We start from the raw sequence: 115,343 nt of genomic DNA on the forward strand, positions 1-115,343 counted from the left end.
TTTGAATCCTTACAATATACTTCCGTAGCAAGTTCTACAGTTATCGTAACGTTACAACCTTTATTTTCAATGATTGGTGGTTACTTTTTATTTAAAGAGAGATTTACGAAAGGAGCGGTTATCGGTTGCCTCATTGCCATTTCAGGAAGTATCGTCATTGGTTGGCAAGATTTCCAAATTAGTGGCGACGCTTTATACGGAGATATTTTAGCATTTATGGCGGCCGGAATTATTACAGCTTACTTTTTCATTAGTCAACACATTCGTAAAGATTTATCTCTTATACCATATTCGGTAATTAGTTATGGAAGTAGCTCATGCTTTCTCGGTATATTTGCTTATACGCAGCAACAATCTTTCATTCATTACGCTACACAAACTTGGTTGTCCTTTATTGGATTAGCTTTCATTGCAACGATTTTAGGACAAACGATATTCAATTGGTTATTAAAATGGATGAGCGCTACTGTTATTTCAATGAGTATTTTAGGTGAAACAATTGGTACTTGTGTTCTAGCCTATTTTATTTTGAGTGAAACCATTACTTTACAACAAGCACTAGGAATTTCAATTATTTTCATTGGATTAGCATTATTTTTATTACAACCGAAACTACCGAATCGCAAATAACAATAAAAAAAGCATGACATTGATGTGTCATGCTTTTACATATTAATTATGTACAATTAAACCACCAGGTCTAAAACGACTCATCATAATTTCATTTATAAACTTTCCGTGAGCCTTTAAATTCCCTACCTTTATCCCTTCTACTACAAACCCGAATTTTTCATATAGATCTTTTGCTTTCGGATTCGTTTCTAAAACGCCAAGTTCTACTCTCTCTAACATTAACCAATTATCAGCTAAATCAAGCATTTTTGTAAGAAGTGCTTTGCCAATACCTTTATTATGATATTCACTGTCTACCCCAATAAATAAATCGCCTGAATGAGATCTTCGTCCCGGACTTTGTGTTAAGCCAATAAAACCTACTACTTCCCCGTCATACTCTGCAACAAATTCAAATTGATTTGGTGCTAAGTTTCGAATTCTATTTTCCATAGCGTCTACACGCATGCTAGGTAAGAAAACCATATAAGGTAAAACCTCATCCTGTATACATATACGATGAATTGCTCTAGCATCTTGTATTTCTACTGCTCGTATGTTGATTCCCATATTCCTCCCCCTCCATATAAATAACAATATTATCATTCTAGAACCCTACATTAAATCCTTTCTTACCTGTATTTCTTTATGTTATTTTTACATAACTATTTCGGTATAACACTTAATTTCCAAACATCTTATCCTAACAACCCATATACCTTAAATCTTCACCTTATTATATAACTCAAGCAAATTCTCTATTGGAATACCATTTATCTTCATACCATTTACATCACAATTTACTATTTCAATATTTTTCAGGTTACTATTATGTATTGTACTACCTTCCAAATCACAGTTTTCAAATGAAAGAGGTTCCTTCTCATCTCCAAGACTTGTATTTTTGAATTGCACTCCACCTAATGTCACCAAATTAAATGTACTACTAGAAAGATTTAAATCTGCATATGAAGACCTTCTAAAGTTTATATTCCTAAACTTTGATTGACTTACATTACAATTACTCATATTCATATGCATTATATTACTACCAACAAATGCACTATTTTTTAAGTTCACTTGATAATATTCTGTATGAACCAAATTACAGTTTTCGTATTGACCATTTTTCATATCTTTATTTTTAATTAGGTTCTCTCCACCTGCATCTACTTTTTTTCTTTTTACATAGCAATACTCATCTTCAGATTTAAAAATGATTTCATAGCCCATTTTTTTATAAAAATAATGATTATTAATTTGTCTACTAGATGTTTCAAGATCCCAAATCCTTATGTTCGGAAATTTTTCTTCTATTAACTTCATAACCCGCGATCCAATTCCTTTTCCTTGAAGAAAAGGCTCTACAAAAATACGATCGATTCTTCCGTACGATTTACCAGAGATTGTAACTATAATTCCCCCGATTACTTTTTCATCCATTATCACTTTGTAAGTATCCAATTCTTCAATTGAATATTTCATCATTTCAACTGAAGAATATCCTGGCGGTTGAATGTTATAATCAATTACATCACCTTGGGCGTATAACCATCGCTTTGCTTCTTCATCAAATGTTCTTTTCATTATTTCTGTTAACTTTTCAGCATCTAAAATTGTAGCTTTTTCTATAGATATTATTGTCATTTTTGTTTTCCCCTCCATTGTTATAAACTGATAACTTTTGTGAACGATATAGTTTTTAATTTACTTTTGTCTTTAATATTTTTCCCATTATTACATATGGAGCATCACTTTTACTTGGGTGAAATGGCTCTAATACATCCACCCAATCCAATCTTTTATATAAAGAACGCGCTTTTTCATTGTTTATTTGTGTTGTTAAAATACTCGTTCTATTTGAAATCCCTTCTAATAATTCATTATGTAATTTCATTCCAAGACCTTCATTTCGATATTGTGGGTGAACTGCTAACTCTACAAATTCAAAACAATCTTGTAACCATTCGTCTGCTTGTTCTAGATTTAACGCTTCTCTCATTAATTGATTATAGTACTGTCCTTCTAATGAGCGATAACCATAAGTAAAACCAACTACCTCATTTTCATCATTTATTGCTACTATACCTTTAAAATCTGCATATTCTATATGTCTTTTCATTCTTTCAATCATTTCAGTAAAATTTGTTTTCTCAAATGCTTTACAATACAATTTTGCCATATTATTAATTAGGATTTCATCTTTTTCAATACGTATAAATTTCACTTTACCTTCCCCCTATTAAAACATTTGAATCCTTAAATAATTATAAAATAAAGAAAATTAAAACCACTCACTCTCTTTACTATTAAACTACAAATCAACCTATATTTTCCACTATTACTTAGTATGAATGAATAAAAAGAAAAGAACATGTAATATATGGAGTGACCCCTGTCAAGTAGACAGTATTCAAAAAACACAATTAAGCAACCTGAGTTCTATATTTATATGGACTCAGGTTATTTAGTTTCTTTTGGAACCTGTGGTGATTATAAAAGTATATATATTTGCGCACAGCAAACTTAACCTCATCAGCTGTGCGGAAAGAGTATAGGTGAAAACACTCTGACTTAAAGTGACTGAAGAAGCTTTCTATACAAGCATTGTCCCAACAGTTCCCCTTTCTGGACATACTAGCCTTCATCTGATATTTTTTGAGTAGTTGAGTATATTGACGAGATGTGTACTGGAACCCCTGATCACTATGCAGGAGAATCCCTTTCACGTTTCGTTTTTTTCTTGCCTTTTTAAGTGTGTCTAGTACTAGTTTCAGGTCATTTCTACGGCTAATTTCATAGGCAACAATTTCATTGTTGTATAGGTCTTTAATAGCGGATAAGTACAATCTCTGTCCATTGAAAATCAAATAGGTAATATCTGTTACCCATTTTTCGTTTGGTTTGGAAGCTTGAAAATCCCTGTTCAGATGGTTATCTGAAATCACGTAAGCCTCTTTCTTCCCGTAATAAGGTCGTTTTCTCCTAATAATGGCTTTGATACCTAGTTCACCCATCAACCTTTGTATACGTTTGTGATTAAAATGAAGGTTATAAGTAGCTTTCAGCCAAACTTGTACTCTCCTGTATCCATAAATCCCTTTAAGTTTTTTATGACACTCCAATACCTTCTTTTTTATTTCGGTATCCTCCAATTGTTTTTCAGAAGGCATCAACTGTCGCTTTATCCATTTGTAGTACCCACCTCTAGTTACTCCAGCGATATCACATAGAATGGTAACTGCATAACCTTTTTCTGATAGCCCTTTGATGGCTTCAAACTTCTTCGTTTTTGGTACAGATTCCACTCCTCCTTTTACATCCCTAAGAGCTTTTTTAACATTTCATTCTCCGCTTCTAATCGTTTCATTTTAGCTTCTGGATCTTCTGGATTGGTTTTTGGTCTACCTATACCTGGACCTTTCGTTTTACCACGTTTTTCTTCTAGTCCTTTGATACCTTCAGCTTCAAAGTGTTTCACCCAACGTCTTACTACCGAGTGATCAATTCCTAATTCTTTAGCAACCGTTTTGTATCCCATTCCTTCTTTCAAGTATAAATCTACTGCTTTTTTCTTAAATTCTATATCATAAGTTACTCTAATTTTGCCCATAGAAAAATCCCCTCCATAGTAAACAGATTAATGTGCTTTCTTTTTACTGTCTACTATAAGGGGATCATATCAATACATATGTTCTCTTCTTTTTATTTTAACGCTTATTCATTTTCAATTTTATATAATTAATAATTAGATATTACTTAAGGTTACAAGTATTAGCTAGCTCCTGTAAATCCTCTATAAATCGACTCGCATGATATCCATCACAAACCGCATGATGTACTTGCAATGAAACAGGTAGCATAACCCTGCTTCGATCATTGAAATATTTCCCACAAGTAATAATTGGTAATAAAAAATCACCATCATTATTAATATTTAAATTAAATCCTGTAAAACTAGTCCAAGGTATACTAGAAATCGGAAAAACATTTGGCGGAATATTTTCTTTCGTAAATAAACCATGAACATTAGCATAACATCTCATATCCTCTTCATAGTTTTTATAGAAAATGTGGAAATCGCTAGAATAATCCGTCCATATACTTGAAAAAGATTTATCATCTTTATGAAAGATTGTATAACTAGGTATCATTTCCTCCCAATACCCTAAAACTCCTTCATCATTAAAACATGTTCGAAATTCTTTATGTTTATTTATCACTCTAGAAATTATATAAATAAAAGTCGGATAAAATTTAATTTCCTTTTGATGTATTTCCTCTAGCATCATCGTAATATCAACATTCGCTGTCATACTAAACGAACACTTTAATTTTAAATAATGTTCAAAATACTGCTCTCTATTCCAATTTTCTCTGTCAATTACATGAAACTTCATTTTAATAGCCTCCTAAAATTTTATTTTTATTTTAGAAGGCTAACTTTCTTGCTTTCACCACACTTGTTCACTCCTTACAGCTTAAATTTAATACTAAACTTTTTATTTAACTATATAATATCTGCAGAAATCCGTTCACATATTTCTGGAAATCCATCCACATACTATTAATAATGTGAAACTTTGATCAGTGGGGCTTTTACGGGCAGCCCGACCCCCACCTAACTTCTTTGTTTTCGCCGAATTTTGAGGTGGAGGTCTTACTGCCCGTTAATGTGGGATAAATCAAATGACGTTTGGAGGATTCAAACATGAATGACAAAAATGTAAATAAAAAAGAAAATGTTATCGAAAACACTACATCTATTCAAAATAATAATACTGCAAATCTTAATATCGAAGAACAAGCAATGAACGGTTTATATGGAATGCCAGAAACCGCTATTGAAAATGCTGATCACGCTGCAACTGATGATTTAACTTCAAAAAATTAATTAACTACATGGAAAAAGCCAAGGAAAATATCCTTGGCTCTTCTATATTATATATCCAATTTTTGTACTTCTTCTCTCTTTTTAGAAAGTTTCCCTGGCCAAAAAGCAAAGCGGCCTAAAACAACTGTGATTGCTGGTACAAGTAATGGTCTTACAATAAATGTATCCAGTAATACACCAATTGCAGTTACAATACCAAATTGGACAAGAACTTGAATTGGAAGTGTGCCTAACACTGCAAAAGTCCCTGCTAAAATTAAACCTGCTGATGTAATGACACTTCCTGTTTGCATAACGCCATTTTTCACAGCTTCTACATGACTTTGATTCTTTCTATTTTTCCATATTTCTGAAACCATAAAGATATTATAATCTTCACCTAAAGCAACTAAAAATACGAATGCGTATAACGGTATCGCACCTTGTATTGCTGGAGCTCCCATACCAAAATGAAGTAATATCCATCCAGCTCCTAATGCAGAGAAGAATGATAAAACAACTGTTACTATTAAATAAATCATCGCTACAATTGATCGTAAGTAGACAAGTAATAGTAAAGCTATAATACTGATCATTACTGGAATAATAACTGCTTCATCACGTTCCGTAATTTGTTTTGTGTCATATAGTGACGCTGTTTCTTCACCAATCCACAATTGATCTTCAACATTATTAATCCCCGCATCTTTTAATACTTTTTCTACACTATTTTTCAATTTAGGGATTTGATCTAGCGCTGCAATAGAGTACGGATTTTCCGCTAAAGAAACTTCATACATTTGTATTTGTTTATTGTCTTTTCCCTCTTTTGGCTCTTTCACTGTATTTACAAAAGAAAATTTCTCAATTTCTTGTTTAATAGGAAGCTCTTTTCCTTTCGTATCAACAACAATTTTTACAGGTGCTAGTTCACCAGCCGAAAAATGATCACTAATCAACGTAAACCCTTCACGTGAAGGCATATCTTTTGGAAATGATTCTAATAGGTCATAAGTGTATTGAATGCGCGGTACGAATGAAGCTAATCCACCTAATACAAATACGGTTAACATTATAATTGTCCACGGTCTTCGTACTACAATATCTCCAAGTTTTTTACTAAATAGGCCTTTTGATTTTTTGATTTTTACTACTTTCTTTTTCCTTCTTGCAAACTCTTCATTCATCGAAGTTGTTCTCGGTATAAACGGGAAAAATGCAACTCTGCCAAAAATTAATAAAAATGCCGGAAGAATTGTTAAAGCAGCAATCCCCATTATGAATACAGCAACACTAAATGGTACTGCAAATCGATGAAAGGCACCATACTGAGCAAGTAATAATGTTCCTAATCCAAGTACAACAGTTAAGGCACTCATTATAATTGCCCCGCCAGATGCTTTAATCGCAAGTTGCAGCGCTTTATATTTACTTTCTTCTTCTAACAAGTACTCTCTATATCTCGAAATTAAAAATAAACAATAGTCCGTTCCAGCACCAAACAATAATACTGTCATGATTGATATCGCTTGGGCATCTACTTTAATCCATCCGTGATCGGCTAAAAAACCAAGTGTAGGACTAATAATACCGTATGCAAATCCCACAACAAGTAAAGGTAAAATTGCTAAAATTGGTGAACGATACAATAAAATTAATAAACCTAATACGAGTAATACGGTAGCAACTAATAATTTCACATCTGCTTGACTAAATAAACTAACTGCATCTGTTTGAATACCTACAGGTCCAGATAATCGAGCATGTAAACCAGAATCACTTATCTTTTGTTTGAATGGATCTTCGTCCACTTTACTATTCACTATTTTTCGTAACTCTTCTAAATTACCTTTTAATATATCCGTTCCAGCAGATTTATTAAAGAATACCGGTGTAACAAATGATGTACCATCCTTTGATGCGCTTTTTGATAATACTTGCTCTGGAATTGTATCAAATGGTGGTAATGTTGATTGTTCTTTTAAAGGACTGGCCTTTAATTCCTTATAAACGTCTTGTATGAGTTTATAATCCTTTGACTGTAATCCACCATCTCTATGCCATACTACTAACAATGGATTTCCTGCATTATTAGGAAATTCTTTTTTCATAAGTGCTTCAGCTTGCTGTGACATAGCTGTTTCAGGTAAATTTTTCGGATTCGGCTCTTTCTTACTATTTACTTGTGGTAACGTAAATGAAAGTACTAATGTAATAAGAATCCATACCGATAATGTTATCCATTGCGTATTCTTCCCTGCTACAAGCTTCCCTAACATATGTAACGGGTGCTTTTTCATAAAAACCCACCTTCCTTTTTTCCTCCAATATTAATTATATATACTGGTCGGTTAATTAATCAAGAATGATTAAAAATTATGTTATAATTATCTCAATCATAAATGTCAGGAGCGAATGTATTTGGAACAAAAACAACGTCCTCTCGGAAGGCCTCGTCAAAATAAAAATACAAAATCTACAAAAGAAATCATTTTAGAAGTTGCAACTAGGCTATTTCTCACTCAAAATTATCAAGTTGTTTCGATGGATGAGGTCGCGAAAGAATGTGGTGTTACAAAAGCAACCGTCTATTATTACTATTCAACAAAAGCGGATTTATTTACGGCTACTATGATTCAAATGATGGTACGAATAAGAGAAAATATGGATCAAATCCTCTCTACAAATAAGAATTTGGAAGAAAGATTATTGGACTTTGCTACAGTATACTTACACGCAACGATGGATATTGATATGAAGAACTTTATGAAAGATGCAAAACTATCGTTATCTGCAGAGCAATTAAAGGAACTGAAAAATGCCGAAGATAACATGTATGAAGTATTGGAAAAATCAATTGCTAATGCGATGCATATTGGAGAAATACCTAAAGGGAATCCAAAATTTGCTGCCCATGCTTTCGTAACTTTATTATCAATGGGGAATTTTACAGATGAGAATCGTAATTCTATTCTTGCTAGTATAGATGAATTAGCACAAGAAATTGTTTCTTTTTATTGGAACGGGTTAGGTCATTCATATTAAATAAATTTCCTTTAATAAAAGAGCATGTTTGAATTTTTCTCAAACATGCTCTTTTATTATTTATTAAGAGTTCTATTTATAAAATAGTAATTAAATTATTTTTTAACATCGTTTAATGTGTTTTGTCATCCCAATCGAGAATGCTTCAAATCCTTTAGATTCATAGTAAGATTGCAATTTTTCTACACACATAAGTTGGGGAATAACCTTGTTGTGTTCACAATGCTGGATTAATCGTTTCACTATTTCTTTCCCGATGCCACTAGACTGATATTTTGGCAATACACCAACTCCACAAATAATGCCTGTTATTACTCCATCTGATATGACACGCCCCATCCCTACTAACCTCTTATCATCAAACACATAAATTGCATACCAACTTTGTTTACACATTCGTTCTAAATCGTTAACCGTTAATTTAAGAGCATTCCATCCTAAAGATTCATATAACGCTAATAATCCATTGAAGTCTGTTGGGTGTTCAATTGTGTAGCTTATACTATTATTCATGTGAATACTCCTTATTCTCTCGTTTGTTTATATTTCGTAAAATTACCCTTAATATGAAGTTAACTTAAACAAACTTCCATAAGAACAATATAATTCCTTCTCAACATAAAATAAAAAGAAGTTAACCTCATCACAGTTAACTTCCTCTGTATAAAACTATCATTATATTATCAACCAAAAATCATACAGCTACATACGATAAGAACGAACAAAACTAATAAACTATTTGAGAAATAACCCATAGAATACTACCGATACGATAAACTTAACTAAACCTATACAATTCAATCAAATTTACACAAGTTAGTGCTTCATCGTGTTCTCGCAGCCCCAAAGGGACGAGGGGTATAACACTCCACACGAGGCAGTATCGTTACCTCCTATTATCAAGCATTTATTTTACCCATCTTGATAAATTTATCGCAGCATTTACATCCCTATCGTGATGACTATTGCATGGAACACAACACCACTCACGTATTTTTAAACTCCACTGTCCTTCTGGTTGAACTGAATGGTCGTATTTTACGCCGCAACATGAACAAATCTTGCTTGAGGCGAACCATTTATCAGCTTGTACATACTCAATGCCATGCTTCTCGCACTTGTATGATAAACATTGAAAGAAGAAGTTTAATTTTTGAAATGAAGATGCTTTCGATAGTTTTTTGTTTTTTAACAGGTTTGAGATAGATAAGTCTTCCACAACAATCCTCATTGGTTTGGTTTTCACCAATTTAGCTGTTGCTTGATGGATATGGTTATTTCGGATATTCATAATTTTCCTAGATAACCGCAGGTGCTCAGTTTTAGCTTTTTCATATCCGGCAGATTGAATTTTTACACCTTTTCTAAATCTCCTAGACATATCTCTTTGTGCTAACTTTTTCCTTTTCAAAAGTTTTTTAACCTTGGCATCTTTGTTTATATTTCGTTCTTTCATACCATTAGAAGCTACAAAAAGCTCTTTTAAACCAACATCCACACCAATCGACTCATTGGTTAGTTCTTGTGATTCAAAGTTTTCTTTGAATCCTACACTAATCCACCAGTGACGACCGTCAAATGTAACTCTTGGATTTGATGTTTTTTTGTTTCTTGGTAGTTGTTGGCTTGTTTTCACTTCTCCAATAGACTGAATATGAACTACTTTCTTTCCTATAATCAGTCTTTCATAATTGGCATAAAATCCTTGAATTAAATCTTTTTTGGATTTATAAGAAGTGTGATAACCATTTTTGTACTTTTCGAACGAATGTTTCCTCGCCTTGTCAAAATCTTTTGAAGCCTGTTTTGGAACTTGTGCATTGATGTCATTTAACCACTTATATCTCTTTCGCTTCTTGATCTTTGTAAATCTTTTCTGTAAAGCTAACTGTGAAACAGATTTTCCAAATAGCTTATAATATCTATCACTCATTCTTTTACAATAGTTATAAGCGAATCTTGCAGCTCCAGCATGGTTTCTAAGCACTTTTTCTTGTTCAGGCGTTGGAATCAGTCTGACTTTCTTCGCCAATATCATCAGAATTTAACTCCTTTAATGAAAGATTTGTTCTTCTGAATAGTAGCGTGTTCCACCAGCATTCTCCTAAGACTACTCGGATGCAAACCTGTTAATTCTGATACTTGACTAACTCGTGAAAATTTCATTATTATTCTCACCTCATTGAACCTAACATAGCACGTATGTTCGATATTTTCAATAAAGTTTGATAGATTCAATAAAATTTATCTTGTTCAACTAAGGGCGCAATTCCTTAGCCAGTTCTCTTATGAACTTCTCATATTTTCATATGAGCGCAGACTATATGTTTATCTCTTTAGAGACAGAGGATTTTTCCACCACCATAGGCTTGTGATGTACTCTCGTCAGTTATACGAGATAGTCGTTGAACGTTCATCTTATCCATTTTGACTTAGATGATTCGAGGCGGAAGACCCATTGTTCTAGTGTTTAGGATTTAACCTTGCACCATCTGATTGATTTTTTCTGCTTTCGCAACATTCACGCTCACCATTTCTAGCCACGTTGTAGTTCAATCAGCTTTAGGGATTGCCCGCAGTTAACCCTCACTACTAGCCAATCACTTGACTAGCAGGGCTTACTGATATATTTAATTAACTTTCGTTATAATTGGTTAAATAAATCGTAACAGTTAGTTACCCCTTTATTAAATTATGTAATAGATTTTATCATAAAATGATTTACAACATAATAACTGAAAAAGACATTATATTCATTAGTTATATACGTTTAGTAATATTTTATTTTCGATCATATTCTCCTTTCCTAAAACAACTACTCAAACACATCCACTTCAGTCCACATAAATTCAAAAACGACAAATTAGTAAATAAAAATTTACCATATTAAATTCAATTAATTGATTTATAGTTAAATTAGTAATAAAATAATGACTAAATTCATAAAGAAAGAAAAATACGCTAAACAAAAAAATATAATAAGCCGCCCACATGGACAGCTTATTATATTTTTTTGTTATCGAAAGTTAATCTCCTTAATCTGAGAATTCCTTAAATAATACTTCTAATTCTTTATCATTATGATATTTACCATCACTAATAAACTTTTCTATTTCAACTGTACAATCTTTCTTACATTCTATTTACCATCTTTGACCTGGAACATTTACTTCCACCATGATGCTGCCTCTTCTAATTTTGCTTATACGATAAAATATATTTCGTTCCTCTTGTTCATTTAGAAAATGATTTAATTCTTTAATACTAGCCAATTTTCTACCTCGCTTTTTGCTTATTTACATAAAATTCGAAAGCGGAAGTTAATCAACGAGGGTTTAATCTCAATATTTTCTTGATTTAATGATAATAGAAGATGGTCTCCGTTTTTCATTTATTAATTCTGGCATTTTTTCTAATCCTGTTGGAGTTGACTCTGGCTCAATAATTTTCTCAATTACAAAACCGTTGTCTATAAGAGTATTAATTAATGTTGAAATTGTTCTGTGATATTTAACAACACCATCTATCCACCAATGTTCCTCCCTTTTTCCTTCTTCCTGGTAATTATCTAATGCCCAATGCAATCTGTTTCCATTATTATCCTTAAACCAATTATTCATTTCCTTTCGAGCTGTTACTATTGGATGTTCTGTTGAAAAGATAAATTCACCATCATTTTTTAACAGATCTCTTATTTTCTTAATTAGATGTGAGTAATCTTCTATGTAATGTATAACTAAAGAACTTGTTATTAAGTCGAATTTTTGATTTGGCAAATTAAGTTCTTCTATTGGTACACACATATAATCTATTTTTTCGTTTTTGTTATACATTTCAGCTTGTTCAATCATATTTCTTGAGATGTCCACTCCTATAACTTTCGAGGCACCATTTTCTACACAGTACATAGAAAAATGACCAGTTCCACATCCCAAATCTAATACAGACTTATCTGTAAGATTAGCAATTATAGATTTAATTGCTGGCTGTTCAACAAAATCATTAAAGGTAAATCCATTTTCACGTAATGACTTATAATTTTTAAAGAAAAACGGATTATCATAAATGTTTTGTTTCATTATATACCTCCTATAATACAATCTATATTTTTTATATTCTAGGGGGCATCCAAAAATTCCTATATTAACCAAAATACACTTCAACTAACCTGCTATTTAGTTGAATAAGGAACAGTGTATATCCTATACTTGTTAGGTTGACATAACGTCTCATTATCGGTAGCAAGAGAAAGGAGACACCCTACACTCACCAGCGAAGCACCTTTTTTGTTCTATGGATCTATGCGTTTTTTATACATTCCTATACTGATGCCGTTTTAATGTTATTTTTTGTTATTGGATTCATCAAAAAACTGTATAAAATTTCGTATGCTCTTAGCGTGAGGATTTTCCGAAATGCTAGCGATTCCCCTATCGTTCCAAAAACTCAATAATCGTTTCACATACTTTATCCGTCTCCTCTATATCTGGGAAATGCGCACTATTTTCAAATATAACAAGTTTACTATTTTTCAATTGTCTCGTTATTCTATTACTCATTCCTACACCCGTGTTATAGTCATGCCCCCCGACTAAGACACACGTATCAATTTCTAAATCTTTAATGCGCTCAATAAGCGGTAAAGGTGATTTTGTTTCAAAAATAACTTTACTCATCTTTCCTGTATTACTTAACTTACTTTCCTCCCAAAGACTGCGATTTAACTTTGCAAATTCTTCATTTTTAAACAATAGACGATCTATAGTTGCTGTATCAACTATATTCCAAACTTGATTATATTTTTCTTTTAACGCAATTTCCGACTTACTTATTTTCGATATTTGTTCTTTCATTTCCCCTTTCGTTATTTGTAGAAAACCTTCTATCTGCACAGTATACATATCATTAAAATCATCTAACAATGGTGCTTGTAATACCATTGTTGCAACCTTTTTCGGATATTTCAAAGCATACTCTAAACAGAGTTGTCCACCAAAAGAGTAGCCTAACAAATTTACCTTCTCTACATTTAATTTCTTTCTTAATTCCTCTAAATCTTCCACTAGAGTATTGATTGAGTACTCACCGTCATCTTGTGGTGCCTCACTTCGTCCACATCCTCTTTGTTCGTAATAAACTACAGAGATATTTCCTTCTAACCTCAACCCAAGTGTTCTTTCGAATACATAATGATTACCACCTGGACCACCATGTACAATAATAAGAGGAACTGTATTATGAGCTGTCCCTGCAACTTTACACCAATGCAAAATCCCATTGATTTTCAAATAATGTACACCATCTTGCAACATTAACTGAATCATTTATCTCTCTCCTTATCGCTCACTTATTACTATCTAAATGTATAAGTTCTGACCATTAACACTTTTTCCCTTTATATTCTTTAAACACTATCCTTATTTATATGAATATCTTTTTTATTCGAAAATAGATTTTTAAAAATTCCTACCCCGACAATTAATAGGCCTATGCCAACTAATTTATTTATTTGTAATGGAATGCTCTCCATTCCAAATAATCCGAATGAATCAATACACAAAGCAACGACCAATTGGGTAATAAGGCTAATTAACACCGTATACGCTGGACCTAAACTCTTTATTGCGCCCATTATACAAATAATTAGTCCAATGCCAAACAATCCACTTATATAAAATAAATAATTTGCAGTATAAAAATTAATGATAATACTTTTCTCTGTAATGATATAAAATATAACAGAACTTATGAGACCTATTCCAAGAACACATGTAGTTGTTAACCACTGTCCTACATTTTCATTCACTTTCGTGTTAAAAACAGATTGTAAGCTAATTAATATTCCAGCTAATATGGCTAAACTAAATCCAATCAAAATCTTCCTCTCCCTTTCATTACTCATATATATTATCTTTAGCAACTTCCTTCATTCCAAAAAAATCTTTAATTACAATAACTCCATTTTTCTTTTCAATTAATTTTTCTTTATAAAATTTTTGTAACACCCGAATTACGTGCCTATAACTTACTCCTATAAAATCCGCAATACTTGATACCGATGTTGCATCCAAATCCTCTTTATACATATTCCCGTTACTATCTGTTGAAATTGAAAGTAAATAACTAGCTACACGTACTTCTACAGGATAAAGTAAATTAAGAGCTGTAAAACGGGTCGATATTTTTAACGTGTTCGCAATATTTTCAAGTAGGAAGTTCATAAATATAGGATCATGTAATAACTTGTTTCTAATAACCGTATTAGAAATGGAGATAGCTACAACATCTGAACAAGCTTCAACGACATTATGCGTCTTACTTTTTTGTATTAATTCAATATCGCCAACAACTGCCAATGGATTAATAAAACGAAGGATGAGTTTCTTTCCTTCTGGTGTAATCGTGTAAACTTTTACTTTACCTTTAACAACGAAATACAAACGATCCATTTCATCATCTATATTGCAAATAAGCTTGCTTTTTCAAAATGATTTACTTGAAAATAATCAGTACTTATTCCTGAAAAAATTTCAAGCATATTATAAGCTTTCAAATATTGAATAATTAATTCTGATCTATTCTCCACTTTCATTTCCTCCTTTCATTTACATATTAAATACAGCAATACCTATAATCATTACTATTGTTCCCACAATGTGATATCTCTCCATTTGTATCTTTTTTATATGAAATAATCCTTTCATTTCAATAAAGGTTGCTGTTAACAATTGAGCAACCATAAGTGTTCCAGCTGTTAATGTAACTCCCATTGAATATATCGCCATAGTTTCTGCACAAATAATCAAACCACCGAATGCACCGGCTGCTAAATATACTTTTTTCACACCCTTTAAATCCGTTACTTTCTCTTCTTTCTTTACCAAAAATACAGTAGTTGCAATAAGAAACCCAATTAAATGCGTTATAATACTCGTTGACCATATGCCGATATGTGAACTAAGTTTCGCATTAAAGGTTCCTTGAAGTGTTATAAATAGACCAGCAAAAATAGCAAATACAATGCCCTTCAAAAAATCATCTCCTAATTTTCTATTTCTGACTTAATTAAAAGCTATAATCCTACAAAGGCAAAAGGACAAATGTCACATTACTATGAAAATAACTGGGAATGAATAAGAAAAAACACACCTCAAAATATTTGAGATGTGTTTTTATAATTTTATCGATATATAATGTTTTATAAATAATAACTACGCTATATTAACAGGTTTATTCTTCATAACAAACTTTGCAAATAAGAAACGTACTAACGGTCCCATAATGATTATTTGTAGTGGATACGCCATCATGAAGTTTTTAATAAAAATTGAAAAGTAAATAGAAATAAATGAGTCACCATGTAGCCCGTTATGTAAATACATCATAGCCATACCAAAAAATGACATAAAGAACACCATTCCAATTACCATTGCTGTCGCCATCGCAAGTATAATATTTATTTTCTTCGATTTATCAAATGGTTACGCGAATACAATTTTTTTCGCACAAGGTCCAACGATACATATTTCAATTAATAGTGCAATCATAAATCCAATTAGTAATTCTAATGCGATCTCCTTAATATGAATTGGCCCTCCTGCTCCATTCATTAATACATTGTAAAACGTCATTGCGATAACCATCCCGAGGCACATCATCATACCAAATTGGAGGTTTTCCTTTCTTGTTGTTGGCAATTTTCATCATCCCTTCTCTTTGAGTCTTTGTCATTATATCGATATTGAAAACCTCTTCGTAAGTGAACAATTTGTGAACGTTTTTAAAGCGGTTACGTGTATTCCTTCCGCTTTATAACTTTTTACTGACAAAGGTTTTATATATTGTGATGTTGAATTACTAAATTTAACATTACTATATTCGATAATTACTACTAGGAGGATACCCATGAATGAATCAGAATTTTACGCATATCACATCGTTACAAGGAAAGAAATGAAAATTGGACAAATCATTCAATTTGATAAAAATCAAACTAATACTCTATATCGCTTCTTTTTTGAAAGAGACCAATTAAATTCTAACGGTGAAGATGGCATAAAAATTTTAATCAATCATTATAATAATGACGGATTACATATAAATAATGAAAATGCTAAATTAGTTATGAATTATATAGATCAAACAATTAGAGCGGTTAGAGAAACGATTGTAGAAATGGTTAGGTTGCAAGAATATACTGCATACCCGTCAAGATTATCTTGCTTATATGCTGCCAAAAGCTATGAAGATGCTTTGAAATGGAAAACGCTATTTGATTCTTACAATCGAGAAGTTTTGCAGATTGTTAAACTACGAGTGATTGGATGTTTTTTTGAAGGTGACGGGAATCTTTTACCGAAAGAAGATGGTATTCCTTTCTCTCAAAAAATTGAACAAGCTAGAGAATATTGGAAAGGAAACGTTAGAAATGAACTTCCTGAGCTATTGATTAATGGGAAAATTGAGGTAGTTGAAATTATTGATGATTTTTCCTCACTTCATAATTAATTCCTTACTAAACCATATAGGATGGAGGTTACAATGAAGAAAAAAGTATACTTCAATCATGATGGTGGTGTAGATGATCTAATTTCACTATTTTTATTACTCCAGATGGATAATGTCGAACTTACAGGTGTTTCAGTTATCCCTGCAGATTGTTATTTAGAACCCGCAATGTCTGCAAGTCGTAAAATTATTGATCGCTTCGGCAAAGGTAATATTGGAGTAGCAGCGTCAAACTCTCGTGGGAAAAATCCATTTCCGAAAGACTGGCGGATGCATGCATTTTATGTAGATGCTTTACCAATTTTAAATGAGTCTGGAAAAGTTGTAACACCCATGGCGGCAAAGCCTGCACATCACCATTTAATAGAAACGCTTCTACAAACGGAAGGAAAAACAACTTTATTATTTACCGGGCCACTAACTGACCTTGCCCGTGCATTATATGAGGCTCCCATAATTGAAGATAAAATTGAACGTCTCGTTTGGATGGGCGGTACATTTCGTACTGCAGGCAATGTACATGAGCCGGAACATGACGGAACAGCCGAATGGAATTCATTTTGGGATCCCGAAGCAGTAGCTCGTGTTTGGAATGCTAATATAATCATTGATTTAGTAACTCTAGAAAGTACAAACCAAGTTCCGTTAACAATAGACATACGTGAACAGTGGGCAAAAGAGCGTAAATATATTGGTGTTGATTTCCTTGGTCAATGCTATGCGATGGTCCCTCCTCTCGTTCACTTCTCAACTAACTCTACTTACTATTTGTGGGATGTATTAACTGCTGCTTTTGTTGGGAAAGCTGATCTTGCAAAGATACAAACGATTAAAAGTATTGTTCATACATACGGACCTAGCCAAGGGCGTACAGTGGAAACTGATGATGGGCGACCTGTAAATGTCGTTTACGATGTAAAACGTGACGTATTCTTTGAATATATTACTAAATTAGCTAAAAAAGCTGCTACTTGAAACCTCAATTACACGAAAAAATTTATTAAGAATGATATACTTTAATTAATATAGCATGGGGTGATAATGTGGATTATGAGTTACTAAAAGAAAGAATAGAAATTATTACTTCTAGAATTAAAGAACTAGGCGGTGAGGTTCAGGAAGTTTGTATAGATGAACCATCTACTCTTGAACAAGTAATTCTAGTAGAAGAAACACTAGGTATTAAATTACCTAATAGCTTCAAAAAAGTACTTTTAGAGTTCTCTGGGAATTTTAGTTTACGCTGGTTTTTATCTGACGATATGCAGATACCAAATGAATTTAGTGAAATTTTTTGTGGAACACCCCACTGGAGTTTAGAAAACCTTTTTGAGTTTGAAAAAGAACGAAAAGATTGGATTGACACAGCTTTTCCAAATCCTGAAGATGAATATGATGTAGTTTGGCATAACAAATTAGCATTTTGTGAAGTGGGAAATGGAGATTATTTAGCATTTGATATGAAAGATGATATAGATGCTCCAATAATTTATCTAAGTCACGACGATGGAGAAGGTCATGGATATAAGATTGCGAATAATTTCATTGAATTTATTGATAATTGGTCAAGAGTAGCTTTTGTAGGATGTGAGGATTGGCAGTGGTTACCTTTCACTACCAGTTTTGAAAGTGGTATAACTCCAGATGATGAGCCAGCCAAAAAATTTAGAAATTGGTTGGAACTTAATATTTAATTTTAAAAAGAGTATTGAATTAAATTTCAATACTCTTTTTGTGCAGTTTAATGCTATTTGATTAGAGTTGTGTTTTACAAATTATCCATCTCGTAACCATTGACAAAATACGTTATTGTTTCTAGCTCATCTTCATTTAATTCTCTATCTAGGTCTTGTTTATACGCTGCCTTTATCTTCTCTTCATCACCTTTATGGGCTTCTGTATAAGTTCCTACTGTTTTTAGCAAATGAATTTCTTGTAAAAATTCAACCCGATCTATAGCTGCTCCATGAGAAAGAATATAAGTTTCAGCATCAAATTCCTCTAACTCTTCTATTAATTTAAACGTTCGTTTCGTCGTATAGTTCCACTTCGAAGAAAAAATATCTGCATATATACAGTCTCCTAAAAATAAAATCTTTTCTTCTTTAACGTACATAACAATGGAATCATGTGAATGATCTCCGCCCACATGCTTTAACACACATGTCACTTCACCAAGGTCTAATTCAAGTTGATCCTGGAACGTTAAGGTCGGAGGAATAATTTTAATATTTCTTGGTTTTTCACTGAACTCTTTTTTGATACATTCCGCACAAAATTCAATTTCTGTACCTTCTTTTACTCTTACGTCCAACGCGTCATCTGTCCATTCATATGAAACTAGTGTCTGCATCTCTTTTTTCGTTTCAGAATGTGCAATAGATACTGCATTTTGTAATACAGGCAATCCAAAAATATGATCCCAATGCCAATGCGTTAATGCTATGAAATCAGGATTTGATACATTCTGTTCTTTTAGCATTTCTAAAAACAATTGTGCATGTTCTTCTGAATTTCCTGCATCAATCATTAAAGTTTTTTCTTTTCCAACGACCATTCCTAATATTGGTCTATCTGTTTCAGAAACAGGTGTCATATACCAAAATGAGTTTCCTACTTTTTTAATTTGCTGCATAATTAGTTCCTCCATTTACTACTATTTGTACAAAATTCTTTTCAGTTAGAATACTGATTACTTTACTCTGTGATATTGTTCTATAAGTCTATTAATACAGGATAAACAAGCAGTTGAATCTGTTATGGGATGTTCTTCATGACAGATCGAACACCACAACCATGCGTCCCCTTCTGTTTCACCATTACGATTTATTGTGCGCCCTTCTTTACTTGCTCTTTCTTGGTTTCTTGCAGTTCGAATTAGACGGTGTACAATCCGCTCTGGTTTTATGTAATCTATTGGCTGCAAATCTTTACTTAAATATAAAGGGTGTTTCGGAAATCCATCCCTTGTTTTATCAAGACAGTGTAAATGATAACCTTTAAACAATTCATGAATATCTTTGTGCCGATTATGATATTTACAGTTTTCACCCCATGCAGCAATCACCATATCTGCACGGTTCAATGCACGAATCACATGATTTTCGTTTTCAGGACCAATTGCATCTTCTTTACTTACTTGAAGCAATTCTTCACGATTTGTTGCAATATAGGCAAATAAATTTACAATTTCCAAGGAACCAAAACCAAGGCTCTTCGCAAAATTGAAGCAACGTCTGGAAGTCGCATCTTCGCTATCTTGACTCGCTTAACTTGGATTTAACATAATAAACAGTACCCGTTCTTTATGCGAGTCCCAAATACGTTCTAAAGAATAACGATACGTCTTAGAATCATTAAACAACGCCCTACTTTCCATTACATCTCCCCCTTTGAACCTATCATACTATAGCTTTGCGATTTAAAACATGCAGAAGTAAAATGTAAAAGTGAGCTCTACTCCATTCCTGAAACGTTTGGACAAGATTCGGATTTAGGCCCCCTCCCTGTCCAAAGTAAATCACACATTAGTTGAAAAAGCAGCTATTTACTACTCAATTATATTGAGTCATTGGCCATCAAAACCTATGGTTATAAATGGAACCTTGTTTAATCGAAACATTTTGTAAATGTCCAAATTCTTTTTGCTTAATTTACTAAATTTTTCCGATACATCAGTCTCAGAAAAAAACAGATAATTCATTGTAGTTGAACTTATATAAAATTTGATGAAGCACTTATTAAAATATCAAATACCAACTAAAAATAAGACGGTTTCTTCATTCTGAAGGAACCGTCTGTTTGTCGTAATTGTGAATTATATCTTTATGTCATTTTTCACCTCATATCCACTAACACTATCTTTTCTTCCGGCAAACTACTACCATAGAATAACAATCCTCTCCTAACTCATTCCCTTCCCAATCATTATATATATTTAGCAACTCGAACCCGTTCAACTCTAACAATCTTTCTAATTCTTGCGGATACGTATAACGAAGATCAATCGTTGTTTTCAGTTCCTCTACTAGCGCATTATCTTCATAAAACCTTCTTGTTGTTATGTAGTACTGTATTTGCTGAATTGAATCATAATTCATCTCAGTATATAAATCACATCTTCTTCTCTTTTCATCCGTAATAGTTGTCCAATATTCTTCTGTAGATGGTTGTATTAATTCTTCTTTTGAAGGGAAACGTGTATCGAATATAAATATACCATTGTCAGCTAACACATGATGAATAGATGTTAATAACTGATTTTGATGTATATTCGTAAGAAAATGCTGGAATCCGTGCCCTACCATAAATGCTAACGGAATAGTTTCTTCCATGTTCAATTGTAAACAGTCTTGCTGTAACCATTTCACTTTCGTATAACTTGTTGATTTTTTCTTCGCTTCAGTAAGCATTCCTTCATGTATATCTACACCAATCATTTGATATCCGTTTTCTATGAATGGAATTGTAACTCGCCCTGTTCCACAGGCTATATCTAGAATCCATTCATTTTGTATATTTAGTTTTTGTGCCCATGATAGTAAAAACGGAAAATCTGACAAACTTTTATTTTCTATATCATATTGTTTTGGATTTTCATATTCGGATAAGTTCCATTTTGTTTGCACTTATATTCCCCATTTCATTTTAATATATAAATTATAATGAATTTACAGTTTTTTCTCTATAATTAGTAAAAATAATTTGGACTAATACAACTTAACTTTTCGTAAGCTAAATACAAGGGTATAGAATCGGAGTGTGATACTATGGAACGTTTATGGATCCCAATGATCGTTACTTTTTTTTCATTCGGTGGATTATTATTAGGTGGTGCTGTTGGAGTAGCAACACGCCAACTAATTGAAGAAAAGATGCATCGTTTATACGCATTATGTGGTGGGATTTTACTTGGATTATTATCACTTGAAATTATTCCTGAAACATTTTCAAGCTATGAAATGATTGGTCCTATACTTGGTATAGCTATCGGTATTTTAGTTATGAGCTTATTAGATAACTATTGCCATCATCCGAATATACATAAGAAAGATCAACAAGCATGGCAAACTTTCCTATTTCTCTCTTTCGCTATATTTATTCATAATATACCGAGTGGATTTGCGCTAGGTACAGCTTTTATAAATCATAATGACTCTGCCATTCCCTTTTTAATAGCAATCGTCGTTCACCATATTCCAGAAGGATTAGCTTTAATTATCCCCTTCCTCTTTACAAAGCATAAATATATTTCATTTCTATTAACAACTTTATTACTTTCTCTTATTCTCGGTACCGGTACGGTTTTTGGAATTTTGATGGAAGGAAAAGCTCTTCATTTACAAGGACTCATTATGGGAAGCGCTATCGGTTCACTTGGTTATGTCACAATTCACGAAATGCTTTGGAAAGCTAAGAAACAGCTCTCTTTCCTTACATTTCTAACGTGGGCAATTAGTGGATTTTTACTAATAACAGTCTTCACTCTTTTCACTGGACATCATTAAAACAAATAAGTTATATCATTTGTATATTTTTCCTTTTTCTCCAAAACATAATGTTATCTACCTATTATAAGGAGGAACAATTATGTTTGGAAAAACAGCCGGTGAAGCATTAGTTGATTTATTAATTGACTGGGGAGTAGAACACATATATGGTATGCCTGGAGATTCCATCAATTCAATAATTGAGGCTTTAAGAAAAAAACAAGATAAAATTAAATTTATTCAAGTTCGCCATGAAGAAGCTGGTGCGTTAGCAGCGGCAGCCTATGCGAAATTAACAGGAAAACTTGGTGTTTGTATGGCTATTGCAGGACCTGGGGCTATTCATTTATTAAATGGTTTATACGATGCAAAACTCGATCAAGCTCCTGTACTAGCAATTTCAGGACAAGTAGAAACCGATTTACTCGGAACGGATTTTTTCCAGGAAGTAAACTTAGAAAGAATGTTTGATGATGTTGCGGTTTATAACCAACGTATAATGTCAGCTGAACAACTACCTGCTGTAGTCAATCAAGCGATTCGTATGGCATATACGAAAAAAGGTGTATCCGTTCTTACTATTCCGGATGATGTTCCGAAATTTGAAGTAAAAAATGGTGCTCGTGTTACAAACACTTCTTTTACATTGCCTGAGCTATTTCCGCAAAAAGAAGATTTAGATGCAGCGAGACTCGCAATAAATGAAGCGACAAAACCTGTTATTTTAGCCGGGAAAGGAGCTAAACATGCGAGAGAATCTTTACTTGCATTTGCAGAACATATCGGTGCTCCAATCGTACTTACATTACCAGCTAAAGGAATTGTTCCTGATGAACACCCTCTTTGTATCGGTGGATTAGGATTAATCGGGACGAAACCTTCTTATGAAGCAATGAAGCATGCAGATACTTTAATTATGGTAGGTACTTCTTATCCGTTCACTGGTTTCTTACCCGAAAAAGCAAAAACACTTCATATTGATACAGACCCCGCACAAATCGGGAAACGTTATACGACAGATATCGGCTTAGCTGGTGATGCTGATAAAACATTAAAATGGTTAATTGAAAATGTAGAAAAACACGAGGATCATTCCTTCTTAGAGCATCATCAAGAAATGATGAAAAAGTGGGAAGAAAAATTACACAATCAAGAAGAAGATTCTTCGATTCCAATTAAACCACAGCGAGTTATGCATGCACTGCAGAAAGTAGCAGAAGATGACGCAATTCTTTCAGTCGATGTCGGAAATGTAACAGTATGGACTGCAAGGCACTTCCGTATGACAAACCAGAAATTTATCATTTCTAGTTGGCTTGCAACACTTGGCTGCGGTTTACCTGGCGCACTTGCTGGACAAATTGCTTTCCCGGATAAACAAGTGTTTGCAGTTTGTGGTGACGGCGGATTCGGAATGACAATGAATGATTTCGTAACAGCTGTTAAATATAAACTACCAATCGTTGTTGTTGTATTAAACAATAATAAAATTGCTATGATTAAATTCGAACAAGAAGTTATGGGGAATATTGAATTTGGTACAGACTTAACGAATCCTGATTTCGCAAAATACGCAGAGGCGTGCGGTGGTATTGGATACCGCGTCGAACAGTTAGATGACTTACTTCCTGCCTTTGAAAATGCGGTAAAACAAAGTAAACCATGCATTATTGATGTAGTTGTAGATGTAAATGAAGCACCAATGCCAGCAAAAATCACATTTGGTCAAGCAGCCGGTTATACGAAACATATGATAAAAGAGTTATTTGAAGAAGGTAAGATTGATTTACCTCCACTCTAAACGAAAAAAGATAGCTGAAAACAATTTGTCTTCAGCTATCTTTCTTTATTTTTTTACCTCTTTATAGAAAGAAAAATCATTCATAGTAGGTTGTACTTGCTTCTCTACTTTCACTTCTTTATCCTTCCTCTTCGGCATTCTTACATTTCCTAGCTTAATCGCATCTTGCATACTATTACTAATAAGATTTCCTGACAAAATTGTCATACTATAGAAAGCGATTGGTATAAGTACAATCCATGTATGTGTAGTTAAGTGACGGAAATTTTGTCCGATTAAACCTGTCCACTCTTTTGTTACACTATCTGCTTCTATACCAAAAATTATTGTTCCGCCAAAAAATAATTCTAACAAACCAAGATGCAAGAGGAGTAATAAAGTACTTACAAATTGCTGGGCTATTAATAAAAGAAATGATGGTAGCATATGCGGCCATACATGGCGTTTCAACCTCTGCCACTTACTCCCGCCGAGCACAGTGGCCGCCAACATAAATTCTTCATTCTTAATACGTTTTACTTCTTGCGCTACATACAACATAACAGTTGGTACAGCAAGACACGCAAGAACTATAATTTGAAACGCAACCCGCAAATGTAACGGAGCAGCCTCCTCTCCACTTTCAAACATTAAAACTTCATTTAACATAAAATAGGAAATCATAATCATCGGTACAATACTAAACGGATCAAAAAAAGATGAGATAGCTGGAAATGAACGTTTACTGTACATACCAAGTAATAAACCAATAGTTCCGCCAATTACTACACGTAAAATTGCGATAACGATACTTGCACCAACTGTCCATTTCGCTCCTTCTATTATTAACTGAAAAAGGTCGCGTCCTTTTTCATCGCTTCCGAACCAAAATTTACTCGATGGTGAAAACGGAGCAGCCTCTAATTCTCCTTTTTCGTTATACATCATCGTTAATTCGCGAATATTCCCGTCAAAAAACACCGTATTTCCAATACTAACAAGCATTAATACACTCAAAAAAGTAACACCTAGCCAAAATCTCACATCTCTTTTTACAACTTGCCACATGTTACACACGCTCCTTTATAACATTTTTTAAAAGCGTATGTAATATACGAAATAGTATAAAAAGCGGTACGTATAATATAACTAAACTCACTGTAAATATTTCTAATTTGGAATTTTCTTTTACAAAAACAAACATGCCGTACGTATTAAATAGCCATTCAATAATATATAAATTTGATAACATAAATAAAATATTTGTTTTTGCATAATAGACTGTTGTTAACAAGACGTTTCTTGAAATATGGTGTGTCAAAATATGTCTTAAACTCAGTCCTTTGCTCTTTGCAAATATGCTATAATCTTTCTCTAATTCTTCTCTAAAACGTAATAATAGTAGCTTCATAAATAATAACGTTGTAGGTATAGCAAGGCATATTATTGGTAACATGCGAGCTCTATCCTCACCAAATCCCGCATGTTTCACTGGCATAAATCCTGTTTTTTGAAAGATAATTACTACTAGAAGTTGAGATAGTAAAATTAATAAAATGTCCGGGATACTTTCAAGTGCGACGAAAACTCCATTCCATATACGTTGCTTTGACTGAGAGCGCTGCAATACCCACACAACGATAACATACGCAATGAGCAAAGAAAGGATAAATGCCGAAATAAATACAAACATTGTCTCTACATAATGAATCCATATTTGTGGAAATAACTTTCTTGAGTTCCGAAATCCATAAGTAATTTCACCTGGTTGAAGTAACTTCTCTCCAAGAAACAGAACTGTGTTCCAAAAACCGATTAAATCAATTTGCAATCCCTTAAATAAACGCGGTAACGCACCTAGGCAGATTATACATAAGATTGCAGCTAATAGTTGTAAACAAGTAATCCCACACCATTTAGCAACTCGTATCACCATCACTCTATCCCCTTTACGATTCGATAGAATATTCAGAAATAAAAAACCTACATATGTTACATCTCTTCAGCTATACCCTGCACTTGCTTCTTCCCACTAGGTAAAATAGCTTGATATAAACACGTAACCAAAAATAATAAAGCAAATAAAATAATAAACAATGTATCTGCACTAATCCATTTCGGGAACAACATTGCTATCGCACCGAGAGATAAAAGCTGGAATCCTGTCGTTAATGGACTAAGTAAACTTTGTACACGTCCCATGAATGACTCTTCTACAATTTCATACATCCAGCCCATTATTGCAACATTAATAAATGGTAAAAAGAAAGTCGCAAAAGCGATACATACATAAAAAGACCATACGTGATTTACAAAGTAACACATACCGAAGAAGACTCCTGAGCCTGCCATACCAAAAACAATAATAGATTTTGGTGCATATTTCTTACCTATACTTGTTGCTACTATACTTCCAATTAGTAATGAAATCCCTCCAACTACACCGCCCACCATTGCTAAATTTTCATACGTTGCTGGTGCTAATTTGTATTTTAATATGTAAGTAGTGGATACGCTTAAAATACCGTTTAATAGTCCAAATACGATAAATCCTAAAAGTAATTTTTTTAAAGTTTCATTTTGGTATATATACTTGATCCCTTCTTGAAACTCTGTTATTAACATCTTAAAATTAACTTCTTTCCATTTTGTTCTACCATTTGGTAAACGAACTTTTTCTGGAATGGAGATGGTTTGAATCAAAATACCACTCATAATAAAGGTGAGCGTATTTACTAAAATGCTTCCGTAAATTCCAAAAGTCCAATACACCATCGTTGCAATTCCTACACCAAACAAAGCATACAAACTATTTACCATTTGATTCATACCCGCTGCTACACCATATTGGTCTGATTCAACTACCCCCTGTATCATCGACTGTTCTGATGGAGAGAAAAATTGTATACATGCATTTTCCAAAAATAAAAATATGAAGACGAGTATAATCATCCCGTAATAAAGCGAAATTAGAATTCCGATATTACAAAGCGAACAACATATATTACTTACCGTACAAATACGCTGTCTATCAAAACGATCCACTACTGTCCCTACTAATAGAAAAAAGATTAATGCAGGTAATGCAATCATAATTTGCGTCATCGTTGCGTAAACTGGTTGTTTCCCGTATTGATCTAACAAGTAAAACATTAAAGAAATTCCAGCAATCATAGAACCAAGGCGTTCTAAAATATTCGCTAGAAAAAAGCGTGCATAAACTTTGTTTCGAAATAACTGTAGCATTTCTTTCATACTTAATATCCTTTCTCTCGACAAAATAGTATTATTTCAGTCATTTCTTGGAAGTTATATTATATTTTTCGACCATTATCCAATCTTTTCCTTCTATATAGAAAACAATATAAAAAAGACTCTTGTTCTATATACAAGAGTCTCAGATTGAAAACAAACACATTGTTCAATTAAATAATGTGTTTGTTTTTTTATCTATTTCTCTATTTTTGAATTAAAACATAGAAATAGGCAAAAAAATAGGGTCCTTTTGGTCTCTTAATTTCAGGATTTTCGCTAATTTTTTATATTTAGACAAGCAAAAGTAAGCCCAATTTTCATGTGCATTTTTTCTTTACCAATCATATTCGTATAGCGAAGACCATGAAATTCTTTAGCTGTTCCAAATAATCGTTCTATTGTTTGTTTTCTAATTCCATAAAGTTGTTTCATTCCAAGGGAATGACGGATATCCTCACATCGTTCCATTTCATCTTCCCTTAAATGTCTCATAATTAACTTAGTTTTTTATCAATATCTCTTAACAAATGTTCCTGTGGAACTAGATCATCTAAAGAATAAAAACCAATTTGATTTCGTTTACTCATATCTTATTTTTTCAACATCTAAATCAGATACTTTGTCTACAGTCTGAGATTGAGAAATTATTTTCTCAACCTTTTTATTCGGTGTTTTTTTATTTTCACTCAATATTTTCTACATTTAAACACTTAGTTTCACAGTAATAGCCTTTGCCGCCAACATAAACTTTTTCTATTTCATTCTTGCTATTGGTTGCTAATTTAACTAATATTTCGGAAGGCGAGTGTAAAGAATAACCTTGTTCAAATACATAGACTTCTTTTTGCAAGTAGTGCCGTTCATAAAGGTAGCAAGCTAATGCACCGTTTGAAGTTCCAGTCGCTGCTTCTTCATTGATGTCGTATAGTGGAGCAAAATTTCTACATATAATTCGATTGTCATTAAAAGTAAATAGATGCATCCCGACAACATTATAATACTTGCTGATTTCTTTAATTTTTTCAAAATTAGGTTGCAGTGTATGTAATCGTGTTTCGCTTTTTATAGGAATTAAAATATCTTTTAAGCCCGTGGAGACAATTTGAATTGGGTATTTATTGTCTATAGCTTTAATGTCAAAACAGTCAATGAACTCGTTTAGAGATACAACATCATAGAATATCGGTTTGTTTTGTTCCATGAATATGATGTCATCTTTTATGGTAATAGTAAGAACACCGCTGTTCGTTTCAATCGTATAGCGATTCCTGAAAAGTTTATTTAAATGCATCAGTATCACGAAAGAGCCAATTGTGGCATGACCACATAAATCAACTTCTTCTTTTGGTGTAAAATACTCAAATTTATAATCAGCAATTTCAGATTCTGATATAAATGCGGTTTCCGCATAGCCCAGTTGTTTGGCTATCGCCATTTTTTGAGTAGTGGTCAATGTATTCTCAATAAATACCACTCCTGCTTTATTTCCACCTTTATGATCCTTGCTAAATGCACTTGCAATATAAACGGATATTTGCATAAGACACCTTCTTTCCTTACTTATAGTAAATTGTAGCATAGAAAACACTACCTATAAATGTTGTGGGATAAATTCGCCATAAAGCAAGAGACAAACTATTTTTTAGCAGCTGAACTCTTCAAAAATAGTTTGTCTACAGTCTGAGACTCTTGTTCTATATACAAGAGTCCTTTTTATTTAACTTCGCTTCATGTAATGATATATATGTCGCTAACTTTTTTAATTCCCTAAAGTTCGGATACCCTTTATTTATTTTACGAATGTATCACAAATCCACTTATAAAACTTTTCTTTCTCTTCAAATTGCGGATAATGAGCAGATTTCTCAAAAGCAATAAATTCTTTTTTATCCCCCTCAATCCTATCAAAATACTGTTTGGCTGCATGGGATGAAGTATTATAGTCGTATTTACCCATAAGAAAATAAAACGGTAACTTCAGTTTAGTTACTTTTATAGGTAATGGATTCTTTAGATCTTTTTCTAATAAGACAGTTTGAGAGTATGATAATCCAACGTTATAACGAATTACATCAAACAAGTTATATTCATTACTAAGTAGCATCCCGATGTTATCACCATCTAGATTTTCAATGAGTCTTGATGTTCCACCATATTTCGCAACATAATTTCGCGGAGTGTATGTATCGCCATTTTTAATTTTTTCGGTTAACCCTTTTAAATAGGAAACCTCATCTGTATTCCCCGCATTTTGTGCCTGTTCAATAACATAGTTTAAACTATCCATTTCACTTTCTACTGTATCACTCATCTGCCCTATACCAACATACGCTTCATATTTTTCAGGAGCTTTATTAGCAGCTTGCATTCCAATATATGTACCGTAAGAATGGCCAATTAATATTACCTTTTCTTTGCCAAGACGTTTTGAAACATAATCTGTCATAGCTAATAAATCCTCTACAAGTAGATCTGATGTAAGATTCGAATAATCTTCTAAGAAATGATACGATTTCCCGCTTCCTCTTTGATCGTAATTAACAACTGTGAATTTCTCTTCCAATAAGTCTTGGTATTTTTGAGCATATGGTATTTCTGAAGAACCTGGTCCACCATGTACAAAAATAATAACCGGATTGTTCTTATCTTTGCCGCGTATCATAATTTCATGACCACTTCCATTTATCTCTACTTGCTCTAATGTACTTATACTGTTTTTTCCCTTTATTTGTGAGGTCCATGTAGGAAATACTAGTGCTATGATTATTAGTAGTATAGCACTGACTCCAATACGTTTTATTACTTTATTTATCTTCTTCATAAGACGATTCCTTTCTGTTAAATTAATAAAAATATCAATTTAATTCTGCAAAACTACCGTAAAAAAATAAGAGCGTAAAACAATTTAACGTTGCAATTTCATCTTAATTTTTTGTACATTCTTAATATCCCATACACTTCTTAACTTTCCACTACATAAAACCTTAACGATTTCTTAATCTTCTATATATTCACTACAAAAAGACTTGATAACATCTCGCATACACGTATCCCATGCATAGAAAAAAGCCCTTATTTTCATGAAGTGACCCCTAAAAGTTAGACATGGTTATTTCATTAGGCAGCGTTTTGGGCGTGGGTCCGGTATTGTATCGGACTCATACCCTTTAATTTTGCCTTAATTCTCTTATGATTATAGTAAGATATATATTTTGCTAGTTCTTGTTCAAAATGTTCCATATTCTTAAAGTCTTTTCGATATAAAAATTCAGATTTCATAATACCAAAGAAATTTTCGATAACTGCGTTATCGTAACAGTTCCCTTTCCGAGACATACTTTGTGTAATACCACGTTTATGAAGAGAATCACGGTATTTTTTCATTTGATAGTGCCAACCTTGATCGGAATGAATAAGGAGGGCATCCTCATCTGTTAAGCGTTCAAAGGATTGGTCTAACATATTAGAAACAAGGGCGTAGGTTGGCCTTGAACCAATTGTATACGTGATAATTTCACCATTAAACAAGTCCAACATTGGCGATACATATAATTTCTCTCCAAATAATTTAAACTCCGTAATATCCGTGACCCATTTTTCGTTTGGCCTTTCTGCTTTGAAATTACGTTCTAAAATATTAGGGGCAATCTTTCCAACAGTTCCTTTATAAGAGCGATATTTCTTCATACGGACCAAACACTTTAATCCTAATTCTTTCATAATGCGTTGTATCTTTTTGTGATTTATTTTATGTCCACGATTAGTAAGTTCATCACGAATACGGCGATAACCATAACGGCCTTCATGTTCATGATAAACAGCTTGAATTAATACTTTCAAATCTGCATCTGGATCCGGACGTTTGGCATTTTTTAACCAATAATAATATGTGCTACGTGGAATATTGGCAAGCACTAAAAGTGATTGTACCGGAAATTGATGCCTTAATTCATAAACTACTTGCGCTTTGTCTTTTTTTGTGACTTCTGTTTGTTTTGAACTAAGGCATTCAACTTTTTTAAATACGCATTCTCCATACGTAACCTTTCTAACTCCTCTTGGAGTTCTTCAATGGAGCCTTCGACTGGTAATTGCTTTTTCACTATTTTGTGATTTTTATTATTCATAGACGGATGCCTCTTTTCTTTAAGTTGTAGGGCATCCAATCCTTCTGTTTCATAAGCTACTTTCCATTTACGAACCGTTTCATAAGATGGAATATTAAAAATTGCCGCTGTTTCCCTGATAGACGTCCTATTTTCAATCATATAGTTAAGTACGTCTAGTTTAAATTGCGTAGAGTAAGATGTATAGCGTTTTTCAAAAGCTTTTTCACCGGAATATTCATATCGGCTAATCCAGTGATAAAATACCCGCTGATCCACGCCTATAGATTTAGCAATGCTTGTCCCGCCTTCTGGGCCTTCTAAATATCGTTTTACTGCTTGTATTTTTTCTTTTGAAGAAAATTTAGCCATAAAAAAACTGCACCTCCAATTGTTAGTCGTGTCTAACAATTGGGGTGCAGTTCATCAAAACAAGGACTCTTTTCTTAAACTATTTCGCTACTTCTTCTTTCGGCATTACCATACCTTTATACAATTGAACAGTTATCCAGTAATAGATGAAATAAATGACTAAGAAGATTCCTATTGGCACCCATACTTTCACAAACGGATCAACTAATATAAAGCTGAATAAGTTAAGCCCTACTAACACGTGAGAGATTCCAATAATCGCTGGGAAGATAAATAAATATGAAATTTCTTTATATATACTTTTTGTTAACATACTACGTCTCACACCGATTTTTCTTAACATTTCATAACGGCGTACGTCACGAGAAGCACCCGTTAATATTTTGAACATAAGAGAACTTGCCATCATTGCTAAAAAGGCAATTCCGAGGAAAAATCCCATAAACATTGTCCCACTCATGAAACTGTTCATAAATTGATAAATTGTCATTTTCGTAAATAAGTCTACTTTTGTACCTGTTGTTCTTTCAATTTGTTCTTTTTGTCTCTTATCTATTTCGATTAACAACGGTTTATATTTTTTCATATCATCTACTTTTGCTAATGTTACAGTGTGTTCTGTTCCTTGAATTCCTTTATAGTGTTCTTCATCTGCAATTCTTACAGGTTTTCCATTAAATTGATTATGTGTAATTTGTATTTCTCTTACAACTGCATCTTCCCAATCTTTTGGCATACGAGGAAGCTTATTCGCTACTTCAGGATCTTCCAAAGCAGAGTATACAGGTTCAGTTAAAGGTTCAGCTACACGTTTACGCGCAGGTTCTTTTAAAGTTTTTGTATCAAAGTGGTCGGAAACAAGTGGTGGTTTCGCAGTTAAATCGTTACGTAAGTAATAAACCGCTTCTCCATCTACTTTATACTTGTACTTGCTTTCTTCAACAATTTCCATTTCTTTTAATGCTGCTGTATCTTGTTCATTTGGATCGTGAATTACAACGTCATATACACGTGAGAAATCTGTCATAATGCCGACATTTTTTTGGAACGCCATACCTGCTGTCATCGCACCTGCCCCTAATGCAATTAACATCGCTACCGTACCTAGTACTCTCGATAAACTATTTACTCGGAAACGTAGCTGTGCATATGTAAAACTATTTAAACCAGTTTCATTACGTTTTTTATTCCCCTTAATTTTCATCACAAAAAACGGGAGTAATGAACTAAAAATAAAATACGTTCCAAGCGTGGTAACAACCGTCGCTATTATAAAACCGATCTCAGCATATGTTTTTATATTTACCATAAAATAATACCCTGTACTTACTAGCAATACACCAAGTACAGTCATTATAATAATACGAGTTTTACTTTTCTTCACTTCATCTAGTGTTTCATCTTCACGAATTAATTCTAGTTCTGTTTTACGTAATAATCGGATACTGTTCATTAAACCAGTAATAAAAAATAGTATTAAGAAGAAAATAGCTGTAACTAAGATTGCTGGTGTATATACAGATGAGTAACTACCTTTTGCTGAAATTTCCATTCCATTCATTAACAAATTTCCTGCTACACTGGCAAGTAACATCCCTACTAAAATACCGATAATAATACTGACAATACCCATACCGAATGTTTCAATAAATAATAACTGTGCTACTTTTTTCTTTTTCGCCCCAAGCATCATGTACATACCGAGTTCTTTCCTTCTTAATGTAAGTAGAAAAGAATTGGCATAAATAATGTAAAAGACAGTAATGAACGATAGTAATATGGCACCAACCCAGAAGACAAGTCTAATACTACTAATGAGACTATTATCTTTTGTAAATTCACTATTCATCGCCATCGTTTGGAACATGTAGAAAATACTAATACTAATGACTAGACCAATAAGTAATACCATATAATCCTTTAACATTTTTTTCATACTATGACGTGATAATTTGAATAACATAGTCTCGCCCCCTACTTAGACTCAGCAGCTGAGCCCATATGAGCAAGCACACCTAAAATGTCTTGATAGAAATTTTCTCGCGTACCTTGACGCATTAACTCTTTATAAAGAAGACCGTCTTGAATAAATAAAATACGCTCACAGTAACTCGCACTAAATGCATCGTGTGTCACCATTAAAATACTTACATTATGATTTTCATGTAAATCTTGCATCGCTTCTAATAAGCTTTTTGCGTTTTTACTATCAAGTGCCCCTGTCGGCTCATCTGCTAATACGATTGCTGGATTATGTACTAAAGCTCGTGCTGCCGCTGTTCTTTGCTTTTGTCCACCAGAAACAGCAGTTGGATATTTTGTTAAAATTTCAGTAATACCTAATTTCTTCGCAACCTCATTTACTTTTCCAGTAATCTCACTTGAAGGTACACCTTGCAAAGAAAGTGGCAAAGCGATATTTTCATAAATTGATAAGTTTTCAAGTAAGTTAAAATCTTGAAAGATAAAACCTAATTTTTGAGAACGAAAATCTGATAATGCATTCCCCTTCATAGAAGTAATATTTGTGCCAGCTATTGTCACACTACCACCTGTCGCTTGGTCAAGTGTACTTATCACATTAAGTAAAGTCGTTTTTCCAGATCCAGAAGGACCCATAATCCCGACAAATTCCCCTTCTTTAATACTTAATGATACACCCCTTAATGCTTTTGATTGATTCTCATTTCTTTTCCCATACGTTTTTTCTACGCTTTCTACAGTAACTACATTTGTTGACATCTCTTTCACTCCATCCCTTTTGTATATTATTAATTTCTCATATATTTCTTATCTTTTTGCCATATAAATCCTTAAGAGTTTTTTAACTTTTCAATCTCAAAAGAAATATGAATCATATCACTTCTTAATATTCTCATTTTTCTAAAATCCATTCATTCGATTTCCCTTACATTTACCTTACAATTTTGTAAGGTAAAAAAGAAAACACACCACTTTGAAGTGAACCCCGAAAACGGGACACATATCAAAACACCTAAACCATCTGCTCAATTCGCTTAGCTCTTTTGGCCCATTTCCAAAAGGATATTGTTTTCCTGCAGGTTGTTGAAAACGATAAGTTTGATCTGTACCTTTCCTTTTTGTATTTATCTTTTCTAAATTTCTTCAATACATAGATGTGATCTCAAGTCGGAGGAAGGCACCTTGATATGATCCCCTTATAGTAGACAGTAAAAAGAAAGCACATTAATCTGTTTACTATGGAGGGGATTTTTCTATGGGCAAAATTAGAGTAACTTATGATATAGAATTTAAGAAAAAAGCAGTAGATTTATACTTGAAAGAAGGAATGGGATACAAAACGGTTGCTAAAGAATTAGGAATTGATCACTCGGTAGTAAGACGTTGGGTGAAACACTTTGAAGCTGAAGGTATCAAAGGACTAGAAGAAAAACGTGGTAAAACGAAAGGTCCAGGTATAGGTAGACCAAAAACCAATCCAGAAGATCCAGAAGCTAAAATGAAACGATTAGAAGCGGAGAATGAAATGTTAAAAAAGCTCTTAGGGATGTAAAAGGAGGAGTGGAATCTGTACCAAAAACGAAGAAGTTTGAAGCCATCAAAGGGCTATCAGAAAAAGGTTATGCAGTTACCATTCTATGTGATATCGCTGGAGTAACTAGAGGTGGGTACTACAAATGGATAAAGCGACAGTTGATGCCTTCTGAAAAACAATTGGAGGATACCGAAATAAAAAAGAAGGTATTGGAGTGTCATAAAAAACTTAAAGGGATTTATGGATACAGGAGAGTACAAGTTTGGCTGAAAGCTACTTATAACCTTCATTTTAATCACAAACGTATACAAAGGTTGATGGGTGAACTAGGTATCAAAGCCATTATTAGGAGAAAACGACCTTATTACGGGAAGAAAGAGGCTTACGTGATTTCAGATAACCATCTGAACAGGGATTTTCAAGCTTCCAAACCAAACGAAAAATGGGTAACAGATATTACCTATTTGATTTTCAATGGACAGAGATTGTACTTATCCGCTATTAAAGACCTATACAACAATGAAATTGTTGCCTATGAAATTAGCCGTAGAAATGACCTGAAACTAGTACTAGACACACTTAAAAAGGCAAGAAAAAAACGAAACGTGAAAGGGATTCTCCTGCATAGTGATCAGGGGTTCCAGTACACATCTCGTCAATATACTCAACTACTCAAAAAATATCAGATGAAGGCTAGTATGTCCAGAAAGGGGAACTGTTGGGACAATGCTTGTATAGAAAGCTTCTTCAGTCACTTTAAGTCAGAGTGTTTTCACCTATACTCTTTCCGCACAGCTGATGAGGTTAAGTTTGCTGTGCGCAAATATATATACTTTTATAATCACCACAGGTTCCAAAAGAAACTAAATAACCTGAGTCCATATAAATATAGAACTCAGGTTGCTTAATTGTGTTTTTTGAATACTGTCTACTTGACAGGGGTCACTCCACCTTAGGGTGTCTTTTCTTTATAGGCTAGCACCAAATCCTGTATCCATTATTTTTTACTTTGAATACATACGGTTTAAGTTTATTATCAAGTTACTGGTTTTCATCGACCCGAGAACTCAGTAGCTACATCCACAGGCTCAACTCTCACCCTTTTGAGAGTTGAGCTTTTATTTATACGATTATCCCCACACTCTCTGCATATTTGTACAAAATTCAAATTTTATCTTACTTCACGCCTGTAGGTCCAAACCCACCAACGCGTCATGGATGACGTCATTCTTTTCAGCGACTTCATAACCTGCTTTTTCTAGCCATCTATTTATCGTCATAACGGTATGCCTCCTAATCTAAATTCATTATTTCCTCTAAGGTTTTATCCGAAATATAAGTGGTAATAATTTGTATCTGTCCATATTCTTTTTTAGCCATTTCGATAGATTCGCCCTCTGACTTCACCTCAAACCAACAAAGCTTCCACTTCTCGTCTTTGTCGTAAAACTCTATTGAGTACGTCATAACGTTATTACACTTCAAGAATTTTTCTGCTGTACTTGTTGCGGTATAATCGAAACTTCCTACTACATCCTCAAGTGTGAGTTGTTTCATGCTCTTAATCCCATTGTGCGAGATTTATTCTTGTTCTTATCCGCCTGATCCATGATTAAGGCTGCAATTTCTAACTGATGTCTTCCCAACTCTACTGCAATTTCAATGCAGCTTTTATCTTCTTCCCACATTTCTTGGAATCGAATCACTTCAAGAAACACCTAAACCATCTGTAAATGCTGATAAAGTTATATACGAAAATGAGATCAAGCCTACTATTGATGCTATGATAAAAGAATACGATGAATTATCCAAGAAAAATACAGCATTTAAAGATGGTGCGAAGCTAAGTGGTCCTGTATTAAAAGAAAAAATCGAGAAATTTAGAGTAGAGTTTGAACTAGCAACTAACTATAGAAGTAATGCTGGGAGGACTGTAACTCAAGGAATAAACGGTATAGCTCCATTGAAAGAAAGAATGGAGGAAGCTCAAAAATCCATTAAACTTTCCGATTAAAAACTAAGTAACGCCGTAGCTAACTTAACTGAAGTTGAATCATAATTAGGAGTTAGTCGTAATTATGCACTCGAAAGAGTGCTTTTTTCTTTTTTCTCAATGAACGATATAACTTAACGTGGTTCAAGTCGGAGGAATACACCTTATGGTATCTTTTCTTTATTTTCAAAAGGACCTGCTCAATTAATCCCTAAAAATATAAAGTAATGTGAACCTGTTAAAACACATGTGTGACCTTGAATTCCCCCTCTTACTCAAAGGAGAGATTAATATGGGATTCTTTGGCGGCGGATTCGCCTTAGTCCTTGTGCTCTTTATATTATTAATCATAGTTGGAGCTTCTTGCTTCTGCTAAAAAACTATTAGAAAAGACCCTCTTATGGAGTGACCCCTGTCAAGTAGACAGTATTCAAAAAACACAATTAAGCAACCTGAGTTCTATATTTATATGGACTCAGGTTATTTAGTTTCTTTTGGAACCTGTGGTGATTATAAAAGTATATATATTTGCGCACAGCAAACTTAACCTCATCAGCTGTGCGGAAAGAGTATAGGTGAAAACACTCTGACTTAAAGTGACTGAAGAAGCTTTCTATACAAGCATTGTCCCAACAGTTCCCCTTTCTGGACATACTAGCCTTCATCTGATATTTTTTGAGTAGTTGAGTATATTGACGAGATGTGTACTGGAACCCCTGATCACTATGCAGGAGAATCCCTTTCACGTTTCGTTTTTTTCTTGCCTTTTTAAGTGTGTCTAGTACTAGTTTCAGGTCATTTCTACGGCTAATTTCATAGGCAACAATTTCATTGTTGTATAGGTCTTTAATAGCGGATAAGTACAATCTCTGTCCATTGAAAATCAAATAGGTAATATCTGTTACCCATTTTTCGTTTGGTTTGGAAGCTTGAAAATCCCTGTTCAGATGGTTATCTGAAATCACGTAAGCCTCTTTCTTCCCGTAATAAGGTCGTTTTCTCCTAATAATGGCTTTGATACCTAGTTCACCCATCAACCTTTGTATACGTTTGTGATTAAAATGAAGGTTATAAGTAGCTTTCAGCCAAACTTGTACTCTCCTGTATCCATAAATCCCTTTAAGTTTTTTATGACACTCCAATACCTTCTTTTTTATTTCGGTATCCTCCAATTGTTTTTCAGAAGGCATCAACTGTCGCTTTATCCATTTGTAGTACCCACCTCTAGTTACTCCAGCGATATCACATAGAATGGTAACTGCATAACCTTTTTCTGATAGCCCTTTGATGGCTTCAAACTTCTTCGTTTTTGGTACAGATTCCACTCCTCCTTTTACATCCCTAAGAGCTTTTTTAACATTTCATTCTCCGCTTCTAATCGTTTCATTTTAGCTTCTGGATCTTCTGGATTGGTTTTTGGTCTACCTATACCTGGACCTTTCGTTTTACCACGTTTTTCTTCTAGTCCTTTGATACCTTCAGCTTCAAAGTGTTTCACCCAACGTCTTACTACCGAGTGATCAATTCCTAATTCTTTAGCAACCGTTTTGTATCCCATTCCTTCTTTCAAGTATAAATCTACTGCTTTTTTCTTAAATTCTATATCATAAGTTACTCTAATTTTGCCCATAGAAAAATCCCCTCCATAGTAAACAGATTAATGTGCTTTCTTTTTACTGTCTACTATAAGGGGATCATATCATTATATGGGTGTCTTTTCTTTATGGAAATTTCTTAAATTACTTATATAAAAGCTAATGGACGAGTATTAATATTTATGAAGTAACTTTTATCTGCTAAGAAAGGGGCATCAGATTTATGAACAACCTTAATTTCCTTTGTGAGCAATTTGCTAAAATTTTTAATGGAAAGAGCAACATAAATCAGGGTGTTTGTTCTGTCTCCTTGCGTCGTAATATTAAAGTGTTTGTTCAAGGACGACCAAGCACCTCTGTGATACCGGTTGGGATATCTTTTGAATCGTTAGATCAAAATGGCAATGCGTTGAACTTAGGGGAAATCGCTATTTTACAAGAAGAAATTCCTTTATTTATACAATCAATTGTTCAACAAGGAATTATTGTTAGCGCCTTACATAATCATTGGTTATATATGAAACCATTGATTATGTATATTCATATCCAATCTGTTGAACCACCATTAAGTTTTGCAAAAAAATTGGCAAATTCCTTTTCTGTTTTAAGTAGTTATCCAATTACTGATAACGGAGGCTAATGTTAAGTAGATCATATTTATTCATTTCTAGATACATTGAATTCCGATAATGAGAATTATGTAAATGAGCTGTCCATATGGGCGGCTTATTATATTTTTTGCTTAGCTTGTTTTTTTCAAAAATGCTGGCTGTACCCCTTCAATAAAGACTCAGACACAAAAATAGGCCGTGGAGAAGACTTTCTCCACAGCCTGAGAAAAGACTTCTCTTAAGATAGAGAAGTCCTTTCCCTTCATTATTGATTAGAACTAGAAGATTGTGATTTTTTTGCCTCAGCTTGTGCATTCGCTTGTTTCACTGCATGCACATCCGTTTCAGTTGCAAATTCTGTACCATAACTAGCATTCGCACTTTGTGCACCTGAAGCTTGTGCTTTCTTTGCCTCAGCCTGTGCATTCGCTTGTTTTACTGCTTGTACATTTGTTTCAGTTGCGAATTCTGTACCATAGCTAGCATTTGTACTTTGGATGCTAGCGCCAGAAGTTGCCTTATTGTAACCTTGTTGTTTTTTGTTCACCTTTCTCACCTCCACAATCAATATTGTAGCCAATCCATTTAAAAGCTATCCTTAATTTTATTTTTAAACTTCCGTATATACGTCACTTTCAATAAGACCTTCTGGACCTTTAGGCATATATTTAAATGTTTTGCCTACGCGATTTAAATATTCAATATTTCGACAAAATTTTCATCGACTTACTAAAATAGTAGTCTATTTACACGTCTATCAAATAAAAAAGTTGGCAATTACTAAAGTGAAAAAAGCTCTTTCTTTTTGCTCATTCATTTTCGGGTTCAGTTCATTATATTTTCTACTTTGTCTTTATATACAACATATTCTTTTCCATCCACTACTGCTACCACCGCAAATTCATCTTTTGGATTAAATGAAAGCCAGTCAGCCCACATGCTTGTATTTGGTCCTCCACCCCACATATTATGAACCGTGTTTTTAGTTAAATTCATAACTTTATAAGACGCATTTGGTGCATTTGATCCAGTCTTTATTTCAAATGTATATGCGTTATGAATTTTTTTATAAAAGTAGGAAACGCTTGATGGACGAAGCTGATTCATAAAATCTTGTTCTTTTTTCTCTGCAATTTTTATCCCTTCTTGTAATGTGACAACATCTGTTCTTATTGTTTTCCAACTATCTTTTGCTGCATTCAAGTTAGGTGCTAAGAATTTATATCTATTTTGATCAGCTTTTTGATTAGCTGTATCAATATGTCCCAGTACGCCCGAATATTGAGAGTCTAAATCATCCCATTGCGTGGACATAAAAGTAAGAGCAGTAATAGCACTATCAATCGCACTATGCATATCACTAATATTATGAAACGCAACTCCTACTACACGATTTAATGTTATCTTATAATCTACATTCTGACGTAATTTTGCTAATTCCGGCTCTAGCCAGCCTAACTTACCTCTTGCATCACCTATCATTATCCCACCAGCAATCAATGTTGGGAGAAAGGGGATCTTTACCATGTCTAAGCCCTTAGATTCTATGTCTTTCTGATAGTTTATTTGCCCTAAAAGGTCCTCTAAACGCTTTTGATCATCCTCAACCGCAGCTCCTTGGTTTTTTAAAATAGACTGCAAGGTCTCTTTATGGCTTCCAAATACTCTAACATCTTCTCCAATAGCATTTTTAAATTTAGTTAATTCTTCTATTAATACTTTTGCAGACTTTTGATTTTGTTGAATTCCCCCCCGTAAATCTGTAATCCCTTTTTTTAAAGTATCTCCATTCCCAGTATTGATCGCCTCTACTAATGTTTCATAATGATTTTCAAATTTTGTATCGTATTCAATGATACCTGTCAATGTATCTAAAAGCTGTTTTTTTACTTTCGTATTCCATGAAACTGCATGTGCTCTTGCGTTGTTTTGATCTTGTACAATTTTACTAGGTAAATCTGCATACCCATTAATAGTAATTCCTTCAAAACTCACATCCGGATTATTCATTAACAAATAAGAATATTCATTCATAGATTTTACAAATACCCCAGCATCTTGCACAGTTTTTATCATCTGTTCTTCATTTGCTGAAAGAGACATATTTCCATTGTTAGTTTGTTCAATTTCACTTGCAAAAGCTGCTGCTGGTGTAACTGCATAAGTTGTTGTCATAGTTAAAAATGTCGATACAGCGAGTATTTTATAAGGGATTTTTTTCATCATTTTATACTTCTCCTATATAGGTTTTGATTTTTAATTCTATTCTTCTTTAAAAGCGACGTCTTTCAAATTTTTTGAAAATCTGTAATACAGTACGGTTATCTTGGTATCTGGGTACAAATTTTATAAAGACAAAAGGCGAAGTCATTAATGAGACTCCGCCTTTCTGGTGTATAAGGATTTATTAATTGTCGCATTACTATTTAACAACGTAATCATAGATTCTCTATGTTTTAGGTGACTTTGCAACAGAATTAATATTTCCTTATTTTTGCGGAGTAACAGGCTCCACTTTTAATTCTTTGATTCCTTCTTTTAAAGTGACCGCATCTGTGTGTAATGTTTTCCAACTGTCTTTCGCTGCATTCAAGTTAGGTTTTAAGAATTTAAATTTATTTTGATCCACTTTTTGAGATGCAGTTTCAATATGTCCAAGTACTCCCGAATATTGAGAATCTAAATCATGCCACTGCGTGGACATATAAGTAAGAGAATTAATAGCATCATCAAGCGCCTTATGCATTTCACTAATATTATTGTAAGCAACTCCAACTACACGATTTAATGTTACTTTATAATCTACAGTCTGACGTAATTGTGCTAATAAAGGCTCTAACTTGCCTAAATTATCTCTTGCTATACCCACTATAATACCGCCAATTAACGGTAGGCCCAAAATGGCACCCTTCATTACATCAAACCCATCAGATTCTAATTGTTTATAATAGTTTACTGATCCTAAAACTTCATCTAGACGCTTTTGATCAGCCTCAACATCTACACCTTGGTTTTTTAAAATCGACTGTAAGAGATCTTTATTGCTTCCAAATGCTCTAACATCTTGTCCAATAGAGTCTCTTAATTTAGTTAATTCTTCTATTAATTGTTGTGCATACTTTTGATTTTGTTGAATTTCACCTCGTAAATCTGTAATCCCTTCTTTTAAAGTATCTCCATCTCCTGTATTAATCGCATCTACCATTGTGTCATAATAATTGTCAAATGTTGTATCGTATTCAATAATACCCGTCAATGTATCTAAAAGCTGTTTTTTCACCTTCGTATCCCATGTAACAGCATGTGCCCTTGCATTCTTTTGATCTTGTACAATTCTACCAGGTAAATCTACATATCCATTAATAGTAATCCCTTCAAAGTTCACATCTGGATTTTTAATTAACATATAAGAATAAGCATTCATAGATTTTGCAAATAACCCAGCCTTTTGCAAAGTTTCTTTCATCTTCGCTTCATTTGCTGAAAGAGCCGTATCTGCATTGTTAGTTTGTTCAATTTCACTTGCAAAAGCTGCTACTGGTGAGACTATAGAAGTTGTTGTCATAGTTAAAAGAGCTGATGCAACGATTAGTTTGTACGGGATTTTTTTAATCATTTTATATTCCTCCAATATAGGCTATGATTTTTAGATTCTATTCTTGTTTAAAAGCAATATCTTTCGAAATGAATTCTGCATCTTTATGAATATCATTCCAACTTTGTTTAGCAGCCTTTAAATCATCAGGTATCAACGAGAGTTTATGCTCTTGCATTTGGTCGATATTATCATACAAATCTGTATAATCAGCCCCCATTTTATTCCATTGTTGTTGAATATTCGTTAGAGACAGTATCGCTTGATCCACTGTCTGATACAGATATGCCAAAGTGTCTTTCGCGTTAGTAAGCGAAATAACAGCTTGGCTAGCGAGATCAGCTTTTGTACTTAATTGTCCGATTTTGTTAGAAATTTCGTTATAGGAGTCCATATGCTTAGATGCCGTGACACCAGCTGCTGTTCCTAAACCAATTCCAGCTGCACCAAGAGCTGTAAGGCCACCAACAACAGCCGGTGTTGCTGTACCGCCAGTCACAACAATCACTACCGCTCCTGCAATAGCGCCAATAACTAAAATGACCGCTCCTAATCCACCGCCAATTGACCATGCTAATACATTGTCAAAATGTTCTTTCTGAGTAGAATGTAGCTTCTCAATTTCAGCTTGAAGTTGTGGAATTAGCGCTTGTTGACCCGCTAATAGTGCCGTTAATCCACCTTTTCCATCTGGGCCGCCTACATTATTTTTAAAATCTGTAGAATTTGTATATAGTTTTACTTTGAAGTCCTGTAACATCTTAATTACTTCTGTAACCTCTTTTGAATTTGTATTAATTGTAGTTATTAAATCATTTATACCCTCTTTTAAGCCTGCCTTATCTTTCTTTTGTACAGTATCTACTAATGTGTCGTAATAATTTTGAAATTGTTCATCGTAATTTACAATATTACGTGCTGTTTTTTGAATCTTTGGTTTCGCTGTATCTAACCAATAATTAGCATTGATTCGCGACAGTTCCTGATTAAGGTGAATGTTTTTGATTAATTCTCCTCCTTCTGAACCTAAATCAATATTGGATAGATTTACATTCGGTTGTTTAATCATTGTTTTTGCGTATAAATCCATTACAAGAATATGAGATCCTGTTTCAGCCAATGCTTTCTTCAGTCCCTCAGGCCCTAATGTATAATTCTCTACTTTTTGTTCTTGAGCGGTCTTTTCTTGTGCAAATGCATGAATAGTGTTACCGGTAGTAGCAGTTATAACCGTTGCCAGAGTAGCTAAAGTTAACACTTTAAATGGAAATTTTTTCATAACTATTCTCCTTCTCATTCTTTCGCTAGATTCTTATAATCTTTTTATATTTTCAAAAAACATAATATTAAAATTTATAGACCTGTTCTTCAAGGTAACTTATTACATTTTTTAATTGTCTTAATGTATCTTTTTGAGACTGCTGGTTAGTTGTATCAACATTAGTAGATAATTTTGTAATGCTATTTTTTATTAGACCCAAATCTTCCTTATAACGTTTTAGTAGGTCAAGTTCTACATCTACTTGATATGCAAAGGTATGTAAATCATTTTGCATAATAAGAAGCATTGATTTTTGTAAATCTGCTATTTTTAGGTTCTTAGTTAAATCATAAAATTTTTGGTTTTGTGTCTCTAAATCTGCTAAATGTGTTCGCTGTTCTGCTGTTAATTTATTTACTTCAGCGAAAGCACTATATGTTTTCTTAATTTTTTCAGGGTCAATAGCTTTCGTAAGGTCATACTCTTTTGTTTTTGCAACTGCAGCTGCAGCTATTTCAGCTTGTTTGCTTTTCTCAATTGCTTCACGGGCTTCTTTTTTGGCAGCTTCAATCTCTAGAGCAGATTTACCCTTTTCTTTCGCTTCTTGCTCTGCTTTTTTCTCTGCTTCTATAATAGAGTTGTTAATTTCTTTGCCTTTGTTATACGCTGCTACTGCAGTTTGAGCAGCAGGTTCAATGATATCTTTTGAAAGGTTATAGACTTCTTTGAATATAACAAACCCTTGTTCATTTAAAGCTCCTGGTAATAATGCTATTTGTTGTAAATCATTTTGAATTGATTTTTGGGTATTTTGTAATTCATTTTTTAGCTGATCTATTTTCCCTGTTCCGTCTGAACTTAGTACACCCTGTGCTTTTGCTACATCCATATCGAGATCTTGAAGTTTTTTATCCAGCTGTAATTTAAGATCTGTTAATTCATTAATCTGTCTTTGTACGTTTTCTTGATTCGTCATAGTCATATCTTGAAGAACCTCAAGTCTATCCAAAAACCCTTCTTTATCTTCTTTATTGTCTACAAACTCTTTTAATGCTGGGTAATAGTTATTAAATTTATATAAGTTGAATTAAAAGATTACAATCGAATGCATAATCGATCGATCACTTTTTCAGGTGTGCGATTTAATTCCTGAATAAAAGCCTGTACATTTTTTTGAATTTCATAAATCGATGAATAAAAAACATTATGAATGATGTCTGATTTGAGCCATTTCCATACCCCTTCAATTAAATTTAAATCGGGACTGTAGGGAGGTAAAAACACTAATTCTAAGCGATGACAGTGTTTCCTTAAAAGTGGTTGGATGAGCTTCGCATGATGAATACGCGCATTATCTAGAATAAGAGCTATTTTCCCGTTGGGATACAGTTCAAGTACATGCTGAAGAAAACGAAGAAATGCTTCGGCATCATACCGCTCCTCTTCTACACAAACTAACTCACCTGTTTCATAATTAAGTGTACCAATAAGTTTAACACCTTGGTGTTTCCCATAAGTAGGAATACTGCGTTGTTTTCCTTTTAAAAACCATGTATGCTGCAGTGCTTGGTAATCGCGGATCATGGACTCATCTTGAAACAGAAGATGGTCAATCTCCTCGTTTAAAAGTTTTTTTTTTATAGGCGGGGAAGGTAACTTCCCTAAACTCTTGTTGTTTCACCGGGTCTGCTTTCGCTAATGTATACGTCGGTTTTGTGTAACTAAGCCCTAAATCATGTAAAAGTCGAGACACCCCGCGAAGTGTGTAACTTACGTTCCATTCTCTTTTAATGAAAGAAGCGATAATGGATAAAGTCCAATTATGTTTAGCTGGAAATCCAACATCAACGGGTAGATGAGATGCAATCACTTGAACTAACTCCTGTTCTTGTTCAGGGGCTAATTTACGTGGTGCTCCTGTTGATTGTCCCATGAGTAAGCCATGCAATCCTTTTTCTTTGTAAGCATTCACATAATTATAGATTGTTTTTTCAGAACGACCAATCATGTTCATTATTTCTTTTATAGAAAAGCCTTGTACATAGAAATAGATCGTTTGATAACGTTCATACATTCGTTTCGTTTTAGTCGTTTTCATTGCTACAAGTAGGCTTTCTTTTTCGTTTTGGTGTACATGTGTCATTTTGCTCCGCTCCATTTGTCAATATATGTTACTTATTATATTTCGACAAACAGTAGCTGTAACCTTTTAATTCAACTTATATAGTTACAAACCCTTTACTTTTTGAATTTACTAGAATTAAATGTGGATAAAGTTCTGATGACCATTCCTTCATATCTTGCTTGATTAGAGATTGATTTGTATTTAAAGCTGGGACTTCTGCTAGCTGTACATTAGGGCTCATTAAACCTTGATCAATATATGTTTGGATTAATTTAGATTGTGCACCTAATTTTCGTAATGATGAGGAAATATCCATGCTTTCCTGTTGAGTTTCTGCATGAACGATTGGTGTTGCGAGAGTATTGATAGGAATAGTCGCCCCAGTTACAATTGATGTTATAAAAAATCCTGAAATTATTTTCTTTTTCATTCCGTACGCCCCTTTACTATTGTCTATTTACAATCTTACACATACATCTTGAACGACCTAGCGCTAGGCTCTTTTTGTCACATGCTCTAGGAAGGAGAAATCTTTCGAATAGAGTTTTAAACCTCGTTATTATTTACTTCTCATAGAAAGTAAGGATATTGTTTTCTTTTAATTCGAATATTAAATTTTTCGGAAGTAAATAGTAAAATTTCATCACCTATATTTGAATTAACTGCCCAATGATAAGTATAATATTCATTTTTCTCTTGAGTTGCTGCTACTGCTAACCCTGCCATGACCTTTTTGATAATAATTTCATAATATCTCTCCTAGTTTTGTCAACAGGGCCCTACAAGATTACAAAAGATGAATTTATACTGTACATTGCTTATACTTTTATTACGGAATAAAATCATTTTTGCTATGTAGAAACTTAAAACACTTTTTTCAAATGTTATACTTTCAAGATTCTAGCCCTTTTAAAAAGTGACATAATATTAAGACAATTAATTTCAACATAATATTACTTGCAACTTTACTGCACATTTATTAGTGCAATCTTCTCCCCCCTTGAGTGGTCATACCATTTACACCTTTATTAAAACATTAAATTTTTAATACGTAAATAGTAGAATTTTGTCGATTACATTCAATAATTTAACTATTAAGTATTAATACGAATGAAAATGTTATACTTATAAAATGATTTTTTAATTTTATTTAAGTAATTATAGCAGTTACAACTTGATATACTTAGTTAAAGGGAGTCGTTTTTAATATATATAAAATAACTCATATAATTTGAATTTTGTTTAATATAATTTAATCACACTCTGCATATCGATCCCCTTTATTTAGATATGCATCATTACATATTTCTCCATAGATAAAAACAACAAATAAACAATAAATACAAGACGGATAAATAACAAATAACAACAAATAGAAGACAAATAAGCAACAAATAACAACATTTCTAAAAAAAAACGTGTCGTTATTTGTTATTTTCCGTTATAAGAGGTATAACGTAATGTTAAGATTTAATAAATAATTGATTTGTTATTTAAGTCCCTACATTACAGTACATGTAAATCGATTTGGAAAGTAGCATATTGATTCAAATCGAAAACCACCCGAACTAGCATTGGATCTTTCATTCTCTTCAAAAAAAGTAGCTTTCACTTAAATAATGCATAATAAAAGCCGTAGGAGTATAACCTACGACTTTGTAAAGGAATCTCGATTTACTATAAAATATCCTCTAAAGGTTTATTCTTACGATTTAAACCTCCTGTAAAGCTTTCTGTTCACTTTGTAAGAATGAATCTAGTTTATCTATCAGTCGTCTAATATTTTCATTTTTGGTATACTTACTTGAATCATAGCCTTCATCCGGTTCTAAATAATAAATAAACCCTTTCATATCCTCTGGATAATTAAAATCACTATACAGGTTAGCTACATTCTCTAATAAAGTATCATAATCATTATTTTTTTCTCTCATAGACATTAAAATAGAGTACTTCCATTTTCGTTGCTCAATTTCACTATTCCAATGTATTGCTAAATCCATGACTATGCTTACTATTAATTCAATAGCTTTTTCTTTATCATATTTTCCCCATGTAAGTAAAATGTCCCTCGATTAATATTAGCCCTAGCTGTAATATCCTTAACCGTAATGGAATCAAACCCTTTGTTATTTATTAATTCAGTTAGTGCATTGCATCACGTATCGCCTCTTTAGTACGAGCTACGCGTAAATCAGCATATACACATTCCACTTTTTACCTCTTTAATTTTTTTAGACATATTTTTATATAATGTTCAGAATACAACAGATCAGCTATTTCTGTTTATTGAACACATAAGATACCCATACTATAATACCTCCTATTTTTTAACCAACACCATGTTGGTTAAAAAATAGGAGGTATAGAAATGAAAAACCAAGTATCACTAGTAGTTGAACATAAATTGAATGACGTAACACCAGAAATGATTGACTGGTGGTGGGATAATATTGATAACCCTGAACGATATAAACTATGGCACCCAGAAGAACATGTTGATTTTAAGTGGTTAGTTGACCCTAAAGTACATGGACACGTAGGAGCCATATCAGCTTCAATCGAATCTGCGGGGGATGGACTGGAATTCCCGCTAAGAATTAGATGGGAAGATCCTAAAGATTGCCCTATCAATATCCATTACAGCCATGTTTTAATGGGTTCATGTTTAGATGATGATGACGATGTCATTTCACAAGTAATACATCAATACGAACAATCTGATAACGGTACAGTAATGACTTCTACATTCATTTTCCCAAAAGGATTACCACCATTTATTAATCTAAGTGGTTTATATAAACACAATGTAGAAGAAATGAGCGAGTTCAGCAAATTTTTACCGAAACTTTTTGAAGAAAATTTGTAAGGCAAGTTAACAGCTTTACTTTTAATAAGTGAATAACTAGAAAACAAATCGGCCCCCAACATTTTAGATATGTCTACAATGTTGGGAGCCTTTCAATATCAAATCAATCACTTTCCACTTTACTTCATTCGGGTAATGTACTCTTCCCTTCAAATGAAAAACACCTCCGTTGAATTGACATACTTAGTATGCGAATTCAGGAGGTGTTTTTTTCATGTGCCATTATTCGAGTTCACTTCATTATAATGGCGTATTTTCTAATCAATTATTATTTTCTATTCTTTATTTCCTCTTCAATACTTGCCGCAAATACATCTAGCAAAACAACATCCGACTTCTCTTCCCCATATTTCCGTACATTTACTGCTGTGTTTTCCATTTCTTTATCCCCTATTACAAGAACATAAGGAACTTTTTGCATTTGTGCCTCTCTTATTTTATATCCTAACTTTTCATCTCGTACATCTCTTTCTACACGAACGCCAGCTTGTGCCAATTTATCTGCAACCTCTTCTACATATTGCACGTGCACTGCATTCGAAACTGGAATGACCTTCACTTGAACTGGTGCTACCCATGCCGGGAATGCGCCTCCAAAATGCTCAATTAATATCGCTAAGAAGCGATCTAAAGATCCTAAAACTGCCCTGTGAATGACAACCGGTCTTCTCTTTTCATTCTTCTCATCTATATAATTTAAATCGAATTTCTCTGGCATTTGGAAATCGAGCTGGATTGTTCCGCACTGGTGACTTCTATTTAAAGCATCTTTAATATGGAAATCAATTTTCGGTCCGTAAAATGCACCGTCACCTTCATTTAGTCGATATTTATAATTTAATGAATGTAACACATTTTCTAATGCTGCTTCTGCTTGCTCCCATAACTTATCATCACCCATTGAATCTTCTGGACGAGTAGAAAGTTCTACTTCATATTCGAATCCAAAAGTTTTATATACGTAATCAATTTGCGCCATTACTGATTTGATTTCATCTTCAATTTGTTCTGGAGTTACAAATAAATGAGCATCATCTTGGCAGAAAGTACGTACTCTTAATAATCCGTTTAACGCGCCACTAAATTCATGGCGATGTACTTGACCAAATTCACACATACGAATCGGTAATTCGCGATAAGAATGTAATTTGTTTTTAAACATAAGCATATGTCCTGGACAGTTCATCGGTTTTAATGCAAAACTTTTATTATCCACTTCTGAGAAATACATATTATCTTTATAATGTCCCCAGTGCCCTGACTTCTCCCATAATTCTTGGTTCATCATAAACGGAGTGCGTACTTCTTGATAATTGTACTCTTTTTGAATTTCTCTTAAAAACGCCTCTAATTCATTGCGAATAATTTGTCCTTTTGGTAAATAAAATGGCATTCCCGGAGCCTCTTCCGAAAACATAAATAATTCAAGTTCACTGCCTAATTTTCGATGATTTCTTTTTGCTGCTTCTTCAACGAAATGTAAATACTCTTCTAGTTCTTTTTGAGAAGAGAACGCAACACCATATATACGCTGAAGCACTTGGTTATTACTATCACCTCGCCAATATGCACCTGAAACGTGAGTTAATTGGAATGCTTTCAAATAGCCAGTTGACGGTAAATGTGGTCCTCTACATAAATCTACAAATTCACCTTGTTTATATAGTGTTACACTTTCCCCATTAGGGATTGCTTCTAAAAGTTCTAATTTCAAGTGATCGTTCATTTCTTTAAACAGTTTTTTTGCCTCTTCTCGTGAGACCTCTACTCGTTCTATCTTTACATTTTCATTTATAATCTTTTTCATTTCTTTTTCGATTTTCGGTAAGTCTTCTACGTTTATGCTACTTGGAAGATCCATATCATAATAAAATCCATTTTCAATAACAGGCCCTACACCCAGGTTTATGTCACCATACATTCTTTTTACAGCTTGCGCTAAAATATGTGCAGCGGAGTGTCTTGCAATTTCTACACCTTCATTGGAATCTATAGTAATGATTTCTACTTCCACATTTTCTTCAATGTTTCGGCGTAAATCAAAAAGTTGATTATTTACTTTTCCTGCAACTGCTTTCTTTTTTAAACTACTGCTAATAGATCCAGCAATTTCTTCTAAAGTAATACCTGTCACAAATTCTTTAACGCTACCATCTGGAAATTTAATTTCAATCATCTGTTCTTTCATTTTTCATCTCTCCATTTCATAATAAAAAGCACACTCATCCCTAAAATAGGGACGAGCGTACTTATACCCGTGGTTCCACCCAGATTCCCATCACAAAATGCAATGGCTTCTTTTACGGTAACGTCGTTTACACGGCACTAGATACTTAATTTCCCCAGTGCAGCTCTAAGGTGGTAAGTTATTTTTCTGCGTTAGGAAGTTCTCAGCTTTCCTTCCTTCTCTGTATAACCGGTTAAAATAACTCGTGTCCTTTTCTTCGCTTATTATAAAATTGAATGCAAAAAAGCATATTCATCCCTAAAAATTAGGGACGAATATGCTTATATTCGTGGTTCCACCCAGATTCCCATCACAAAATGCAATGGCTTCTTTTACGGTAACGTCGTTTACACGGCACTAGATACTTAATTTCCCCAGTGCAGCTCTAAGGTGGTAAGTTATTTTTCTGCGTTAGGAAGTTCTCAGCTTTCCTTCCTTCTCTGTATAACCGTTTAAAATAACTCGTGTCCTTTTCTTTGCTTTTATAAAACATCCATTTATTGTTATTTAATATATCTTATTCATTTTATTTTTGCAAGTGTTAAATAATATTATTTATTTAATTTAAAAAAGTGAAACCAAAAAATATGGATTCACTTCTCAATTTTACCAATCTTGTGGTTCGTAATTTAAATCTGAAAATAGACGTCTTTTCTCTTTCTTCGATAAATCTCTCCACTGTCCAACCGGTAAATTATTCAATTCAATATTCATAATTCTCGTACGTTTTAACGTATATACTTGATAACCTAAAGCTTCACACATGCGGCGAATTTGACGATTTAGCCCCTGTGTTAAAATAATTTTGAACTCATATTTTGATAACTGTGTAATCTCACAAGGAAGCGTTTTTGTATCTAAAATTTTAACACCTGCTGCCATTTTCTCTAAAAACTCCGGTGTAATCGGCTTATCTACTGAAACGATATATTCTTTCTCATGCTTGTTTTCAGCACGTAAAATCTCATTAACAATATCGCCATCATTCGTTAACAAAATTAAACCGTCTGAGTCTTTATCGAGACGCCCGATGTGATTAATTCGTAAAGGATGATTCACTAAATCGATAATATTACCTTTTACTGCTTTTTCACTTGTACATGTAATACCTACTGGTTTATTTAAAGCGATATACACATGGTCTCGAGCAATACGAAGTTGCTCTCCATTTACTCGTACGTCATCACCTGGATTTACTTGGTCACCAATTTTTGCAACCTTACCGTTAATAATTACTCTTCTCTCATTAATTAACTTATCTGCTCCACGTCGAGACGCTTTTCCAGCTTCACTAATAAATTTATTGATACGCAAGTTAGGCACATCCTTTTCATAAAAAATTTCAAGCTCACACTGCTTCTACCGAACAATACAAAAGGGTAAGCCTCCTATTATAACTTAAATATATTAACATGAAAGGGTATATGACGTCTTCACTTAATTACATGTTTATTAGAAAATAATTGGTCTTCTTTTCCTTTTCATCTCAAACTGTTTAGCAGTCAATAGATTAACCCTTAAATATATCATCATTTATTTACTTTTTTCATAGATAATATACAGATGTAAGTTTGAATAATAACGCCTGAATAACTCAGAATATGTGAAAAACAAAAAAAGAATCCTTTTGGAAATAATCAAAATGGATCCTTCTTCAGCTAAAATAATACTAGTTTTTATATACAATTGTTCAATAATTATAATCTTTGATAGAAAACATCGTTCAACAAACAAAATAATTTCGAAATCCTCTAATTTTTTATGCTTCAATATTTTCTTCACATACTCCAAAAAGAAGCCCTTGATTATCTATACAATAAGCAAAGTAACCCATATTAGGAATAGCAGTTTTAGGTACAACTACTTGTCCACCATTTTCAATGACTTTATTTATGTACTCATCAACTGAAGGTACTTCAATCGAATTAGTCGTCCTAGTAGCACCATCAGGTGATTTCATTAATCCACCATCAATACCAGGTCGATCGCTTTCCCCCGTTATAATGAACCAATAGTCATGTGATCCAGGCATTTTTTCAAACTTCCATCCAAAACTATTTGTATAAAATTGAATAGCTTCTTCAGGGTTTGGGACTTGCAATTCAAATCTTAAAACTCTACTCATTTAAATATCTCCCCCTCTTATTCTTGTACAAAGTAATCATACAAGAACAAACGTTCTATATCAATTTTTTCAAAACTAGCTACTTAAATATGTTCTAACTTAATTTAGAAGCGGCAACAGACCATTCTTCCTTCCGAATAACTCTCTTCCCATTTATATTTTCAACATACTCATTTACATTTGCTAACTGGTATAACGCAGGAAAAATTTCTTTCATATAACTTTCATGTGCTATTTCATCTTGCCAATACGTTAATACTATGTAACGATTTTCAGTCTTTAAAGACTTTCCTACAACTCCACCTAATATCCCTTTTGCATTTTCCATTCCTTTATTCCAAATTGTTTCTTGCGCATGTAAAAAGTATTTTTCTTTCCCTTCCCCCACATCGCAAATTGCAACTCTTACAAATGAACCTTGTGCAATTACGTCTTTCAAAGAAATTTCTGTTATATCATACAACGTTTGAAACATTTCAATATTGCAGGAAGTATATGTGCCTTCTTGATTACTATTAAAAAAAATTGTATCATGGGCGTCATTCATGAATGATTGATATGCATTTCTATCTTTCCATAAAGTATACACACATGCTTCATCTTCATTCCACCCACCAAATTGTCCATAGAATCCGTCTAAATACTGTAAATCACGCCATTTTTCTTGCGCATCAGAAAACAATTCCCTTTTCTCTTCTTCCACCTTGCAAAATATTGTTTTTAATAGCATTTCTATTCCCCCTTATGATATGATACGATCCATTTCCCACTTGCAATACTTTCTACTTTTCCGCCTACACTAACATTAATTTTACTCGCTACTTTTTCAGCTTGTATATGTATTAAAGAAGGCCTGTTTATTTCATATCCTTGTTCAACACGCATATCTACCTTTTCTGTTCCAAAATAACGATATTTTAGAAGATACGCTGCTAAACATTCGTTTGAGCTTCCTGTTGCCGTATCCTCTGGGATTCCATAGTAATCTGCAAAATTCATTTCTTTTGCTACTGTCTGCATTTCCTCACTGGAAACTTCCTAATTTTCCATAAACACTGCAAGTTGATTCCTGTATACTTACCTCGTGAGAAGACATATACAATATAAAAATCCAAATCCCTCACTCCTCTATTTTACTTCAATACCTATTGTTTACATAACAAAATTATGATGAATTAAAAACGGATATTCTTCAAATAATCCCCCGCTCTTTCTATCAACCAATTACCAAAGGTATCTAAAAACGATAAAATTTCTTCTATATCTTTTATAGGCTCAATTACATATTGTAATGCCTTCCTCATATTCTTTTTTTGCTCGGAAAAATGCTTACTAAATAGTGCATACGCTGGGTATAAGTCCCTGGAATAAAGCCCTTCTCTATCAATTGTTAATGCTAGACCGGCTCTGATTATTATTTTCATAATCCACCGACAGCAATCCTCTATATCATCCACGTCTTGATTATGAATTAACTCTTTGTGTGCTTGTTCAATTTGTTTCCGCAAATGAATGAGATGTTCATACGCTATCTCCTGACTTACTTTATATTTAGGTAAAAATAATTTTACGTCTTCACCCAATATACACACACTATGTGTTTGAATCATAAATCCTATAAAAGAAAAATCCTCTGAGTTTATTACTTCTTTTTCACTATAAAAACTTAACTCCACTCCTGATATACAAGTAAACTGCTGTGTAATTTGGACTTCTAGCTTCTTTCTCCAGCTTAAGTTTATTGCCTTAGGGTCCTTTTGAACTAAAATAATCATATCTACGTCTGCAATACCTTCTATTCCAATCCCTCTTGGAATAGAACCTCTTATATAAACACTATGCAAATCATCCCGTAACAATTGACAACAAGTATCCTTTATTTCTTGTATTACCTCCCAAAACACAGGCTGAATTTTATTCAAATGTGCATCATTTATAATAAATCCTTGATCATCCACAGGACAAAAACGCCCTATTTTTTTTATTCTTGGCAATTTATCAACTCATTCCCCTTCAAAATATTGTTTTACTCCCCATATTACATATATTATAATTCGAATAATTCAGAATTAAAAACAAAAAAATAGGACGTAAACACTCCTATAGGGTCGTTTACGTTCTATCTCTTTTATCATCATTCATTTTTCAAATACATAATAACTATTCTGTTCGGAATCATGTGATACAGTTATAACTTCATTATCCTGGTAAATATGTATTTCTGACATTGATATCAGAAATCCTTAAGCTACAGTAACTACAATAAAACTTACTAAAATAACTAATAGATATGTTAGTATTCGTAGGAGTGCACCACTTCAAGTTTAGATAAGTAACAGATAGTTCAAGATACTACGTTTAAATTGATAATCTACATAAAATCAGCATCCTTCAAATTATTCCGCATATCTTTCCATATGCTGTCTATATAACTTCCACCCATCCATTTCTTTCTTAAAAACTTCCATCGCTAAAACAGATGCTATTTTTTTATCCTGCAAATAAAACTCTACAATAGCAGATAATATCAGTTCGTTCTCCATTCTTAAACTATGTGTTAAGTCTTTATATTTCCAATAAGGATTTTGTCCTTCATAACTTTTTAATGTTTCAATATTATCTTCTTTATATGTATCGCCTCGGTATACCTCATAGTCTCTATCACTGTAATACCCAAAGTAACCTATAAAATCATTTGATACCCAACTATTTATTTTTTCAATATTACCAGCATTTAAATCTTTACGATATTCCTCTACCGCATGTAAAGCTTCGTTCCTCATAGAATATATCTCCTTATATTTTCTTATATCATTTTTATATTCTCTTCTATATAAAATTCCCCTTCATAATATCGTTCAAACTTCAATTTTTAATATATAAAAAGCCATAAACAAATTAGGAAAGCCTCATTGTTTATGACTCATTCTATTTACTTTTCAAATAAATAATAAGTAATCTCTCCCGGATAATGTAATACAGTTACTTTCCGATCCCCTTTTTTAAAACTAACAGTATGTCCGTTTTCCCCTAAGTTCTCCCATCCGGTTGCCTCCGTAATAGGCATAACACTTATATATTGATAATTCCCTTCATTATCATCATTAACATGTATTGCTGACATTGGTATTGGAAAATCTTCAATTTTGGATTCTTTGTTCATATATATGAGTGCAAGTAAACCAACTAATAACATAGCCGTTGCAATACTTGAAGCTCGTTTTTTTCTTTTCGTTCCCACTAAAAATCCCCTTTTCTTACATAATATCTTCATTATTTTAATAGTTTTAATTATTCATGTATAGAATAAACATAATTCGAATTATTTCTGTACTATACTCTTTGCCTTCGATAACATTATTGTTATATATTTTAATTATAAGTTTTTAGAATTTGGAGGATTTATATATTGAAGAAATTACTTTTAAACAAATGGCTGCTTTTGGTTTCTATTCTTAGTATTGCCAGCACTATTTTCTACACAACTAAAGCTCAAAAAAATGCTGAAAAAGCAACTGTAGAAACCGTTGATACCACAACTTTCCGAACTCAATTGCAACCTAAATTGAATGAATTAACTACTAATTATAATGACATAATTGAGAAAGATTGGTTGCCTGCCTGGGAAGAGATTAACACAAACGGAGATTCAGTAGATAAAAACAAACTATTAGTTACAATGAATACTGTTTCTAAACAATATGAAACAATTATTAAAGAAATAGACAATATGAAAAACGAAGAAAATATAACGGAACCACATATACAAAAGCAACTAGTCTATTTCACAACTGAATTTAAGGCCGCTTCTAATTTCATGAAAAATGCAGCAGATTTGATTATAGACGGATACAACAATTCTACTCCAACCAATGAAACAATTGAAAATACAAAGCATGCTTTAGGGCTTGCAGATCAACATATTGTAATCGCTTTGTCTACTTTAAATGAAATAAAAGATAAATTAGGAATATCAAAAAAATAAGTTTATTTACTATTTTAAAATAAAAAATGATTGCAATTCACTTATAGTGTATCTATAATGTGTTTATTGATTATAGATACTTATGATCAATGCATTTCGTTATTAATTTTATAATTCGGATGAACCATTCAGGAGAAGGTCTATTGATCTACCGACGGGGCAAAAAGTTGCTGAACCAACTTTGAAACTCTCAGGTCTTGTTTACAAGTAGAACTGCATGGGGACGAATCTCTGGAGAGACTCCCTCTCGCTTTTATATAGCGCGGAGGAAAACGAGCACCGAAGGAGCAAATCCGCTAATCTAGCGGATAATCTCTCAGGTAAAAGGACAGAGACAAGCGAAAGAAAATGCCGATTTGTATCGGTTTATTTTTCTATCCCTTGTTTCTCCAGAGACCATTTCATTTCCTTGAAGTGGTTTTTATTTTTTCTAAAAAAGGAGAATACAGATGGAGACAGTAAGTACAGTATTAGAACAAATTAATCAGTATGTGTGGGGGTTGCCAACTTTGTTGCTACTCGTTGGGACTGGTATTATTCTCACAGTGCGCTTAAAAGGTTTACAGTTTAGTAAACTAATATACGCTCACAAACTAGCTTTTAAAAAATCAGAGGATTCATCATCTTCTGGGGATATTAGTCACTTCCAAGCACTGATGACAGCTATGGCTGCAACGATTGGTATGGGAAATATAGCTGGTGTCGCAACTGCCGTGACAATCGGTGGACCCGGCGCAATCTTTTGGATGTGGATTACTGCTTTATTCGGAATGGCAACAAAGTATGCCGAAGCAATCCTTGCAGTGAAATACCGTGTTAGTAATGAAAATGGTGAATACTCCGGTGGACCAATGTATTATTTAGAACATGGTTTAGGGAAGAAGTGGCTAGCTGTTTTATTCGCCATATTTGGAACAACTGCTTCTTTCGGTATCGGTAATATGGTTCAATCTAATTCAGTTGCAGAGGCAATGCGAATCAACTTCTCTTTCCCTCCTGCATTAACTGGTATATTCATGTCATTCTTAATCGCTATTGTTATTTTAGGCGGTGTAAAAAAAATCGGGAAAGTGACGGGATATATCGTTCCTATTAAAGCTTTCTTTTATATAATTGCTGGCCTTATTATTATTTTCTATCACTTTGATCAAATTCCAGAGGCATTTTCACTTATTTTTTCTGGTGCATTTAATGGTACTGCAGCGGCTGGTGGTTTTATTGGCGCAACGGTTGCATCAGCTATTCAAATCGGAATGGCGCGCGGTGTATTTGCGAACGAAGCTGGTTTAGGTAGTGCTCCTATCGCAGCGGCTGCTGCCAAAACAGATTCACCTGCAAAACAAGCTTTAGTTTCTATGACTGGTACTTTTCTTGATACATTTATCGTATGTACAATTACAGGACTTGTATTAATTACAACAGGTGCATGGAAGTCAGGTAAAACTGGAGTTGAAGCTACAACACTTGCATTCCAATCTGTATTCGGCACCGCTGGTAGTATGATCTTTGGTATTGCCATTATTTTATTCGCCTACTCTACTATTTTAGGCTGGTCTTATTACGGTGAGAAATGCGTCGCTTATTTATTTGGAGAAGGTGCTGTTCGATATTATAAAGCAATTTTTATCGTTATGATTGCTATTGGGGCTAATTTAAAATTAGGTGTTGTATGGACATTTGCCGATATCGCGAATGGGCTTATGGCGATTCCGAACTTAATTGGTCTTATTGGGTTAAGTAGTGTCGTTGTCGCTGAAACAAATCGGTTTTTACAAGCAGAAAAATTGAAAGTATTAAATAAAAAACGTGCCAGTTAATTTATTTCTAAAAGGAATGACTCATAAAGTGAGATCATTCCTTTTTCTTTTTATGCCTCATCTTTATTGTATAAAACATACCATTTGCTTCTGAACTTCCGACTCTCTATCAGCTTTTGCAATTCCTTTTTCTTCAATAACATGTTTATTTATAGTTTTATATTTTACATACGTATAAAATTCCGTTTTAAATGGAAATGGTGTAACCCGAATCCTTTCTTCGTCCACCCATTCAGCTTGTATAAGTTTCCGCTCCTTGTTATTAAACATTTCTGTTCCTTCAAAACCATCTTTAAATAAATCAATTTCATCTTTCTTTTTTACACCAGGTTTATTCATACATACATATAATGAAAGCTCATCACAAAACTTTAATAGCCTATACTGTTTATCAAACATAGCATACTGTTCTTTTGTTAACGTTTTCAAAATTCTTTTTTGTCGATCCAATTCTCGTTTATAAAAAGACATCATCTCTTCATCTTCTTCATTTAGCGGAAATGATAAAAAGTGTTTACTACAAAGCAATGCCCCGTATGGATTTGAAACTTCAATTTCATTCAAACCGATTGTATAGAATACAAAGCGTAGTGAGCTTGGACAATCCATAAATGTATATGGAACATTTTTAGCATCGTTCAAAATCGGGATTTTATCTAACCCTATCCAGCCTCTATCATGCTCATATATAGCATCAATTGTCTCTTTTAAGTATGTTTTATCTTCAAAAAAATCTTCTTTTATATACCTTGCAATCTCTCCAGCTAAAAAACCATGATCATGTTGACGAATTAATATACTTTTTTTCTCATTCTTTTCACGAAAAATCATCCGTATACTCCCCCTCACCTTCATAATATAGCTTTTGGTATACATCAATTCTTAATAAATCCCTTTTAATTAGCAGGGATTCAGCTTCTTTCAACGAAATTAACATAACTATACAGCATTCTTTCTAATCACAAAGATAGCTTTATCTGTACTAACCATTATACTAAAACATTCATTCTAAAAATTTTTTTATGAGGTGAAAACATGAACAAAACAGAACTAATTAAAAACGTAGCACAGTCAGCTGATATTTCTCAAAAGGAAGCTTCTGCAGCTGTACAATCCGTATTTGACACAATTGCTACTGCATTACAATCTGGCGATAAAGTTCAATTGATCGGTTTTGGAACTTTTGAAGTACGTGAAAGATCTGCTCGTACAGGGCGTAATCCGCAAACTGGAGAAGAAATTCAGATTGCTGCTGGTAAAGTTCCAGCATTTAAAGCAGGAAAAGAATTAAAAGAAGCTGTTAAATAAACAAGAAACCAGCCATTTTATAGGCTGGTTTCTTGTCTATTTCTTATTTAAGCAGTTTCTTTATATTTTCTGCATGATACACTTCACAAATATAAAATACACATTTGCAGTTACTTACAATTTGATATTTTCTAGTTGGATAAACATTCGCCGCAACAGAACATCCATCAAACAACTCGATAATATTTCCGGATGGCTGATATCCTTCGTATAATACATTTCTTCTTACTTCCATCTTTTCTATAAGCTTTTCAACTGGAATATTCCCATTCTCTAATTCTTGCTTTATAGTATGTGGTAAAAATGAAGTGTCCGCAAAAATTAGATTTTCAGATAACACCTTACCTTTATAACTAACATTAGATACGCGGTACAGAAATGTTCCGTTTTTATCAAAGAAATTCTTCGCTTCTTTCGGAATGTACTGTCTATCAAGTACCTCTTGTTCGAGAACATCAAACTGAACTGTATCATTCAAAAGCTTTTCTAAAGCATGAATAGATGATGTATCTCCAGAAAATAAAACATTTTTAATTGCTTGTACATTATAAGTAAATTCGTTTTTTCTATTTTCCGCCACTAACATGAGGAACACCTCTTCTATAAAATATTTTATTAAACTTATTTATAATTTAAAAGCGATACCGCGTCTAACTGCGTAATTTCAGTTACTTCTTTACTAAATATTGCAATTGCAGCCATATAACCCACACTTGGCCTTACATCTTCCATCATTGTATTTTCTGATAACTCTTGTCTATCCTTAAAAATTAATAATTTTGGAAGATCATTTGGAGCTGATACTGTAATATCTACTGGTGGAATCAATAGTCCTTCACCTGTCGCTTTCAGTACTGCTTCTTTTCGAGTCCAATATGTTAAAAAACCTTCTATTTTTTGTTCATTAGGTAATTTCATAATTTGTGCTATTTCAATGTCTGTTAATACACCCTCTGCCATTTTCATAACATCTACATTTGGATTCATTTGTTCAACATCAACACCGACAGATGCAGATTTTGTAAATGCAACGACAACCCACTCACCCGAATGTGAAACGGATAATTGTGGCATCCCTTCTGGTAATTGCGGTCTACCATGTTGTAACTTACATACCGGGCACATTCGATCAATCGGCACTTGAACTGGCGACATAGAAAGTATCTTTCCAAGAACTAACCTACTAATTACACAACCTACTATAAAACGTGCACGATCTGCCGAATGATAATATGAATTTGCTTTCTCTCTCTCTACATCATTTAGCAAATTGTAATGCCATGATTGCAAATCTGAAATTCTTGCCCACCATATTTGACAATCATTCTCATTCAAAGTTGGTACAGAATCTACAACTTCACTCTCTATCATGTAAACTCTCTCCTTTTAAATGCCAATATCACTTTATTTCAAAAGAGTATTAGCATGCCGCAACTCATTCATTTACAACTTCTTTCTCTTTTTGTAATACAGATAACGGCTTTTTATTCTTCTTTGGCATTACCTCTTTATCAGAAATACGTAAAGCAAATAGTAATGCTATGAGTAAAAATATCGCTGATCCAATTAATGCTGCTTGATATGGCATGTAATCGGCCGGGGCATTATTTTGTACACTATTATTTCCAAAACCAGCTAGTATACTAGCTAAAACAGCAACTCCTATTGCAGATCCTAATCGGTTTTGCACATTAAATATAGTAGTTGCTCTCCCCATAGAAGGTGGCGTGATATTGTTAAAAGCAGAAAATTGAACTGCACCGACAGATTGGCCTAAGAAAATACCTATGCCAAACAATAATGCCCGTATTTGCCATGGATTCGTATCATAATTTACAAAACTTAATAATACAAATATAACCGCGGTACTTATTAATCCAATAGAGATTACCTTTCGAGCACCTAATTTCTTATACGTCCATGGTACAATTTGTGAAGAAATCATTAATCCAATCGCTTCTGGGAATGTCGTAAGACCTGATTCCAGCGCGGAAACTCCGATTACATTTTGATACATAAGCGGAAAAATAAATAGCATTCCTAGTAAACCAGCAGATGAAAACAAGGATATGAGACTCATTTTTCTAAAAACGGGTTCTTTTAATAAGCGTAAATCTAACATCGGTTGCTTTACTTTCAGTTCTACAATTATAAACAGTGAAATGAATATAATCCCAGCTATCCCAGTACTTATTATTTCTGGAGAAATCCATCCTTTTGACGGACCTTGACTGAGTGCATAGATGAGCATCGCAAAACCTGGTGCTGAAAGAACAAAACCGAGAGAATCAAAACGACCAGCTGATTTTTCAATATGCTCTGCTAAAAATAGAAGTCCAAATAGCAACGCAATGATACCAAACGGCAGATTAATATAAAATGCCCAGCGCCAAGACATTTGATCTACAAAGAAACCACCAATAATTGGTCCAATCGCTGGTGCAACAGCAATTGGAAGTACAATAAATCGAGAAATTTTGGGTCTTTCCTCTGGTGAAAATGTTCGGAATAACATCGCCATCCCCACTGGTGTTAAAAGCCCCCCACCAGCACCTTGCATGATACGAAAAATATTCAATGAAGTAATATCGTTCGCTACACCGCATAATGCAGACGCAGTTGTAAATACGAAAAGAGCGGTTAGAAATACTCTTTTCGTACCGAAGCGATCTCCTAACCAACCAGAAATAGGAAGAAAAACAGCTAAGCTAACTAAATACCCAACATTCACTGTCCCCATTGCAGATGGGGGCACTTGCAGTTCTTTACTTATCGTTTGCAGTGCTACATTCACAATCGTTGCATCCATCGCAGCCATAAACATCGCTGTTATATATACGATACTTACAACTACTTTCGGATTTATTTTTTCCTTCATTATCGTTTTCCTACTAATATTTTTTCGCCAACTTGATTACTTTTTGGATTCAAATCTTTCCACTTATTTTCAACATATTGTAAACAATCATTCCTACTAGCCTCTTCATGTACGACATTCCAACCAATAGGTACTTCGAGAAAGACAGGCCAGAGAGAATACTGACCCTCCTCATTTTTTAATACTTTATATGTGTAATTATCATTTTCGAATGGATTCGTCATACTGTACTTACCCCTTTCTTTTCCTGCAAATATTTCGCCAGTACTTGTCCGATTTCTGTAAGCGGACCTGGCTGACATAAATCTTTATGTCTACAATCAATATCGTGCTGCACAATTCCTCCGTCTAAATAATTTAGCCACGTATTTGGAGAAATTGGATCAAACCAGTCTGGTATAACAGTAGATCTAAAGAATAAAATATCTCCGTTATAAACTTTCGGTACATATTTCCCTAACAATCCTACTGAATTCACATATGTTTCTTTCAAATTCAAAATTGTCTCTTCTTCAAGACTTGCTAATGCACTTCCATCTTTGCGAAGTATTGCAACAGCGCTTTCCATAGTAAGTGGTTTACCATCCATATTATCTGGATCATATCCACCTAAAGCAAGTAATGCGATTAATGCTTCTTCTTCAGTAGGTGCTTCCGTATTCGGTAAGAAGTGACCAGGATAAGAATCCAGCATAACGAGTAATTCTACTTCTTCTCCTTCATTTTGTAGTTGCGCCGCCATTGCATGAACAACATTTCCTCCAAGCGACCACCCTAGTAAACGATATGGTCCGTGAGGCTGTACTTCACGAACGTGTTTCAAATAATCCGCCGCCATCTCCTCTAAGCTTTTTGGAAGCTCCTCATTTTCAGCGATACCACGTGCTTGTACACCATAGATTGGATAATCTGTTCCTAAAGATTTCATAAGTCCTGCATAGCACCAACTTAATCCACCTGCTGGATGTACACAAAATAGTGGTAATTGATCTCCGCTTGCTCGTAATGGAAGTAACACATCAAGTGCACTTTGACCATTCCCCATTTCAAGTCTTTCAGCAAGCCCTGCAACAGTAGGTGCTGCAAATAAAGTTCCGATATTTAGTTCCACTCCAAGTGCCTCTTTTATGCGACTCATAAGCTGCACTGCAAGAAGTGAATGACCACCCAGATCAAAGAATCCGTCATCAATTCCAATTTGAGGCACACTTAAAACTTCTGTAAACAAGTCACATAGCATTTCTTCTTGCGGTGTTCTCGGTCCGCGACTAGAAGATGATGCAGTAAATTCTGGAGCTGGCAATGCCTTTCTATCTAATTTACCGTTTGGTGTTAAAGGCAACTCATTTACTACTACAAAAGCGTATGGAACCATACAATCTGGCAAACTACCTCCAGCATGCTGGCGCATTTCATTCGTATCGATCGTTTCATTATTTGATGCGACGATATAAGAAACTAATCGTTTATCCCCTGGTTGATCTTCCCGTACAATAACGGCTACTTGTTCAACTTTATCGTGTTTCATTATTACCGCTTCTATTTCTCCTAATTCAATTCGGAATCCACGAATTTTAATTTGATGATCTGCACGCCCTATATAATCTAGCGTCCCATCTTGACGCCAGCGCGCTAAATCTCCGGTACGATACATTCTTGTACCTAGCTTACCAAATGGATCTGCGATAAAACGTTCAGCCGTTAATCCTGCTCTTCCTAAATATCCACGAGCGAGTCCTGCACCTGCAACATACATTTCTCCAACTACTCCTGGTGGCACTGGTTGTAAATAGTTATCTAATACGTATACTTTAAGATCTGGTATACTGCACCCGATTAAACTATTTGCTCGTAAAGAAACGATACTCTCATCTAACTCAATATAACTAACATGTACCGTCGTCTCCGTTATACCGTACATATTAATAAGTTTCGGTGCGTTATGAGGATGACGACTATACCAATCTTCTAATCGACTTAGTTCAAGTGCTTCTCCACCAAAAACAACATATCGTAAAGATAATTTTTGACCAACCTCTTCATTTTCACGATCTGCTTGCATCAATTGATAGAACGCTGATGGAGTTTGGTTTAAAACAGTAACCTTTTCCTTAACAAGAAGCTGTAAAAATTCTTTCGGCGAGCGACTTACAGTATGTGGTACTACAACTAAACGCCCTCCATATAATAAAGGTCCCCAAATTTCCCAAACCGAGAAATCAAAAGCATATGAATGGAACATCGTCCACACATCGTATGCGTCAAATTGGAACCAATGATCGGTTGCTCCTAAAAGTCTTACTACATTTTGATGAGGTATCATAACCCCTTTCGGTCTACCTGTTGAGCCTGACGTATAAATAACGTAAGCAATATGTGAAGGAGATAACGGCTTCATGCGCTCCATTTCATCAATATTGTCTTCACTATATTTCTCAATTTCTTCTATTACGTTCACATCATCAACTAAAATCTTTAGTGCCTCATCACATTCAATTTCTACACTTGCATTTGTTAACACACATGATGGTTTCGCATCGTGTAGCATAAATGAAATACGATCTGACGGATAATCCGGATCTAACGGAAGATATCCGGCACCTGCTTTAAGAACAGCAAGTAAGCTTACAACCATATTTAAAGATCTCGGCATCGCTAAAGCAACGAGTTGATCCGGACCGATTCCTTTTGCTATTAACGAACGAGCTATTTTATTCGCTTTTCTATTTAACTCTTCATACGTTAGCTTTTCATCTTCAAAGACGACAGCAATAGAATTTGGATTTACATGAGCCTGCTTTTCAAATAATTGTGGCAATGTCATCTCGGGCACAATTTGAAAACCACCATTCCACTTTTCTAAAACTGTATTTCGCTCTGCTAAAGTTAATATTTCTAATCTACCAATTGATTGATCCGGATGTTTCGCTGCATCATCTAATAATAGAATGAATCGTTCTATTATTTTTTGAATCGTTTCACGTTTATATAAATCGGTACTAAACTCTAACAATCCGTGTAAGCCATTTGGAGTACCATCAACTCCATTACTCTCGCTAATTTCAAATGTTAAATCAAATTTTGCAGAACCAACACTTTGAATTTCAAGGCTCGCTTCTAAATCTGGGACATCAAACGTCGCTTCAGGCGTATTTTGGAAAGCTAACATAACTTGAAACAGCGGATGACTATTTCGGGTACGTACTGGGTTTAACACTTCAACGAGTCGTTCAAATGGAACATCTTGATTTTCATAAGCTGCCAGATTTACCTGCTTTACTCTATTTAATAATTCTTTAAAACTTGGATCTCCTGATGTATTTGTACGTAACACTAATGTATTCACAAATAAACCAACTATATTTGATAGCGCATCGTCATTTCTTCCGGCAATCGGACTTCCAATTGGTATATCAGTCCCAGCACCTAGTCTTGTAAATAGCGCGCTTAGTCCTGCTTGCAACACCATAAACAAACTAACCCCATTATTACGACCAAGCTCTACTAACCTACTATGCATACCTTCATCTATATGAAAATGAATTGTTTCCCCGCGATAACTCGTTTCCATTGGACGTTGATAATCTGTAGGCAACTCCATTTGATCTGGTAAACCTTTTAGTTCCTCTTTCCAAAAATCTAATTGTGTTGAAATAAGACTTTCTGGTGTCGTTTCGTCACCTAGTAATTGCTGTTGCCAAAGTGAATAATCTGCGTATTGCACTGGAAGTGCCTCCAGTTGAACTTTGTCACCTTGACATCTTGCTTTATAAGCCGCTGTAAAGTCTCTCGTTAACGGTTGTAATGACCATCCATCTCCTACAATATGATGTAAAAGAATTAGTAAAACATGTTCGTTGTCACTCACTTTAAAAAGTTGTAAACGAACTGCTGGCTCAACATCAAGATTAAAGCTATGTCTTACCGCCTCTGCAAGCACACTTTCTAATTCATCTTTACATGTTTTTGTTATCATCATCTCTAGATTTAAGTCTTCCATATTTAAAATTTTCTGATAGGAACTACCTAATACGTTAGGGAAAATTGTTCTAAGTGTTTCATGTTTCTTCACTACATCATAAAAGGCACCTTGCAGTGCTTCCTCGTTCAATTTTCCAGACATACGAATGACTAACGGAATGTTATAAGTAGGACTTGGACCTTCTAAACAATTTAAGAACCATAACCTGCGCTGTGCGAATGAAAGCGGAACTTCATTTGGTCTACTTACTTTCTTAATAGCTGGTCTTGCGCTTTTTGCACGATCCAACTGTTTCGCTAATTCAGCAACAGTTGGCGATTCAAATAGTTTTCCGATTCCTAATTCCACACTTAACGTTTCACGAATTCTTACCATTAAACGAGATGCAAGAAGCGAATGACCACCCATTTCAAAGAAATTATCATCAATACTAATTCGCGAAATACCAAGTACTTCTGCAAATAAATCACATAGTATTTCTTCTTTCGGATTTCTAGCACTTCTCTCATTGTTCATTCCATTAAAATCAGGAGCAGGTAATTTCTTTCTATCAACCTTACCATTTGGTGTTAATGGTAATTCTTCTAGTACAACAAATGCTGATGGCACCATATAATTCGCTAAACTTTCTGAAATATAAGAACGGATTTCTGAAAGATGAATCGTTTCCTTCTCTTCGGCAACGATATACGCAATGATTCGTTTATCATTTGGGCGATCTTCTCGTACCATTACTACCGCTTGTTGAATATTTTCATGTCGTTGTAATACCGTTTCAATTTCAGCTAATTCAATTCGGAAACCGCGAATTTTAATTTGATGATCTGCTCGGCTCACGTACTCTAACACACCATCGTTACGCCATTTCACAAGATCACCTGTGCGGTACATACGCTTCCCTGGTTTTCCATAAGGATTTGCAACAAACCGTTCAGCCGTTAAATCAGGTTTTCCTAAATATCCGTTCGCAAGTCCTTCTCCTGCAATATATAATTCACCGATAACTCCAGGTGGAGCTGGTTGTAACCCTGCATCCAAAACATACACTTCTGTATTCCAAATTGGCTTTCCAATAGGAGGTATACCACTTTCACTTTCATCAATGTTCATGTAAGTAGACCAAATTGTCGTTTCAGTTGGTCCATATAAGTTACTTATAGAGCAACCTAATTCTTTTAATTTATTTGCTAAATGTGCTGGAAGAGCTTCACCACCAACGAGTACGTTTAGCCCTTGTAGCCTCTCTGGATATTCATTTACTAACGCCTGCCAGAGCGTCGGTGTAGCTTGCATAATTGTCGCTCTTTCTTCTAGTAAAAGTGTCGTTAACACAGAAGGCTCTTGGATTACTTCTTTTTGTGCAATTGTTATACTTGCACCACTAATAAGCGGTAAATAAATTTCTAGAGCAGAAATATCAAACGCAAACGTCGTAACTGCTAATAAATGATCGTTTTCATTTAATGAAAACGTATGCTGCATAGCTAATAAAAAGTTACTTAAACCTTTCATAGGAACAATTACACCTTTTGGATTTCCTGTTGATCCTGAAGTGTAAATTGTATACGCTGGGTTTAAAAGTGATTCATCATTTTTAAATGGTATATTCATATGAGAATATGTTTTTAACGCTATTTTCGTTTCTTCGCTATCTAATATGATTTTTTTAATATCATTTTCTATAACTAAAGTAGATGAAACAGATGAATGTGTTATGATACAAACTGGTTTTGCATCATTTACTATATAATTAATTCGCTCGGCTGGGTATTCTGGATCTATCGGTAAATACGCTGCACCAGCCTTTAAAACTGCTATCATACTAACTACCATTTCTATTGATCTTGGAAATACTAAAGCTACAAACTGATTTTGTCGTATTCCTTCTTTTACTAAATAGTGCGCTCGTTCATTCGCTCGTTCATTTAGTTCTTTATACGTAAGTTTTATCCCGTTACAAGTAACTGCTATTTTATTTGGATGTTTTTGTACTTGTTTTTCAAATAATATAGGTAAAGTGATTAGCTCTTCAGCTTCCTTCGTTTCATTCCATTCCAATAAAACTTTATGATTTTCTTCAGGAAGGGTAATATTTATTTTTCCAATCGACTCGTCTTTGTGATAATCATTTATCACTAATTCTAATAGATTCATAAATCTTTCTTTATGCAATGCTAGTTCCGTATCACTATATACTTCCGGATTCGCATCAAAATGAATCATTAACTCATTTTCATCGAAGCGCTTATATACATTTATCGATAAATCATCGACAGGTCCTGCTGATAAATTATGTGTAATACCTCGATTTCCAGCAAAGTTAAGCCCATAATCAAAAGGCATAACATTCACTAACGGCCCAAATAACCTTTGATTTTCACCTAGTAACTTTAAGTCTCTTCTTAATTCCTCATGACGATATTTATGATGGCGACGTATATCTCGAATTTCTTTAGAAACTTGCTGTAATAATTCCGCAAGAGTTATATTTGGAGTTACAGTGAGACGAAGTGGTACTAAATTCATTACCATGCTCGGTGTATAAATAGATGCAGAACCGAGACGCCCCATCATCGGTAAGCCTAAAACAATATCATTTGCACCTGTTAATTTATGCATATAAATACTTGTTACAGCGACAATAAATTCCGGCCAACTTGTTATCGACACTTTTGTATCTTCTAGCAAAGCTTTCGTACTAGAACTAGATAAATAAGCTGTTTCTCGTAAAAATCCATTTGATGTTCTCGGCGCTCGTTCTGCCAAACTTATAACTTCCGGTACATCTGCAAATTTTTCTAACCAAAAAGTACGATTTTCCTGAAATTGTTTAGATTTACGATACTCATTATCTTCTTGTACAATTTTTGCAAGAGAACCAAATGGCTTTTCAGTTTTATTTGTTTCTTCTATAAGTGCTGTATATTCATTCGCTACCTTTTGGCTAAGAAGTGAAAATCCATAGCCATCCATCAAAATGTGATGGATGCGCTGATACCAAAAGAAACGATTATTTTCAACTTGAATAAGTGCTTCAGTAAATAATTTATCCTCTTTTAAATCCACGGGCATAGATAAATCATTTTTCATCCATACTTTAGCAGCTTCTTCAGGATCTTCTTCTTTACAAACGTCAATAAAATGCATATAAAACTTTGACGGTTCCTCAATAACTTGCCATGGACCAATTTCATCCTCTTCGAAACGAACATGAAGTGCTTCTGCTTCTGTTACAACTTTACGTACAGCTAATTCGAAAATTTCTTGATTAATCGTTCCGTTTATTTCTACATATTCCCCAGTATTATAAATCGGATTAAGCGGATCTAATTGTTGCGCAAACCACATACCAGTCTGCGCAGATGATAACGAATGACGAACCTTTTGACTATTAGGCATTCTTTACTACCCCTTTATTATGTAGTCTATATTAAAGTACATGTTCTGTTTGCGAAGATAATAAGCGGTACCAATCAACAATAGTTGGACTCTCTGCTAAATCCGCAAAAGTGATTTCTTTTCCTTCTCGACGCCACTTCTCTACTAAACTCATAATTCTGACCGAATCAAGTCCTCTATTTAATAAATCTTCATCAACTTCAATGCTCTCTACTGGCTCACGGAGTAGTTGTGCAACTAGTTCATGCACTTCCTGTAAAGTGATGCCTTCACTCTCAGCACCCTTTAAACTTTGTAAATCTTTTAACAGTAAGTTTGTTGATGTCGTTACTGCACATCTATTAGATGCATACTCCAACGCTTGTTTATGATGCTCTAATGAAAAATCAGCAACTGCATCTGCTACAAAAAATGGCTCTATACCATCCATAAATGCTTCACAAGCTGTTAAAAGGCAGCCGATATGCGCATAAATACCGCAAATAATAAGTTGATCTCTTCCCTGTTCATTTAAAATTTCTAATAGATTTGTCTTTTTAAATGCACTATATCTCCATTTTGTCAGGAATATATCATCTTCATCAGGAGTAAGTTCATCGACAATTTTCTTTTTGTCTGGTCCAGCAGGAATACCGTCACCCCAAAAGTCTTGTAATAACCCACGTTGTTCTAACGTTTGTCCACCAGGTTGTGCTGTATAAACAACTGGTATGCCAAGTTCCTTACATCTTTCTCTTATCACCTTAATATTTGAAATTAGTTCTACTTTTGGCGATTCTTTATCGCTATATGCATCAAGAAAGTATTCTTGCATGTCATGGATTAGAAGAACCGCACGTTTCGGATCTGGCGTCCAATTCACTTTATTTTTTGGTAGTTCTGATTCAATTGGCATTTTATATACTGAAATAGATGGGATAGCCATCTAATCACTTCCTTCCGAATTTTAATAGTTTTTTATCGTTTTACTGTAATAAGTTTTTCAGCAATGGTTTTACGTAATTCTTTTTTGCTTACTTTTCCAACACCTGTTTGCGGGAATGATTCAATAAATTCAATTCGATCTGGAATCTTATAAGCCGCTATACCACGTTCTCTTAAAAACGTTTTTAATTCACTTACAGTTGGAGCTTGTCCGCGAGCTATAACAAAAGCGCAAGTACGTTCTCCTAAATAATCGTCAGGCATAGATACAATTGCTACATCATGTACTGCATCATGTGCTAATAGATGATTTTCAACCTCTTCCGCAGCAACCTTCTCACCACCACGGTTAATTTGATCTTTATCTCTTCCTTCTACAATGATGTAACCTTGTTCATTTACTTTTACAAGATCACCTGTGCGATAAAATCCATCCTTTGTAAATGATCGTGCATTATGCTCTTCTGCTTTATAATAACCACGAATTGTATATGGACCTCGTGTTAATAAACTACCTACTTCACCAGGCTTAACATCATTATCATTTTCATCAACAACCCTTACTTCATCGAATGTAGACATCGGTCTACCTTGTGTATGAATAATGATTTCTTCAGGATCATTTAATCTTGTGTAATTTACTAACCCTTCTGCCATACCAAATACTTGCTGTAACGTACATCCAAATGTAGGGTGTATACGCTTTGCAACTTCAGCACTAAACTTAGCACCACCTACTTGAATCACTTGCAGGCTCGATAAATCGTTATTGCGAGAAGATGCCGCATCAAGCCATATTATTGCTAACGGTGGAACGAGAGCAGTAATCGTAACTTTTTCTTTTTCTATAAGAGCAAACGCCTCATCTGGACTCCCTCCAGTTGCCAACACTACTTTTCCACCCGCATAGAACGTTCCAAGTGTCCCTGGAGAACTCATCGGGTAATTGTGTGCTACTGGAAGAACTGACATATAGACGCTCTCTGTATTTAAATTACAAATTTCAGCACTAACACGTAAACTATAAATATAGTCATCATGCGTTCTAGGAATTAATTTAGAAAGTCCTGTTGTCCCTCCCGATAATTGGAGAAACGCAACATCACTTGGCTTTACTTCTGGTAATGGAACGAAATCTATATATAGATCACTTATGTTCACAAACTCTTCTTCTTCTCCCACTACAATTACATGTTGTAAATTGGGCACTTTTTCTTTTACTTCTCTTGCTAGTTTTCGATAATCAAAGCCGAGAGCCTTATCTGAAATAACGTAAGCACTCGCCTCACCAAACTCACAAAAATAACTAATTTCACTGCTTCGATGTGAAGGTAGTGCAAAAACAGGAAGTGCTCCAATGCGAAATAGCGCAAAGCATATTTCGAAAAACTCGATAATGTTAGGTAATTGGATTACAACTCGATCCTCTTGCTTTAATCCTAAATTCAGTAAGCCTGCAGCTAAGCGATCTACTTTTTTATCAAGCTCACTATATGTTATATGCGTATTACCACTTATAACCGCAATTTGATCTCCATATTTTTCAGCACGCTCTCTTAACAACGAACCAAATGTTTCTCCAAGCCAACATCCTTCTTCTCGATAACGATTTGCAAATTCTTCTGGCCATTCCGTATAACCTGTTAACATTCTTTCTTCCCCCTATTTTTCATTCAGCGAATTATCTCTTAGTCCTAAAGCCTTCAGCATTGTTTGGAACTTAGCTGATGTTTCTGCTAACTCATCTTCTGGCTTTGATTCAGCAACAACTCCCGCTCCTGCAAATAAACGAAGTGTATTTTCTTGCACTTCAGCACAGCGAATTGTAACAATCCATTCACCATCTCCATTTAAATCGCTCCATCCTAGCATTCCTGTAAAGAATTCACGGTCAAATGGCTCAATTTTTTGAATAGCCTCTCTCGCTTCTTCCATCGGCGTTCCGCAAACTGCTGGCGTAGGATGAAGAGCAATTGCTAATTCCAAAGAAGTAGTATTTGGATTCTTTAGTTCACCTTTCACTTCAGTAGACAAATGCCACATCGCTTCGCTATGAATGACAGATGGTTTTTCAGGAACATGTAATGTATGACAGTACGGACGAAGCGCTGCAGCAACTGCTTCCACTACTACCGCATGTTCATGTAAATCTTTCGGAGAAGAAAGTAATTCCTCTGCTCTTCTTTTATCTTCTACTGGATCATCACTACGTGGTCTTGAACCAGCTAACGGATTAGAAATAACTTGCATACCATTACGTGAAACGAGTAATTCAGGACTTGCTCCAATTAACGTCTTACTTTTCTCGTTTTCATCTTTCGGTAAATTAACAGCAAATGTGTAGCCATGCTTATTATGTTCTGCTAATTCGCGAAGTAGTTTTTGTTTATCAATCTTCTCTGAAGATTTAACATCTAACGATCTAGATAGAACGATTTTTTTAAAATCTCCGTCCTGAATTTTTTCTATCCCTTGCTTCACACCATTCATATAAACTTCAGGATCTGGAACCGGTGTCATTTCAAATGTCAGTTTCTCATTTCGTTTTATCTCATTTGTTGTCTCCAAATGTAAACGCTCAGTAATTCTGCCATATTCCGGTACAATAAGTTGAACTTCTTTTCTACGATCAAATGGCAAAGCACCAACAACGATAGGATTCGGATTTCCTGCTTGTTTTGCATTACTTAATACCGCCTTTACAAGCTCTGGAAAGCTTTCGATTTCACTATGTTTTACTGTAGTAAACTCTCCTTCTGTCAATATCGTTCGAGTTGGCGAAGCGAAAAAGAACGAAGATTCAGTCTTATAATCTTCTAATAATTTTTCTGACAGTTCCTTTACGGCTGTAAGTTCATTCATAGTATTAAAACCTCCTGAATTTTTTATCCCGCATTAACGGGCAGTAAGATCCGCACCTCAAAATTCAGCGGAAGCAAAGAAGTTAGGTGGGGATCAACTGCCCGTAAAAGCCCGATTGGTGAGGGCTGATAATCAGTGGGAGATGAACAAAACCCCCACTAATTAAAGTTTCACTTTATTAAACTCCTAATGTAGCTCCGCCATCGACACATAAATTGTGCATTGTAATATGACTCGCTTTATCAGAAGCTAAAAACAATACTGCTTCAGCAATTTCTGAAGGTTGCGCAATTTTTTGTAACGGTATACCGAGTCTATATGTATTTTGAGAACCAGCAATTATATTTTTAGCTCCATTCTCATCAGCCCATAGTAATCTTTGCATTTCAGTTTCAGTAGAACCTGGAGAAACTAAGTTGCAACGGATATTGTACGCTGCAAGCTCTAGCCCTAAACATTTCATAAACATTGTCGTTGCGGATTTTGATGCAGCGTACGCAGCCATCTCTATTCTCGGAGTATTTGCTGCATTTGAACCAACTGTAACAATTGCCCCTGACTTCCTTAACATCATATGTTTACTTACCGCTCGGGACATATAGAAAACGCCTGTAGTATTTACAGAGAATGTTTTATTCCAATCTTCGTCACTTAAAGAGTGAACCGCTCCCATGCGTAAAACACCTGCAACATTGATTAAAATATCTATAGGACCTAAATCATTTTCAATACGTTCCACTGTATCTTCAACAGTGGAACTGTCACTCACATCTATTTGAAGGGTCTTAATACATCCATCATTTAATTCATAATGATTTAAAAGCTTATGAAGACCTTCGTTATTTTGATCGATAGCAACTACCGTGGCACCTCTCTCTATAAACATTTTCGCTACAGACATACCTATACCTTGGGCTGCACCTGTTACTACAACAGTCTTCCCATCAAATTCCCTGTATTCCATTGTCTCTACCCTTTCTTTACAAAAATAAAGTTAACCATATTAAACAGAGTTGACCTAGTTACTGATAATGATTTTCATTTTCAATAACTTTCGGTAAAAAAATAATACACTTACTAAACTAATTGGTCAAGTATGTTTTTTATTACATAATCATAGAAAAGAAAATAAACCGACTAGTTGATAATGATTTTCATTTTCTTTATCTACACCGAAATGATAATGTTTCTCAATACACTTGTCAATCTTTTTTTATTTTTCAGATAAAGTATTTTTACGTTTCTATATAAGATTGCATCTATAAGGGTTAAAAAGTGCTTTAATTAAATATTAAATCCATAATTCCTTCTCATCTTTTTTGAAATTCAAAAAGAAAAACTGCAGATTTCTTCATCTACAGTTTTTCTTTTCTCAATATTTTTCTGAAAATATCTCATTTTACATCTTTCATTTCTCAATGAATGTCATGTATATAATCTAAGATTTAGTAAAAATTTCATATATTATGTATCACTTTATAATATTCCAGTATAATCCACCGAGATAGTTTACTCGCTTTTTTATCAGGAAAATTCCGGAAATCACAAAGGCTAGATAGAGAAAATCAATTAAAAAATAATTCATAAAGAAAACAGAAAAGTGGTTTAGCATCCACTTCCCTTTCGTAATTTTATTATATACCGTAAAAAAGCACCCTATTTAATGGAGTGACCCCTGTCAAGTAGACAGTATTCAAAAAACACAATTAAGCAACCTGAGTTCTATATTTATATGGACTCAGGTTATTTAGTTTCTTTTGGAACCTGTGGTGATTATAAAAGTATATATATTTGCGCACAGCAAACTTAACCTCATCAGCTGTGCGGAAAGAGTATAGGTGAAAACACTCTGACTTAAAGTGACTGAAGAAGCTTTCTATACAAGCATTGTCCCAACAGTTCCCCTTTCTGGACATACTAGCCTTCATCTGATATTTTTTGAGTAGTTGAGTATATTGACGAGATGTGTACTGGAACCCCTGATCACTATGCAGGAGAATCCCTTTCACGTTTCGTTTTTTTCTTGCCTTTTTAAGTGTGTCTAGTACTAGTTTCAGGTCATTTCTACGGCTAATTTCATAGGCAACAATTTCATTGTTGTATAGGTCTTTAATAGCGGATAAGTACAATCTCTGTCCATTGAAAATCAAATAGGTAATATCTGTTACCCATTTTTCGTTTGGTTTGGAAGCTTGAAAATCCCTGTTCAGATGGTTATCTGAAATCACGTAAGCCTCTTTCTTCCCGTAATAAGGTCGTTTTCTCCTAATAATGGCTTTGATACCTAGTTCACCCATCAACCTTTGTATACGTTTGTGATTAAAATGAAGGTTATAAGTAGCTTTCAGCCAAACTTGTACTCTCCTGTATCCATAAATCCCTTTAAGTTTTTTATGACACTCCAATACCTTCTTTTTTATTTCGGTATCCTCCAATTGTTTTTCAGAAGGCATCAACTGTCGCTTTATCCATTTGTAGTACCCACCTCTAGTTACTCCAGCGATATCACATAGAATGGTAACTGCATAACCTTTTTCTGATAGCCCTTTGATGGCTTCAAACTTCTTCGTTTTTGGTACAGATTCCACTCCTCCTTTTACATCCCTAAGAGCTTTTTTAACATTTCATTCTCCGCTTCTAATCGTTTCATTTTAGCTTCTGGATCTTCTGGATTGGTTTTTGGTCTACCTATACCTGGACCTTTCGTTTTACCACGTTTTTCTTCTAGTCCTTTGATACCTTCAGCTTCAAAGTGTTTCACCCAACGTCTTACTACCGAGTGATCAATTCCTAATTCTTTAGCAACCGTTTTGTATCCCATTCCTTCTTTCAAGTATAAATCTACTGCTTTTTTCTTAAATTCTATATCATAAGTTACTCTAATTTTGCCCATAGAAAAATCCCCTCCATAGTAAACAGATTAATGTGCTTTCTTTTTACTGTCTACTATAAGGGGATCATATCATAATAGGGTGCTTTTTAGTTATAGTAGTGTAATAGAAGATTTATATACTTACGCTACGCTGCGATAATCTTCTTCTTGTTCTTTTTTCTGCTTAGGTGCTTGGATTAAAAGTGCAATAATAAATGACACGACACATAATACGCCGATCACCATGAAGGTTGGTTTGAATCCACCTAGAAGTGCACCGATAAAGGAACCTGCGAGCGCTCCAAATCCAAATCCTTGATACACAATTCCGTAGTTTTTACTATGGTTTTTCATACCGAAGAAATCACCAACAATAGCTGGGAAAATAGTGATATTTCCACCAAAGCAAAACGCTACACTTGCTACACAGACGAAGTAGATACCATAATTTAAATCTACGAAACTTAGAACCAAGACTGAAGTCGCCATAACAACAAAAGTACCAGTAACGATTTTTAAACGGCCGATTTTATCTGATAACGGTCCTAGAATGATACGACCTAATGTATTGAAGATTGCAACCATAGCCACCGCATTAGCTGCTGTTGCTGCGCTAAGCCCTACAAGTTGAACACCGATGTCTTTTACCATGCCAATTAAGTATAAGCCACTCATACATGATGTAAATAACATAATAAATAATAAGTATACTTGTTTTGTGCCTAACATTTCTTTCGTTGTATATTCCTTAGTTTTTGTTTCCTGAACTGCACCTTGATCAGCGGCTTGGTGGATTAAACAAGCGCCAATCACAATCATAGCTGTAACAATTAAGCCCCAGTATATAAACGCTTGCGATACACCAACTGAATCAATTAATTTTGCGTTTATGTATTTAAAAATTAGGCTACCCGTACCATATGCAGAGACAGATATACCCGCGATTAAACCTTTACGCTCTGGGAACCACTTTATTAAATTGGATAGTGAAGTAATATATGCTGTACCATCTGCGTAACCTACAACAACTCCTGCTAGTACATAAAGCAATATTAATGAGGAAGCTTGTGAGCTAAGAATTAATCCTAGTCCTAATGCTAGTCCAGCTATCATAATAAGTTTACGAAGTCCCCATTTTTCTTGCAATTTACTCGCAAATAAAGTTGAAAACGCTAAAGAAAGGCTAGTAATTGAGAAAGTTATAGCAACAGCGTTAAGACTCCAACCGTATTTACTCACTAAGGGCTGATTGAACAAGCTCCATGTATATATCGTTCCAAGCCCCATTTGTACTATGACTGTGCCAAGAACAACAAGCCATGGATTAACCGATGATTTTTTCATATCATCTCTCCTCCTCTTTCTATTTCAATGCTATTCTCTAAATATGCTTTTTTTATTTTCATTTTCGCCACCTCATTCGATTTAACAACTTCATTGTATAGGATGTCCTTGCTTATGTAAGCACTTACAAGATAGAGCGTCAAAAATATGGAATCAGTTACAGAAAACGAAGGGTGAAATACAAAAAACTATTTGTTAAATACGTAGCAGCTTTTATAATGTTTTACATCAATACGACTTATGTGTGTTTTCATATCCTCTTTTATACAAAGTCATGCGCCCTGTTACACCATGGCTGGACTCCAAGATTTTGATTATCTGATATTCTTTTTAACTCTCCAGCTTTGTAACATGTTGCACCCGCATTCCTTGATACAAGTCATTTAATTTCCTTATAAACTGGCTTTTCGTTACAAGGCTTGTGCTCAAGAATCCCACTCTTTTTGTATTTCCAATTACGTACATAAAAATAGAAAATATACAATCTATTTACATAATGTTGCGCTTTCAGTTTATTAAACAACAAATATTTTATTGATAAATAAAACTAAACATTCACTAATATATCTATACGTGGTTTAATATATATAATAAACAAACATTTCTGTCTTTTATAAGGAGGTACTATGAAAGCAAACGTAGGGGATACTATACTATTTCAACGAAGTAACTTAAAGATTACAGGATCTGTACTAAAACTATACACTGAATCGGTCTTAGTTGAAGTTACAGATGTGAGCGGTGGTACTTTTGAATTTGACCGAACAATTGTAAATCATAAAAACTATAAAATTTTAAATGCAAATAAATAAAACAATACAAAATAGCCCCTGCTTAATTGAAGTGACCCCTAAAAGTTAGACATGGTTATTTCATTAGGCAGCGTTTTGGGCGTGGGTCCGGTATTGTATCGGACTCATACCCTTTAATTTTGCCTTAATTCTCTTATGATTATAGTAAGATATATATTTTGCTAGTTCTTGTTCAAAATGTTCCATATTCTTAAAGTCTTTTCGATATAAAAATTCAGATTTCATAATACCAAAGAAATTTTCGATAACTGCGTTATCGTAACAGTTCCCTTTCCGAGACATACTTTGTGTAATACCACGTTTATGAAGAGAATCACGGTATTTTTTCATTTGATAGTGCCAACCTTGATCGGAATGAATAAGGAGGGCATCCTCATCTGTTAAGCGTTCAAAGGATTGGTCTAACATATTAGAAACAAGGGCGTAGGTTGGCCTTGAACCAATTGTATACGTGATAATTTCACCATTAAACAAGTCCAACATTGGCGATACATATAATTTCTCTCCAAATAATTTAAACTCCGTAATATCCGTGACCCATTTTTCGTTTGGCCTTTCTGCTTTGAAATTACGTTCTAAAATATTAGGGGCAATCTTTCCAACAGTTCCTTTATAAGAGCGATATTTCTTCATACGGACCAAACACTTTAATCCTAATTCTTTCATAATGCGTTGTATCTTTTTGTGATTTATTTTATGTCCACGATTAGTAAGTTCATCACGAATACGGCGATAACCATAACGGCCTTCATGTTCATGATAAACAGCTTGAATTAATACTTTCAAATCTGCATCTGGATCCGGACGTTTGGCATTTTTTAACCAATAATAATATGTGCTACGTGGAATATTGGCAAGCACTAAAAGTGATTGTACCGGAAATTGATGCCTTAATTCATAAACTACTTGCGCTTTGTCTTTTTTTGTGACTTCTGTTTGTTTTGAACTAAGGCATTCAACTTTTTTAAATACGCATTCTCCATACGTAACCTTTCTAACTCCTCTTGGAGTTCTTCAATGGAGCCTTCGACTGGTAATTGCTTTTTCACTATTTTGTGATTTTTATTATTCATAGACGGATGCCTCTTTTCTTTAAGTTGTAGGGCATCCAATCCTTCTGTTTCATAAGCTACTTTCCATTTACGAACCGTTTCATAAGATGGAATATTAAAAATTGCCGCTGTTTCCCTAATAGACGTCCTATTTTCAATCATATAGTTAAGTACGTCTAGTTTAAATTGCGTAGAGTAAGATGTATAGCGTTTTTCAAAAGCTTTTTCACCGGAATATTCATATCGGCTAATCCAGTGATAAAATACCCGCTGATCCACGCCTATAGATTTAGCAATGCTTGTCCCGCCTTCTGGGCCTTCTAAATATCGTTTTACTGCTTGTATTTTTTCTTTTGAAGAAAATTTAGCCATAAAAAAACTGCACCTCCAATTGTTAGTCGTGTCTAACAATTGGGGTGCAGTTCAAATAGCAGAGGCTATTTTGTATAATAACACTTCATTAGTTTATATATCCTAAAACACTAACAATCTTGCTTGCTTTTAAATTATTAATGTAATAATAAATTTCTAGCCCTCTTCTCTCAGCTCTTAACACTTTACCTTTCATTTTTGATAAATGCTGCGAAACAGTCGATTGAGGAATATTTAATATTTCCGTTAATTGTGTTACATTACAAGTTTTACGTGCACTTAATTCATTTACGATTTGTAATCGTATTGGATGCGCCATTATTTTTAAAATATCCACATCTTCTTCAGTTACTAAACTTTTTTTTATCTCGCTCGTATATGTTGTCATAAGACATTCCCCTTTTATTTGAAGTCCTTTTTATTTATAACTGCTTCTAAATAAAATGATATCTAACACACAATTAAGACCCTTATATAGGAATAATTGGATTTTCACTATTTAAAAACAGCAATGTTATAAAATTTTATTTATTTTGTACATATACATAATATAATTTCAATTTGTGCTGTATGTGAAGTTAGCATAAATTTAGGGTGAAGATTTTTCAAATAATTAAAACGTTTTTTGATACTATAGGATTCATATAATTTTCTATATTTTTTTACAGAACTAATAATTCTACCTATAATTAACTATCTAGCGTTTTTAACACATGTTAGGCAGTTGTATATACTATTGCAAAACACATTATTATTGGGGGGAATTATAATGCCTACACCTTTACAAGAAGAAGTTGAAGAAGCACGGGAAACATATGTCAGTCGTATCATATTAGTCGGTGGATCAGCTTTATTTTTAGTAGGTGGTGTTATATCCGCAATTTCGGCCTTTAAAACTTATAATCGTTTGGAGAATACGCCGCCTTCTACAGATAACTCATAGGTGAATTATCTAATTCTGAATAACAAATAAATGCCTCCTCAATACAGAGGAGGCATTTATTTTATCATAAGTTCTATACTAAAGAATCGCAAATAATATAAATTACAATTGAACTTACTTCACCACAAACCTCGTCTGACTACACCCATCCTTCTGCTTCGTTACTTCTAATACAGCTGGCATTGCATTTTTCAGTTCTTGAACGTGTGAAATTACACCGATAAAGCGGCCTGATTTTTGTAAGTCAATTAGGGTGTCAACCGCCTTCGTTAATGACTCTTCATCTAATGAGCCGAATCCTTCATCGATAAACATCGTTTCGATGGAAATACCACCTTCATATGCTTGGATTACGTCTGCCATTCCAAGTGCTAAGCAAAGTGATGCGTTAAATTTCTCACCGCCAGATAATGTTTTTACATCTCGGGTTTGACCTGTGTATGCGTCATATACATCTAAGCCTAATCCACTTTGACGGTTTCTCTTTTCAACTCGCTCACTTCGTTTTAAATAAAATTGTCCATTTGATAATTTACGTAATCGTTCGTTTGCGATTTGAACGATTTGTTCTAGATACTCAATTAAGATGTAACGTTCAAAGGATATACGACTATCGTTATCCCCTTTCATTACTTCATATAAATCAACAAGTTCTTGGAATGCTTTTTCTTCCTCATGAATTTGTTCATCAATTCGTTTAATGTTTTCATGTAAATCCGTAATATATGCTACGGCATTATGAGCACGTTGTCGTTTTTCTTTAATAATATCAAGGTTAATTTCCAATTCCTTCACTTGCTCATCTAATGAAGAAATGTCCATATACTCTTTATCTTTTAATTCTACCTTTAATTCTTCAATTTGTTTTGTAAGTACTTCTAGAGACGCGTAGTAACTTTGGATTTCTTGTTGTAACTTATCCATCTCAGCACCATTTAATTTAGCTGCTGTATATGTTAATTGATCTGTAAATCCACTTTGTTCTAGCTCTTTCATAAAGCGTGTGAAAGTCTCTTCTTTCTTCTCTTTTGCACTATTAAATTGATTAGAAGCACTATCATGTTCTGCTTGAATACGTATATTTTCATTTTGCCAATGTTGATACGCTTCTTGTACTTTCTCCCATTCATCTTCCATTAACCTTAGTTCTTGCAGAGCTTGGTCAAACTGTACTTTCCAAGCTTGTACCGTTTGCAAGCTTTCCGGAATATTTTGCTTATCATGTTCATATGACGTACGAAGCTGCATACATTCCATTTCAGTACGGTGCTGTATTGTTTCTACTTCACGCTTTTGTTTCTGGAGTTCTTCTACTTTTTCTTCTACGTTTTTTATATTCACAGCAATTTGCTTACGCGTTTCTTCACTTGCTTTTAACGCATTAACTTCTGCTGCTAATTGCTTTCCTTTTTGAACGAGCGCCCTATACGTTTCTACTAATTCTTCTGCGCGATAGCCTCGCTTTAACACTTCTTCTATCACTTGTTCATATTGAACTCGATAGAAATTCCACTTTTCTTCTAATTGAACATGCGATTTTTCCGCAACGTTTTTCTTTTCTCTTAACCCATTTAACTCTTTTTCATCAATTGCATTACTTTGCTCTGTAGCTTTTTTCGGATGATCCATACTACCACATACTGGACAAGATTCACCATCATGTAAATGAAGAGCCAATATACCAGCTTGTTCACTTAACCAGCGGCGTTCCATATTTTCATACGCACTAACTGCCAGTTGCATCTTATGAAACGCAATTTCTTTTTCTTGCTCGTATTTTTGTTTTTCTTGCCATACATCATATGCCTGCTTTAATACTTTTGCATCTTCTCGCATATTCGTTAGTTCTTCTACTTTAGCTACATATTGTTCAAGCGCTATTTCTAATTGCTGTAATTCGTCAGACATTCTTTGTTTTTCATTTGTATGCACTTCTAGTTGTTCATCTAACTTTTGCATACCTTCTTTTAAATTCCCTATTTGAATTTCAGCATTTTGCAAATTTAACTTTTTCTCAGCCAATGATGCAATAATTGGTTGTAACTCTTCTAGTCTTTGAACTTGTTTTTTAGCGTTTTCTCGCTCAGATGCCTTATTCTTTAATGCTTCATATTTATCCTGAGCAACTTCAAAACTGTTCATTATATGTTCTTTTTTTGCGATTATCTGTTTTAACAAACCTTCAGACTTCTGTTCATGTTGCATCGCTTCCTCATACCATTGCTCAAATGGTAATAATCGCTTCGCCTGTTCCGCATGTTTAAAAGATTTTTCTTTCATTTCGATTACTGCACGGTTTTCTTGTAAAATACTGTATTTCTCATTCTTTTGTGCTAAATCTTTGAATTTCTCATTTACAGCTTTTGCTGTATGAAAATGTGCCGCTGCTTCTTTTAATTGTTTTGCTTTGTCATTTTGTTCTATGTGTAATTGCTCAACCTCTGCATTGTAGCAAATTGTTTCTTGTTCTAATGCCTCTACAACTTGATGTGTATTTACATGCTCTTGCTCTATTAATGTCTCTAACAATGCTCCATCACGTATTGGTAATTTAAAAACATTACGGAAATATAGCTCTCGTTCTTTTTGTTTTTCTTGTAAGACGTCTTTCCATTGTTTCCGTTTTTGGTCTAGTAACTCACGCATTAACTTATAACGATCTGTTTTAAAAATACGACGTAAAATCTCTTCTTTATTTTCTGTTTCAGACGTTAATAGTTTTCGGAACTCTCCTTGCGGTAACATTACTATTTGGCTAAACTGATGTTTACTTAATCCAATTAAATCTTCAATTTTATTATTTACATCCGTTACATGAAAACGATCAACACAAGGAACCTTTTCTTCATTAATTACTTCATATAATTCAACTGCATGTCCTGTAATTGTTTTATTCCCTTGTTTTTTATGACCAAGTTGTCGTTTTATTTCATATCTTTTCCCTTTTAATTGAAAGGTTAATTCCACACTTGTATAAATATTATCATCAGCAAATTGACTACGAAGCATGCTTGTATCACTACGCTCTTCTCCACTAGCTTCTCCATATAATACGTAACAAATCGCATCAAAAATCGTTGTTTTTCCGGCCCCTGTATTACCAGAAATGGCGAAGATACGATGCTCTCCAAGATCATCAAAATCAATTACTTCTTTCTGTTTATAGGGTCCAAATGCTGTCATAATTAGCTGAATCGGTCTCATCCTCGTTCACCTTCCCGTTCTTGCACTGTTTGTAATACCTCTATAAATAGACGTTCTTTCTCTGCTGATAACTCTAACCCTTTCATTTCTTTATAAAAGGCTTTTAAAAGTGATAAATCATCCGTTTTATGTCTTGAAATAGTTACTTCATTTTCATCTGTGAACTCTCGTCTTTGAATAGATCTTTCAACATGCATTGCATTTGGGTATACAGAACGTATTTTTTCCATTGGCTGCAAGACTGGATTTTCGTCTAATAATTTCACAAATACATAATCCTCATTTAATGGATGATGCAATAAATCATCTATTTTCGCTTCTACTGTACGCATTTTACGACGTGGTGTAAGTAAACGCTTTTCAATTGTTGTTTCACCATTTTCATCCAGTTCCACAATATAATATCCTTTTTTATGTTTTTCTTCAGAGATAGAATAGGCGAGTGGCGAACCTGAATAACGAATTGTCTCATTACGTACAAAATGCGCTTGATGTAAATGACCAAGCGCCGTGTAATGAAACTTATCAAAATAATGGCTATTTACATATTCAGCTCCACCAATTGAAAGTGGTCGTTCCGCATCACTTGTATTTTCCTCTGCCTCTCCTGAAGAAGTTACAAATGCATGTCCTACAAATACATGTCTCGCTTCTTTATCCATCGTTTCAGAAAGTTCATTCATAAAAATACGCATCGCATCATCATGAGAACGAACATCTTCATTTTTCAATATATGTCTAACAATACTTGGATCCGCATACGGAATGAGATGGAAATGAACCTCTCCGTATTCATCATTTAAAACAACAGGATTATATGGAAACTGAAATTGTCCAACAATATGTAATCCTTGTTTTTTCATTAAATTACTACCAAAATGTATACGGTCCGGACTATCGTGGTTTCCTGCAACTGCGATTACTGGTGTTTGTAACTCAATAACTATCTTTTGTAATACATCATTTAATAAGTCTACTGCTTCTGTAGGTGGAATTGCTCGGTCATATAAATCTCCTGCAATAATTACAGCATCCGGTTTTTCTTCTTCAACAGCTTGTACAAACTGATCTAACACAATTTTTTGATCTTCAGTCATATATACACCATGAACAAGCTTACCTAAATGCCAATCCGCTGTATGAAAAAACTTCATATTATCCTTCTCCTTTTAGTTTACTGATTGTAGTGAAACGAGCTGATAGTTTAGTGTAGTTTTTCCGTTCTCCCATTCTAACTTTTGGACAATTGCACTACCGATTCTTTCTTCGTTTGATTTATATAAAGGCAATATTTCTTGAACAGTAAATAGATGATAACCATCTAAATTTAATTGGAATAAATTATCTTCTATATGTAATCTTACTTCTTTTTCATTTGAAATAATTTTTGTGTGCATCTCAAATTTCATACTAGATACAACCCCTTTTTTCTAATCTCTACATTTTAATAGTATAGTGGTCATGCAAGATTGACAAGTAAATACACCGCGATGTACATACTTTTTTAATTATTAATATTTTATGTTTTTTACATAAAATACGGTATGTGAAATTTTCAATCTACAAAAATAAAAATGCCATTCAGGCATCCTTATTTTTGTAAGTACTCTTTCATAACATAGTACAATACAGTTATTAAGACAATCGCTACAAAAAACGCAAATACGGCCACTACATACCCATCTTTATTGAGTAAAAAACATATGGAAATAGATATTATAAAAATCGGAAACACGAGACGCACCTTATCCTTCACTTCTTCTGTCGTATCTGTATGATGAAAATACTGTGTAATTCCTACCATAAGAGATGACAAAATAATTACCGACAATAGTAAAGGTCCTGGCATTCCGATCTCTCCTTTCTCTATTTCTAATTATATACAAACCCCACTGTCTTTAAAAGTTAGACAATTCAGCTTTTTGATCTTTTCTACATCCACTCTTTAATAGATTGTTACGCCACGCATAATAACTCAATATAAGTTATACATATAATAGCGCCTTCAACACTATAATTCCAAATAATTGCGCTTACAGTAATGTTGTAATATTCCTCTTCATTCTTCAGAATCCTGCAAATATAACTCGTCAAAATATGCGTAGTACATATTAATCCTTATAGCGCCAATATTAGACAAATTTATAAAGGACATTTCATCATGTATCAAGAAATAAGAATAGGAAGATATGTAAGGGAGGATTTATAATGACTGAACACGTTTTATTTTCTGTTAGCGAAAACGGCGTTGCATTTATTACTTTAAACCGTCCAAAAGCACTTAATTCTTTATCCTATGACATGTTAAAACCAATTGGGCAAAAACTTAAAGAATGGGAACAAGATGATCAGATTACAGTTATCGTTTTAAAAGGAGCTGGAACGAAAGGTTTTTGTGCAGGTGGCGACATTAAAACGCTATACGAAGCACGTTCAAATGAGATTGCATTACAGCATGCAGAACAATTTTTTGAAGAAGAATATGAAATTGATACATTTATTTATCAATATAAAAAACCAATTATCGCTTGTTTAGATGGAATCGTAATGGGCGGTGGTGTTGGTCTGACAAATGGAGCTAAATATCGAATAGTAACAGAGCGTACGAAGTGGGCAATGCCTGAAATGAACATCGGTTTCTTTCCAGATGTCGGTGCTGCTTATTTCTTAAATAAAGCTCCAGGATCTACTGGCCGATATGTCGCTTTAACAGCATCCATTTTAAAAGCTCCTGATGTATTATATATAAACGCTGCTGATTATTTTATGACATCAGATTCATTACCAAATTTCCTTACCGCACTTGAAAATGTAAATTGGAATAAAGAAGATGTACATACTCATTTAAAAGAAGTTATTCGTACATTTGCAACTACTCCAAACTTAGATGGCAATCTTTCTTCTTCATTAGAAGAAATTAATTCGCATTTTGCATTCGATACAATTGAGGGAATCATTCAATCGTTAGAGAAAGATCCAAGCTCCTTTGCCCAAGCAACGAAAGAAAAGCTATTATCAAAATCCCCTGTTTCATTAAAAGTAACATTAAAACAGTTTATCGATGGCCAAGAAAAGTCAGTTGAAGAGTGTTTCGCGACAGACCTTATACTCGCTAAAAACTTCATGCGACATGAAGATTTCTTTGAAGGAGTACGCTCCGTTGTAGTTGATAAAGATCAAAATCCAAATTATAAATATAAACAATTAAGTGATGTTTCAGAAGAAGATGTAAATCGTTTCTTTAACTTACTTAACGCCTAAACAACGAGGCCATATATTGTAGCTTACTCTCAGCTACTCTATATGACCTCTTCTTTTTAGTTAAATAATTTTAAATATAATTTAATTTTATTAAACTACAATGTATGTTAAACTAACGTTAATCGAATTTTCTAAAAACAACAAAGGAAGGCGGATAACATTATGGAAAATTATTTTTTGTTTATTATTATGTCTATATGTCTTATTATTCTACCCGGTCCTGATACAGCAATGGCTACGAAAAACACATTGGTTGCTGGCAAAATCGGCGGCGTAAAAACTGTTTTTGGTACTTGTGTTGCGCTTTTAATTCACACTTTAGCTGCTGTAATTGGTCTTTCAGCACTTATTGTAAAGTCTGCTCTTTTATTTTCTATTTTTAAATATGTTGGTGCTGTATATTTAGTCTATATTGGTATTAAAGCCCTTTTAGCAGTAAGAAACACAGAAGACTTAAATACAAATGATGTTCCAATAAATAATGACAATAAACATACTTCTTGCTTTCGCCAAGGGTTTCTTACAAATTTACTAAACCCTAAGGTTGCAGTTTTCTTTTTAACTTTTTTACCACAGTTTTTAAACCCAAATCATAATACATTTATACAACTTCTCGTTATGGGACTTACTTATCTCATTTTAACAGTCATTTGGTTTGCTTTTTATATATTTTTAATTGATAAAATTAGTGCTTTTATGAAAAAACCAAAGACACAGCGTTATATTCAAGGGGTTACAGGACTCGTCTTAATTGGATTTGGTATTAAGTTAGCCTTTGAAAGAAATAATTAATACACAATAAAAAACCACTCTTTAGAGTGGTTTTTACATGTAACAACTTACATACTATTTCTTAAAACCAACGCTCAGTTACGACTTTTTTGCGTGTATAAAATTGAACGCCATCCGTACCATTTGTACCAAGATCTCCAAAGAATGAAGCTTTGTTTCCTGCAAATGCGAAGAATGCCATTGGTGCTGGAACATTAACGTTTACACCGATCATACCAGCATCGATGTTATCACGGAATGTTTGTGCATGCTTACCATTTGAAGTATAAATAACAGCACCATTCGCAAATTTCGATTGATTTGTCAGTTTGATACCTTCTTCTAGATCTTTAACTCTTACAACACTTAATACTGGAGCGAAAATTTCATCTTGCCAAATTTTCATTTCTTGATTTACACCATCAAAGATCGTTGCACCAACAAAGTAACCTTCCCCAACTTCTTCATTGATTTTACGGCCATCTACTAGTAAAGTTGCTCCATCTGCTACACCACTATTAATATAGCCTAAAACACGTTCTTTATGAGATTCACGGATTAATGGTCCAACGTAATTATCTTCGTTGAAACCGTCACCTACTTTTAGCTTTTTCGTCTCTGCTACTAGTACATCGATGAATTCATCAGCAATTTCATCTACTACTGCTACAACAGAACATGCCATGCAGCGCTCTCCACTACTTGCAAACGCAGATCCAATTACACCTTGTACTGTTTTTTCAAGATTGCAATCTGGCATTACAATCGCATGGTTTTTCGCACCTGCTAACGCTTGTACACGTTTTCCATGTTTCGTACCTGTTTCATATACGTAACGAGCTACCGGCTCAGATCCAACGAATGAAACAGCTTGAATATCTTTATTTTCTAAAATGCTATTTACAACATCTTTTCCGCCTTGTACTAAATTTAATACACCTTTTGGGAAACCAGCTTCATAGAATAACTCTACAAGTCGCTCTGCTAAAAGTGGCGTTCTTTCAGATGTTTTTAATACGAATGTATTACCGCAAGCAATTGCAAGTGGGAACATCCATAATGGAATCATCATTGGGAAGTTAAACGGTGTAATACCAGCAACAACACCGATTGGATAGCGCCAAATCGACCCATCAATTCCGCTAGCAATATTCGGAAGAGCTTGTCCCATCATTAAATTTGGTGCTGATGTTGCAAGTTCTACTGCTTCAATACCACGCTGCACTTCACCAGTTGCATCCGTTAGTGTTTTACCGTTTTCAAGTGTAATGATTTTTGCAAGCTCATCTTTGTTTTCTTGTAAAAGCTGTAAATATTTATATAATTGTCTTGAACGATTCGGAACTGGTACTTTAGACCATTTTTCGTATGCCGCTTTTGCAGCTTCAACAGCCTTTTCAACATCCTCTTTTGGAGATAGTGGAACGTAAGCAATAATTTTTCCAGTCGCTGGATTCGGAACTGCTTCTACTTCCGTACCTGTTGATTCAACCCACTCACCATTAATATGATTTTTTACTCGTTTAATTTCAGTTGTAATCATTATATTCTCTCCCTTTTTATGATGTATATAAGTCTATTATTTTTGATTAGAAATTAATTGTTCGCTAACTTTCTTATATAAAGCAGCCATATCGTTTTCACCAAATCCTGCTTTACTCGCTTCTTCATATACGTTTAATAGCATTTCGCTTACTGGTAAGTGGAGTTCACCTTCCTTAGCTAAATCAACTGCAAACCCCAAATCTTTCTTCAATAAATTCACAGTAAAGCCTGGCTCGTAGTTTTCTGATGCAATGAAACTTTTATAATTACGCTCATAAATTCTACTTTGACCGTAACTTACATTTAAAATATCAAACATTTTATCTAAATCCATATTGTTCTTTTTCGCTAACGTTAAAGCTTCACTAACACCAGCTGTATAAAAACCAATTAATAGATTGTTAATTAATTTAACAGTCGTACCGCTATCAATTTGTTCACTAACATGGAAAATATTCGCTCCTAACACTTCCATGATAGATTCAGTTTTATCATATACCTCTTTTGATCCACCAACCATAAACGTTAATGTACGATTTTCTGCTCCAATTACACCACCGCTAACTGGTGCTGCTAAAAAGTCTACTTTCTTTTCCTTCGCCGATTCCTCTAACTGTTTGTTTAACTGTGGAGATACAGTACTTGTATCAATTAAAACTACGTCCGAGTGGCTACTTTCAAATAATCCTTCTTCCCCAAAATATACCGCTTCAACCGCACGAGGTGAAGGTAAACTTGTAAAAATCACATCGCATGTTTCTGCTAATTTCGAGATTGATAAACCGATAACTCCCCCTTCTTTTTCGAAGGAAGCTTCAGCCTCTTTGTTTAAGTCCACACCATATACTGTGTAACCTGATTTAACTAAATTTTTAGACATCGGAAGACCCATGTTACCTAAGCCGATAAAACCAATCTTTTTCATATCGCTTTCCTCCTATTTACACAATATATTTTCCACGATTTATAATAACTTTCGCAATTTCTCTCTTTTTCGTAAATACGTTCGTGTATAAAGGCACTAATAATTGACGGATTTCAGCTAAAATTACGTGTCTATCTTTTTCTTCTGTGACAGCCGCTGAAAGTATAGAAATTGCTGCTTCTTCTACTTTACGATAGCCTTCTTCACAAATAACATCAGTTATCATTTGTTTTGTACGCTCTTTTTCTTCACCATTTTTACTAATTGCTTTACTCGTACGTAAAAATGCTGATTCCATGACGTACACGTCCGTCAACATATTTGATAATACACGTGAATATTCTTGCTCTTGATCGATTTTTAGGCCTGGAGTTTTAGAGAGCGTTTTCAAAGATTGTTTCAACAATTTTTTCGCTAATAAAATGTAGCGATGGTTTCTTTCTACATTTGCTACATCAATTTCTACTTCAGTATTTTCTATTTGTTCGATTTGCTTCATTAACATTTTAGCTACTGTTAATCTATTAATTTCATTCGTTCCTTCAAAAATACGACTAATTCTAGCATCACGATATAATCGTTCTACTTCGTATTCTTGCATATAGCCGTAACCACCATGAATTTGTACCGCTTCATCTACGATATAAGCAAGTGTTTCAGAAGCGTTTACTTTATTAAGTGCACATTCAATTGCAAATTGGGACATTTTTTTCATAAGATCTTCTTCACTCTCATGAATTGCTTCATCAATTACACCTGCTGTACGGTAAGCTGCACTTTCCGCTCCATATGTAGCAATGATCATATTTGCAATTTTCTCTTGAATCATCGTAAAGTCTACTAATTCCGTTTGGAACTGTTTTCGCTCTTTTCCATATTGAACTGACAAACCGATTGCTTGTTTTGCTGTTCCAATATTTCCAAAAGCAAGTTTCAATCTAGCAAAGTTAAGAATATTAAGAGCTACGTGATGCCCTTTTCCAACTTCCCCTAAAACATTTTCAGCAGGGATAACAACATCTTCTAAAATAAGTGTCGCCGTTGAAGAACCTTTTATCCCCATCTTCTTTTCTTCTAATCCTATTGATACACCTTCACATGTTCTTTCGACAATAAACGCTGTCATTCCTTTATTTGTCTTCGCAAAAACAACGTATACATCTGCCATATGAGCATTTGTAATCCACTGCTTCTCACCATTTAACTTCCAAGCTGTACCATCTTCATTCAATACTGCACTCGTTTTTGCACTTAATGCATCAGAACCAGCATTTGGCTCAGTTAAAGCATAAGCACCAATCCATTCTCCTGACGCGATTTTCGGCAAATACTTTTCTTTTTGTTCTTTCGTTCCGTAATATATGTAAGGCAATGTACCTACACCTGCGTGTATATTAAATGAAACGCTAAATGCACCAGCGTAACCCATTTTTTCTGCTACAAGCCCTGAAACTGCCTTCCCTAACTCGAACCCGCCATAATCTTCTGGTACCTCAATGCCTAATAATCCAAGTTCCCCAGCTTTCTCAAATAATTGACGAGAAACGTTATAGTTATGTTTTTCAATGTTTTCAATTTGTGGGACAATTTCTTGTTTAACGAATTGTTCTGTCGTTTTTGCAATTAAATCTTCATCACCTGAAAAATCTTCTGGTGTAAAGTAAGTATGATTCATATCTTTATTGAGTGAAAAAAATTCATCCCATGGTAACTTCGTTTTTTCCATATGTATCCCCCTATCATTCGGCTTTCATAGCTTTTTTGCTTATGCTCGTCTACGATGAGTGGAATATCTTATTATTGAAAACAGAAGGCGATGATTTTTCACATCAAGCAGTTCGTTTTGCCAAAGATGTATTCTCATCGCCTCAGTTGTTTTATCTATTGATCCTCTGATAATACTGTTTTTGCAATTCCAGTATCTAATTCTTCAAAGTCATGATATGAAATTGTTTCATATAGCTCACTTCTCGTTTGCATATTAGAAAGTGCATCTTTTTGAGAACCTGTTTCCTTAATTAAAGTAAATACATTCTCATACGCTTTCGCTGCAACGCGAAGTGAAGTTACAGGATAAATAACCATTTGGAAGCCCATATTTGCAAATTCTTCTGCACTATAATATGGAGTCTTTCCGAATTCAGTCATATTCGCTAATAAAGGTGCATTTACTTTACTATTAAATAGACGGAATTCCTCTTCTGATTGAAGCGCTTCAGGGAAAATCGCATCTGCCCCTGCTTTTACATATGCGTTTGCTCTTTCAATCGCTGCATCTAATCCTTCTACACCGCGAGCATCTGTGCGTGCTACAATGTATAAGCTCGGCGCAACTTCTTTAATCGCTTTAATTTTTTGAACTAATTCCTCTGTAGTAACAAGTTTCTTACCATTTAAATGTCCACATTTCTTTGGTAATTGTTGATCTTCAATTTGAACAGCTGCTACTTTCGCTTCTACCATTTCTACAGCTGTTCTCGCTACGTTTAATACTCCACCAAATCCTGTATCAATGTCAACAAGAACTGGTAAATCTGTAGCTCTTACTAGATCTCTTGCTCTCTCTGCTACTTCAGTAGAAGTCACGATACCTAAATCTGGTAGACCTTTACTTGCAGTGTAAGCAGCTCCCGATAAATAAAGAGCCGAAAAACCTGTATTTTTCGCAACAAGAGCCGCCATTGCATCATGAGCACCTGGAATTTGCAAAATTTCATTTGCTTCTACTAAAATTCGAAGGCGATTCGCAAGCTCCTCTTGTGTTGACTGTTTATTCACAACCCAAGCCATTCTAAATTCCCCCTATTATTAAATTAAAAATAGATCTACAAATTCGTTTACATTCATATTTTCTAGTTTTTCTTCATTTAAACAAACTTCATGAATTTGTTCTTGTTGCTTACTAGAATAATGACCTGCCATATTTGCAGTGAATTTTTGAACAACTTTTGGAATCGCTTCGTCTCTACGGAAACGGTGACCAAGTGGGTATTCACATTCCACATTTTCTGTTACAGTACCATCTTTAAAGTGAACTTGAACAGCGTTGGCGATTGAGCGCTTGTTCGGCTCAAGATAATCTAAACTGTACTGTTTGTTTTCAACAACAACCATCTTATTACGTAATTCATCTACACGTGGATCATTTGCTACTACATCCTCATAATCGTCCGCAACGATATCTCCTTTTAATAAACCAATTGCCGTAATGTATTGTAAACAATGATCACGATCAGCTGGGTTATTTAATGGACCTTCTTTATCGATAATACGAATTGCTGATTCATGAGTTGTAATTGTAATACGATCAATTTCATCTAATCTTTCTTTAATTTCCGGATGTAACTTCACTGCACATTCTGCAGCTGTTTGTGCATGGAATTCTGCTGGGTATGATACTTTAAATAATACATTTTCCATTACATAAGACTCTAATGGTCTAGCTAATTTTAATTCTTGCTTGTTAAATAATACATCTTGGAATCCCCATCCTGGCGCAGATAATGCTGTTGGATAACCCATTTCACCTTTTAGAGCAGTCATTGCAAGATGAACACCGCGACTCGTCGCATCACCTGCTGCCCATGATTTACGTGAGCCAGTATTTGGAGCATGACGATATGTACGAAGACTAGAATTATCAATCCACGCATGTGATAATGCATTAAAGATTTCGTCACGTGTTCCGCCAAGCATTTTCGCAACTACAGCAGTTGTTGCTACTTTTACGTATAATACATGGTCAAGTCCAACGCGGTTTAAGCTGTTTTCTAAAGCAAGCACGCCTTGAATTTCATGTGCTTTAATCATCATTTCTAGTACTTCACGTACTTTTAATGGTTCTTTTCCCTCTGAAATGCGAACACGGCTAATATAATCTGCAACTGCTAAAATTCCGCCTAAGTTATCAGATGGATGTCCCCACTCTGCTGCAAGCCAAGTATCGTTATAGTCTAACCAACGGATCATACATCCGATATTAAATGCACCTTTTACTGGATCAAGTACATATGACGTACCTGGTACACGTGTACCGTTTGGCACGATCGTTCCCGGTACAACTGGCCCTAATAATTTCGTACACTCTGGATATTGCAATGCTAAAATTCCGCATCCAAGCGTGTCAAGTAATACGTAGCGAGCCGTACTGAATGCTTCTGTACTTGTAACCTCTTTATTTAATACATAGTCCGTAATTTCTTCTAATAATGCATCTTTTTGTTTAATTTCATTTGTTTTAATCATGCTAATCTTCCCTTTCTGTCGAAAATTCGTTATTATTAATGATGGGTGTCGGTCAAACACCCATCCGGCGGGCGGTGCTAACAACTCCCCAGTTGTTTTTATTTACTAAATGCATGTCGCTCGCCTATATAATTTACACGTGGACGGAACAAACGATTATTCGCATGTTGCTCAATAACGTGCGCACATAGTCCTACTGTTCTAGAGCTAAAGAAGATTGGTGTGTAAAGTTGAATCGGAATACCAAGCATCCAATATACTGGAGCTGCGTAATAATCAAGATTCGGATAAATACCTTTTTCCTTCTCCATAATTTTCTCTCCGGCTTCACACATTTCATATAGTGTATAATCACCTTTTACATCACAAAGCTGTTTTAAAGCTTCCTTCATCATAAGTGCTCTTGGATCCATCTTCTTCATGTAAACACGGTGTCCAAAGCCCATAATTTTTTCTTTGTTATAAAGTTTCTTCTGTAATAATTCTTCAAATTTCTCAACATTTCCAGCTTCTAAAAGCATGTACATAACCGCTTCATTTGCACCGCCATGTAAGCTTCCTTTTAAAGATGCCACTGCACCTGTTAGAGCACCATATAAATCCGATTGTGTTGATGCAATTACGCGAGCTGTAAATGTAGAGTTTGGCATTTCATGTTCACTATATAAAACAAGGGAACGATCAAAGATCTTTTCCTCAAGTTCAGTTGGTTTTTTACCCGTTAACATATAGAAGAAATTCGCACTATATGACAATTCCTGAAGGGGCTGAATTGGCTCCTCATTATTTAAAATATGATAGCTATTCGCTACAATATTTGGCACTTTACTTAAAAGCTTGTACCCTCTACTTCTATTCACTTCTAACGAGCGGTTTTCGATATCACTATCGTAACCAGCTAATGCAGATACACCTGTACGTAACCCATCCATAGGATGCGTTTCCTTAGGTAATGCCTTTAGCACGTTGAATACACCTTCTGGCACTGCATATTCTTCTTTTAATTTCTTTTCAATTGTTGCTTTTTCATCTTCATTCGGTAGCTGTTCTTCTAATAAAAGGTGCACAATGTCTAAATACTCTTTTGTTTTTGAGAGTTCGATTAAATCATACCCTTGAATTACAATTTCACCTTTCACTGTGTCAAGAAACGAGATCTTCGTCTCCGCTGCCACTATACCATCTAATCCCGGGGAAAATTTTTCTTCAGCTTTCATCATTATTTCCTCCAATCCTAATAGATCTTCGTGCACATAACTGTAAGCCTTTACAATACATTGAAACTACATTTCTATTTCAATGTATCAGAGTTTTTAGAAGATTTCAATTTATTTTATAATGATAAGTTTCCTATACTTTTACCGATGTAATAATACAATTTTCCAAAAATAACTTTCATATTTTATAAAAAAGTACAGACATCTTTTTACAATTTTCTAAAACGAAATATAACAATTATCCATATAATCCCACTAAATATACCTTTAATCTCTTTTTATTTAACAAATATAAAAAAACGAGCTGCACTCATACACAGCTCGTTTTTGATAATATTTATTTCACATTCCTATAAATATAATTCTTATATAAAATTTATTTATTTTTAATAAAGTTATTATTTTACATAATTAAATTAAATTTCTTCCGTTTCTTTACGATAGCTGACAACTAAATCATAGTTTTAAAAGTACGAAAGATTATCAAAATCTATAAAAATAAAATACCGTCTTTCTCAACTGACACTATTTCCCGAACTGGTTTCTCAGAAACAATTCCTAAAGAGTATCCTGGATGAATTGCACTATTCCCTCCGTATCTTACTATAAAGTGAAACTTTGATCAGTGGGGTTTTGTTCATCCCCTACTGATTATTAGCCCACACCAATCGGGCATTTACGAGCAGTTGATCTCCTGCCTAACTTCCTTGTATTTGCTGAATTTTGAGGTGGAGGTCTTACTGCTCGCAAATAGCGGGATAAATCAAATTGATTCATTATACTTTATACGCAATTCTTCCTTAAAGCATCGTCGAGCGTCATGTTCAATTGAAATTTTCACCTTCGCTCTTCCTGTTTACGCAAAATCTTTTTTGCCTAATCGTTGTTTTACAAAAATGACAAATATAATTAAAGCTATTAATCCTGAAATTGCACTACCTGCGAATAAAATACGGTAACCAAACATTTGTGAAACAACTCCAAGTAAAATCGCACCTAATCCAATCCCTAAATCAAAAGCGGTAAAGAATGAAGCGTTAGCAACTCCTCTTTTACTAGGATCAACAATTGTCAGCATCGCTGCTTGTAAAGCGGGCTGTGCTGAACCGAATCCAACACCATATAATGCCGCTGCAATCATTACACCTGTCAAACCATTTGAAATCGTTAGTACAACTATCGCTAAAATAGTAATACATAGTGCCGGAAGTATGATAAAAACTTCTCCATATTTATCTAATAGTTTTCCTGAAATAGGTCTTACAATTGTTAAAGCAATTGCATATACAAGAAAGAATGTCCCAGGATTCACATCAATTGATGAAGCGAATAACGGTAAAAATGTTGTTATTCCTCCATATGCAAATGATAAAAAGAAAACAACAATCGTTATTGATAAAACGGATTTTTCAAACAGCTGAATTTTCCCTTTTTCTTTTTGTGGCGTGAATGGCATTTTCGTTATTAACGATAATACGACTGCCATAAAGGATAAAAGAGTCGCTAACAAGAATAGACCATGAAATGAATAATTTTGTACAACCCATAATCCAATCATCGGGCCAATTGCCATCGCGATTGTCATCGCCATGCCATACCAGCCCATTCCTTCACCACGACGTGAATCTGGAATAATATCAGTTATCGCTGTTCCAACTGCTGTTGTAGAAACAGCCTACGTCACTCCGTGAATAACGCGTAAAACAGCTAAAAGGACAATAGTCGATGCTAAATTATACGAATACATCGTTATCCCAAAAAATATGAGTCCGAAAATAATAAAAGATCTTCTACCATATTGATCTAACATTCCTCCAATAATCGGTCGTATTACAACTGCAGCTATTGTAAACATTCCCATCATCAGTCCAACTTGTGATTCATTTCCACCAATCTCTTTAATAAAGAGCGGTAGCGTTGGAACTAGTAAATAAAACCCTGTAAATAAAAATAACATCGCGATAGTCATTTGAATAAATGATTTCGTCCATAATCGTTCCATTAAAATTCCTCCATAAACACGTAAAATATTACGATCAACACATCCATTGTATATGTTTCATATTCCTTTTCCCTCCGCTATTAGACGTATCTTTTCGCAATAAATGGTCCACCATCAATTCACATTGGTCTTACGACTTTGTACGTATGTTTTAACCGAAAGTCCTATCTATATGTACCTTTATAAGCATTAAAAGAATATACTACTTTATCATTGAAACTTAGGAGTGATCGTTTTCATGTGGGTATCACCAAGAATAACCGCCGTTGTCCCATCAGTTCCCTCAATACATGTTCCTGCCATTCATACAGCTAGTTCTGATGTTGGTATCGAACTTCCTGCCGTTTGGCAACAATATCAATTGACTGACCAAGTCACCCCTTCATTTTGGCATCATGGTACACATCCTAGTAGTGCTACTTTTTATAGCCCTAGTTATCCAATACCTCCAACTCAATTTTTTTATCATTTCCCGTCAATTTACTTTCAAAATTTCTATGGTACTTTTAACATTTAAAAATAATATTACTCTTTATAATACAAAAAGCACCAAAGAAACCGTTTTTTCCGGTACCTTTGGTGCTTTTTAAATGCATTATTTATTGTCCATTATTGGAAGGAGCCTCTCCTGTGTTCCCGCCAGTAGTTGGTGGGGTTGGAGTCTCTTGGCCACCTCCAGTGGTTGGTGGATTTGGAGTTCCTTGGCCACCTCCAGTGGTTGGCGGATTTGGAGTTCCTTGGCCATCTCCAGTGGTTGGTGGATTTGGAGTTCCTTGGCCACCTCCAGTGGTTGGCGGATTTGGAGTTCCTTGGCCACCTCCAGTGGTTGGTGGATTTGGAGTTCCTTGACCATTTCCATTGTTAGGTGGATTTGGAGTTCCTTGACCATTTCCATTGTTTTGTTCATTTTGCTTATTCTGTTCATCTTGTTTCTTTTGTTCTTCCTGCTTCTTAAGTTCATCTTGCTTCTTTTGCTCTTCTTGTTTCTTAAGTTCTTCCTGTTTCTTTAATTCCTCTGAATTTTTCTCTTCTTCAGTTTTTTGCTGTTGGTCTTGTTTTGGTTGTTCCGTTGTATCCGGTACGCTCGTATTTGGAGATGAATCACGTTTTTCACCTTTTATACGTAACTCACTACCTTCTTGAATAACACTACTTGGCATTTTAAAGCGTGATTTATCTGTAGCCATCTCGCTCATCATTTCTTTAAAGATCAACTGTGCAATTTTCGTATTTTTACTACTAATGTAATCGTCTTTACTATCTTTCATATATCCAGTCCATACTGCCATCGTATACTGCGGTGTATATCCTGCAAACCAACTATCCCGAGTTGCACTTTCTGGAATTTTATATTGTGCTAATTGTTTTGAAGCATAGTTTGTTGTACCTGTTTTACCAGCTACATCTAAAGAGGCCACATTTGCCGCTGTACCGGTACCTGATGTAACGACAGAACGAAGCATATCAGTAATCATATATGCTGTAGAATCGGCCATAACTTGTTTTGGTTTTTGTCCAAAACTTTGTGACTTGCCGTCTGGATAAACTACTTTCTTAACAAAATGCGGCTTCGTATACTTACCATCATTACCAAATGCCGCATAAGCACCTGCAATTTCAGTTGGTGACACTTCATTTGTACCAATAGCTGTTGATTCAGTCGGTGCTGCATTAAATGTAATCCCTAATTTCTCTGAGAATCCTTTCGATTTACTAATCCCTACCTCTTTCGCTGTTTTAATAGCCGGGATGTTACGTGACATTTTTAATGCATCACGCATTGAAATTGGGCCTGAATAACTTCTGTCTGCATTTCGAACTTCTTGACCATCTGAGTACTTAAACGGAGAGTCATCAATTTGATGGTACGTAGCCCATTTTAAATATTCAATTGCAGGAGCATAGTCAAAAATTGGCTTCATCGTTGAACCAGCTGCACGATCTAATTCAATCGCCATATTATGACCTTTAAATACAGCTTTATTTTCGCCACGACCACTACCTATAGCGCGAACTTCCCCTGTTTTTGTATCCATAAATGTGAAAGCACCTTGGAATTTATCATTTGGATAATCAATAATATTTGTATTTAAAATATTATCAGCCAATTTCTGTGCTTTTGGATCTAATGTCGTATAAATTTCTAAACCATCAGAACCAATATTAGCATCTGGTAATTCTTTTTCTACTTCTTTCACAACCGCATCCATAAATGCAGTATATGGCATTGTTTGTTGTTCAGTTGCAGGCTTAAGCCCATCTGTTACTGGAACTTTCGATGCTTCTTCCATTTCTGCCTTTGTAATATAACCATGTCGATTCATTAAGTTTAGTACAGTATTTCTTCTTTCTGTTGCCCTTTGAACATTTTCTTTTTTCGTTGGGTCATAGTTATTCGGTGCTTTCGGTAAACCGGCAAGCATCGCAACTTCTGGTAATGTTAAATCTTTCAATTCTTTACCATAGTAGTTTTGTGCTGCTGTTGCGATTCCATATGAACGGTTACCTAAATTAATTTTATTTAAATACATCTCTAATATTTCATGTTTTGAATATTGTTGTTCTAGCTTATACGCTAAATATATTTCCTGAACCTTACGCTTTGATGTTTTTTCCATCGATAAGAAGTAATTTTTAATAACTTGCTGCGTTATCGTACTTCCACCTTGAGAGCCATAATCTCCTTTAAGACTGACTAAAACCGCACGGGCAGTACCTTTAAAGTCTACCCCGCTATGCTCGTAAAAACGTGCATCTTCTGTTGCTAAAAATGCATTTTCTACTAATTTTGGAATTTGATCATACGTAACATTCGTGCGCTTTTCTTTCCCATATTCATATACCAAATTCCCGTCTTTATCATAAATTTTTGAGGATAACGGATTAACAAGTTTTGATTTCTCAAGTTTTGGTGCATCCTTTATCATAACGAAAAAGGTAGTAACCCCTGCCACTAAACCTACAATACCAAGTAGTAAACAACTGATTAAAAATTTACGGAAAAACGATGTTTTACCTTTTGGCTTTGTGTTTTCAGAAGCTGGCTGTTTTTTCTTTTGAACTTGTCGTCTCTCCTCTCGAGAACGATAATTTTCTGACATGTTACTTTCTCCTGCCTTTCAATTCTCCCGTTGATTTACTTAAAAATATTGAGGTCACTTTCACAAATACATTTAGTCAAGAAAGTATATTGACCTGGAGCATTCAATGTTTTCCCAATTCGCAGATTATAAATTTCAGAATACTTCTTATACAAACTATTTTCACTTCTATTTTTTCTAATAATGCTACCCCTTAAAGCATAGAATGTAAGAAGTGAATTTTTAACACCTCGTATACATAATATACCTTTTTTTCAAATGGTCAATATTTTCTTATTTATAAATCAAAGGTGAAATAAAAATAGCACAACGATATGTACTTCGTGTGAACTTCCTTATAATTACGTATAAAGAACATTTGATATATTGCATATAAATATAATACCTCTTTAATTATTAGGATTTCAACACGACAATCCCCTTATCTACAAGAAACCATCTAAAATGAAAAATAAGGAGTTGCGTATTGATGAAGCTCTCTCCCGTTATCTCAAAAAATATAGTTGCTGTTGGCTATAATCCTTTTTCTATGATTTTACGTATTCAACTAAAGAATGGTATGTATGATTTCTTTAACGTACCAGAAAGCATTTACACCGGTTTATTAAACGCACATTCTAAAAGTTATTATCATAATACCTATATTAAAAATTCTTACCGCTACACTAAAATTTAAACTTGATTGGCATACAAAAAAAGAAAGGCGAATCAAATTCCCTTTCTTTTTTGTATGTTTTCACTCGCAATTTACCTTCTATCTTCTTTTATTAATTTCATCGTACGCTTGAATTTGTCTTTTAAGTCGCCTGTCGGCTTTTTTATCATGTACGACAAGAACTGCGTGTATCGCTCCTGGAACCCAAAAAATTAAGGTTAAAATGAAATTAATAATCGCTTGAAACGGCTTTCCGCAAAATAAAACAGCTACCGGCGGAAGTAGAATTGCTAATAAGTACATCATGTCTGAAAAACTCCTTAATGTTTATTTTCCAATTCTTACCTATCCTTATCCTACATTTTCAAACTTATAAAATCATAGTTTTTCTAAAAACATATATAAGAACTCATCATTTCAAAAATCATATATAATAGTACAACTAAATGAGGAGCGTCTCACTAACGTTAACAAGTTATTTTCACTTGTTCATTTATATGTATATTCTACGCCTATAAGAAAAAGCCTACAAAAAGCATTAACACATCAATCTTGTCCTACTTCTAAAATTGAAATACTCCATACTTCATTGAAATGAGTATTTCATCGCCTTTTCTTAGATTCCAATCGTTGTTCCTCTACTATTTCGGTTAATCCAATTGCTGAAATTACAGTACCTATTGCCTGAATCCAAATACCTATTAGCCCTATTATACGTTGATCTTCTTTATCAATATTACTGTCTTCATTTCCCTTTTCTTCTTTTGATATATTTTGAATACCCTGATATGCTTGTAATCCCGCACCTAAACTTTGCATTGAATTCCCTAATACAATAATCCACTGTATTCCCTTTATCTCATTCAATGCTACTTCTACCCCTAAAAAAGCGCCAATTGATTGCAAACTATTTCCAGTAATTATAAGAAAATCATTTTCTTTCATTTGTTCATTGAGATTAAAATACGTTCCTATTACATTAGAAATATTACCTAAAGCTAATAACTCAATCCCCGTTTTCGCTAGCGCTTTATTTTTGTTATCTATAGTTACCTCTTGCTTCTCACGTTTATCTTCATCTTTCACATCAATAGTTGCTATGATTTGTAATATATATCCGAGGGCTTGTAATGAACTCCCTACAATAACAAGATCCGACTCAATCTTTTCTTCTCCTGAAAAACCTCTAGTTGTTCCAATTGCTGCTATAAGATTTCCTCCTACTTGAAACCAGGCCCCTGTCAATTCTAAATCGCGTAGGTTCATTTCGCATCACCTATATTTAAATTTTCTAGTACTTTCGAAACAAACATCACCTTTAATTCATTATTTTATTTTTTATATGTAATTTTGTGCATCACATAATGTATTAATAATACAAAAGAGCACCTTTCAGGCGCTCTTTTTGACAAGGGCTTTCTCGATAAATGTCTAATTTGCAAATGCTTTTTACATACTTCAATATATGCTTGTCCTTCAAAAATGTGCATATTACATTTAATACCTATCTAAATATTAAATGTATACTGGACATGTCAATGAATCTCCGTTTTTATCTATTGATATATTTAATATATAATGAATTGCTTTATGTGACCACATTTCAGGTGTAGGAGATTCTTTTACATATTGAGGTGCACATAAGTGAAGCATTGGAGTGCTAATACTTCCACCTGGATCTAAAGCAACTACGGCCATGCCATTTGGCAGTTCCATTGCCATAGACTGCGTGATACCTTCAATAGCAAACTTCGAAGCACAATATGGCGCAAGTTCAGCCTCGCCTTCTCTTCCCCAACTAGAGCTCATATTAATAATAATCCCTTCTTTTCTAGCTATCATCGCCGGGACGAATGCCCTAATGACATTTACTACCCCGTTCACATTTACACTCATTACACTTTCAAATTCTTGAGCGGTAACTTTCCATAACGGTGCGTTTTGATTAACAATCGATGCATTATTTATTAACATATCAGGAGCCCTATACTTATTTAGAATACAACTTGCCCATTTACTAACTTGGTGATGATTTGAAACATCAATTGTTTGAAAATCATGTGAAGCACCGTAATATTTATTAAGCTCTTCAATTTTATTTTTTGAGCGTCCACACCCTACTATGTTCCATCCCAATTCATGAAACCTATCAACCAATGCACGTCCTAACCCTTGCGTTACTCCAGTAATAATTACAAGTTTTTCAATGTCGTTTCGCTCCAACTTCATCTCCTCCTTTCAATTAATATTACTCTTTTTATTCTTATTCAAATTCTTACTAAAGTATCAATTCATTTCATACTTTAGATGTATTTTTGATATTACATATTACAAGCAAAAAGAGTAACCATTATAGTTACTCTTTTTGTTTGTATCTTTATTATTTTTAAATTGTATCTGCTCTTTCCTACATTTCTCATATCAATAAATATAGGTTACACAATGATGAAAGTATATTTATGTTTACGGTTCGATTTATCCACATGCTTTTCAATCCACATTTTCAACATAACATGGTCCACCTTTATCCAAGTATCTTCACGTAGCCTTAAACACGCTTTCATTTAAATTCTCAATCTCTTCTTGCAACTTTTTAAATTGTTCAAAATGCATTGTTATAGATTGTGTACTATTCCTTTCAACATTTTGCTTCACTAATAAAACGCCTGTATCGTGAAAAATCGCTTCAAGTTCTTTCCTTATAGATACTTTCGTAATATATGCTGTTTTAATTGCAGATAAAATCGCTATTTCATTAAACTTTAATTTTATTTCATTAGGACAAAATGCTTTTTCGATCAATGTAACATCATTACTACAAATAAAAGCAACAAGTTTACTTGATTCTGCATCTGTTAAATCTACTGTTTTTATAACATTATCCATTACATTTTGCCTCCTTTAATTCCGTATATATTAATTATTAAAATTTATACTTTTTAAAATTCAACTCTTCATTAATTTTAACATACTTTTTGCCCAATTGATTAAATAAAGCTTCAAATGTTTTCCTATCCCACAATATTTGTCAAACGAACCAATTAGACTATACCTTCATATAGTAGTGCAAACAATTACTTATAAGGTAGGTGAAAATTATGCCCTCAGTTGTTGGGAATTTAGTTGTACAAAATAGTAACGGATCTTTCAACTTAGGTGATTTCTACAACGTTTCTCCAAAAGAGAATACAAAAGCTTATAACGGCTCTGGCGCATCTAACGTTGGTTTCGTTGTGAACACTTTTAGTGGGGTTAGCGCAACTAATACATTTGATTCTGATTTAGCAGATCAAAACCAAGTTGGTACGGCCTAACCAGATCTGTAATCAGATTTGTATAATATTTTAAAATTTGTCTATACTATACTCAGGCTGATAAACAGCTATCGTTGATTTTTTGAGTACCCAATCTTTTTCTCCCTTTCCCTGGGGCTAAGCAGCTAGTTTGCATCTAGCTGCTTTTTCATTTAATTCTTCACCTCTTCAAAAATAGTAAGGGTTTTGCCCATTATCCATTGACTAGTAGCTCATAACAATTGGGCTTTTGCAGGCAGCCTGACGTACAGCCAAATTTTGAGGTGTGAATCTAACTGCCCGCCAATAGCGGGACAAATTAAAGGAAGCTAAGTTTCAAAATTCAGCTTCTTTTAGGTTACATCAATTATGTCCATTGCAGAAAATATATACGTTTTATAAAATGCATCTGTACATTTTACAATTTGTTGAATAGGATTTATATGAACCACTGTCATATAACTTGTAAGTATGTATCCTTCTTCAAAATATGTCACTAGCATCTCTTCTTCAGACAATAATGAAGTTAATAACTTATCTGAAATACTTGCTTTCGCTTCATTCGTTATTTGCGGTCTTTGGACTTTTAATTCCTCTCCAATATTTTTTTTCATACTTAATAATTGTTCCGACATTACTGTAAACGGAACCCACTCTCTTCTTGTTTCCTGTATCTTTACATAATTCATTTTCTTTACTCCTCAATTTTCTATATCTATCCATTCACAAAATAGAAATTTCACTTCTAAATACACTTTATCCATCTCTTATTTAATATGTAGCGTAGCTTTCTAATTAAAAACTATTTATGAATTTATATAAATCTCCACTATAAAAGAACATTTGTTCTTATTATACACGAACGAACGTTCTTTCGAAAGTGCAACATGTAAATTTTTCAAACAAAATGTAACTTTAATCTATGAAGTTTATTCATACTCATTGATTACTCCCTATTATCAATCAATTTTCTTTGCACTTCCTATCGCATCATAGAATACGTGTAGCAACAATAAAAGCGACTCCATCCAATGTGGAGTCGCTTTTATATTTCTACTTTTCTATCCTAACTAACGTTCTTTCTGGAATACAAATTTCAGCTACATCAAAATGATTTATTTTCAAATTTAATTCCTACAATATTATTCAACAAAGCACTTCATAAATACATTTATTCATTTATACATTCATTTCCTGCGTAGATAAAAGAAGTTTTAGTTTTAGTTTTACTATTCATTCACCATCCATCGACATAAGCATATACTTTTATTATGGACGAAACTCACAAAACTTTCGAAACTTCTAAAGAATGTAAAAAATACATTCTTTAGAAGTTTCATACATTTCGACAAATCATTTCATTGATCCTGTAATAATCAGTAAGGACGAACAATGTCAAAACTAATCATTTCATTACTTTACTTTCTCTATTGATTAAGTTTAGGTTGCATAATAATATGTAATTCTCTCTCTGTTTCTGTTTTTTTCGGATTCCGATAATATTCCAGTTTATATTCTAATACTTCATACTCAATCATCCCAATCTTTATCCCTTTTGTTTCTTTTAATACATCTAGTAGAATACTTATATTTTCATTAGCTGATTCGAAAATTTTCCCTCCGCCTTCTCTTTTAAAAATAACTTTCATATATTCTCCTCCAAATTAATTTAATAATCTAGTAAATCTAAAATTATTCATATCATAATGTAGAATACTTTTTGCAATAAAAAGTTCTACATTTCATTTCGTATAAAGTCAATTTACTCTCCGATAATATGGTATGTATCATTCTTTAAATTATGTCTTCTATTCATTCTCTAAGAAAACACAAAAAATATATTTAGTTTATATTTAACCAAATTAATTAACTAAAACATTATCATTTCAACATTTTGCGAATCAAATTGCTTATTCCTTTTATCTACATACAAATTTTCCCATTGTAATTCTTAATATTTATATGTAATATTGTATTGTCTTACTATCTATTTATAACTCACACACTAACGCGAAAAGGGAACTCTATATGAGTTCCCTTTTCTATTGAAAATAAAAAAACAGAAATATAGCATTATGCTAAATCTCTGTTTTTTTCTAAACCTTATTTCTCATCTAAGAATTTAAATGTATCTTTAAATTCTTTATCTGTTACTTTAATATCCGCTTCTTTCAATAGATCATTGATTACTTGTTGTTTCCATTTACCTGTCGCATCTTGCAGTCTTTGTTGTTCTAAATCTTTTCGAATCGTATCTTTTACTTCATCAAATGGTTTCAATTCTTTTTTATCCGTCACTTTTATTATATGATAACCATAAGATGTTTTTATTGGTTCACTTACTTGTCCTGCATCTAATTTATACGCAGCTTCTTCAAATTCTTTCACAGTTTGACCAGGAGCAAAACCAGCTATTTCTCCGCCTTGTTCCTTTGAACCAGTATCTTCCGAATATTGTTTCGCTAAAGCAGTAAAATCTTCACCATTATTTATTTTCTCTTTTACTTCTTTCGCAGTTTTTTCATCTTTCACTAAAATGTGACTTACCTTCATTTCAGGTTTATGGTTATCTTTCACATCTTTATCTGTGACAGTCGCTCTAATCGCTTTCTCAAGTGCAATTTCTGGCTTCATTTTCTCTTTTAGTTCATCTTCATTTTTTAACCCTACTTGCTCTAAAGCCACTTTAAACTTGTCACCCATTTGTTCCTTCGCTGCGTCTACTTGTTTTTTAGCTTCTTCATCTGAAACTTTATATTTATCTAGCAATGCCTTATTTAACATCATTTGAGATAAAGTACTTTTTCCATATGTTTGCCTTAATTCTTTACTTAACTCTTTCTCTGTCACGTTTCCTACTTTTGATGTTGCAACATTTTCTGAGGAACCACACGCAGACAATGCTAGCGCCATACACGTAATAATAGTTCCCATAAATAGCTTATTCTTTTTCAATTCAAATACCTCACTTTGATAATTGTATATTAGGAACTATACAACGCTATTGTGAAATTAATGTGTTTTCCGCAAGTATTTCTCTTCATGTCAGGTGTAAGCTTTATTAAACACTAAAAGCTAGCATGAAGCCGATCTTTTAACATCATTTAATCTGCACATGTTCTTCTTTGATCCATTTGTTTCCACCTATATCTACATATCCACCCTGACGATTCCAAATACGATAAGGAATTTTCCCATCGACCGCACCTGTATCATTCCCGTTTGGTCCATCGTACGTTCTAATTTCATATCCAGGTGTGTATTTTGAATATGCATAATACCATTGCACATTAAAATGCTCTAACTTAGCCCACTGTTGTTCTCCACCTAAACAAATCATATCTTTTTCACCACCTCCCCAATAACCTTTATAGATTATATATGGGATTTTTTTCGTAAGTCTTCCTGTAAACTGTGGATTCGCAGGATTCTCATATAAATTAATACCGTATCCATCATCATATTTTGAAACTGCAATACCAATTCCATTTGGTTGCTTACTATCTCCAATACTAGATTGATTTGTTTGATCTGAACCTATAAACCAAAAAAGATTTTTATTCCCAATTAATTGATTTAAATCACATTTTCCAATACCAGGAACATTTCCTGAATCAGTATATTGCCAAATATCACAAGGATATGCGGGTTTATTCCCTCCGTAACGAGGAATCCAAATAAAATCAGCATCAATATTGCGAGCTCCAAATGATACATAAGTGTGATGTCCTACATATAAACCAATTTTTTTTGCACCTAATCGGCGTAATTCATCAATAAATGCTTGACTCCCGCCTTGCATATCTACCATTGTTTGAACTTCTACATCTGCCACCCAAAATTTAGCGTTTTTATCGCCACGATTCCAAAAATCTTGCGCTTCTTTTTTTGCATCTGAAATAGATATAAAACGGCAAAATGCATAATTCCCAAATGGGATACTACGCTTCTTCATTTCCTTCACATAACCTTGATACATAAAATCGACCGTATTCGAACCATCTTGAACTCTAGCAATAACTAAATCTAGCTGAGGCGCTGCAATATCCCAATTAATATTTCCATTCCATTTCGAAATATCTACAATATAACCCATTACTAATCAACTCCTTTTTATTATCCTATTCAAAGCTTGTATTATTGTTAGACTCATATGCCTAATACAAACTCTCCATAAAATAAATAAATATAATCTCATCATTTTTTCAAAATATAGAACCTATCTAGAATATTTTTCTTTAAATTAAATAGACAAATTTAACTTTCTTACTATTAATATCGGGATAAAACTATAAATAGTGTGCATACTATATGTAAGCTATTTTAGCTTACACTCATGACTGACCTCCAATATTTTTCAATCTCCCTGTAACTAGGCAGCTAAATAATAAAAGCTGTCTAGTTATTTTTTTCTTTATGTACAAGAAAAAGACATTTTCGATTCAGGAAAATGTCTTTTCACATTTTAATAATACAGTTTTGGTGTTATATCCTGATTTTGTATATTCCCTCCACTAACAAATCGTACATCACCAGTGCTTGTAACGCAGCTTGTAGAAAATAAAATAGGGATATCGCACACAACGTCGTTCATTACATCATGAAATACATTGGCAGCAACACCTGTAAACGTTTGGCAAAGGTTTGAAATATCATCGTTAAAAAATTGAATAACTTTCGCAGCAAAAACTGGAAAAATAACATTCGCTCCACCTGGTAGCTGTGGTTGTACAACAACTTGTTGAAAATAAGGATTATTTTCTAATGCTACTTGAAATAAATGTGCAATTTCAAATGCATCTAGTGGACATGGAAGCGGATTTACAATCACACTTTCTTCGTTACTAACAACAACCGTTACACTTACATTTCCAAATTCCACGAAAGGTTTTAAAAGCGTAGCTAATGCTATCGCTTTTTCATCGCTCATAGCTTGTACTAAAATAATAAAGTTCCCACCAACTGGAATAAGCGGACCCACTGTTACAGTCGGATCAGCACCTATAGAATTTTTAAGCTCATTAAAATACGTAATCCACGGTGGTGAAAGCTCAACTTGTACATTTTCTTCCACTCTTTCATTCTACCTCCTTATACAATTCTCATTATCATAATATGTAATGATTTTTAAATTGCATAAGGCATTTATATTATTTTTCTTACGTTCACTATTTATAATAATGAAGCAATTTAAGAAAAGTATGCTATGTTTCTTTCCTAACTTCAAGTATTATGCTGGAATGAGAATCCATGTACCAATACGGCATCTATACTAAGCAACTACACTAAATTTACATATTGTATTTATATGTCTTCATAATCAAAAGAAGATTAACACATAACCTTCTATACTAAGGAGCTGATTTCATGAAAAAAACCCCTATCGTATTCAAAGTTCCCCCAAACTCAAAATTAAAAATTACATTCTTCGGTCCTTGCGAAGAAGTAATTACAAACGTATCTTTAATTAATCAACTACTCACCACTAGCTGCCAGACTGTATCTCAATATCCAGACTTCAAGAAATATATAACTGAAGTCCGATCATTATCAAATTGTTAAGCATATTATTTGTGATTTTTCATTTCGAACCGTTCGATAATAAAAAACTAAAATAACTCATTAATTGATATTCTATTGATATTTCGTTGATATTCTACACATATTAATGAAATGAGCATATATTATCGTATGGAGGTACTCCACTCATAAAACCTATCTTTCTTTTGAGTATACTTTATTTGTATGCTCTTTTTTTATTCTTTACTTACCATTACCCTGTTCATATTTCCGAAGATCCCCCATACAAACATTAAATATTTCAAAAAATCATCTTCTTATTAATCGCTATGAATATAACTTTAACAATTTATCTATAGCTACATTTTCAGCATCACTTAAATCGACAAAATATTGAAGTTGCCATAGTTGACTCTTCTTAGCCTGATTACTTACAGGTTTATCCCAAATAGGGTAAACCCTCATAGCCATTTTCCCTTTTTGGTTTTGAGTTTTTAATATTTTTTCTTTTAGAAGAATCTCTTTTGGAAAAATAAATTGTCCTAGTTTATTATCCGCTATACAAGTAATAACTAAAAGATTAGGAGCCGAATCATAAGAAAATGCCTGATTTTTCATGGAAGCATCCTTTTCCCAAAAAGAAACAAATTGTCCAATCTTATTAGGTGTAATTTTTGATACTCTAAATCGTATACTTCTATTATTTAGCTGGAATATCCCTCCTGCATATTCTAAGTTTTGCTTTTCTTCTTTTTGGTTAGTAACGAATAGATTATTAGGTTTGTAAATCATTTCATCTAGTTTTCCAACTATATTACTAAAATCAATCATGTAAACGCACCTTTTTTATTTTTCAGTATACCAAGAACACTCGTTCTTGTATACCGAACTTAAACTTTAATCAAAAACCACTGTAAAGATACTTAAACGAATGATAGCTTTGTATCGTCTTTTCAAAGATTATTTTATCTACTCCATCCATAACTTCAAATTTACTTTTATAGTACTTATTACATAACTATTCCAATTTTTCGTGTTATTTATTATTATACTAATATATTAACAAAAACGAGGTACATATCACATGACTCAATCCAAAATTGACTTTGGCTCCATAGAGCACCCTTTCTTCCTATTAATTTTATATCTTATCGCAATTCTTTTAACACTCGGCATTACATTTAGTATATGTCATTCCCTTTTACTACATTTAAATGCACCGAGTTGGGTAGCAAAACTATTATCTATCGTATTAACTCTAGGTGTTGCTTATCAAGTATTTATGAACTTATTTTAATATATTACCAATTTAACACCTTTAACTAAAAGGCCCTACCATAAGGTAGAGCCTTTTTTTAAAATAGTCCATAAATCACAAACATGTCTTTTATTTTATTGGAGATGGGAATCTTGCAGTTTCAAAATGCGTACTAATAAATCCTGGATCATTTTGTATAATCAGTCCATCTACATCACTCTCAGCAAAAATTTCAACTACATCTCCTGCATGTAATTGAAGTATTGTTGAAACAGCTACGACATTTGCAAAATTGGATGGACCAAAAAAGTCATTATCTATCGCTATAGCTGGATTATCATTTACCCGAATTTCTACACGCGCTCTATAATTCGTATTACTATCATTAGGTGCAAAGCTGATTGTACCAATAATAGAATAAACCCCTCTAGTCTTCGGAATAAAATCTGATGTTACTGGATTATATTCATTCGCTAAATCAAACTGTTCATTTTGGAATAATACTTTCACAAAAGTATTTGCAGTGACATTTTGATCTACTGTACTAACCGCTCTAAAAGCAGATGCCCTTACAAGTTTATCTTTCTCATTATCACAACACTTATCGTAATAATCTGTACTCTTCTTACAACAAGTATGCTGTGTCTTTTTATAGCCATTGCAATGCTTACAATAATAATAATAAGACATATTTATATCCCCTTTCTAAATCTATTATTGTATACTATGCAAAATAAATTTAAAAAGTTTGGACGAGCTATTGCTATTATGAATTTAAAAAAACTCCACCGAAAAGCAGAGTTAATAAAAGTTTTTCCTGTTTAATATTTATACAATTGGAGATGGAAATCTAGCAGCCTCAAAATGAGAACCATCTTCTGAACTACTAATAACTCCATCTATACTACTTTGCGCAAAAATCTCAACAAAATCACCTGCATGTAATTGTAGTATTGTTGAAACACTTACGACATTCCCAAAATTTATCGGACCAAAAAAATCGTTATCTATAGCAATTGCCGCATTTCCATTCACTCGAACTTCTACACGCGCTCTATAGTTTACATTTGTATCGTTTGGAAAGAAACCAATCGTTCCAATTACGGAATAAACGCCTCTAGTCTTCGGAGTAAACTCTGATGTTGCCGGGTTATATTCATTCGCTAAATCAAATTGTTCATTTTGAAATAAAACTTTGACAAAAGTATTGGCTGGAAGGTTTTGATCAACTGTATTTACCGCTCTAAAAGCGGATGCTCTTACAAGGTTTTTCTCCTTATGATTGCAAGAACAATTATCATATTTTTTACTGTACTTATTATTATAGTCACTTCTTTTTTTACAACAATCATGACTTTTCTTTTTGTAACTCTCACGATTCTTACAGTAGTAATAACAAGACATATATATTGCTCCTTTCTACTCTACTACTACATATTATGCAAGTTAGATTTGAAAGGTTTAGACTAATTTGTTGCTATTACAAATTTAAGAACGTGCTACCATGAGACAGCTTGAAGAAAAAGTATAACTAAAAAACAAAGCTCGCATTTTAAATTCTGATTATATCACTAATACCTATTATCCCATTTTATCAACTCGGATTTCCAACCTTCTCCTCCGTTCAATTTTATTATTATTAAATAGATTACAACATTCAGTACGATATGCAATATTTCATATTTTATTATCCTTTTATTGTCGATAAGATGATAACATTCTCCTAAATTCCCTATAAAATCAACAATCTACCTGTAACAAATTATATTCCATCTTTCGAAATCCCTATTAAACATTATATTCAAACATTATTATTGTAAATTATTCACCTGTATAAA

Annotated in this window: 103 protein-coding genes, 10 pseudogenes, 1 riboswitch and 2 other annotated features (1 of these 116 only partly in view); of the genes and pseudogenes, 26 read left to right on the plus strand and 87 right to left on the minus strand. The window is 33.9% G+C overall.

Annotation, left to right across the window (positions count from 1 at the left end; all coding sequences use genetic code 11):
* A protein-coding gene (locus ACP6L7_RS00315) for a DMT family transporter (protein ID WP_097831137.1) crosses the window boundary here: on the plus strand, positions 1-630 show its 3' portion. Its footprint begins 258 nt before the window's first position; 630 of the gene's 888 nt are visible here — the last part of the coding sequence; the start codon falls outside the window, past its left edge; it ends in the stop codon at positions 628-630.
* Between the two features lie 42 nt (positions 631-672).
* Here the strand turns inward: ACP6L7_RS00315 and ACP6L7_RS00320 are convergent, their stop codons facing one another.
* The 6 genes from ACP6L7_RS00320 to catA form a co-directional block, all read right to left on the minus strand.
* On the minus strand, positions 673-1,182 hold the full coding sequence (locus ACP6L7_RS00320) for a GNAT family N-acetyltransferase (RefSeq protein WP_097831138.1): 510 nt from the start codon (positions 1,180-1,182) through the stop codon (positions 673-675).
* Positions 1,183-1,332: 150 nt separating this feature from the next.
* On the minus strand, positions 1,333-2,277 hold the full coding sequence (locus tag ACP6L7_RS00325; RefSeq protein WP_141536790.1) for a GNAT family N-acetyltransferase: 945 nt from the start codon (positions 2,275-2,277) through the stop codon (positions 1,333-1,335).
* A 37-nt stretch (positions 2,278-2,314) separates the two neighbouring features.
* Positions 2,315-2,839, minus strand: coding sequence for a GNAT family N-acetyltransferase (locus ACP6L7_RS00330; RefSeq protein ID WP_002141727.1), 525 nt, complete (start codon positions 2,837-2,839; stop codon positions 2,315-2,317).
* 199 nt (positions 2,840-3,038) lie between these two features.
* Positions 3,039-3,920 (minus strand): IS3 family transposase, encoded by an 882-nt coding sequence (locus tag ACP6L7_RS00335; protein ID WP_430528867.1) that lies wholly within the window; start codon positions 3,918-3,920, stop codon positions 3,039-3,041.
* Between the two features lie 8 nt (positions 3,921-3,928).
* Positions 3,929-4,225, minus strand: coding sequence for a transposase (locus ACP6L7_RS00340; protein ID WP_000516528.1), 297 nt, complete (start codon positions 4,223-4,225; stop codon positions 3,929-3,931).
* A 142-nt stretch (positions 4,226-4,367) separates the two neighbouring features.
* Entirely contained in the window at positions 4,368-5,012 is a 645-nt protein-coding gene (catA, locus tag ACP6L7_RS00345) for a type A chloramphenicol O-acetyltransferase (RefSeq protein ID WP_097831140.1), read from the minus strand.
* 311 nt (positions 5,013-5,323) lie between these two features.
* On the opposite strand from catA, the gene ACP6L7_RS00350 reads away from it, so the two are divergent.
* Positions 5,324-5,506: a DUF4021 domain-containing protein gene (locus ACP6L7_RS00350; protein WP_097831141.1), complete on the plus strand. Its 183-nt coding sequence runs from the start codon at positions 5,324-5,326 to the stop codon at positions 5,504-5,506.
* A 47-nt stretch (positions 5,507-5,553) separates the two neighbouring features.
* Here the strand turns inward: ACP6L7_RS00350 and ACP6L7_RS00355 are convergent, their stop codons facing one another.
* A complete protein-coding gene (locus ACP6L7_RS00355) occupies positions 5,554-7,785 on the minus strand; it encodes an MMPL family transporter (protein WP_430528868.1) in 2,232 nt (743 codons plus the stop codon).
* Positions 7,786-7,906: 121 nt separating this feature from the next.
* Here ACP6L7_RS00355 and ACP6L7_RS00360 point away from each other — a divergent pair, with 121 nt between their 5' ends.
* A complete protein-coding gene (locus tag ACP6L7_RS00360) occupies positions 7,907-8,530 on the plus strand; it encodes a TetR/AcrR family transcriptional regulator (protein WP_141533486.1) in 624 nt (207 codons plus the stop codon).
* A gap of 102 nt (positions 8,531-8,632) precedes the next feature.
* Here ACP6L7_RS00360 and ACP6L7_RS00365 read toward each other — a convergent pair whose 3' ends face one another.
* The 8 genes and pseudogenes from ACP6L7_RS00365 to ACP6L7_RS00400 all read right to left on the minus strand — a co-directional run bounded on the left by ACP6L7_RS00365 (position 8,633) and on the right by ACP6L7_RS00400 (position 16,227).
* Entirely contained in the window at positions 8,633-9,043 is a 411-nt protein-coding gene (locus ACP6L7_RS00365; RefSeq protein WP_097831144.1) for a GNAT family N-acetyltransferase, read from the minus strand.
* Between the two features lie 394 nt (positions 9,044-9,437).
* Positions 9,438-10,568 carry an RNA-guided endonuclease InsQ/TnpB family protein gene (locus ACP6L7_RS00370; protein ID WP_097831145.1) on the minus strand — a complete coding sequence of 377 codons (1,131 nt, stop codon included), beginning with the start codon at positions 10,566-10,568 and terminating at the stop codon, positions 9,438-9,440.
* Positions 10,569-11,871: 1,303 nt separating this feature from the next.
* Positions 11,872-12,609 carry a class I SAM-dependent methyltransferase gene (locus tag ACP6L7_RS00375; RefSeq protein ID WP_000812398.1) on the minus strand — a complete coding sequence of 246 codons (738 nt, stop codon included), beginning with the start codon at positions 12,607-12,609 and terminating at the stop codon, positions 11,872-11,874.
* Between the two features lie 351 nt (positions 12,610-12,960).
* Positions 12,961-13,854: an alpha/beta fold hydrolase gene (locus ACP6L7_RS00380; RefSeq protein WP_097831146.1), complete on the minus strand. Its 894-nt coding sequence runs from the start codon at positions 13,852-13,854 to the stop codon at positions 12,961-12,963.
* 80 nt (positions 13,855-13,934) lie between these two features.
* Positions 13,935-14,405, minus strand: a complete 471-nt coding sequence (locus ACP6L7_RS00385; protein ID WP_097831147.1) for a DMT family transporter — start codon at positions 14,403-14,405, stop codon at positions 13,935-13,937.
* A gap of 19 nt (positions 14,406-14,424) precedes the next feature.
* Positions 14,425-15,116, minus strand: a pseudogene (locus ACP6L7_RS00390) (Crp/Fnr family transcriptional regulator).
* 19 nt (positions 15,117-15,135) lie between these two features.
* Positions 15,136-15,561: a DMT family transporter gene (locus tag ACP6L7_RS00395; RefSeq protein ID WP_097831149.1), complete on the minus strand. Its 426-nt coding sequence runs from the start codon at positions 15,559-15,561 to the stop codon at positions 15,136-15,138.
* Positions 15,562-15,741: 180 nt separating this feature from the next.
* Positions 15,742-16,227 (minus strand): annotated as a pseudogene (locus ACP6L7_RS00400) (DUF2798 domain-containing protein).
* A 208-nt stretch (positions 16,228-16,435) separates the two neighbouring features.
* On the opposite strand from ACP6L7_RS00400, the gene ACP6L7_RS00405 reads away from it, so the two are divergent.
* The 3 genes from ACP6L7_RS00405 (at position 16,436) to ACP6L7_RS00415 (ending at position 18,732) form a co-directional block, all read left to right on the plus strand.
* Positions 16,436-17,038 (plus strand): DUF2441 domain-containing protein, encoded by a 603-nt coding sequence (locus tag ACP6L7_RS00405; RefSeq protein ID WP_097831150.1) that lies wholly within the window; start codon positions 16,436-16,438, stop codon positions 17,036-17,038.
* Between the two features lie 33 nt (positions 17,039-17,071).
* Positions 17,072-18,013 (plus strand): nucleoside hydrolase, encoded by a 942-nt coding sequence (locus ACP6L7_RS00410; protein ID WP_097831151.1) that lies wholly within the window; start codon positions 17,072-17,074, stop codon positions 18,011-18,013.
* A 68-nt stretch (positions 18,014-18,081) separates the two neighbouring features.
* Positions 18,082-18,732 carry an SMI1/KNR4 family protein gene (locus tag ACP6L7_RS00415; protein ID WP_097831152.1) on the plus strand — a complete coding sequence of 217 codons (651 nt, stop codon included), beginning with the start codon at positions 18,082-18,084 and terminating at the stop codon, positions 18,730-18,732.
* A gap of 74 nt (positions 18,733-18,806) precedes the next feature.
* On the opposite strand, the gene ACP6L7_RS00420 is transcribed toward ACP6L7_RS00415, so the two are convergent.
* The 3 genes and pseudogenes from ACP6L7_RS00420 to ACP6L7_RS00430 form a co-directional block, all read right to left on the minus strand.
* Positions 18,807-19,673: an MBL fold metallo-hydrolase gene (locus ACP6L7_RS00420; protein WP_097831153.1), complete on the minus strand. Its 867-nt coding sequence runs from the start codon at positions 19,671-19,673 to the stop codon at positions 18,807-18,809.
* A 57-nt stretch (positions 19,674-19,730) separates the two neighbouring features.
* Positions 19,731-20,417, minus strand: a pseudogene (locus ACP6L7_RS00425) (DUF1643 domain-containing protein).
* A gap of 478 nt (positions 20,418-20,895) precedes the next feature.
* Complete coding sequence (locus ACP6L7_RS00430; RefSeq protein ID WP_097831156.1) at positions 20,896-21,666, minus strand: class I SAM-dependent methyltransferase; 771 nt, start codon at positions 21,664-21,666, stop codon at positions 20,896-20,898.
* Between the two features lie 141 nt (positions 21,667-21,807).
* On the opposite strand from ACP6L7_RS00430, the gene ACP6L7_RS00435 reads away from it, so the two are divergent.
* Together ACP6L7_RS00435 and ACP6L7_RS00440 are read left to right on the plus strand one after the other, a co-directional pair.
* Positions 21,808-22,545, plus strand: a complete 738-nt coding sequence (locus ACP6L7_RS00435; protein ID WP_097831157.1) for a ZIP family metal transporter — start codon at positions 21,808-21,810, stop codon at positions 22,543-22,545.
* An 82-nt stretch (positions 22,546-22,627) separates the two neighbouring features.
* Complete coding sequence (locus tag ACP6L7_RS00440) at positions 22,628-24,328, plus strand: pyruvate oxidase (RefSeq protein WP_097831158.1); 1,701 nt, start codon at positions 22,628-22,630, stop codon at positions 24,326-24,328.
* A 45-nt stretch (positions 24,329-24,373) separates the two neighbouring features.
* Here the strand turns inward: ACP6L7_RS00440 and ACP6L7_RS00445 are convergent, their stop codons facing one another.
* From ACP6L7_RS00445 to ACP6L7_RS00485, 9 genes and pseudogenes are all read right to left on the minus strand, one after another.
* Positions 24,374-25,375 (minus strand): ABC transporter permease, encoded by a 1,002-nt coding sequence (locus tag ACP6L7_RS00445; protein ID WP_430528869.1) that lies wholly within the window; start codon positions 25,373-25,375, stop codon positions 24,374-24,376.
* A 1-nt stretch (position 25,376) separates the two neighbouring features.
* Entirely contained in the window at positions 25,377-26,243 is an 867-nt protein-coding gene (locus tag ACP6L7_RS00450) for an ABC transporter permease subunit (protein WP_141533484.1), read from the minus strand.
* Between the two features lie 56 nt (positions 26,244-26,299).
* The gene (locus ACP6L7_RS00455) at positions 26,300-27,571 is read right to left on the minus strand and encodes an MFS transporter (protein ID WP_257206355.1); all 1,272 of its coding nucleotides are present in this window, start codon (positions 27,569-27,571) and stop codon (positions 26,300-26,302) included.
* Between the two features lie 273 nt (positions 27,572-27,844).
* A pseudogene (locus ACP6L7_RS00460) lies at positions 27,845-28,063 on the minus strand (transposase); the annotation flags it as partial.
* Positions 28,064-28,244: 181 nt separating this feature from the next.
* Positions 28,245-29,102 carry a PhzF family phenazine biosynthesis protein gene (locus tag ACP6L7_RS00465; RefSeq protein WP_097831169.1) on the minus strand — a complete coding sequence of 286 codons (858 nt, stop codon included), beginning with the start codon at positions 29,100-29,102 and terminating at the stop codon, positions 28,245-28,247.
* A 249-nt stretch (positions 29,103-29,351) separates the two neighbouring features.
* Complete coding sequence (locus ACP6L7_RS00470; RefSeq protein ID WP_097831161.1) at positions 29,352-30,383, minus strand: alpha/beta fold hydrolase; 1,032 nt, start codon at positions 30,381-30,383, stop codon at positions 29,352-29,354.
* Between the two features lie 296 nt (positions 30,384-30,679).
* Positions 30,680-32,040, minus strand: a protein-coding gene (locus tag ACP6L7_RS00475) for an IS3 family transposase (protein ID WP_430528870.1) whose coding sequence is annotated in 2 segments (ribosomal slippage) — positions 30,680-31,584 and positions 31,584-32,040 — 1,362 coding nt in all. Because the reading frame shifts where the segments join, the coding sequence is not laid out codon by codon here.
* A 79-nt stretch (positions 32,041-32,119) separates the two neighbouring features.
* A complete protein-coding gene (locus tag ACP6L7_RS00480) occupies positions 32,120-34,003 on the minus strand; it encodes an FtsX-like permease family protein (RefSeq protein WP_097831162.1) in 1,884 nt (627 codons plus the stop codon).
* Positions 34,004-34,014: 11 nt separating this feature from the next.
* The gene (locus tag ACP6L7_RS00485) at positions 34,015-34,782 is read right to left on the minus strand and encodes an ABC transporter ATP-binding protein (RefSeq protein ID WP_071724180.1); all 768 of its coding nucleotides are present in this window, start codon (positions 34,780-34,782) and stop codon (positions 34,015-34,017) included.
* Between the two features lie 496 nt (positions 34,783-35,278).
* Here ACP6L7_RS00485 and ACP6L7_RS00490 point away from each other — a divergent pair, with 496 nt between their 5' ends.
* Together ACP6L7_RS00490 and ACP6L7_RS00495 are read left to right on the plus strand one after the other, a co-directional pair.
* Positions 35,279-35,575, plus strand: a complete 297-nt coding sequence (locus ACP6L7_RS00490; RefSeq protein ID WP_000516528.1) for a transposase — start codon at positions 35,279-35,281, stop codon at positions 35,573-35,575.
* Positions 35,576-35,583: 8 nt separating this feature from the next.
* The gene (locus tag ACP6L7_RS00495; protein ID WP_430528867.1) at positions 35,584-36,465 is read left to right on the plus strand and encodes an IS3 family transposase; all 882 of its coding nucleotides are present in this window, start codon (positions 35,584-35,586) and stop codon (positions 36,463-36,465) included.
* A gap of 385 nt (positions 36,466-36,850) precedes the next feature.
* Here the strand turns inward: ACP6L7_RS00495 and ACP6L7_RS00500 are convergent, their stop codons facing one another.
* The gene (locus ACP6L7_RS00500; protein ID WP_097831163.1) at positions 36,851-37,114 is read right to left on the minus strand and encodes a hypothetical protein; all 264 of its coding nucleotides are present in this window, start codon (positions 37,112-37,114) and stop codon (positions 36,851-36,853) included.
* Entirely contained in the window at positions 37,111-37,275 is a 165-nt protein-coding gene (locus ACP6L7_RS00505; RefSeq protein ID WP_141533483.1) for a helix-turn-helix domain containing protein, read from the minus strand. The genes ACP6L7_RS00500 and ACP6L7_RS00505 overlap by 4 nt, the downstream gene beginning before the upstream one ends.
* On the opposite strand from ACP6L7_RS00505, the pseudogene ACP6L7_RS00510 reads away from it, so the two are divergent.
* Both ACP6L7_RS00510 and ACP6L7_RS00515 read left to right on the plus strand, forming a co-directional pair.
* Positions 37,266-37,616, plus strand: a pseudogene (locus ACP6L7_RS00510) (ribonuclease); the annotation flags it as partial. The gene ACP6L7_RS00505 and the pseudogene ACP6L7_RS00510 sit on opposite strands and share 10 nt — an antisense overlap.
* A gap of 226 nt (positions 37,617-37,842) precedes the next feature.
* The gene (locus ACP6L7_RS00515) at positions 37,843-37,926 is read left to right on the plus strand and encodes a YjcZ family sporulation protein (RefSeq protein ID WP_097831164.1); all 84 of its coding nucleotides are present in this window, start codon (positions 37,843-37,845) and stop codon (positions 37,924-37,926) included.
* Between the two features lie 67 nt (positions 37,927-37,993).
* Here the strand turns inward: ACP6L7_RS00515 and ACP6L7_RS00520 are convergent, their stop codons facing one another.
* Entirely contained in the window at positions 37,994-38,875 is an 882-nt protein-coding gene (locus ACP6L7_RS00520; protein ID WP_430528867.1) for an IS3 family transposase, read from the minus strand.
* An 8-nt stretch (positions 38,876-38,883) separates the two neighbouring features.
* On the minus strand, positions 38,884-39,180 hold the full coding sequence (locus tag ACP6L7_RS00525; RefSeq protein WP_000516528.1) for a transposase: 297 nt from the start codon (positions 39,178-39,180) through the stop codon (positions 38,884-38,886).
* Positions 39,181-39,368: 188 nt separating this feature from the next.
* Here ACP6L7_RS00525 and ACP6L7_RS00530 point away from each other — a divergent pair, with 188 nt between their 5' ends.
* Positions 39,369-39,785, plus strand: a complete 417-nt coding sequence (locus tag ACP6L7_RS00530) for a DUF1259 domain-containing protein (RefSeq protein WP_071745563.1) — start codon at positions 39,369-39,371, stop codon at positions 39,783-39,785.
* 236 nt (positions 39,786-40,021) lie between these two features.
* On the opposite strand, the gene ACP6L7_RS00535 is transcribed toward ACP6L7_RS00530, so the two are convergent.
* The 9 genes and pseudogenes from ACP6L7_RS00535 to ACP6L7_RS00575 form a co-directional block, all read right to left on the minus strand.
* Entirely contained in the window at positions 40,022-40,303 is a 282-nt protein-coding gene (locus ACP6L7_RS00535) for a gamma-type small acid-soluble spore protein (protein WP_071745562.1), read from the minus strand.
* A 278-nt stretch (positions 40,304-40,581) separates the two neighbouring features.
* Positions 40,582-41,982 carry a hemolysin BL regulatory component HblB gene (hblB, locus tag ACP6L7_RS00540; RefSeq protein ID WP_097833329.1) on the minus strand — a complete coding sequence of 467 codons (1,401 nt, stop codon included), beginning with the start codon at positions 41,980-41,982 and terminating at the stop codon, positions 40,582-40,584.
* Between the two features lie 262 nt (positions 41,983-42,244).
* On the minus strand, positions 42,245-43,372 hold the full coding sequence (gene hblA, locus ACP6L7_RS00545) for a hemolysin BL binding component B (RefSeq protein ID WP_097833328.1): 1,128 nt from the start codon (positions 43,370-43,372) through the stop codon (positions 42,245-42,247).
* Positions 43,373-43,409: 37 nt separating this feature from the next.
* Positions 43,410-44,630 (minus strand): hemolysin BL lytic component L1, encoded by a 1,221-nt coding sequence (gene hblD, locus ACP6L7_RS00550; protein WP_097833327.1) that lies wholly within the window; start codon positions 44,628-44,630, stop codon positions 43,410-43,412.
* 67 nt (positions 44,631-44,697) lie between these two features.
* Positions 44,698-45,687, minus strand: a pseudogene (locus ACP6L7_RS00555) (HBL/NHE enterotoxin family protein); the annotation flags it as partial.
* A gap of 20 nt (positions 45,688-45,707) precedes the next feature.
* Positions 45,708-46,755 (minus strand): annotated as a pseudogene (locus ACP6L7_RS00560) (IS630 family transposase).
* 82 nt (positions 46,756-46,837) lie between these two features.
* Positions 46,838-47,167, minus strand: a pseudogene (locus ACP6L7_RS00565) (HBL/NHE enterotoxin family protein); the annotation flags it as partial.
* A gap of 1,282 nt (positions 47,168-48,449) precedes the next feature.
* Positions 48,450-48,740 carry a DUF2247 family protein gene (locus ACP6L7_RS00570; protein WP_071745557.1) on the minus strand — a complete coding sequence of 97 codons (291 nt, stop codon included), beginning with the start codon at positions 48,738-48,740 and terminating at the stop codon, positions 48,450-48,452.
* 50 nt (positions 48,741-48,790) lie between these two features.
* A pseudogene (locus ACP6L7_RS00575) lies at positions 48,791-48,951 on the minus strand (TetR/AcrR family transcriptional regulator); the annotation flags it as partial.
* Between the two features lie 157 nt (positions 48,952-49,108).
* Here ACP6L7_RS00575 and ACP6L7_RS00580 point away from each other — a divergent pair.
* Entirely contained in the window at positions 49,109-49,606 is a 498-nt protein-coding gene (locus tag ACP6L7_RS00580) for a DAPG hydrolase family protein (protein WP_097833325.1), read from the plus strand.
* Positions 49,607-49,874: 268 nt separating this feature from the next.
* On the opposite strand, the gene thrS is transcribed toward ACP6L7_RS00580, so the two are convergent.
* The 8 genes from thrS to ACP6L7_RS00620 form a co-directional block, all read right to left on the minus strand.
* The gene (gene thrS / locus ACP6L7_RS00585) at positions 49,875-51,794 is read right to left on the minus strand and encodes a threonine--tRNA ligase (protein WP_097833324.1); all 1,920 of its coding nucleotides are present in this window, start codon (positions 51,792-51,794) and stop codon (positions 49,875-49,877) included.
* Between the two features lie 44 nt (positions 51,795-51,838).
* Positions 51,839-52,060 (minus strand) — a binding site (T-box leader).
* A gap of 37 nt (positions 52,061-52,097) precedes the next feature.
* Positions 52,098-52,319: a binding site (T-box leader), on the minus strand.
* Between the two features lie 120 nt (positions 52,320-52,439).
* Positions 52,440-53,147 carry a pseudouridine synthase gene (locus ACP6L7_RS00590; protein ID WP_001222156.1) on the minus strand — a complete coding sequence of 236 codons (708 nt, stop codon included), beginning with the start codon at positions 53,145-53,147 and terminating at the stop codon, positions 52,440-52,442.
* Between the two features lie 445 nt (positions 53,148-53,592).
* Positions 53,593-53,958, minus strand: coding sequence for a VOC family protein (locus tag ACP6L7_RS00595; protein WP_097832036.1), 366 nt, complete (start codon positions 53,956-53,958; stop codon positions 53,593-53,595).
* 94 nt (positions 53,959-54,052) lie between these two features.
* Complete coding sequence (locus ACP6L7_RS00600; protein WP_097832035.1) at positions 54,053-54,688, minus strand: YdbC family protein; 636 nt, start codon at positions 54,686-54,688, stop codon at positions 54,053-54,055.
* Between the two features lie 2 nt (positions 54,689-54,690).
* Positions 54,691-54,978, minus strand: coding sequence for a PhzF family phenazine biosynthesis protein (locus tag ACP6L7_RS00605; RefSeq protein ID WP_240523219.1), 288 nt, complete (start codon positions 54,976-54,978; stop codon positions 54,691-54,693).
* A gap of 155 nt (positions 54,979-55,133) precedes the next feature.
* Positions 55,134-55,952 carry a nucleotidyltransferase gene (locus ACP6L7_RS00610; protein ID WP_097832034.1) on the minus strand — a complete coding sequence of 273 codons (819 nt, stop codon included), beginning with the start codon at positions 55,950-55,952 and terminating at the stop codon, positions 55,134-55,136.
* 402 nt (positions 55,953-56,354) lie between these two features.
* Complete coding sequence (locus ACP6L7_RS00615; protein WP_071771422.1) at positions 56,355-56,741, minus strand: DUF4440 domain-containing protein; 387 nt, start codon at positions 56,739-56,741, stop codon at positions 56,355-56,357.
* 149 nt (positions 56,742-56,890) lie between these two features.
* A complete protein-coding gene (locus tag ACP6L7_RS00620) occupies positions 56,891-57,235 on the minus strand; it encodes a hypothetical protein (RefSeq protein WP_170961038.1) in 345 nt (114 codons plus the stop codon).
* 132 nt (positions 57,236-57,367) lie between these two features.
* Here ACP6L7_RS00620 and ACP6L7_RS00625 point away from each other — a divergent pair, with 132 nt between their 5' ends.
* Together ACP6L7_RS00625 and ACP6L7_RS00630 are read left to right on the plus strand one after the other, a co-directional pair.
* The gene (locus ACP6L7_RS00625; protein WP_097832033.1) at positions 57,368-57,943 is read left to right on the plus strand and encodes a hypothetical protein; all 576 of its coding nucleotides are present in this window, start codon (positions 57,368-57,370) and stop codon (positions 57,941-57,943) included.
* A gap of 221 nt (positions 57,944-58,164) precedes the next feature.
* Positions 58,165-58,285: riboswitch (glycine riboswitch) on the plus strand.
* Between the two features lie 107 nt (positions 58,286-58,392).
* Complete coding sequence (locus tag ACP6L7_RS00630; protein WP_430528871.1) at positions 58,393-59,760, plus strand: alanine/glycine:cation symporter family protein; 1,368 nt, start codon at positions 58,393-58,395, stop codon at positions 59,758-59,760.
* A 63-nt stretch (positions 59,761-59,823) separates the two neighbouring features.
* Here the strand turns inward: ACP6L7_RS00630 and ACP6L7_RS00635 are convergent, their stop codons facing one another.
* Positions 59,824-60,591 carry a DUF3891 family protein gene (locus ACP6L7_RS00635; RefSeq protein ID WP_097832031.1) on the minus strand — a complete coding sequence of 256 codons (768 nt, stop codon included), beginning with the start codon at positions 60,589-60,591 and terminating at the stop codon, positions 59,824-59,826.
* 204 nt (positions 60,592-60,795) lie between these two features.
* Between ACP6L7_RS00635 and ACP6L7_RS00640 the strand changes: the two genes are divergently transcribed.
* Positions 60,796-61,068, plus strand: a complete 273-nt coding sequence (locus ACP6L7_RS00640) for an HU family DNA-binding protein (RefSeq protein WP_002157910.1) — start codon at positions 60,796-60,798, stop codon at positions 61,066-61,068.
* 43 nt (positions 61,069-61,111) lie between these two features.
* Here ACP6L7_RS00640 and ACP6L7_RS00645 read toward each other — a convergent pair whose 3' ends face one another.
* The 12 genes from ACP6L7_RS00645 to ACP6L7_RS00700 form a co-directional block, all read right to left on the minus strand.
* The gene (locus ACP6L7_RS00645; RefSeq protein ID WP_097832030.1) at positions 61,112-61,654 is read right to left on the minus strand and encodes a cold-shock protein; all 543 of its coding nucleotides are present in this window, start codon (positions 61,652-61,654) and stop codon (positions 61,112-61,114) included.
* Between the two features lie 35 nt (positions 61,655-61,689).
* Complete coding sequence (gene sfp, locus ACP6L7_RS00650) at positions 61,690-62,439, minus strand: 4'-phosphopantetheinyl transferase Sfp (RefSeq protein ID WP_097832029.1); 750 nt, start codon at positions 62,437-62,439, stop codon at positions 61,690-61,692.
* Positions 62,440-62,503: 64 nt separating this feature from the next.
* Positions 62,504-63,946: an MDR family MFS transporter gene (locus ACP6L7_RS00655; protein ID WP_097832028.1), complete on the minus strand. Its 1,443-nt coding sequence runs from the start codon at positions 63,944-63,946 to the stop codon at positions 62,504-62,506.
* On the minus strand, positions 63,946-64,170 hold the full coding sequence (locus tag ACP6L7_RS00660; RefSeq protein ID WP_097832027.1) for an MbtH family protein: 225 nt from the start codon (positions 64,168-64,170) through the stop codon (positions 63,946-63,948). Before ACP6L7_RS00660 ends, ACP6L7_RS00655 begins: the two co-directional genes overlap by 1 nt.
* A complete protein-coding gene (locus tag ACP6L7_RS00665) occupies positions 64,167-71,327 on the minus strand; it encodes an amino acid adenylation domain-containing protein (RefSeq protein WP_430528872.1) in 7,161 nt (2,386 codons plus the stop codon). Before ACP6L7_RS00665 ends, ACP6L7_RS00660 begins: the two co-directional genes overlap by 4 nt.
* 31 nt (positions 71,328-71,358) lie before the next feature.
* Positions 71,359-72,252, minus strand: coding sequence for an isochorismatase family protein (locus ACP6L7_RS00670; protein ID WP_097832025.1), 894 nt, complete (start codon positions 72,250-72,252; stop codon positions 71,359-71,361).
* A 32-nt stretch (positions 72,253-72,284) separates the two neighbouring features.
* Entirely contained in the window at positions 72,285-73,901 is a 1,617-nt protein-coding gene (locus ACP6L7_RS00675) for a (2,3-dihydroxybenzoyl)adenylate synthase (protein ID WP_097832024.1), read from the minus strand.
* A 12-nt stretch (positions 73,902-73,913) separates the two neighbouring features.
* Positions 73,914-75,113 (minus strand): isochorismate synthase DhbC, encoded by a 1,200-nt coding sequence (dhbC, locus tag ACP6L7_RS00680; protein ID WP_097832023.1) that lies wholly within the window; start codon positions 75,111-75,113, stop codon positions 73,914-73,916.
* Positions 75,114-75,291: 178 nt separating this feature from the next.
* Entirely contained in the window at positions 75,292-76,077 is a 786-nt protein-coding gene (locus tag ACP6L7_RS00685) for a 2,3-dihydro-2,3-dihydroxybenzoate dehydrogenase (protein ID WP_097832022.1), read from the minus strand.
* A gap of 742 nt (positions 76,078-76,819) precedes the next feature.
* On the minus strand, positions 76,820-77,701 hold the full coding sequence (locus ACP6L7_RS00690) for an IS3 family transposase (RefSeq protein WP_430528867.1): 882 nt from the start codon (positions 77,699-77,701) through the stop codon (positions 76,820-76,822).
* Between the two features lie 8 nt (positions 77,702-77,709).
* Positions 77,710-78,006 carry a transposase gene (locus ACP6L7_RS00695; protein ID WP_000516528.1) on the minus strand — a complete coding sequence of 99 codons (297 nt, stop codon included), beginning with the start codon at positions 78,004-78,006 and terminating at the stop codon, positions 77,710-77,712.
* Between the two features lie 120 nt (positions 78,007-78,126).
* Positions 78,127-79,329, minus strand: a complete 1,203-nt coding sequence (locus ACP6L7_RS00700) for an L-lactate MFS transporter (protein ID WP_097832021.1) — start codon at positions 79,327-79,329, stop codon at positions 78,127-78,129.
* Positions 79,330-79,955: 626 nt separating this feature from the next.
* On the opposite strand from ACP6L7_RS00700, the gene ACP6L7_RS00705 reads away from it, so the two are divergent.
* Complete coding sequence (locus tag ACP6L7_RS00705) at positions 79,956-80,141, plus strand: YkvS family protein (protein ID WP_000646796.1); 186 nt, start codon at positions 79,956-79,958, stop codon at positions 80,139-80,141.
* A gap of 63 nt (positions 80,142-80,204) precedes the next feature.
* On the opposite strand, the gene ACP6L7_RS00710 is transcribed toward ACP6L7_RS00705, so the two are convergent.
* Both ACP6L7_RS00710 and ACP6L7_RS00715 read right to left on the minus strand, forming a co-directional pair.
* Positions 80,205-81,565, minus strand: a protein-coding gene (locus ACP6L7_RS00710; RefSeq protein ID WP_430528870.1) for an IS3 family transposase whose coding sequence is annotated in 2 segments (ribosomal slippage) — positions 80,205-81,109 and positions 81,109-81,565 — 1,362 coding nt in all. Because the reading frame shifts where the segments join, the coding sequence is not laid out codon by codon here.
* Between the two features lie 88 nt (positions 81,566-81,653).
* Positions 81,654-81,953, minus strand: coding sequence for an ArsR/SmtB family transcription factor (locus ACP6L7_RS00715; protein ID WP_097832019.1), 300 nt, complete (start codon positions 81,951-81,953; stop codon positions 81,654-81,656).
* A 381-nt stretch (positions 81,954-82,334) separates the two neighbouring features.
* On the opposite strand from ACP6L7_RS00715, the gene ACP6L7_RS00720 reads away from it, so the two are divergent.
* Positions 82,335-82,508: a hypothetical protein gene (locus ACP6L7_RS00720; protein WP_097832018.1), complete on the plus strand. Its 174-nt coding sequence runs from the start codon at positions 82,335-82,337 to the stop codon at positions 82,506-82,508.
* Between the two features lie 114 nt (positions 82,509-82,622).
* Here ACP6L7_RS00720 and ACP6L7_RS00725 read toward each other — a convergent pair whose 3' ends face one another.
* From ACP6L7_RS00725 to ACP6L7_RS00740, 4 genes are all read right to left on the minus strand, one after another.
* Complete coding sequence (locus ACP6L7_RS00725) at positions 82,623-85,712, minus strand: AAA family ATPase (protein WP_097832017.1); 3,090 nt, start codon at positions 85,710-85,712, stop codon at positions 82,623-82,625.
* A complete protein-coding gene (locus tag ACP6L7_RS00730; protein ID WP_097832016.1) occupies positions 85,709-86,866 on the minus strand; it encodes an exonuclease SbcCD subunit D in 1,158 nt (385 codons plus the stop codon). The genes ACP6L7_RS00725 and ACP6L7_RS00730 overlap by 4 nt, the downstream gene beginning before the upstream one ends.
* Positions 86,867-86,881: 15 nt before the next feature.
* Positions 86,882-87,121 (minus strand): DUF2584 family protein, encoded by a 240-nt coding sequence (locus tag ACP6L7_RS00735; protein ID WP_000667340.1) that lies wholly within the window; start codon positions 87,119-87,121, stop codon positions 86,882-86,884.
* Between the two features lie 182 nt (positions 87,122-87,303).
* Entirely contained in the window at positions 87,304-87,561 is a 258-nt protein-coding gene (locus tag ACP6L7_RS00740; RefSeq protein ID WP_001119412.1) for a hypothetical protein, read from the minus strand.
* Between the two features lie 359 nt (positions 87,562-87,920).
* Here ACP6L7_RS00740 and ACP6L7_RS00745 point away from each other — a divergent pair, with 359 nt between their 5' ends.
* On the plus strand, positions 87,921-88,973 hold the full coding sequence (locus tag ACP6L7_RS00745) for an enoyl-CoA hydratase/isomerase family protein (protein ID WP_097832015.1): 1,053 nt from the start codon (positions 87,921-87,923) through the stop codon (positions 88,971-88,973).
* 159 nt (positions 88,974-89,132) lie between these two features.
* Positions 89,133-89,765 carry a LysE family translocator gene (locus ACP6L7_RS00750; RefSeq protein WP_097832014.1) on the plus strand — a complete coding sequence of 211 codons (633 nt, stop codon included), beginning with the start codon at positions 89,133-89,135 and terminating at the stop codon, positions 89,763-89,765.
* Positions 89,766-89,826: 61 nt separating this feature from the next.
* Here the strand turns inward: ACP6L7_RS00750 and ACP6L7_RS00755 are convergent, their stop codons facing one another.
* From ACP6L7_RS00755 to ACP6L7_RS00785, 7 genes and pseudogenes are all read right to left on the minus strand, one after another.
* Entirely contained in the window at positions 89,827-91,287 is a 1,461-nt protein-coding gene (locus tag ACP6L7_RS00755; RefSeq protein WP_097832013.1) for a CoA-acylating methylmalonate-semialdehyde dehydrogenase, read from the minus strand.
* Positions 91,288-91,323: 36 nt separating this feature from the next.
* The gene (locus ACP6L7_RS00760; protein ID WP_097832012.1) at positions 91,324-92,214 is read right to left on the minus strand and encodes an NAD(P)-dependent oxidoreductase; all 891 of its coding nucleotides are present in this window, start codon (positions 92,212-92,214) and stop codon (positions 91,324-91,326) included.
* A 16-nt stretch (positions 92,215-92,230) separates the two neighbouring features.
* The gene (locus tag ACP6L7_RS00765) at positions 92,231-93,940 is read right to left on the minus strand and encodes an acyl-CoA dehydrogenase FadE (RefSeq protein ID WP_097832011.1); all 1,710 of its coding nucleotides are present in this window, start codon (positions 93,938-93,940) and stop codon (positions 92,231-92,233) included.
* A gap of 155 nt (positions 93,941-94,095) precedes the next feature.
* Positions 94,096-95,004, minus strand: a complete 909-nt coding sequence (gene prpB / locus ACP6L7_RS00770; RefSeq protein WP_098361824.1) for a methylisocitrate lyase — start codon at positions 95,002-95,004, stop codon at positions 94,096-94,098.
* A gap of 18 nt (positions 95,005-95,022) precedes the next feature.
* Positions 95,023-96,459 (minus strand): 2-methylcitrate dehydratase, encoded by a 1,437-nt coding sequence (prpD, locus tag ACP6L7_RS00775; RefSeq protein WP_097832008.1) that lies wholly within the window; start codon positions 96,457-96,459, stop codon positions 95,023-95,025.
* Between the two features lie 98 nt (positions 96,460-96,557).
* Positions 96,558-97,679: a citrate synthase gene (gene mmgD, locus ACP6L7_RS00780; RefSeq protein ID WP_141533481.1), complete on the minus strand. Its 1,122-nt coding sequence runs from the start codon at positions 97,677-97,679 to the stop codon at positions 96,558-96,560.
* 853 nt (positions 97,680-98,532) lie between these two features.
* Positions 98,533-99,678 (minus strand): annotated as a pseudogene (locus ACP6L7_RS00785) (MFS transporter).
* A gap of 238 nt (positions 99,679-99,916) precedes the next feature.
* Here ACP6L7_RS00785 and ACP6L7_RS00790 point away from each other — a divergent pair.
* Positions 99,917-100,195: a hypothetical protein gene (locus ACP6L7_RS00790; RefSeq protein WP_097832006.1), complete on the plus strand. Its 279-nt coding sequence runs from the start codon at positions 99,917-99,919 to the stop codon at positions 100,193-100,195.
* A gap of 82 nt (positions 100,196-100,277) precedes the next feature.
* On the opposite strand, the gene ACP6L7_RS00795 is transcribed toward ACP6L7_RS00790, so the two are convergent.
* Entirely contained in the window at positions 100,278-102,779 is a 2,502-nt protein-coding gene (locus ACP6L7_RS00795) for a PBP1A family penicillin-binding protein (RefSeq protein WP_097832005.1), read from the minus strand.
* A 469-nt stretch (positions 102,780-103,248) separates the two neighbouring features.
* Here ACP6L7_RS00795 and ACP6L7_RS00800 point away from each other — a divergent pair, with 469 nt between their 5' ends.
* On the plus strand, positions 103,249-103,455 hold the full coding sequence (locus ACP6L7_RS00800) for a KTSC domain-containing protein (protein WP_000777813.1): 207 nt from the start codon (positions 103,249-103,251) through the stop codon (positions 103,453-103,455).
* 78 nt (positions 103,456-103,533) lie between these two features.
* On the opposite strand, the gene ACP6L7_RS00805 is transcribed toward ACP6L7_RS00800, so the two are convergent.
* The 4 genes from ACP6L7_RS00805 to ACP6L7_RS00820 form a co-directional block, all read right to left on the minus strand.
* Positions 103,534-103,740 (minus strand): YqaE/Pmp3 family membrane protein, encoded by a 207-nt coding sequence (locus tag ACP6L7_RS00805; protein WP_000990221.1) that lies wholly within the window; start codon positions 103,738-103,740, stop codon positions 103,534-103,536.
* Positions 103,741-104,037: 297 nt separating this feature from the next.
* A complete protein-coding gene (locus ACP6L7_RS00810) occupies positions 104,038-104,700 on the minus strand; it encodes a DUF6944 family repetitive protein (RefSeq protein ID WP_097832004.1) in 663 nt (220 codons plus the stop codon).
* Between the two features lie 249 nt (positions 104,701-104,949).
* Positions 104,950-105,657: an SDR family oxidoreductase gene (locus tag ACP6L7_RS00815; protein WP_098361902.1), complete on the minus strand. Its 708-nt coding sequence runs from the start codon at positions 105,655-105,657 to the stop codon at positions 104,950-104,952.
* A 315-nt stretch (positions 105,658-105,972) separates the two neighbouring features.
* The gene (locus ACP6L7_RS00820; RefSeq protein WP_097832002.1) at positions 105,973-106,320 is read right to left on the minus strand and encodes a hypothetical protein; all 348 of its coding nucleotides are present in this window, start codon (positions 106,318-106,320) and stop codon (positions 105,973-105,975) included.
* A gap of 212 nt (positions 106,321-106,532) precedes the next feature.
* On the opposite strand from ACP6L7_RS00820, the gene gerPF reads away from it, so the two are divergent.
* Positions 106,533-106,748 (plus strand): spore germination protein GerPF, encoded by a 216-nt coding sequence (gene gerPF, locus ACP6L7_RS00825; RefSeq protein ID WP_001141569.1) that lies wholly within the window; start codon positions 106,533-106,535, stop codon positions 106,746-106,748.
* A 332-nt stretch (positions 106,749-107,080) separates the two neighbouring features.
* On the opposite strand, the gene ACP6L7_RS00830 is transcribed toward gerPF, so the two are convergent.
* The 5 genes from ACP6L7_RS00830 to ACP6L7_RS00850 all read right to left on the minus strand — a co-directional run bounded on the left by ACP6L7_RS00830 (position 107,081) and on the right by ACP6L7_RS00850 (position 111,801).
* Positions 107,081-107,416: a YolD-like family protein gene (locus tag ACP6L7_RS00830; RefSeq protein WP_097832001.1), complete on the minus strand. Its 336-nt coding sequence runs from the start codon at positions 107,414-107,416 to the stop codon at positions 107,081-107,083.
* A gap of 738 nt (positions 107,417-108,154) precedes the next feature.
* A complete protein-coding gene (locus tag ACP6L7_RS00835; RefSeq protein WP_000864200.1) occupies positions 108,155-108,376 on the minus strand; it encodes a hypothetical protein in 222 nt (73 codons plus the stop codon).
* Positions 108,377-108,830: 454 nt separating this feature from the next.
* Positions 108,831-109,682, minus strand: coding sequence for a peptidylprolyl isomerase PrsA (locus tag ACP6L7_RS00840; protein ID WP_097832000.1), 852 nt, complete (start codon positions 109,680-109,682; stop codon positions 108,831-108,833).
* 145 nt (positions 109,683-109,827) lie between these two features.
* Positions 109,828-110,823: a glycoside hydrolase family 25 protein gene (locus tag ACP6L7_RS00845; RefSeq protein ID WP_097831999.1), complete on the minus strand. Its 996-nt coding sequence runs from the start codon at positions 110,821-110,823 to the stop codon at positions 109,828-109,830.
* A gap of 369 nt (positions 110,824-111,192) precedes the next feature.
* Complete coding sequence (locus ACP6L7_RS00850; protein WP_097831998.1) at positions 111,193-111,801, minus strand: hypothetical protein; 609 nt, start codon at positions 111,799-111,801, stop codon at positions 111,193-111,195.
* Positions 111,802-112,094: 293 nt separating this feature from the next.
* Here ACP6L7_RS00850 and ACP6L7_RS00855 point away from each other — a divergent pair, with 293 nt between their 5' ends.
* Complete coding sequence (locus ACP6L7_RS00855) at positions 112,095-112,289, plus strand: hypothetical protein (RefSeq protein ID WP_097831997.1); 195 nt, start codon at positions 112,095-112,097, stop codon at positions 112,287-112,289.
* 285 nt (positions 112,290-112,574) lie between these two features.
* Here the strand turns inward: ACP6L7_RS00855 and ACP6L7_RS00860 are convergent, their stop codons facing one another.
* Positions 112,575-113,078 (minus strand): MepB family protein, encoded by a 504-nt coding sequence (locus ACP6L7_RS00860; RefSeq protein WP_141533527.1) that lies wholly within the window; start codon positions 113,076-113,078, stop codon positions 112,575-112,577.
* 253 nt (positions 113,079-113,331) lie between these two features.
* Between ACP6L7_RS00860 and ACP6L7_RS00865 the strand changes: the two genes are divergently transcribed.
* Positions 113,332-113,544 (plus strand): hypothetical protein, encoded by a 213-nt coding sequence (locus ACP6L7_RS00865; protein WP_097831996.1) that lies wholly within the window; start codon positions 113,332-113,334, stop codon positions 113,542-113,544.
* A 90-nt stretch (positions 113,545-113,634) separates the two neighbouring features.
* On the opposite strand, the gene ACP6L7_RS00870 is transcribed toward ACP6L7_RS00865, so the two are convergent.
* Positions 113,635-114,195: a C1q-like domain-containing protein gene (locus ACP6L7_RS00870; RefSeq protein ID WP_097831995.1), complete on the minus strand. Its 561-nt coding sequence runs from the start codon at positions 114,193-114,195 to the stop codon at positions 113,635-113,637.
* Between the two features lie 138 nt (positions 114,196-114,333).
* Entirely contained in the window at positions 114,334-114,909 is a 576-nt protein-coding gene (locus tag ACP6L7_RS00875; RefSeq protein ID WP_097831994.1) for a C1q-like domain-containing protein, read from the minus strand.
* Positions 114,910-115,343: the final 434 nt, after the last annotated feature.

This window comes from Bacillus silvicola (assembly GCF_050524305.1).
GTDB lineage: Bacteria > Bacillota > Bacilli > Bacillales > Bacillaceae_G > Bacillus_A > Bacillus_A cereus_AT.

What these genes read in the sequence shown, in the direction of transcription:
- ACP6L7_RS00320 (WP_097831138.1), bottom strand. Translation starts at nt 1,182, where the DNA reads ATGGGAATCAACATACGAGCAGTAGAAATACAAGATGCTAGAGCAATT.
- ACP6L7_RS00325 (WP_141536790.1), bottom strand. Translation starts at nt 2,277, where the DNA reads ATGGAGGGGAAAACAAAAATGACAATAATATCTATAGAAAAAGCTACA.
- ACP6L7_RS00340 (WP_000516528.1), bottom strand. Translation starts at nt 4,225, where the DNA reads ATGGGCAAAATTAGAGTAACTTATGATATAGAATTTAAGAAAAAAGCA.
- catA (WP_097831140.1), bottom strand. Translation starts at nt 5,012, where the DNA reads ATGAAGTTTCATGTAATTGACAGAGAAAATTGGAATAGAGAGCAGTAT.
- ACP6L7_RS00350 (WP_097831141.1), top strand. Translation starts at nt 5,324, where the DNA reads ATGAATGACAAAAATGTAAATAAAAAAGAAAATGTTATCGAAAACACT.
- ACP6L7_RS00355 (WP_430528868.1), bottom strand. Translation starts at nt 7,785, where the DNA reads ATGAAAAAGCACCCGTTACATATGTTAGGGAAGCTTGTAGCAGGGAAG.
- ACP6L7_RS00365 (WP_097831144.1), bottom strand. Translation starts at nt 9,043, where the DNA reads ATGAATAATAGTATAAGCTACACAATTGAACACCCAACAGACTTCAAT.
- ACP6L7_RS00370 (WP_097831145.1), bottom strand. Translation starts at nt 10,568, where the DNA reads ATGATATTGGCGAAGAAAGTCAGACTGATTCCAACGCCTGAACAAGAA.
- ACP6L7_RS00375 (WP_000812398.1), bottom strand. Translation starts at nt 12,609, where the DNA reads ATGAAACAAAACATTTATGATAATCCGTTTTTCTTTAAAAATTATAAG.
- ACP6L7_RS00380 (WP_097831146.1), bottom strand. Translation starts at nt 13,854, where the DNA reads ATGATTCAGTTAATGTTGCAAGATGGTGTACATTATTTGAAAATCAAT.
- ACP6L7_RS00405 (WP_097831150.1), top strand. Translation starts at nt 16,436, where the DNA reads ATGAATGAATCAGAATTTTACGCATATCACATCGTTACAAGGAAAGAA.
- ACP6L7_RS00410 (WP_097831151.1), top strand. Translation starts at nt 17,072, where the DNA reads ATGAAGAAAAAAGTATACTTCAATCATGATGGTGGTGTAGATGATCTA.
- ACP6L7_RS00420 (WP_097831153.1), bottom strand. Translation starts at nt 19,673, where the DNA reads ATGCAGCAAATTAAAAAAGTAGGAAACTCATTTTGGTATATGACACCT.
- ACP6L7_RS00435 (WP_097831157.1), top strand. Translation starts at nt 21,808, where the DNA reads ATGGAACGTTTATGGATCCCAATGATCGTTACTTTTTTTTCATTCGGT.
- ACP6L7_RS00440 (WP_097831158.1), top strand. Translation starts at nt 22,628, where the DNA reads ATGTTTGGAAAAACAGCCGGTGAAGCATTAGTTGATTTATTAATTGAC.
- ACP6L7_RS00445 (WP_430528869.1), bottom strand. Translation starts at nt 25,375, where the DNA reads ATGTGGCAAGTTGTAAAAAGAGATGTGAGATTTTGGCTAGGTGTTACT.
- ACP6L7_RS00450 (WP_141533484.1), bottom strand. Translation starts at nt 26,243, where the DNA reads ATGGTGATACGAGTTGCTAAATGGTGTGGGATTACTTGTTTACAACTA.
- ACP6L7_RS00465 (WP_097831169.1), bottom strand. Translation starts at nt 29,102, where the DNA reads ATGCAAATATCCGTTTATATTGCAAGTGCATTTAGCAAGGATCATAAA.
- ACP6L7_RS00470 (WP_097831161.1), bottom strand. Translation starts at nt 30,383, where the DNA reads ATGAAGAAGATAAATAAAGTAATAAAACGTATTGGAGTCAGTGCTATA.
- ACP6L7_RS00480 (WP_097831162.1), bottom strand. Translation starts at nt 34,003, where the DNA reads ATGTTATTCAAATTATCACGTCATAGTATGAAAAAAATGTTAAAGGAT.
- ACP6L7_RS00485 (WP_071724180.1), bottom strand. Translation starts at nt 34,782, where the DNA reads ATGTCAACAAATGTAGTTACTGTAGAAAGCGTAGAAAAAACGTATGGG.
- ACP6L7_RS00490 (WP_000516528.1), top strand. Translation starts at nt 35,279, where the DNA reads ATGGGCAAAATTAGAGTAACTTATGATATAGAATTTAAGAAAAAAGCA.
- ACP6L7_RS00500 (WP_097831163.1), bottom strand. Translation starts at nt 37,114, where the DNA reads ATGAAACAACTCACACTTGAGGATGTAGTAGGAAGTTTCGATTATACC.
- ACP6L7_RS00515 (WP_097831164.1), top strand. Translation starts at nt 37,843, where the DNA reads ATGGGATTCTTTGGCGGCGGATTCGCCTTAGTCCTTGTGCTCTTTATA.
- ACP6L7_RS00525 (WP_000516528.1), bottom strand. Translation starts at nt 39,180, where the DNA reads ATGGGCAAAATTAGAGTAACTTATGATATAGAATTTAAGAAAAAAGCA.
- ACP6L7_RS00530 (WP_071745563.1), top strand. Translation starts at nt 39,369, where the DNA reads ATGAACAACCTTAATTTCCTTTGTGAGCAATTTGCTAAAATTTTTAAT.
- hblB (WP_097833329.1), bottom strand. Translation starts at nt 41,982, where the DNA reads ATGATGAAAAAAATCCCTTATAAAATACTCGCTGTATCGACATTTTTA.
- hblA (WP_097833328.1), bottom strand. Translation starts at nt 43,372, where the DNA reads ATGATTAAAAAAATCCCGTACAAACTAATCGTTGCATCAGCTCTTTTA.
- hblD (WP_097833327.1), bottom strand. Translation starts at nt 44,630, where the DNA reads ATGAAAAAATTTCCATTTAAAGTGTTAACTTTAGCTACTCTGGCAACG.
- ACP6L7_RS00570 (WP_071745557.1), bottom strand. Translation starts at nt 48,740, where the DNA reads ATGGATTTAGCAATACATTGGAATAGTGAAATTGAGCAACGAAAATGG.
- ACP6L7_RS00580 (WP_097833325.1), top strand. Translation starts at nt 49,109, where the DNA reads ATGAAAAACCAAGTATCACTAGTAGTTGAACATAAATTGAATGACGTA.
- thrS (WP_097833324.1), bottom strand. Translation starts at nt 51,794, where the DNA reads ATGAAAGAACAGATGATTGAAATTAAATTTCCAGATGGTAGCGTTAAA.
- ACP6L7_RS00595 (WP_097832036.1), bottom strand. Translation starts at nt 53,958, where the DNA reads ATGAGTAGAGTTTTAAGATTTGAATTGCAAGTCCCAAACCCTGAAGAA.
- ACP6L7_RS00600 (WP_097832035.1), bottom strand. Translation starts at nt 54,688, where the DNA reads ATGCTATTAAAAACAATATTTTGCAAGGTGGAAGAAGAGAAAAGGGAA.
- ACP6L7_RS00605 (WP_240523219.1), bottom strand. Translation starts at nt 54,978, where the DNA reads ATGCAGACAGTAGCAAAAGAAATGAATTTTGCAGATTACTATGGAATC.
- ACP6L7_RS00615 (WP_071771422.1), bottom strand. Translation starts at nt 56,741, where the DNA reads ATGAGGAACGAAGCTTTACATGCGGTAGAGGAATATCGTAAAGATTTA.
- ACP6L7_RS00630 (WP_430528871.1), top strand. Translation starts at nt 58,393, where the DNA reads ATGGAGACAGTAAGTACAGTATTAGAACAAATTAATCAGTATGTGTGG.
- ACP6L7_RS00635 (WP_097832031.1), bottom strand. Translation starts at nt 60,591, where the DNA reads ATGATTTTTCGTGAAAAGAATGAGAAAAAAAGTATATTAATTCGTCAA.
- ACP6L7_RS00640 (WP_002157910.1), top strand. Translation starts at nt 60,796, where the DNA reads ATGAACAAAACAGAACTAATTAAAAACGTAGCACAGTCAGCTGATATT.
- ACP6L7_RS00645 (WP_097832030.1), bottom strand. Translation starts at nt 61,654, where the DNA reads ATGTTAGTGGCGGAAAATAGAAAAAACGAATTTACTTATAATGTACAA.
- sfp (WP_097832029.1), bottom strand. Translation starts at nt 62,439, where the DNA reads ATGATAGAGAGTGAAGTTGTAGATTCTGTACCAACTTTGAATGAGAAT.
- ACP6L7_RS00655 (WP_097832028.1), bottom strand. Translation starts at nt 63,946, where the DNA reads ATGAAGGAAAAAATAAATCCGAAAGTAGTTGTAAGTATCGTATATATA.
- ACP6L7_RS00660 (WP_097832027.1), bottom strand. Translation starts at nt 64,170, where the DNA reads ATGACGAATCCATTCGAAAATGATAATTACACATATAAAGTATTAAAA.
- ACP6L7_RS00665 (WP_430528872.1), bottom strand. Translation starts at nt 71,327, where the DNA reads ATGCCTAATAGTCAAAAGGTTCGTCATTCGTTATCATCTGCGCAGACT.
- ACP6L7_RS00670 (WP_097832025.1), bottom strand. Translation starts at nt 72,252, where the DNA reads ATGGCTATCCCATCTATTTCAGTATATAAAATGCCAATTGAATCAGAA.
- ACP6L7_RS00675 (WP_097832024.1), bottom strand. Translation starts at nt 73,901, where the DNA reads ATGTTAACAGGTTATACGGAATGGCCAGAAGAATTTGCAAATCGTTAT.
- dhbC (WP_097832023.1), bottom strand. Translation starts at nt 75,113, where the DNA reads ATGAATGAACTTACAGCCGTAAAGGAACTGTCAGAAAAATTATTAGAA.
- ACP6L7_RS00685 (WP_097832022.1), bottom strand. Translation starts at nt 76,077, where the DNA reads ATGGAATACAGGGAATTTGATGGGAAGACTGTTGTAGTAACAGGTGCA.
- ACP6L7_RS00695 (WP_000516528.1), bottom strand. Translation starts at nt 78,006, where the DNA reads ATGGGCAAAATTAGAGTAACTTATGATATAGAATTTAAGAAAAAAGCA.
- ACP6L7_RS00700 (WP_097832021.1), bottom strand. Translation starts at nt 79,329, where the DNA reads ATGAAAAAATCATCGGTTAATCCATGGCTTGTTGTTCTTGGCACAGTC.
- ACP6L7_RS00705 (WP_000646796.1), top strand. Translation starts at nt 79,956, where the DNA reads ATGAAAGCAAACGTAGGGGATACTATACTATTTCAACGAAGTAACTTA.
- ACP6L7_RS00715 (WP_097832019.1), bottom strand. Translation starts at nt 81,953, where the DNA reads ATGACAACATATACGAGCGAGATAAAAAAAAGTTTAGTAACTGAAGAA.
- ACP6L7_RS00720 (WP_097832018.1), top strand. Translation starts at nt 82,335, where the DNA reads ATGCCTACACCTTTACAAGAAGAAGTTGAAGAAGCACGGGAAACATAT.
- ACP6L7_RS00725 (WP_097832017.1), bottom strand. Translation starts at nt 85,712, where the DNA reads ATGAGACCGATTCAGCTAATTATGACAGCATTTGGACCCTATAAACAG.
- ACP6L7_RS00730 (WP_097832016.1), bottom strand. Translation starts at nt 86,866, where the DNA reads ATGAAGTTTTTTCATACAGCGGATTGGCATTTAGGTAAGCTTGTTCAT.
- ACP6L7_RS00735 (WP_000667340.1), bottom strand. Translation starts at nt 87,121, where the DNA reads ATGAAATTTGAGATGCACACAAAAATTATTTCAAATGAAAAAGAAGTA.
- ACP6L7_RS00740 (WP_001119412.1), bottom strand. Translation starts at nt 87,561, where the DNA reads ATGCCAGGACCTTTACTATTGTCGGTAATTATTTTGTCATCTCTTATG.
- ACP6L7_RS00745 (WP_097832015.1), top strand. Translation starts at nt 87,921, where the DNA reads ATGACTGAACACGTTTTATTTTCTGTTAGCGAAAACGGCGTTGCATTT.
- ACP6L7_RS00755 (WP_097832013.1), bottom strand. Translation starts at nt 91,287, where the DNA reads ATGATTACAACTGAAATTAAACGAGTAAAAAATCATATTAATGGTGAG.
- ACP6L7_RS00760 (WP_097832012.1), bottom strand. Translation starts at nt 92,214, where the DNA reads ATGAAAAAGATTGGTTTTATCGGCTTAGGTAACATGGGTCTTCCGATG.
- ACP6L7_RS00765 (WP_097832011.1), bottom strand. Translation starts at nt 93,940, where the DNA reads ATGGAAAAAACGAAGTTACCATGGGATGAATTTTTTTCACTCAATAAA.
- prpB (WP_098361824.1), bottom strand. Translation starts at nt 95,004, where the DNA reads ATGGCTTGGGTTGTGAATAAACAGTCAACACAAGAGGAGCTTGCGAAT.
- prpD (WP_097832008.1), bottom strand. Translation starts at nt 96,459, where the DNA reads ATGATTAAAACAAATGAAATTAAACAAAAAGATGCATTATTAGAAGAA.
- mmgD (WP_141533481.1), bottom strand. Translation starts at nt 97,679, where the DNA reads ATGATGAAAGCTGAAGAAAAATTTTCCCCGGGATTAGATGGTATAGTG.
- ACP6L7_RS00790 (WP_097832006.1), top strand. Translation starts at nt 99,917, where the DNA reads ATGTGGGTATCACCAAGAATAACCGCCGTTGTCCCATCAGTTCCCTCA.
- ACP6L7_RS00795 (WP_097832005.1), bottom strand. Translation starts at nt 102,779, where the DNA reads ATGTCAGAAAATTATCGTTCTCGAGAGGAGAGACGACAAGTTCAAAAG.
- ACP6L7_RS00800 (WP_000777813.1), top strand. Translation starts at nt 103,249, where the DNA reads ATGAAGCTCTCTCCCGTTATCTCAAAAAATATAGTTGCTGTTGGCTAT.
- ACP6L7_RS00805 (WP_000990221.1), bottom strand. Translation starts at nt 103,740, where the DNA reads ATGATGTACTTATTAGCAATTCTACTTCCGCCGGTAGCTGTTTTATTT.
- ACP6L7_RS00810 (WP_097832004.1), bottom strand. Translation starts at nt 104,700, where the DNA reads ATGAACCTACGCGATTTAGAATTGACAGGGGCCTGGTTTCAAGTAGGA.
- ACP6L7_RS00820 (WP_097832002.1), bottom strand. Translation starts at nt 106,320, where the DNA reads ATGGATAATGTTATAAAAACAGTAGATTTAACAGATGCAGAATCAAGT.
- gerPF (WP_001141569.1), top strand. Translation starts at nt 106,533, where the DNA reads ATGCCCTCAGTTGTTGGGAATTTAGTTGTACAAAATAGTAACGGATCT.
- ACP6L7_RS00830 (WP_097832001.1), bottom strand. Translation starts at nt 107,416, where the DNA reads ATGAATTATGTAAAGATACAGGAAACAAGAAGAGAGTGGGTTCCGTTT.
- ACP6L7_RS00835 (WP_000864200.1), bottom strand. Translation starts at nt 108,376, where the DNA reads ATGAAAGTTATTTTTAAAAGAGAAGGCGGAGGGAAAATTTTCGAATCA.
- ACP6L7_RS00845 (WP_097831999.1), bottom strand. Translation starts at nt 110,823, where the DNA reads ATGGGTTATATTGTAGATATTTCGAAATGGAATGGAAATATTAATTGG.
- ACP6L7_RS00855 (WP_097831997.1), top strand. Translation starts at nt 112,095, where the DNA reads ATGAAAAAAACCCCTATCGTATTCAAAGTTCCCCCAAACTCAAAATTA.
- ACP6L7_RS00860 (WP_141533527.1), bottom strand. Translation starts at nt 113,078, where the DNA reads ATGATTGATTTTAGTAATATAGTTGGAAAACTAGATGAAATGATTTAC.
- ACP6L7_RS00865 (WP_097831996.1), top strand. Translation starts at nt 113,332, where the DNA reads ATGACTCAATCCAAAATTGACTTTGGCTCCATAGAGCACCCTTTCTTC.
- ACP6L7_RS00870 (WP_097831995.1), bottom strand. Translation starts at nt 114,195, where the DNA reads ATGTCTTATTATTATTATTGTAAGCATTGCAATGGCTATAAAAAGACA.
- ACP6L7_RS00875 (WP_097831994.1), bottom strand. Translation starts at nt 114,909, where the DNA reads ATGTCTTGTTATTACTACTGTAAGAATCGTGAGAGTTACAAAAAGAAA.